The sequence below is a fragment of the Neorhizobium populisoli genome (genome assembly GCF_019430945.1).
In the GTDB taxonomy this organism is placed as follows: domain Bacteria; phylum Pseudomonadota; class Alphaproteobacteria; order Rhizobiales; family Rhizobiaceae; genus Neorhizobium; species Neorhizobium populisoli.
In genome coordinates, this window is the sequence record NZ_JAHYCB010000007.1 from 170,061 (window position 1) to 281,007 (window position 110,947).

The window sequence follows — 110,947 nt, forward strand, 5'->3', positions numbered from 1 at the left end:
CGCTGTCAGCTCGCCGGCGCAGCCGCGGGTACCACCACGCGAACCGCCGCCGAGATTGGTCAGTGTCAGGAACATGTCGCAGGAAGCGCCGCCGTTCGAGACGCGCCAGTTGCCGACCATGGTTTCCTTCTTGACGTCCTGGGCATTGGCCGGCGGCGGAGCGTTCGGGTTCAGGGCCGCCATGTTCTGGTTGCCCTGCGGTGCCGTCGGGAACTGCGAAGGGTCCGCCGGACCCGGAGGCGGAAGCTGGCCACCCTGCACCTGCGGCACCGGCTGCGCCTGAAGCGGCGCGGGCTGCGGCGGCAGATCGCTGTAGGAGGTACGTTGGCAACCGGCAAGCGCCATTGCAAGGACAACGCCAGTCGCAACATATCTGAACTGCATCACTTCACTCCTGCTCTCAGTCCGCGCCTACAATGCCATCCAATTGAGACGGAATTATCGTAAGGCGATTTGGTTAATCAAGTCGTACTGGAACAATTTGGCAGTCCTTTGAAGATCAAATCGAATTGTTCGGATAGTCGATCTCTGTTTGGAAGAACGCATCGGCCCGCGTCTGTGCCTGCGCATCCGCCGTCGCGTCCCGTGCGAAGCCTGCTCCCAGCTGTTCATAACGATGACGTGCAGCGACAAGCAATTCACGGATCGGTCCAGGCACCGGCCCCTCGCCCATTTCCCGCGTCGCCTTCTTCACCTCGATCAGATCAAGGATGGTCTGGCGCTGCTCAGCCGGAACCGGCGCACTTTCCAGACATTCCAGCATATTCATCGGCGGCAGCTTTGAAAAATTCCGCTCGTTCATCCACGCCAGAGCAACTGCCGGCCTGATCGCGTAAAGCAATTTCTTGAGCTTCACCGAACCGTCTTCGCCCGCCGGAAAGTGCTGGTTAAGCAGGCCGACATAGTGCAAAGCCACCTTGCGCGGCATCATGATCTCGTCCAGCAAGGCACCGAGGCGGGTTCGAAAACCGGCTTCTTCTTCGTAGACGATCGGCGAAGTTACCCACTCCACCAGAACCGCGTTGCCCTTCAGCGCCAGAAGCAGCGCCTTGCGCAGGTCCCATCCGCCCACGTCGATGTCGCCGACGATCGGAAACTCGATCACGTCGCGCGGCGGAAACAGGCTAAGATAATCGGAACGCGGCCGGACATAAATGAAGCGGCAGTCGTAATCGCTGTCCGGTGACGGAAATCCCCAGGCGCGGCTGCCGCTTTCGATCGCAAAGCCGATCCGCACCCCGAACGCCCTCGCTTCATCGAGCTTGGCTCGAATCTCGGCGACAGCGCTGGGATCGAAATCGTGCATCAGTATCCGGAAGGATCGAGCGTCAGAGACGACGCTCGACCATCATCTTCTTGATTTCGGCAATCGCCTTGGCCGGGTTCAGACCCTTCGGGCAGGCCTGGGCGCAGTTCATGATCGTGTGGCATCGATAGAGCCGGAACGGGTCTTCGAGATTGTCGAGACGCTCGCCCTTGGCTTCGTCGCGGCTGTCGATCAGCCAGCGATAGGCCTGCAGCAGGGTGGCCGGGCCGAGATAACGGTCGCCGTTCCACCAGTAGCTCGGACAGGAAGTCGAGCAGCAGGCGCAGAGAATGCACTCATAAAGACCGTCGAGCTTCTGGCGGTCTTCGTGGCTCTGCTTCCATTCCTTGGCCGGCGGCGGCGAAACCGTCTTCAGCCAGGGTTCGATCGAGCGGTGCTGGGCATAGAAGTTGGTGAGGTCCGGCACCAGGTCCTTGACGACCGGCATATGCGGCAGCGGATAGATCTTCACCGTGCCGGTGATATCGTCCATGCCCTTGGTGCAGGCCAGCGTATTGGTGCCGTCGATATTCATGGCACAGGAGCCGCAAATGCCTTCGCGGCAGGAGCGGCGCAACGTCAGCGTCGGGTCGATATTGTTCTTGATGTAGAGAAGTCCATCGAGAACCATCGGGCCGCAATTGTCGAGATCGATGTAATAGGTATCGATGCTCGGGTTCTTGCCGTCATCCGGGTTCCAGCGATAGACGCGGTATTCCCGAACGTTCTTGGCGCCTTCCGGCTTCGGCCAGACCTTGCCTTCGGACATCTTGGAATTCTTGGGGAGGGCGAGTTCAACCATGGTCCAATTCCCTCAAATCAATAGACGCGAGCCTTGGGCTCGATCTTGTACGGATCGATGCCTTCGGCGATCAGGTCGGTGTGAACCGGGCGATAGTCGAGCTTGACGTCGCCCGCTTCCGAGACCCATGCGAGCGTGTGCTTGCGCCAGTTCTCGTCGTCGCGGCCGGCAAACGGACCCGAGGTATAATCCTCGCGAGCGTGCGAACCACGGCTTTCCTTGCGGGCTTCGGCGCCATAGACGGTGGTGATGGCGTTCGCCATCAGATTCTGCAGTTCCAGCGTCTCGACAAGGTCCGAGTTCCAGATCATCGAACGGTCGGTGACCTTCAGATCCTTCATCTCGCCCCAGATTGCCGACAGGCGCTTGCAGCCCGATTCGAGCGATTCCTGGGTGCGGAACACCGCCGCGTCGTCCTGCATGGCGCGCTGCATCTTGTCGCGCAGCACAGCCGTCGGCGTGCCGCCCGTGGCGTGGCGCAGGCCGTCGAAACGGTCCATGATCTTGTCGCAGGCAGCAAGGTTCAGCGCCGGTACCGGACCGGAGCGATCGATGACCTGGCCGGCGCGGATGGCGGCGGCGCGGCCGAAGACCACGAGGTCGATCAGCGAGTTGGAACCGAGACGGTTGGCGCCGTGAACGGAGGCGCAGCCCGCCTCGCCGACGGCCATCAGGCCGGGGATGATGCGTTCCGGATTATTGCTGTCGGCATTCAGCACTTCGCCCCAGTAATTGGTCGGAATGCCACCCATGTTGTAATGGACGGTCGGCAGCACCGGGATCGGCTCGCGGGTCACGTCGACGCCTGCAAAGATCTTGGCGCTCTCGGAAATACCCGGCAGGCGCTCGTGCAGAACGGCCGGATCGAGATGGTCGAGATGCAGGAAGATGTGGTCCTTGTTCTTGCCGACGCCGCGGCCTTCGCGGATTTCTAGCGTCATGCAGCGCGAAACGACGTCGCGCGAGGCAAGGTCCTTGGCGGAAGGCGCATAACGCTCCATGAAGCGTTCGCCTTCGGAATTGACGAGGTAACCGCCTTCGCCGCGCGCGCCTTCGGTGATCAGACAGCCCGAACCGTAGATGCCGGTCGGGTGGAACTGCACGAATTCCATGTCCTGCATCGGCAGGCCGGCACGGATCGCCATGCCGCCGCCGTCGCCGGTGCAGGTATGGGCGGACGTTGCCGAGAAATAGGCGCGGCCGTAACCGCCGGTCGCCAGAACCACCATCTTGGCGGCGAAACGATGGATCGTGCCGTCGTCGAGGTTCCAGGCGACCACGCCGGTGCAGCGGCTGCCGTCATCCGACATGATCAGGTCGAGCGCGAAATATTCGATGAAGAATTCCGCGTTGTTCTTCAGCGACTGGCCATAAAGCGTGTGCAGGATGGCGTGGCCGGTACGGTCTGCTGCGGCGCAGGTGCGCTGCACCGGCGGGCCGGCGCCGAAATTCTGCATGTGGCCGCCGAAGGGGCGCTGGTAGATCTTGCCTTCCTCGTTACGCGAGAACGGCACGCCGTAATGTTCAAGCTCATAGACGGCCTTTGGCGCTTCCATGACCATGTACTGCATGGCATCGACGTCGCCGAGCCAGTCGGAACCCTTAACGGTGTCGTAAAGGTGCCACTGCCAGCTATCCGGCGTCATGTTCTGCAGCGAGGCGGCGATGCCACCCTGTGCAGCAACAGTGTGCGAGCGGGTCGGGAAGACCTTGGTGATGCAGGCGGTCTTGAAACCCTGTTCGGCCATGCCGAGCGTGGCGCGAAGACCCGCACCGCCGGCACCGACGACGATCACGTCGTAGGAATGGTCGACATATTTATAGGCTTTGCCGTTCTGGGCGATAGGTGTGACGGATGCCATGATGGATTATCCTACGAACGCAATCTTCAGAACGGCGAACAGACAGAGCCCACCGATCAGCATTGCAAAGAATGTATTGAGCATCAGCGAAAGGAACTTGAGGCCTTCGCTGTGGACGTAGTCCAGGATGATTTCCTGCATGCCGATGCGCATGTGAACGAGACCGGCGATCACCATCATGCCGAACAGCACGGCGACGATCGGGTTCGACAGCGCGCCGATGACTTCCGCATAGGGAGCGCCGGCATAACGGATCAGGAAAATGATGAAGAAGATCGCCAGCGGTACCATGGCGACGGCCGACATCCGCTGAACCCAGAAATGCTCGGTGCCTACCTTGGCCGAACCGAGACCGCGAACTTTGCCGAGAGGCGTACGCATATCCATCTTGTCGCTCCTCAGACCAGTGCGCCGACCACCCAGATCAGCACGGTCAGACAGACCGATGCGACCGGCATGGCGAGTGCCATCTTGGTGGTGAAGTGTTTGTCGAACCCGTGGCCCATGTCCCACATGAAGTGGCGCAGGCCGCCAAGCATGTGGTGGACGAGTGCCCAGGTATAACCGAACAGAACCAGAAGTCCGATCCAGGTGCCGAACAGCCAGCTGATCCAGCTGAAATAGGTCTCGCCGGACGCGGCGGCCACCAGCCACCAAGCCAGCAGGATCGTGCCCACGGCCAGCGCGCCACCGGTGATGCGGTGAACGATCGACATGACCATGGTGGGGATCGGCTTGTAGATTTGGAGATGCGGCGACAGGGGCCGGTTATTTGTCACATTCGCCATCAGGACCTCGCGGCGTCGTATGCGGTATAAGGGCGGACGCCCCGCAACGCACATGCTGAGAAAATGTGCATTGCATCATTGGCGTGGTTTAATCTCACGAATGTCCGACGACAAGAACAATTCAGAGGGATTCCAAATTTAATCGATTGTGTCTTTCTGAGGGCACCTGAGCGTCGGACTCCGGCGCGACGTTAACCATGATTTACGAAGAATTCGTTGCCGGTGAGACGTTTGGCCGAGTTTCGTGTTAACCTTTCGTTAACCATTGAAGCCGGAGTTCGCCATGATCGCGAATCGCATGAAGCCTGTTTTCGTCGCCGCGGCCGTGTTTGCCGCGCTTTCCACCGTCGCAATCGCGGGTGATCGTCCCGAAAACCGTTGGGGTGATCGCGGCCACGGTTACCACCGGGTGGAAAACAGCCGCTGGGACCGCCAGGGCGACGGCCGCCGCAACCGCCCGGCGGAAATCGACCGCATGGGCGCAATCTATGCCAACTCCGTTTCCCATATCCGCCGGATGGGCGATTTCTACGGCGGTGCGATCGAGGCCTACGGCCTGCGCGGCCTCGGCCGATATTTCTCGCGCGACTACTGGCCGGCAGGTGGCGCCAGACAGGTCATGCTCGCGCCCAAGGCGAAGATCATCGACGTCGACAAGGAAATGGGCGGCAATGCCTTCGCTTCGCAGGCCTGCGCTTTCGAAGCCGGCGTCTGCATCATTCGCGGCGGCAACTGAACCCAAAACAGGCTCGGCGGCGCTGTTGCAGCGCCGCAGATCGCCTCATGACGCGCGGGCGTCGTATTGAAGGCGGTTATCCGCGATCTCTCCCTGATGGGCCGCCGCCCAAAGGGCAAGCTGATGCGAGGTCTCCGCCAGCGAGTGGCCAAGCCGCGTCAGCGTATATTCGACCTGCGGGGGAGTGCTGGGATGTACGACCCGTTCCACCATGCCGTCCCGCTCCAGCGTCTTCAGCGTCCTTGTCAGCATCTGCTGTGAAATACCGCTGACATTACGCTTGAGCCCGTTGAACCGTTGCGGACCCGGCATCAACGACACCACGACCTGGATCGTCCATTTGTCACCGACGCGGCTGAGGATTTCGCTGACGGCCCGACAATCGGCATGTGGCGGCTTGGTGATGGGCTGTTTGGCAGTCACATCCATCTGACCTGCTCCTAAAATATGCTTTTGACGAGGTTTTTTAGGTCACATAAATGGCTGTGGTCAACATTGTAGACTTAGCTGGCAAACAGCGTGTCTACCGCAAGGAGACCACCATGAACCTTTTCTATTATCCCGCCGCCTGCAGCCTGGCTGATCACATCGCCCTTATCGAGGCCGGCCTTCCCTATAAGCTTCTGGTCATCAATCGCGAGAAAAAGACCGAGGACGGCCGCGATTTCAATGCGATCAACCCCAAGAGCTATATCCCGACCCTGGAACTGGACGATGGGACGGTTCTCACCGAAAACCAGATCATCCTCGCCTATATCGCCGAACGCAGCGGTAAGCTTCTGCCTGGTGGCATGGCCCGTTGGCGGGTGCTCGAGGCACTCGCCTTCATGTCGTCGGAGATCCACGGACACTATGTTCCCTTCTTCAGGGATTTCCCGGAGCCGGAAAAAGTCCGCGCCCGCGAAAAGCTTGCAAAGTCTTTCGCCATCCTGTCCGATCAGATGGGCGACAAGGCGTTTCTGGTGAGCGAAGAGATGACGATCGCCGATTGCTACCTGTTCTGGGTCCTGATGGTCGCACCGAAAAGCGGTGTCGAGCTGCCGGAGAATCTGCAGGCTTGCTTTGAGCGGTTGAAGGTGCGGCCGTCTGTTATGCAGGCGCTGTCGGAAGAGGGATTGGGTTGAGCATTTAGTAGGGCTCTGGGATTAGCCGCGTGCCCCGCCATACCCCCTCTGCCCTGCCGGGCACCTCCCCCACAGGTGGGGAGATTGGCTGGGCGCGCCGGTTTCCCCAAACAATGGCCGTTACCAATTATACTGCCATTCGATACCTGCGTACCACCGAGGCCGTGCCTTTGATCGCTGCGCTGTAAGCGACAGCTAAAGACGAAAGGTCGCCCCGCGAGTCAATCTCCCTCCTTGTGGGGGAGATGCCCGGCAGGGCAGAGGGGGGTATGGCGGGACACAGCCGTCAATGTCGTCATCTGCCCGGGGACAAATCACGGCACCTCTCCAACATCTTCAAAGACTTAAGTTGCTGCTTATCCACGCCCCTCGTGTTCACCCCTACAATCCCCCTGCTTCCGTCGCCGGAGTGTTTCGCGAGACGTTCGCGGGCAGGCGGAGGCCGGCGCTTTCATCGGAACCGTAACGTGCGGCAATGGTGGAAGAGGTGAAAGCCATGGAGCGTCTGCCCGAAGGGCGAACACTCCTATCAAGCGTCCCCCTGGCCGCTAGGTCGGGTTCGGTTTGAGCCGTGCAAGCGCAGGAGAGATCCTGCGTGCAGAGAAGGCGAGGCAATCACCTGTAGGGGCCGGAAGCCCCGAGAGAACGCCGAAGGCCACGCGAATGCGGAGCCACCATTACTAAAACTATTTGAGGTTCCGCATTCGTGTGGGCTCTCCGATCTTTGACATCACCACGGCGGGAGACCGCGCGGGGCTCCCGAGCGTTGACCGGAGGCCAGCGATCAATAAAGTCGGCTCCAGCAGTGGGGCATTGATGATAGGACCTTTTCAGCTCCTCTTGAATGTCACACCGCAGGTCGAACACATTCCAGCAAACGTCACCAAGATTTCCGAGTTAAGAGCATCGAGAAATTCAAACGCAATCTCGGCCTCTATTGAATATCTTTCTGCGGAGATTTTCGCCGGGTCCAGAATGATTCGGACTCTGGAATTTTCGACAAAAATCTTTTCTACCACTCCGTAGGCACCCACACCGTCATATTCCGCATAAAGGCCAACAAGCCCAAGCCTGATATCCTGATCGTCAGGCTCTTCCTTTGCGGCCTGAAGGATCATCTCTCGTCTAACGCCCTCATACAGGCCTGCCAATCCAATCGAAATCGCAAAACCATCATCTGCGACGCCGATTTCAGATTTGATATGGGTTCTCATGCAGATACCTGAAGGATTCAGCAAAACCGCCAGACCGTCGTCCGCTTCACCTCGCTGTCCTCCAGCGCCCGCGTCACCGGCACCTCATGGACGGCAAGCCTCTCCAGCCGGTCCTTCGGGCAGTAACTGCGCCCGGGATCGCCGACCAGTACCGACTTCCCCTCGCCCGCCAATCGCGAAAACCACGGTATCAGCACATCTGCGAAATCCCGGTCGTAAAACACATCGCCGGCCAGGATGACATCCGCATCCACCACCCGGCCGACCTGGTCCTCGCCGGTGAACCGGATCTCGACCCCGTTCTCCGCCGCATTCAGTGCCACGGCCGTCTGCGTCCATGGATCGATATCCGCCGCCAGCACATCGGCCGCATCGGCGAGCTTCGCCGCGATCGCCACCAGCCCAGAACCGCTCGCGAAATCGAGCACCCGTTTGCCGGCTACCGTTTCCGGATGATCGAGGATGTAGCGCGCCAATCCCTGGCCGCCGGCCCAGGCGAACGCCCAGAACGGCGGCGGCAGGCCGATCTCTTCCAGATCCTCTTCGGTCTTCAGCCAGAGATCATGCGCCTCCGTCGCCAGATGCAGCACGATTTCCGGCACATGCGGCGGGCGCATGAGATCGGTGTTTTCGAGGATGAAAGCCTGCGGATCGGTCTTCAAGGCAGCGTTAAGCCGGCGATTTCGGCGGATTGTCGAGCCCGCCGAGACGGCAGATCTCGAAATATTCCTCGTCCGTCACCGGCTGCACGGAAAGCCGCATCGAGGTGACGAGCGACATCTTTTCGAACTTTGGGTTCGCCTTGATATCCTTCAGCGTCACCGGCTTCGGCACGTCGGTCACCGCGCGAATATCGACGCAATCCCATTTCGGATCGCCCTTGGCAGTGGAATCCGGATGCGACAATGCGCAGACCTCGACGATGCCGACGATCTCAAGCCCCTCATTCGAGTGGTAGAAGAAGCCTTTGTCGCCGATCTTCATGGCCCGCATGTTGTTGCGCGCCAGATAGTTGCGCACGCCGGTCCATTCGGTACCCTTCTCGCTGGCGGCCTTCTGCTGTTCCCAGGACCAGGCCGACGGTTCGGATTTGTAAAGCCAGTAGGCCATGCCTCACCTCATTCCGGCTTGTTGAAGACCCAGTTCCAGGCCTTCACCTCGACCTTTTCGAACAGGCCGGCGAGGTAATACGGATCGGCTTCGGCAATCGACCGGGCAGCGGCCATGTCGGCGGCTTCGACGACCACGAGGCTGCCATTCGGCTTGCCTTCGTCATCGAGGAACGGGCCGGCAAACTTCAGCGTGCCTTCGGCGTTCAGCTTGTTGAGGTGCTCGACATGCGTCGGGCGGGTGTCCATGCGGACATTCAGGTGTCCAGGCTTGTCGGTGCAGAGGAAGGCAAACAACATCGGTTTTCTCCTGTGAGCGCATCGGACAGGATGCGCGATGAACTAAAAGGTATTTATTCCGTGGTGATCGGCCGGGTCATCAACTGCTCCATGGCCGTCATGATATCGAGTTGCCCGTCGATGATCGCAGCCACCGCGCGAGTGATCGGCAGATCGACGCCGAGCTTCTCGCCAAGCCGCGCCGCGACGGAAGCCGCAAACGCGCCTTCGACCAGCGCGCCGCCGACGGCTTCGGCCCCATCACCCTTGCCGAGCCCGATGCCGAAACGCAGGTTGCGCGACTGGTGGCTGGTGCCGGTCAGGACGAGATCGCCGAGGCCGGAAAGCCCCCGCACCGTATCCGCCCTGCCGCCCATCGCCTCGACCAGCCGCGACATTTCCGCCAGTCCCCGCGAAATCAGCGCCGCCCGGGCGGATTCACCAAGCCCCGCCCCTTCGACGATACCGCAGGCGATCGCCAAAACGTTCTTCAGCGCTCCACCGAGCTGCACGCCGATCCGGTCTGCCGAAGCATAAAGCCGGAAGGTACGTCCCGACAGCGCATTGGCCAGCCGTTCGGCCAGAACCTCGTCGCCGGCCGCGATCGCCATCGCCGTCGGCAGGCCGCGGGCGATATCGGCGGCAAAACCCGGACCGGAGAGAACCGCCACCGTATGATGCGGCAGTTCCGCCTCTAGAACCTCGGTCAGCAATCGCCCGGAAGACCTGTCTATGCCCTTGGCGCAGGTGACGACCACGGCATCCTTAGCCAGATAAGGACCGTAATGCCGCGCCGCATCGTCCTGCGCCTGCGACGGCATGGCAAAGAGCACGAGACTTGCCGCCTCGATCGCATCCGGTTCGGCGGAAAATTCCAGTGCATCCGGCAACGGCACGCCGGGCAATGCGGCATCGTGAATGCGGTCGTCGCGCAGATCGTTCATCAGCGATGGATCGCGGCCGATGAGCGTCACCGGATGCCGGCTCTCGAGCGCCATGACCGCAGCGAGCGCCGTGCCGAAAGCACCGGCGCCGATCACCACGATGCGCTCGGCTGCACTCATGCCTTGGCACCCCGCTTGCCGGAACCGAGCAGGGTTTGCGCATTGCTGTCGAGCGGCCAGCGCGACCGCGGAGCGACATCGAGAGGATCGACCGGCATATGCTCCGCCATCCGCTCGAGCCCCGCCCAAGCAATCATCGCAGCATTGTCGGTGCAGAGCCGCAACGGCGGCGCGATGAAACGGAAGCCGTTTTCGATGCAGAGCGCCTGCAGCGTGCGGCGGATTTCCTGGTTGGCGGCAACCCCACCGGCCACGACCAGCGCCGGATCGATATCCAGATGGCCGAATTCCTGTTTGAAGCGGGCGAGCCCCCGGCCGATCCGGTCCCGCAGCGTCCGCGAAATCGCCTTCTGGAACGAGGCGCAGATATCGGCGATATCCTGTTCGGACAATGGTGCGATCTCGGTCGCCGCCTGCCGCACGGCCGTCTTCAGGCCGGAAAAGGAAAAGTCGAGGCGCGCCTCGCCGACCAGCGGACGGGGCAGCGAAAAGCGGTCCGGATTGCCCTTCTGCGCCGCCTTCTCGACCGCCGGACCGCCGGGATAAGGCAGGCCGAGCAGCTTGGCGGTCTTGTCGAAGGCCTCGCCCAACGCATCGTCGATCGTCGTGCCCCAGCGCTCGTATTCGCCGACGCCGCGCACCAGCACCAACTGGGTATGGCCGCCGGAAACCAGCAGCATCAGATAGGGAAACGAAAGCCCGTCCGTCAGCCGCGCCGTCAGCGCATGGCCTTCGAGATGGTTGATGGCGAAGAGCGGCTTGCCGGCGGCGCGTGCGATCGCCTTGGCCGTCATCAGTCCGACGATCAGCCCGCCGATCAGGCCTGGGCCGGAGGTGGAGGCCACCGCATCGATTTCGTCGAGCGACACATTGGCGCGGGACAGCGCTTCCTCGACCAGCCCATCGAGAGCTTCCACATGGGCACGGGCGGCAATTTCCGGCACGACGCCGCCATATTCGCTGTGCTCGTCGAGCTGCGAAAGCACCACATCGGAAAGGATTTCGCCGCGTCCGTCCTCATGGCGCGCGACAACCGCCGCGGCGGTCTCGTCGCAGCTTGTCTCGATGCCGAGGATGCGAAGAAAAGCCGCCATCCCTTGATCTGGATCCTATCGTTGATTGCGGGCCGGTATAAACCGGTCTACGAAAGCCTCCGGTAACAACGGAACGATTGAGATGCAAACAAAACCTTTCCGGATCGGCACGCGTGGCAGCCCTCTGGCGCTTGCCCAGGCCCATGAAGCACGCGACCGGCTGATGGCGGCGCATGGCCTGCCGCAGGAAATGTTCGAGGTCGTGGCACTGACCACCACCGGCGACCGCATCAACGACCGTTCGCTGGCGGAAATTGGTGGCAAGGGCCTGTTCACCCAGGAACTGGAAGAGGGCCTCGCCTCCGGCGATCTCGATTTCGCCGTGCACTCCTCCAAAGACATGCCGACAAAGCTGCCGGACGGCCTCTACATCTCGGCCTATCTGCCCCGCGAAGATTTTCGCGATGCCTTTGTCGGCCGCACCGCGCCGACCTTGACCGCATTGCCGGATGGCGCAACCGTCGGCTCGTCCTCGTTGCGACGCCAGGCTCTCGTTCGCCGGCTCCGGCCGGATATCAATGTCATCACCTTCCGCGGTCTGGTGGATACCCGTCTGCGCAAATTGAACGAAGGACAGGTGGACGGGACGCTTCTCGCCTATGCCGGCCTGAAACGGCTCGGCAAGGAAAGCGTCGTCACCGAACTGCTCGATCCGGACGATTTTCCGCCGGCACCGGCGCAGGGTGCGATCTGTATCGAAAGCCGCATCGGCGACGACCGCATGAATGCCCTGCTCGACGCGATCAACGACCGGCCGACCTATGACGCCGTCTCCTGCGAACGGGCGTTTCTGGCGGCCCTCGACGGCTCCTGTCGCACGCCGATCGGAGGTTACGCGATCTGCGACGGCGACCATCTGAAATTTTCCGGCATGGTGCTCACCCCCGATGGCACCAAGGACCATTCGATCGCAATCGAAGGCAAGCGGGCCGATATGGAAGCTCTCGGCCGTCAGGCCGGCGAAGCGATCCGTGCTGCTGCCGGAACCGATTTCTTCGAAGGCTGGTCCTGATCCGATGCGGGTCGTCGTCACCCGCCCGGAAATCGCCGGCCGGCGCACCGCCGAAAAGCTGCGGTCGCTTGGCCATGAACCGGTCCTGCTGCCGCTCACCCGTGCCGTCCACCATCCGTCGGCCGCCGAAAGCGCGCTAGGCCGGCCGCATGCGGCGCTTGCCGTCACCAGCGCCGAGGCGATTCGGGTTCTCGCCTCGCTGGGCGGCCGATTGTCGCCTTACCTCGACGACCCTCTCTACGCCGTCGGCGATGCGACCGCAAAAACGGCCACAGAAATCGGCTTTCGCGACGTGCGTGCCGGGCCCGGAACCGGCGCCGATCTTGCAAAGCTCATCGTCGCCGGCGAGCCTGCGGAAACGACACCCCTACTCTATCTTACCGGCAAACCGCGTTCAGGTGGCCTGGAGGAAGGTTTGCGCCTCAGAAACCTGCCTTTCGATCCGGTGGAAATCTACGAGATGGTGCCGATTGCCCATGACGAAGCTGCAGTCCGGCATGCGCTCGTCGAACCGCTGGCCGATGCAGTGCTGCTTTATTCGCGCGAAAACGCCCGGCTGTTCTTCCATCTCGCCAAACCTCATCTGCCGGCCCTGCGATCTCTGCGGGCGCTTTGCCTCAGCGCCAAGGTCGCTGAAATGGTGCCGCAGGAATTTCATAGAAATATCAAGATCGCAGGTCACCCTGGTGAAGAGGGGCTGTTAGCTCTTCTTTAGGCGAGAGGCGCGGCAAATTCCCGCCCGCCCCTTTCCTTCCACCCTCCTGCCGACTAGTTTCCACAGAGCAATGCAAAAAGAGGTCGAGATGGTATCGGAAAAACCACCCCGCCGGTCAAAGGTAGAAAAAGAACCGGTCACGATCGACCTCACCGCGGAGGAAACGAGCCCGGTTGCCGAACCTGTCCGCAGCAACGACATCGACGAGCCCGTGACGCAGGCTGAGAAAGCCGCCGAGGACGCGGTCGTTGCCGAAGAGGGCAAGACCGAAATTTCGGCCGACACTGCTGCGGCAGCGCCTGTGATCGATGATCAACTCCCCGCCGAACCGACGGTCGAAGACGCCAAGGCAGATGCCGCCATTCCGCCCACCGGCGAAACGGTCTCGGAGCCAGCTGCATCATTCGCCACTGATGCGGCTACGGAAGAAACGCGGGCCGACGAGCCCCGATCCGGCTTCATCACGGACGAACCGCCGAAATCCGCGACCGTCGCACCTGAGCCGGAACCGTCACCCTCCGTGAAGCCGCGCACCAGCCCTGCCACGACGACGCTGGTGGCCGCCGGCATTTTCGGCGGCATCGTCGCGCTACTCCTGGCCGGCAGCATGCAATATGCCGGCTACCTGCCGGGCGCGACACCGGCGCCGGCCGCCAATACGTCAGGGCTTTCGTCCGAACTTACGGAGCTTCGCCAGGAAATCGCGACCCTGAAGAACCGGCCTGCAGCGGCTGCCGACGGCGCCCTTGCAAACCGGGTCGCGGCGCTGGAAGCGGTTCCCAAGGCTCAGGGCGGCGCCAGCGAGCAGGCGGTTGCGGCACTCAAGACCGAACTTGACCGGCTGCGCGCCACCGTTCAGTCCTCGGCCAACGCCGATGCCAGCCTGACGCAGCGCATGAACCAGGCCGAGGCCAAATTGAACGACCGCGGCCCTGAACAGCAGGTGGCCCGCGCCGTTGCAGCCGCTGCCCTGAAGGCGGCGATCGATCGCGGCGGTTCGTTCGAAACCGAGCTGCAGACCTTCACCACCGTTGCGGGCGACGATCCGGCCGTTGCCGACCTGCAGAAATTTGCGGCCAACGGCGTGCCGTCACGCAGCGAGTTGCAGCGCGATTTTCCGCGTGTTGCCGATGCCATGCTGGAGGCGACCGTGCAGCCCGACCCGAACCAGGGCATTGGTGGGCGGCTGCTCGCCTCCGCCATGTCGGTCGTCAAGGTGCGGCGTGTCGGCGACGTGCAGGGCGACACACCGGAAGCGATCGTTGCCCGGCTGGAAGAAGGCCTGCGGAACGGCAATCTTCAGGCTTCGACGCGTGAATGGGACAGTCTGCCGGAACCGGCCAAGGCTGTCTCGCGCGAATTCAAGCAAAAGCTCGATGCCCGTATCCAGGTGGAAAATCTCGTGGGCGGCACGCTGACGCGCGCCGTCGCCGGCACCAAAGGCTGAGGACGGAAAATCCGGATGATCAGACTCTTCATTTTCCTTCTCGTCGTTCTCGGCCTCGGCTGGGGTTTTTCCTGGCTCGCCGACCGCCCCGGCCTGATCTCCATCACCTGGCAGGACCAGTTGATCGAAACCAGCCTCATGGTCGCGGCCACCGCCGTCGTCGCGCTGATCGCTGCAGCCATGATCCTCTGGTGGATCGTCGGCGTGATCTGGACCTCGCCCTATTCCGTCCGCCGCTATTTTCGCGCCCGCAAGCGTGATCGCGGGTATCAGGCGCTGTCGACCGGCCTGATCGCCGCCGGTGCCGGCAATGCGCTTCTCGCCCGCAAGATGAGCCTGCGCACCCGCGGCCTGCTGAGCGCCGATCAGGAGCCGCTGATCCATCTGCTGGATGCCCAGGCTTTGCTGATCGAAGGCAAAAATGACGAAGCGCGCAAGAAATTCGAGGAAATGGCCGAGGACCCGGAGACGCGTGAACTCGGTCTGCGCGGCCTCTACATGGAAGCCCGTCGCCTCGGCGCCAACGAAGCGGCCCGTCAATATGCCGAAAAGGCCGTCGAACACGCGCCCTTCCTGCCCTGGGCAGCACAGGCGACGCTTGAGTCCCGTAGCCAGTCCGGCCGCTGGGAAGACGCGATCCGCCTGCTCGACCAGCAGCGCGCCGGCAATATCATCGCCAAGCCCGAAGCCGACCGGATGAAGGCCGTGCTGTTGACCGCCAAGGCCAACGACCGGCTGGAGGGCGATCCCAAGGGCGCCCGCGACGATGCGATGGCCGCCCTCAAGCTCGCCAAGGACCTGGTCCCTGCCGCCGTCATTGCCGCCAAGGCCTGGCTGCGCGAGGAAAATGTCCGCAAGGCCGCCTCGGTTCTGGACGGCGTCTGGAAGATAAATCCGCATCCGGAAATCGCCCGCGCCTATGTCGTCGCCCGCAGCGGCGACAGCACGCTGGATCGGCTGAAGCGGGCCGAAAAGCTCGAAGCGATGCGGCCGAACAATGTCGAGTCGCTAATCGCCGTGGCGGCGGCAGCGCTTGACGCCCTGGATTTCAAGAAGGCCCGCGCCAAGGCGGAAGCCGCCGCTCGCATGGAAGCCCGCGAATCCGTCTATCTGCTGCTTACCGATATCGAAGAGGCAGAAACCGGCGACCAGGGCCGTGTTCGCCACTGGATGGCGCAGGCATTGCGTGCCCCGCGTGATCCGTCCTGGGTCGCCGACGGTTTCGTTTCCGAACGCTGGCTGCCGCTTTCGCCGGTCACCGGCCGCCTCGACGCCTTCGAATGGAAAGTGCCGTTCGGCCAGCTGGAAGGTCCGGTCGAAGAAGGTTCGGTCGTAGCCGACCAGGCGATTGCCAGCCTGCCGCCGGTCGCCATTCAAAAGCCGATCCACAAACCTGCGCCGCCGGCCGAGCCCAAACCCGTGGTCGAACCTGCCATCGTGCTCAAGGCGGAAGCGCCTGCCAAGTCGATCGTCGTGCCGCCCAAACCGGCAATCGAGGAGCAGAAGCCGGTCAGGAAGCCGGAAGCTGTTGCAGCAAAAGCACCGGCCCCGGCGAATGTGCAGCCCAAGACCGGAAAACAGCCTGAAAACGAAGAGGAACCGGTTCCCTTTTTCGGCCGTCCACCGGATGATCCGGGCGTGAAAGATCAAAACGCCGCAGGGTCTCCGACGAGGCTCAGGCTGTTCTAGAAAGGCGAGGGCCTGGGGAATAGATGCTCGACCGAATTCAGGCCTTCCTCCATACGCTGACTGCACCGCATCATACCGAAGATTTCGCGCCCGACGATCCACGGGTTGCCTTCGTCGCCCTGTGTTTCCAGGTCATGGAAGCGGACGGCAATGTCTCGGAAAAGGAACAGCAGAGATTTCGCGAATTGCTGCGCGAGCGTTACGACCTGACCGAGGACCGGCTGAAAGCGCTGATCGAAGTCGGGCGCGAGGCGGGCAGCGAGGCGGTCGATTATTACCGCTTCACCACCGATCTCAGGCGGCACCTCCTCAACGAGGATGACCGCGTCGAGCTCCTCGGCATTCTCTGGGATATCGTTTATGCGGATGGCCAGCGCAGCGAGATCGAGGATCACGTGATCTGGCGCATCGCCGACCTGCTCGGCGTCTCGGCCCGCGACCGGGTTCTGCAACGCCAGCAGGCTGCAGCCCGTTCCACCGTGGCCGACGATCAGGCAGGCAGCGACTGACCGCTTCGACTACCGCTCCGGCGCTTCGAGGCTGTCGATCTGCCGCAGTTTCGGGAAACCCAGCGACCAAATGATTGCCACCGCCAGCGTACCGATGCCGCCGATGACGACCGCCGGCACCGCGCCGAAGGCATGCGCCATCGTGCCGGCGCGGAATTCGCCAAGCTCGTTCGAAGCACCGACAAACACCATGTTGACGGCATTGACCCGGCCGCGCACCTCGTCCGGGGTCCAGAGCGCGATCAGCGTTTCGCGCACATAGACCGAAATCATATCGGACGCGCCCATCAGCATCAGTGCCGCGATCGAAACCCAGGGCGTCATGGAGATGCCGAAAATTAGCGTGCCGACGCCAAACAGCGCGACGCCAATGAACATCGCCACGCCCGCATGGTGGCGGATCGGGTAGAAGGCGAGCCAGACGGCGACGACGATCGCGCCGACGCCGGGTGCCGCACGCAACATGCCGAGACCCCAGGGGCCGAGGTCGAGAATATCGCGGGCAAAGATCGGCATCAACGCCACGGCACCGCCGAGCAGAACCGCGAAGAGATCGAGCGAGATCGCTCCAAGCACGATTTTCTCGCCGAAGATGAAGCGGAAGCCGGCCAGGATCTGCTCCATATCCACCTTGTTTGCCGCATTTTTCTGTGGCGGCTTCGGGATCATGAAAACCAGGATCGCAGCGATGATCAGGAAAATCAGTGCGACCGAATAGGCCGCAATGGCGCTGACGCCGTAAAGTAGGCCGCCGAACACCGGCCCAAGGATCGCCGCCGTCTGCCAGGACGACGAGTTCCAGGCGACCGCGTTCGGCAAATCCTGTTCCGGCACGAGGTTCGGCCCGAGCGACTGCACCGCCGGGCCCATGAAGGCCCGTTCGATGCCGAACACGACCAGGATCGCAAAGACCAGCCAGGGCGTGAAGGAATGGGTGATGGTGATCACCAGAAGTGCCGCGGAGCAGAGCGCCCCGACCACCATGCAGACCGAGACGATCGCCCGCCGGTTATACCGGTCCGCCACCGAGCCGGTGACGAGGATCAGAAGCAGCGACGGCAGGAACTGGAAAAGCCCGATCAGGCCGAGATAGAGCGGATTGCGCGTCTCGTCATACATCTGCCAGCCGACCGACACGCTGACGATCTGGATGCAGAAGGCGGAAAAGAACCGCGAAAAGAAGAAAAGAGAATAGGAACGATGCCGGAAGGCGGCAAAACGATCGCCGGAGGCAGACAAGGACATGGGACAATGACTTTCAGCAAAGCCGGGACCGGCGATATGCCCCACCCCCGTTAAACATGATTCGGATGAGGCACGGGCGGGGCACTTGCTCGTTAGTTCGCCAATGTCTACATGTCTGTCAACAGCGAAATGGAGACGTTGATGTACGCACTGTTTCAGACCATCGATTTGGCCTTGAACCTTTATACTTGGGTGCTGATCGGCAGCGCCATCTTTTCGTGGCTCTACGCCTTCAACGTCATCAATTCGAGCAACCAGTTCGTCGATGCGATCGGCCGTTTCCTTTTCAACGTGACCGAACCGGCGCTGCGGCCGATCCGCCGCGTCATGCCGAACCTCGGTGGCATCGATATCTCGCCGATCATCCTGCTGCTGATCATCTTCTTCATCCGCTCGCTGATGTGGACGTCGATCTACCCGCTGGTCGCTTGAGGCCGCCCTATACAAGGCATTCCGATCATATGCGGCTCGCAATCCGGCTCACGCCGAATGCGGGCCGCAATGCTGTCGAAGGCTTGGAAACGGCAGCAGACGGCGAAACCTTCCTGAAGGCCCGCGTCACCGCCGTGCCCGAAAACGGCAAGGCCAACAAGACGCTGATCGCGCTGCTTGCCGATGTCCTGCACCTACCGAAATCATCGATGTCCTTCATTAGCGGCGAAACGGCGCGCAAAAAAATCCTCCGGATCGAGGGCGATCCGGAGGATATCGAAAAGGCATTGGCCAAGCTGACGGAGAGCTAGAAGCTTTCTGAAATCAGCCCTGGGCCTTGTAGCGCTCGATGGCTTCGACGATCAGCCGCTTGGCGACGTCAACATCCTGCCAGCCTTCGATCTTCACCCACTTGCCGGGCTCAAGATCCTTGTAGTGCTCGAAGAAATGCTCGATCTGCTTGAGCGTGATCTCCGGCATGTCGGTATAGTTCTTGATCTTGTCGTAGCGCTGGGTCAGCTTCGGAACCGGCACGGCGATGATCTTCTCGTCCTTGCCGCCGTCGTCTTCCATCACCATCACGCCGATCGGGCGAACATTGATGACGCAGCCCGGAACCAGCGGACGGGTGTTGCAGATGAGGACGTCGATCGGGTCGCCGTCTTCCGACAGCGTGTGCGGCACGAAGCCGTAATTGCCCGGATAGGTCATCGGCGTATAGAGGAAGCGGTCGACGACCAGCGCGCCGGCCTCTTTGTCCATCTCGTACTTGATCGGCTGACCGCCGACCGGGACTTCGACGATGACGTTCACGTCATCAGGCGGGTTCTTGCCAACGGCAATCGCATCGATACGCATTCTATTCCTCGACAGGTTCGACAAAGTCTGGGGCGTCGATAGCGGGAATCATGATGCAAGGCAACAAGCCTTTGAAGGGAAGGTTAAACCCCCGCAGGACTTTCCAGGTTGGAACCGGCGAAAATGCTTTTGCAGTACAAAACCGGGATCAGGGCCAGACGAAGCCGAGCTTCTTGAGCTGCGTGCCGCCGAAATCCTCCATGCCCTCGACCATGTCGGAGCCGCCATGCCGGCGGAAGAAACGCGCCGCATGTTCGCTCTCTTCCAGGCACCAGACGACGAGGCCTTCGCAGCCGAGAGACTTCAAAAGCCGGCGGCTTTCGCCGAACAGACGGCGGCCGAGGCCGATGCCCTGATATTCCGGGCGCAGATAGATTTCATAGATTTCGCCGTCATAAGGCAGCGCCCGGGCACGGTTGAGGCCGATCGTCGCGTAACCGGCGACCTGGCCCGCAACGTCGAGCACGAGAAGCGTTGCCGGCCCGCGCGTCGCCTTGCGCCACCACGTTTCGCCGCGGCGTTCGAGCATCTGGGTCAGCGGCTTGTGGGGGATGAGACCGGCATAGGCCTGGTTCCATGCCTCACGATGCGCCTCCGAGATGGCTCGGGCGTCCTGCGGTTCGGCCCGCCGTACATCGATCGACAACGTCTTCATAACGCTACTTATGGTCCTGCTGCAGCGCAACCGCCACGCCCATTTCCAAAGCGTTAACGATTGCCCACAGACTTCTCATGTGGACGACGCGATGACGTTAACGTGTTTTTAACCTCTGTCACAAGTAGCAGGATATCGACCGCACAGAAAAAACCCGGCATCGCTGCCGGGGTTTTGAAAAGATCGAAACGATGGACCGAAATCAGGCGATCTTCGCCTTGCTGAAGCGCTTGCGGTCATTGGCGTCGAGATAGGTCTTGCGCAGGCGGATGCTCTTCGGCGTCACTTCCATAAGCTCGTCGTCCTGGATCCAGGACAGCGCGCGGTCGAGCGTCATGCGGATCGGCGGGGTCAGGCGAACGGCTTCGTCCTTGCCGGCAGAGCGGATGTTAGTCAGCTGCTTGCCCTTGAGAACGTTAACCTCAAGGTCGTTATCGCGCGAGTGGATGCCGATGATCATGCCCATATAGACCTTTTCGCCCGGCTCGATGATCATCGGGCCGCGGTCTTCCAGGTTGAACATCGCATAGGCGACGGCTTCGCCGGCCTGGTTGGCCAGAAGAACACCGTTGGTACGGCCGCCGATTTCGCCCTTGTAAGGCTGATAGTCATGGAACAGGCGGTTCATGATCGCGGTGCCGCGGGTATCCGTCAGGAGTTCCGACTGGTAACCGATCAGGCCGCGGGTCGGCGCGTAGAAGCGCAGACGGACGCGATTGCCGCCGGAAGGACGAAGCTCGACCATCTCGGCCTTACGTTCGGACATCTTCTGGACCACGACGCCGGAATGTTCTTCATCGACGTCGATGACGACTTCCTCAATCGGCTCCATCGTGTCGCCGTTCTCGTTCTTGTGCATGACGACGCGCGGACGCGAAACGGCAAGCTCGAAGCCTTCGCGGCGCATGGTCTCGATCAGAACGGCGAGCTGCAATTCGCCGCGGCCGGACACGTAGAACGAATCCTTGCCTTCGGCTTCTTCGATCTTCAGCGCGACGTTGCCTTCGGCTTCCTTGAACAGACGATCGCGGATTACGCGGCTCGTGACCTTGTCGCCTTCGGTGCCGGCGAGCGGGCTGTCGTTGACGATGAACGACATGGTGACGGTCGGCGGGTCGATCGGCTGTGCGGTCATAGCCTCGTTGACGGCCGGATCACAGAACGTGTCGGCGACGGTGCCCTTCGACAGGCCGGCGATGGCGACGATGTCGCCCGCATGCGCTTCTTCGATCGGCTGACGCTCGATGCCGCGGAATGCGAGGATCTTGGAGATACGGCCGGTTTCAACGGTCTTGCCGTCCTGGGACAGAACCTTGACCGCCTGGTTCGGCTTGATCGAGCCAGAAGCGATGCGGCCGGTGATGATGCGGCCGAGGAAGGGGTTGGCTTCGAGCAGCGTGCCGATCATGCGGAACGGGCCTTCGCCGACATTCGGCTCTGGAACGTGCTTCAGCACCAGATCGAGAAGCGGTGCGAGACCTTCGTCCTTCGGGCCTTCCGGATTGACGTTCATCCAGCCATCGCGACCCGAACCGTAGAGGATCGGGAAATCGAGCTGCTCGTCGGTCGCGTCGAGATTGGCGAACAGGTCGAAGACTTCGTTGATGACTTCTTCGTGGCGGCCATCCGGACGGTCAATCTTGTTGATCGCGACGATCGGACGAAGGCCGACCTTCAGCGCCTTGCCGACCACGAACTTGGTCTGCGGCATCGGGCCTTCCGAGCTATCGACCAGAACGATCGCGCCGTCCACCATCGAGAGAATGCGCTCGACTTCGCCACCGAAGTCGGCGTGGCCGGGGGTATCGACGATGTTGACGCGAACACCCTTCCACTCGATCGAGGTCGCCTTGGCAAGAATGGTAATGCCACGTTCTTTTTCGAGATCGTTGCTGTCCATCATGCGTTCGGTCGTGCGCTGGTTGTCGCGGAACGAGCCGGACTGCTTCAGCAGTTCGTCGACGAGCGTGGTTTTCCCATGGTCAACGTGTGCGATAATCGCGATATTGCGCATCTTCATGTTTTTGAATCTCTGAGCTTGGGCACGGCAACGGGCGGCGGCGCCTAATTCGTTTTGCGGCCTCTTACCTTGTTTTTCGCAATTGCGAAAGGGGTGAGCGCAATCATGCTTTACTCCTATTCCGCGACCAGCCCGCTGCGCCTCAAAAGCATCAGCAGAATAAGCGGAAGAAGGGTGGTGATCAGAATGGCGATAAAGGCCATCGCCATGCCGAGTCCGATCGATCCCTGCTCGAACTGTCGCCAGATGAACGTGGCGATCGTCTGCATGCCGACCGGTGCGACAACCACGGAAGCGACGAGTTCGCGGGATGCCAACGCGAAGACCAGCAGCATGGCGGAGGCGAGGCTCGGGAAGACCAGCGGCAGCAGGATGCGCCGGAAGGCCGTCAGGCTGCTTGCACCAAACACGCGGGCCGCTGCTTCCAGATTATCGCCGATCTGCTGGAAGGCCGCCGTCGTGTAACGCACCGGCTGCGGCAGCAGGATGCAGCAATAGGCGAGAAGCAATATCAAGGCAGTGTTGTAAGGCGTCGCCGGCAGCCAGGGCATGTTCCAGGCGAGGATCAGGCCGACAGCCACGACGATGCCGGGCAGTGCGTTCGGAATGATGGTCAGCGTATCGATGGCGATCCGCCCGCGCATCTTCGTTTTCACCACCGTATAGGCCGCCATGACGCCGATCAGGCCGGTGATCAGGGCTGTGCCGATGCCGAGCGAAAAGCTGTTGACGAGAGCGCCGACCGCGCCGGCACTATTGCTGAACACCAGCATGAAATTGTTGAAACTGATATTGTCGAAGGCCAGCCCGCCGGAAATCGTCCGCGACATGGCCGTGGCAAGGATCGCCAGAAGCGGCACGCCCGTCGCCAGGAACGAGACGACCGCAAAGGCGATCAGCACAGGCACCTTCATCTTGCCGAGCGGCCGTTTGTCCTTGGCCGTCGGCTTGCCGCCCACAGTCTGGTAGGAACGCCGTGCCAGGATCCAGCGCTGCAGCAGAAAAGTGACGAGCGACATCGACACCAGCAGGATCGACAGGATCGCCGCACCCGGCAGGTCGATCGGCCAGTCGGTGATGCGCAGGTCGATCCCGGTGACCAGAACCTGGAAACCGGCGCGGCGGCCGAGCGCTGCCGGCGTGCCGTATTCCTCGATCGCGGCGGCGAAGACCAGCATCAGGCTGGCCGCGAGGCCGGGAGCGGAAAGCGGCAGCGTGATCCGCCAGAAAGCGCGCGCCGGTGACGCGCCGAAGACGCGGCCGACATCCGCATAACGCGCGCCGACGGCTTCCACCGTGCGCGACACCGCGAAATAGACGACCGGAAAGGTGTTGAAGGCCATGACCAGCGTCATGCCGAACAGCGAAAACAGGAACGGCGCCAGATTGAAACCGACCAGCTGCTGCAGGTAACCGCGCGGCTGCAGCGTCATGATCCAGCCGAGCGTCGCGATATAGGGCGGGATCATGAAGGGCACGAGCAGGAGCACGTCCCAAAGCGGCGCCAGCGGAATCCGGTACAGCGCGCGAAACACGCCGAGCGGCACCGCAACCAGCGCCGAGGCGGCGACCACGCAGCATCCGAGCAGGACCGTGTTGCCAGCCATGCCGATCAGCGCGCTGTCATTCAGCGTCGAGACCAGCGAGGAGAAAGGGCTCGAAAACGAGCCCTGTCCCAGATTGGGGAAGATGCTTTGCAGCACCACGGCAAGGAAGGGAATGGCGACGACGAGGATGAGACCCGCAATTGCGAGCCACGCGGCCGGAGCCGCCCCACCTACGCTGCCATTCGCTTTCGTCGACATGATTACTTGCCGCCGTAGATCTTGGTGATTTCGGCGAGCGTTTCCTTGCGCTTGCCGTAAACTGTGGCGGTATCGTATTTCAGGAGCTTCAGGTCGCTGATCAGCGGACGGTTTGCCGGGATGTCGGTGCGGGCCGGCATCAGCATCTCGTCGGCAACCATCTTCTGGCCTTCGTCGGACAGCATGTAATCGATGAACTTCTTAGCGTCGTCCTGGTTCTTGGACCAGTTGAGGATCATCGCCGGGCGCGGCGCGATGACCGTGCCGGAAGCCGGGAAGATCACGTCGATCGATTCACCCTTGGCCTTGGAAGCGAGCGTGATGTAGTCGACCGCGCCGAAGACGGCTGCCTTGGCACCCTGCAGAACCGGGTTCAAAGCATCGGCATTGGCGCCGGCGATGATCGCGCCATTGGCCTTGAGGTCATTGAAGAGCTTGAAATTGTCCTGGCCGGCGAGAGCGGCGGTCAGCTCGAAGGACGAACCGGACTGGGCCGGGTCGGGAATATTGACGAGGTCCTTGTATTCCTTCTTCGTCAGGTCGGCCCATTCGGTCGGCTTCGGCGTGCCGCTCTTGGTGTTCCAGGCGATGCCGAGAGCGGAGATGCCCTGTGCGACGGCGCTATCGGTCTTCAGGAAGTCCGGAACCTTGGCGGCGTTCGGGCTCGAATACTTGACGAGCCAGCCGCGCTTGGCGAAGTCGGTCGCGGTATCCCAGGAGGCCGAAACGAGGACGTCGACGACCGGGTTTGCGGCTTCGGCTTCGATACGGGCCATGACCTTGCCGGTCGTTGCCTGGAAGACGCTGACCTTGATGCCGGTCTGCTTGGTGAAGCCGGCCGACAGCTTGTCGATCAGGCTCTGCGGACCTGCGGTGTAGACAGTGACGTCGGCATGCGCGGCGCCAGCCATGAGTGCTGCGGCGAAAACGCCGAAAGTGATGCTCTTCAAAGACTTAAGCATGTTGTAAACCCTCTCTTGCGGATGAATGAGTTCGGTTGCCGAACCAGCGGATTTGGGCAGGGTCGATCGAAAGGCCGATCCCCTCGCCCGGCTTGAGCTTGATGCGGCTCAAAACCTGCAGCTCGATCCGGGCCGGGCCGACGAGCGAAATGGTGGCAAGGTGTCCATCGCCGCGAAACTGCGAGCGCAGCACCGTACCCGCCAGACGTCCAGGCGAAATCTCGCCGAGCGTGATCGCGGCGATCGGGATCAATACCTGCGCGGTGTCGCCGGCAATGCCGAGATCGCGCAGCAGAGCCACGTCGCAGTCCTTGAAAAACCAGAGCCCATCCCGGTAGCTGAGGTCGGCAATGCCGCCGAGCCGCAGGAAATCCGCCACTTCGGGCGTTGCCGGCCGGTCGATCAGTTCGTCGGGGGAGGCAAGCTGTTCGATCAATCCGCCGCGCATGACGGCGACGTCATCGGCCAGCGTCAGCGCCTCGCTGTGATCATGGGTGACGTAGATGGCGGTCAGGCCGAGCGTCGCGATCAGTTCGGCCAATTCGCCGACCATGTTCTCGCGCAGTTCGCGATCGAGATTGGACAGCGGCTCGTCGAACAGGATGAGCTGCGGCTCGGCCACGATTGCGCGGGCGATCGCCACACGCTGCTGCTGCCCGCCGGAAAGATCGCTCGGCCGGCGATCGGCGTAAGCCTGCAATCCGACACGCTCCAGAGCCCGCATGGTACGCGCACGGCGATCGGCCTTGCCGATACCGCGCATTTCCAGCGGAAATGAAACATTGCCGCCGACCGTCAGATGCGGCCAGAGCGCATAATCCTGGAAGACCATGCCGAGATTGCGTTTTTCCGGCGGGGCGAAAGCGCCGCTAGCCGCGTCCGCGACCACCTGTCCCGCAATCGAAATCGACCCCTTGGTCGGCGCAAGCAGGCCGGCGACCAGTCGCAGAAGCGTGGTCTTGCCGCAGCCCGACGGACCGAGAAGCGCCAGCGTCTTGCCGCGGACGAGCGAGATGTCGATGCCCTTCAGCACGGGCGTTGCGCCATAATGCAATTCGACTCCGGCCGTCGAGACGGCGGCATCGGGCGCTGAAAGCTGAGTTGTCATGGGAAACCGGCATCGGTAGGAGGCGATGCCGGTTGCTTATTAAGCTAGCATGACAGTCGTGTTGCAGTTTGATGACAAAACGATGACAGGGCCGGGCGACATGTCGCCCAGCCGATCACATCGATTTGATCGGCTGGCTCAGGCGTCGCCGCCCGAAACTTCCGCCACCATCGCAAGGCCCTTCTTCTTCAGCATGGCTTCCGGGCTCGGTAACTTGCCGCGGAAGGCGGTATAGGTCTCTTCCGGATCGATCGAGCCGCCGACCGAATAGATATTGTTCTTCAACTTGCGGGCCATGACGGGATCGAACGGATTACCGGCCTCCTCGAAGGCGGAAAACGCATCAGCATCCAGCACTTCCGACCACATGTAGGAATAGTAGCCGGCCGAATAACCGTCACCCGAGAAGACATGCTGGAAGTGCGGCGTCGCGTGCCGCATGACGATCGAGGTCGGCATGCCGAGTTCCTCAAGCACCTGCTTCTGAACCGCCATCGGATCACCCACCGCGCCCTGCGTATGAAATGCCATGTCGACCAGTGCCGAGGAGGTAAACTCCACCGTGTTGAAACCGGCATTGAACGTGCGGGCCGCCAGCACCTTGTCGAGCAAGGCCTTCGGCATCGGCGCGCCGGTTTCGTAATGCACGGCGTATTTCTCGAGGATTTCCGGCACGGTCAGCCAGTGTTCGTAAAGCTGCGAGGGCAATTCGACGAAATCGCGCGACACGCCGGTGCCGGAGACCGATGGGTAGGTTACATCCGACAGCATGCCATGCAGCGCATGGCCAAATTCGTGGAAGAGCGTGCGGGCATCGTCGAGCGACAGCAGCGCCGGCTTACCTTCCGCCGGTTTGGCGAAATTGCAGACATTATAGATGATCGGCAGTTCGCCAGTCGAACCATTCTTCAGCGGCAGCTTGTGCTGGGACTGGATGGAATTCATCCAGGCACCGGAGCGCTTCGAAGAGCGGGCGAAATAATCGCCGAGGAACAGCGCCTTCAGCGCCCCGTCCTTGTCGTGAATCTCGAAGACGCGAACGTCAGGATGATAGGCGGTCACGCCCTTCACTTCGACCGCCTTGATCTCGAACAGCCGCTCGGCGACGTCAAAGCAGGCTTCCAGAACCTTTTCGAGTTGCAGATAAGGCTTCAGTTCCGACTCGGAGAAATTGAACAGCCGCTCGCGCAGCTTCTCCGAATAATACCGCCAGTCCCACGGCATCACCTCATGGTTCTTGCCTTCTTCCGAAATCAGGCGACCGAGATCGGCCTCTTCTTCCAGTGCCTTGGCACGCGCCTTCTCCCAGACCTGCCGCAATAGACCATTCACGGCGGCTGCGGTCTTCGCCATCGTGTTATCGAGCTTGAGGGCTGCAAAATTCTCGTAACCGAGCAGCTTCGCCTTTTCGGTCCTGAGCGCTAGAACCTCGCGGACAATGCCGCGATTGTCCCGCTCGCCGTCGTTCTCGCCGCGCGCCACCCAAGCCTTGAAAGCCTGTTCGCGCAGATCACGGCGGGTCGAGAAGGTCAGGAACGGCTCGATGATCGAGCGGGAGAGCGTGACCAGATAACCATCCGCCTCGTCGCGTTCGCGGGCCGCCGATGCCATCGCATCGCGCAGGAAGGCGGGGAGGCCTTCGAGTTCGGCCTCTTCCGTTAGCTTCAACGACCAGCCCTTCTCGTCGCCGAGAACGTTCTGACCGAATTTCGCGCCAAGGCCGGCAAGCTTCTCGTTGATATCGGCCAGCCGCTCCTGCTCCGCCTTCGGCAGCTTGGCGCCGGCGCGCACGAAACCCTTCCAGTGCCGCTCCAGCACCCGCTCTTCCTCGACCGTCAGGCCAAGTTCCTTGCGCTTTTCCCACAGCGTATCGATGCGCCTGAACAGCGCCTCGTTCATGCCGATCTTCGAATAATGGCGCGACATTTTCGGCGCGATCTCGCGCTCCAGCGCCTGGATGTTCTCGTTGGTATGGGCACCGGCCTTGCCCCAGAAGATCGCCGACACGCGCGACAGCTCGTCACCAGCCACTTCCAGCGCCACAACCGTGTTGGCGAATGTCGGATCTTCCGGGTTGTTGGCGATCGCATCGATTTCAGTCTCATGGGAAGCGAGTGCAGCCTCGAAACCGGGCGCAAAATCCGCATCCTTCACTTGGTCGAAACGCGGCAGGCCCTGATGGCCGTCCCAGTTCACGAGAGCGGGGTTCACCGGAATAGTAGAAGACATGCAAATATCCTTCGAAATGATGCGCAGTCATTCATATAGGCAACAGTGACGGCGATGGGTATGCGCCCAAGTCTTTTTGATTTCCGCCAAGAAATCACACCCAACAATTAACGGGTATTAACCATTTGACGTAATGCGCTGCGGCCAAGTAGATTTTGTTCCAGTATCCATGATGGGATATAGCCATGGAAATCAGTTCCTTGCGCTGGTCTACCAATTTCCTGCAGCGGGAGCACTCTCGAAACAAAGTCGAGAAGGCCTCGCCGCAGGAAACGCGGCCTGGCCAGATCGCTTTTCAGATACCTGATACGGATGAATCGCCGATCAATTTTTCGGCCATTACTCCGAAGGATCTTCGCGCGATCGCTTTGGAAAACTATCAGGCAGGCCGGATAGACCAGGATACTTACGCGACACTCTCCGAAGAACTGCCCACGCATGCGGTCGATGCTCAGGGTCAGGTCGTTGATCTTTCCGAAGTCACCGATGAAACCGGCTTCAACTTCCACGACTACTATCGCAACCAGCTCGAGATCGCCATGTCGCTCGGCGATGCGGACCGCGCAGGCGTATTGCGGTCGGTGATGGCTTTTCTTGAAGTTTGATAGGGTGCTGGCAGTGTGAGATTTTGCCCGCCGGCGCTCAAAAGATTGCGCAGATTTGACGGCAGAAGGCTGATGTAGAGCCCAGAGCCCCCTCACCCGACCTCCGCTAAAGCTCGGCCACCCTCTCCCCGCTGGGTAGAAGGGAAGTAGCAACGCTGCGGCATCCTTCCCTCTCCCCAGCGGGGATAAGGTGGCCTAAAGGGCCGGATGAGGGGGCTTACGCTCTGCCTCAAATTATCTGATCAGATATTTTACGCCCGCCGATACCCGAACAGCCCCGGCGCGGAATGCCACAATGCCTGCACCGCAAACCCTATGAACAACAGACCGGAAAGCCGCACGATCACCCGCTCGTATTTGCGGTAGAACCGCCGCACCACGCCGGCGCCGATGATGGCGATCAGCACCACGTCGGCGATCAGGAAACCGAGCAGCGAGACGGCCAGCAGCACCGGCAATTCGGAAAAATCCAGCGCATCCGACGACCCGGCCAGAAGCGCGGTGAAGGTCGCAAGTGCCACAGGATACCCTTTCGGATTGGTGAGGCCGAAGATCAGTCCGCGGCGGAGCGGCTTCTCGACGGTGATCAGCGCCCCATTCTCGCCCTTCGGCTTTGCCGTCAGGGCACTGTAGCCGATCCAGCCGAGATAAAGGCCGCAGAAGACGCCGAGCACATCGAACAGGGTCGTGCCGATCGTCTTTGCACCGATGATCGCCACCAGCGCCAGCGCCGACCAGAGAATATCGCCGGCCAGATGTCCGCCCATGAAGAAAGCACCGGCCTGCCGGCCTTGCCCCGCGCCGATACCGAGCAGCGCCAGGAACGCCGGACCGGGGATCAGCGTATAGGCCAGCGCCGCAAAAAAAGCACCGAACAGAAGGGTTGATGACATTGCCGACTCCATGAAGGGGATGCGACAATCTCAGCACTTGTCTTGACGCTGTCAATGCAGGCCTCTGCACAACCCGTGGCCGGTTTTTCGGTTGCCTCGCCGCCAAAAGATAGTAAGGGTGCCTTATAAAATCCGCCACCACGGCGCAAAATCTGCCGACACGACAAAGGAGCCGCGCCGGGCATGGACAAAGGCATGGATAATCTGGGTTTTCTGATCGTCGACAGCGCGCGGTTGCTGCGCGCCGCGTTCGAACGCCGCATCACCCAGGCCGGCCTTGGCCTGACGCCGGGGGAAGCCCGGGCGCTGATGAACATAGCCTCCGTCGACGGCAGCCGCCAGCTCGACATCGCCACCCGCATGGGCGTCGAGCCGATGACGCTGTGCGCCTATCTCGACAAGCTGCAGGCGATCGGTCTGATCGAACGGCAACAATGCTCCGCCGACCGACGCGCCAAGCGCATTAATCTCACCAGCACTTCGGAAGAGATGATCGCCTCCATCCGCAAGGAATTGAACGTTATCATTTCCCAGGCGACAGACGGCCTGGATAACGAGCAGAACCGGATGCTGCGCGAAAGCCTGGCGCTCCTGAATTCCAATCTCCAGGCCGTGACCGCCTCTTCGACTGCATCCGATGAAAACTGACATACTTTCTCCCGCGCCTGCCCGGATGAGCGAGCGGCGCACAACTGTGATCGGCGCCCTGCTGACCGCGATCGGCCCGATCTCCATGGCGATCTACACGCCCGCCATGCCGGAACTGGTACACGCTTTCGAAACGACCGAAGCGGCGGTCAAGATGACGCTGTCGCTCTATTTCGCCGGCTTTGCCCTTGCACAGCTCGTCGCCGGCCCGGTTTCTGATGCCTTCGGGCGCAAGGCGGCATCACTGAGCTTCCTCGTCATCTATTTTGTCGGGTCGTTGATTGCCGCCTTTGCGCCGAGCATCGAATGGGTTCTTGCTGGGCGCCTCATCCAGGGCATCGGTGCCTCGGTGGGCGTCACCGTCTCGCGCGCCATCGTGCGCGACCAGTTCGCCGGTGGCGATGCGGCGCGCATCATCAATACGATGGGGATCATCCTGGCGATCGGCCCGTCGCTCGGGCCGACCATTGGCGGGCTCGCGCTTGCCGCTTTCGGCTGGCGCTCTGTTTTCCTGCTGATGATCGGCTTCGGCGCCATGCTGGTTTTTCTGTCGACCGTCTGCATGCGGGAGACGACCACACCGGATCGCAGCCGCCTGAGACCGAAAAGGCTGCTGGAAGCCTATCTGGAAATCGTCCGATTGCCGCGTTTCCTCTTCACCGCACTCATCCTGGCCGGCGCGGTAGGTTCGATGTACGCCCAGGCAGCCGTCCTGCCTTTCATCATGATCGAGAAGGTTGGCCTGACCCCGACCCAGTTCGGCATGAGCATGCTGATGCAGTCCGGCTTCTATCTGATGGGATCGGCAGCCTTGCGGACGGTCTCGAAATGGCTCCCGGCGGAACATGCGCCGATCGTCGGGCTGGCCTTCAGCATCACCGGCGCTCTGGCGATGGCATTTTCCGTCCATCTGTTTGAACCGTCCTTCGTCTCCATCATGGTGCCGGTGGCATTCTGTGCTTTCGGTATCGCCTTCATCGTGCCTTTCATCACGACTGCCGGCCTGATGCCCTTCCCGCATATCGCCGGTTCGGCCTCCGCAATGCTCGGCTTTCTGCAGATGAGCGCCGGTTTTCTCGGCGGCGTGGCGGCCGCCTCAATGGGAATGCCCGTTATCTCGTTCGGCACGATCGTGCCGTTCATGCATATCGCGGCATTGTTCGGCTATATCGGCTACCGACGTAGCCTCCGCACCGCATAGAACCCACGAAAAAGCCCGCCTCCGTTTCCGAAAGCGGGCCTCGATGATCCGGTCGGATCGGCTTACTTGGTCAGGTTACGCTTGGCGAGCGTGCGCAGGCGCAGCGCATTGAGCTTGATGAAGCCGGCCGCATCCTTCTGGTCATAGGCGCCCTGGTCGTCTTCGAAGGTGACCAGTTTGTCGGAATAGAGCGACTTGTCGCTCTCGCGGCCGGTGACCATGACATTGCCCTTGTAGAGCTTCAGCGTCACTTCGCCTTCGACATGCTCCTGGCTCTTGTCGATAAGCGCCTGCAGCATCTCGCGTTCCGGCGAGAACCAGAAGCCGTAATAAATCAGCTCCGCATACCGCGGCATGATGTCGTCCTTGAGATGCGCCGCACCGCGATCGAGCGTGATGCTCTCGATCGCACGATGGGCGGCCAGCAGGATCGTGCCGCCGGGGGTTTCGTAGACGCCGCGCGACTTCATGCCGACATAACGGTTCTCGACGAGGTCGAGGCGGCCGATGCCGTTGTCGCGGCCGTAATTGTTGAGCGTCGCAAGCAGCGTCGCCGGCGACATTGCGACGCCGTTGATCGAGACCGCGTCACCCTTTTTGAAGCCGACCTTGATGGTGGTCGCCTTGTCCGGAGCGGCTTCCGGGGAGATCGTGCGCATATGCACATATTCGGGAGCCTCGACGGACGGGTCTTCCAGAACCTTGCCCTCGGACGAGGAGTGCAGAAGGTTCGCATCGACCGAGAACGGCGCTTCGCCCATCTTGTCCTTGGCAACCGGGATCTGGTTTTCCTCGGCGAACTTCAGGAGGTCGGTACGGCTCTTGAAAGCCCAGTCACGCCACGGCGCGATAACCTTGATATCCGGGTTCAGCGCATAGGCCGAAAGCTCGAAACGGACCTGGTCGTTGCCCTTGCCGGTCGCGCCATGCGCGATCGCATCGGCGCCGGTCTTCTTGGCGATCTCGATCAGGTGCTTGGAGATCAGCGGACGGGCGATCGACGTGCCGAGCAGGTAGACACCTTCATAGACGGCATTGGCGCGGAACATCGGGAAGACGAAATCGCGCACGAATTCTTCGCGCACGTCCTCGATATAGATCTCCTTGATGCCGAGCATTTCGGCCTTCTTGCGGGCCGGCTCCAGCTCTTCGCCCTGGCCGAGATCGGCGGTGAAGGTCACCACTTCGGCATTGAGCTCGGTCTGCAGCCATTTCAGGATGATCGAGGTGTCGAGACCGCCGGAATAGGCGAGAACGACCTTCTTTACGTCTTTCGGAAGTGCCATGTTTATTTCGTCCGTCTGCGGGTGGTGGCGGCCTTAGAGGGGCCGTCGTGTCGGGAATGCGGCACTTTTAGCGAGTTTGTGAAGGTGCGCAAGGGCATCCGGGCTGACAGATCAGAGATGGCGGCTGATGTTCATGCGCTGGTGCAGGACGCGGACAATGGTGATCTGAGTGTCGGTTTGCTTGTAGACGATGTAGTGCGAGCCGCATGAGAGGCAGAGATAACCGGGCTTGATATTGTCGAACTGCCCTCCGCGTTTTGATCCATCAGCCAAACGCGACATCGCGGCGGTGAGTTCTGAATAATACCCGTCCGCCTGAACTCGCGACCAGTTCTGAAATGTATAGAGCCAGATGTCCTCAAGGTCGTTTCTGGCCCGAGGAGAAAGCCGATATCCTTGAGGCTTAGGCACGATACTTCACATGCATCTCTTTGAGGAACTCATCAGCATCGAACGGCTGCGGCTCTCCGGAAGCTTCCCCCTCTTCAATGGCAGTACGGATGGCCTCCAACGATTCCTCTTCGCTCTGCTTGAACAAGCGCAAGGCCTCTTCAACCACCTCGCTGACGGAGCCATACCGGCCATCGTCCACTTTTTTCTGAACGAAGTCGGCCAGCTCCTGATCTACGGTGATGGAAGCGATCGTGCCCATAGGTTGCTCCGTGTAGCGCCCCTGTCATGTTGACAGGTTTTGATCAGGGTACCATATCCCGCCGGACCTTTGAACAGCAGCATCCTAGAGGGAGACCCGCATGGCTGTTACCCACCCCGCTCTGAAAAAGGACAATGTCGCCGTCATCACCGGAGCCGCTTCCGGCATCGGGCTTGCGACGGCCAAGGAATTTGCCCGCATGGGCTTGTCCGTCGTGCTGGCGGATCTGGAAGGCGACAGGTTTTCCGAAGCCGCTCGTGAAATCGCGGCCCTTGCCGAAGGTGGCGAGCACGATGTCGTGGCGATCGGCACCGACGTATCGAAACCCGACGAGATCGCCGCACTGGAGCGTACCGTGCTGCAGCGCTTCGGGCGCGTGCATGTGCTGATGAACAATGCCGGCATCCAGCCGGGCAGCAACATTTTCGGGCCCCAGGCTAATTGGGACAATGTCCTTGCGGTGAACCTGCTCGGCGTCATCCATGGCAGCCGCATCTTCGGACCCGGCATGATCGCCCATGGCGAACCGTCGCTGATCATCAATACCGGCTCGAAACAGGGTATCACCACGCCGCCCGGCGACCCGGCCTACAATACCGCCAAGGCCGGTGTGAAGACTTTCACGGAAGCGCTGCAGCACGAGCTGCGCAACACGCCGAACTGCCTGGTCTCCGCCCATCTATTGATCCCCGGTTTCGTCTACACCGGCCTGACCAAGGGCAACCGTACAGAAAAACCGGCCGGCGCCTGGACTTCGGAACAGACCGTCGAATTCATGCTGTCGAGCCTGGAACGCGGCGATTTCTACATCCTTTGCCCGGACAATGATGTGGACCGCGCCACTGATGAGCGCCGCTTGGCCTGGGCAATCGGCGACATCATCGAGAACCGTCCGCCGCTGTCGCGCTGGCATCCGGATTTCGCCGATGCATCAAAGGAATTCATCAATAAACGCTAATTGATTGATTTGGCAGCGGCTCGAAAGCCGGGTAAAGGAGGCTATCCCTTACCCGGCTTTCGAGTGCGACCATGGAATTCCTGCCGAGCTTTGCTGCCCTTCTTGCCTTCACCGCCGCGGGCCTGCTTCTGGCGCTGACGCCGGGACCGGATATGACGCTGTCGATCAGCCGCGCGCTGGCGCAAGGTCGCCGCCCGGCACTGTTCGTGGTGCTCGGGACCAGCCTCGGCGTGGTGTGCCACACGCTGCTGGTCGCTTTCGGCATCTCGGCGCTGATCACCGCCTCGCCCACTGCCTTCTTCATCCTGAAGACCGGCGGCGCAGCCTACCTGCTGTGGCTGGCGATCCAGGCGATCCGTTATGGCTCGAACTTCAAGGTGGAAAAGGTCGAACAGGCCACAAGCAGCCCGCTCGCCAACATTTCCATCGGCTTCTGGGTCAACATTCTCAACCCGAAGGTCATCATTTTCTTCATGACCTTCCTGCCGCAGTTCGTGTCCGCCGACGATCCGCACGTCACCGGCAAGCTGATCTTCTTCGGCATCTATTTCATCGTCATCGGCATGCCGGTGAACCTGATCGTCGTGCTGGCCGCCGATTGGCTCTCGGGCTGGCTGCAGGCCAATCCGAAAATCCTGCGCGGCATCGACTATACGTTTGCAGGTGTCTTCTCGGTATTTGCCGCGAAGATCTTCTTCACGCAGGCCCGCTGAATCCAGCGATTTAGCTGAGGTCCAACCCCATTTGCCAGAAATCGGCTTCCAGCCGTGTTGCATCGCGAAACACGGTGGACAGGCGCTGCAGCCTGCTGGCATCGACTTCGGCCAGCCTCTCGTTTAGCCATTGCGTTTCGGAGGCGACCAGTCCCTGGTATTCGTCTCCCGCATACATGTCGATCCACTCGCCATAGGGATTGCCGTCGTGACGGGTGAAAGCCTGCTGATTGATCCAGCTGGCAATCTCGCCATAACCGATGATGCACGGGGCAAGTGCCACATGCAGATCGAGGAGATCGCCACTCATGCCGGCATCCAGCACATAGCGGGTATAGGCGAGCGTGGCCTTTGATTCCGCAAGCTGCGCAAGATCCGCCTCGGCAATGCCCCAAGAGGCGCAGTAGCCCACGTGAAGGCCGAGTTCAACGTCCACGATGGCTTTCAGGTTATCTAGACCCTGGCGGATCTCGGAAAGGTCACGGCTCTTGTAGACGGCAAGCCCCCAGGCGCGCGCGAACTGGATCAGGAACAGGTAATCCTGCTTGAGATAATGCCGAAAGACTGCCTCCGGCAGCGTTCCGGCAGCAAGCTCCCGCACAAAGCGGTGCTCCGTATAGGAGCGCCAGTCATCCGCATGCGTGAGCTTCAGGAAATCAAACGGCGTCGTCATGCCGCTCAATCGTCCTCGCCATGGCCGGCGATCATCATCGCTTCGAATGCGAGGCGCTCGGTCTTGCGCATGCGCTCCGATTCCGACTTCAACTGTCCGCAGGCGGCGAGGATGTCGCGACCGCGCGGGGTGCGGATCGGTGAAGCGTAGCCGGCCTGATTGATGAAATCGGCAAATTTCTCGATCTGAGACCAGTCGGAACATTGATAGTTGGTGCCCGGCCAGGGGTTGAATGGAATAAGGTTGATCTTCGCCGGAATGCCCTTCAGGAGCTGCGTCAGAAGCTTGGCGTCTTCCAGACTGTCGTTGACGTCCTTCAGCATCACATATTCGAAGGTGATGCGACGGGCGTTCGATAAGCTCGGATAGGCGCGGCAGGCGTCGAGCAGTTCCTTGAGCGGATATTTCTTGTTGATCGGCACCAGCATGTCGCGCAACTCGTCGCGCACCGCATGCAGCGAGATCGCCAGCATGACGCCGATCTCTTCGCCGGTCCGGTAGATTTCCGGCACGACGCCGGAGGTCGACAGCGTCACGCGTCGCTTCGACAGGGACAGGCCGTCACCATCGGTGGCGATCAGCAGCGCGGTCTTGACGTTGTCAAAATTGTAGAGCGGCTCGCCCATGCCCATCATGACGATGTTGGTGACCTTGCGCTCGCCGGTCGGCACGAAGGCGCCGGGCGGCGTGTCGGTGCCCGGAAAATCGCCCAGCCGGTCGCGCGCCAGCAGCAACTGGCCGAGGATTTCCTCGGCCGTCAGGTTGCGCACCAGCCGCTGCGTGCCGGTATGGCAGAAGGAACAGGTCAGCGAACAGCCGACCTGGCTCGAAATGCACAGCGTGCCGCGGCCTTCTTCAGGGATATAGACCGTCTCGACCTCGACCGGACGACCGGCGCCGCGCGGCGGAAAGCGCAGCAGCCACTTGCGGGTGCCGTCGTTGGACACCTGTTCTTCGACGATCTCTGGCCGGGAAATGGTGAAATGCGCCTTCAGCATTTCGCGCATGTCCTTGGCGACATTGGTCATCTGGTCGAAATCGGAGACGCCGCGGATATAGAGCCAGTGCCAGAGCTGGCTGACGCGCATGCGCACCTGCTTTTCCGGCACGCCCTTTTCCTTCAGCGCATCCGCCATCATCTCGCGCGTCAGGCCGATCAGCGACGGCTTGCCCGACATCAGGTCCGGACGCGGCACGAGCGGCGTCTTCAGGGGTGCAATTACGGCCTCGGAAACCGACATTCTTTTATCCCATCAATGCATGGCCCTGTCCCGCGCTCTTGAAGCGAGAGGGAAGAGCATGTCTTTCATGTGAAATCTGGTTTGATCCGAAAGGCAATTCAAGCGCCGGACCACTGTTGAGGCGGGCGTTTATCATCAAAATGCCCGCGCGTCACTATCCACTTGAAAGTGGGTTAAAACGCAAAAGGCCGATCTTGCGACCGGCCTTTCGAAAATCATCTGCCGAGAACCGCTTATTTGCAGGTCTCGATCTGCTTCAGCGAAGCCGAGATGCCCTGCAGCGAATAGGCATAGGTTGTCTTGGTGCCACGACCGGAAACACCGCTGACGCTCATGTTGTGGCCGGTCTTCATGGCAGCGACGAGCGCCGGCTCTTCGGCGGCGTTCTCGACCCAGGCGGCCCGGTCCTTGGTGAACATCACGAAATTCTTGTTGTCGATCGTCACCGTGACCTTCGAGTTCGGCTGCAGCGCGTAACCGACCATGACCTGCGGTTCGTAGGAAATGTTCTGGCCCGGACGCTGCGAGACGATGAAGAAGACGTCACCGTGATCGACGCTCGCCGGTTCCTTGGTCGTCGGCACGGAAAGCACGTAGCAGACGTTGCTCGCGCCGGACTTGTAGGAATAGGCGCCCCAGGCCTTGAACTGCTGGATGCGGGTCGGAGCGGGTGCGGCAGCCTGTTGCGGCTTGGCAGGGGCAGGAGCGGGCTTCGTCTGGGCGGAGGCCATTCCGGCACCAGCAAGCGTGAGTACCAGTGCGGTTGCGATAATTCTTACAGACATGGTCTCCTGCCGGTTTTGTCTTACGTCCACGGCCCGAGCGGGCAAGCCTTGCAAAGGCATGGTCCTGATTCGGTTCATTTTGACTTAATCCTGGTTACTAAAGCGTCAACTGTCCCGATCGAACGCAATGAATGCCTCCGAAGGCGGTGGCCTTACGGAATGTTTACCGTCTGCGGTTGTCAATTACCTCACCCGGCAGTTTTTTCATGCGTTTCGTCAACCAGTGACACAAGGATTGGGGCAAGAGTTTGTTCTTTTCCTAACTCGTCCAATGACATTAGAATGGTCGAATATGGGGCGAATCCCGTAGCAACTGGTTGCGTAAAGAATAAATGGATCTGGACGAGAAAGACCACGTCACCAGTTTGGTGAAAGCGGTGGCCGAGGAGCGCGATCAGGCAGCCTTTACGGTGCTGTTCGATCACTTTGCTCCGCGTCTGAAATCCTGGCTCGTCAAGCGTGCGATGAAAGCGGACGAGGCCGAAGAACTCGTCCAGGACGTCATGACCGTGCTCTGGCACCGGGCACATCTCTATGACCCGGCCCGCTCGTCGCTTTCCACCTGGCTTTTCCGCATCGCCCGCAACCGGCAGATCGATATCCAGCGCCGCGCCAAATATCGCAGGCTCGAAGGGTATGAGCCGATCTATTTCGCAACCGAAGAGCCCGGCGTCGATACGGTGTTCGAAGGTGAGGAGCGTGACGCACGGGTGCGCGCGGCACTGGCGCAGATACCTGAGGAACAGATGCAGCTGGTGCGCGCCGCTTTCTTTATGGGCCAGTCCCATTCGGAGATCGCGTCTGCGACCGGCCTGCCGCTCGGCACCGTCAAGTCACGTATCCGGCTCGCTTTCGAGCGGCTGCGACGTGCGCTGCAAGACCCTTCCGACTGATTCAGCTGCGCGCCGCGGCGCCGGCGATATCCGGGTTGTCGGCGAGCGCCATGTCGGCCGCGTCATAATGACGGTCGGCGATATGACCCTGGATCATCCTGAGCGCCGTGGCCAGCACGGCGATATCATCCGTGAACCCGACGAACGCAAAGAAATCCGGAACAAGATCGAGCGGCAGGATGAAATAGGCAAGCGCCGCCAGCAGTACGCCACGCACCCGCGTTGGCGTCTTGGGGTCGACCGCGCAATAATAGGCTGCGATCAGGTCACGGCTGAAGGGCACTTGCCGAACAGCACGTTTCAAGGTCGGCCAGAACTTGGTCCGGACCTGCTTTTCCTGTCGATCCTGGGTCGCTTCGTCGCCAGGCAGCAGAATTTCGCCGATCTTCACGTCGTCCATAGTTGCTCCGTTCACACGGCGCGAAATCTGCACCGCTTTCCCAATATGGCCATTTCAAAATGGAGTTCAATTGCGGCTGAGATAAGCCTTGTCCATCGAACGGGCCAGTTTGAAATCGAGAGTCGTGAGGGATTTCGTTGCGTGCGTGGTCAAAAGCACATCCACGCGCGAATAGCTGTTGAACCATTCGGGATGGTGATTGAGCTTTTCGGCACGCATGGCGCATTCGGTCATGAAACCGAAGGCCTGGATGAAGGTCTTGAACTTGAAGCTTTTGAAGATCGCGTCGCCTTCCGGCTTCAGCTCCCAGCCCTCAAGCGAGGCAAGTTCGCGCTCGGCCGCAGCCGCATCCAGCTTTTCATATTCCATTTGAAGCTCCTTAGAGGAAGCTTTTCACCGGTTCCATGTCGCCCTGGGCATAACCGTAGCTCACATCCTGCAGCGGAAAGATTTCCTCCGTCAGGTAAGGACCGCCACCGACCGATTCCTTCGAGGAAAGCAGCACGAAGCGGTTCACCATGAAAGGTGTAGTCCAGAAATTGCCGCGGCCGGAAAGGTAATGCACCACATCGTCCAACCTGCAATTCTTCAGCCGTGCGAGCGTCACATGCGGGGTGAACTTGCGCGGATCCGGCGGCAGTCCGATGCGCTGGCAGATGCGCTCGATTTCCGACTGAAGCGCATACATTTCCGGGGAGGGCGAAACCCCGGCGTAAACCGAATGTGGCTTCTTGGAACCGAACGAGCCGATGCCTGTCAAAGTCGCCTGGAACTCCGGTCGGTCGATCCGGTCCAGCCGATCGACTATCTCGTCGGCGGTGCGGCCATCGACATCGCCGATGAAGCGCAGGGTGATGTGATAGTTTTCGACGTCGATCCACCGGGCTCCGGGGATCCCTCCGCGCAGGAGAGAAAGGCTCATGGCGACATTGCGCGGAATTTCGAGGGCGGTGAAAAGTCTCGGCATTGGGACCTCCTCGAATCTATTGCATGTGCTAACACGGAATCATGCAAAGGGGTTCCGCGCAAGCTGTTATTTTCCCTTATTCTTAATCTCCCCCAGGAAGCTTTCCACAAGCTGGAGTGACTTTTCGACCATGATTCCGACGCCCCTGGCATTCGGGTGCATGCCGTCCGAAAGCTGCGTACCGGCCACGGTCACCACGCCATCGAGGAAGAATGGATAAAGCGGCGCACCATATTTATCGGCAAGCTTCTTGTAGATCGGATTGAAGCGATCGGCATAATCGCCGCCCATGTTCGGCGGCGCCATGATGCCGACCAGAAGAACCGGAATCTTCCGCTCCTTCAGGCGCGACAGCATCGTATCGAGGTTCTTTTCCGACTGTTCGGGCGAAATACCACGAAGCGCATCGTTGGCGCCAAGCTCGAGGATGACGCCGTCCGTGCCGTCGGGCACAGACCAGTCGATGCGGGAGAGCCCCCCGGAGGTCGTGTCACCGGAGACGCCCGCATTGGTGACGGTGACATTCAACCCCTTCGCCTTCAGCGCCTTTTCGAGCTGCGCGGTGTAGGATTCCGACGGCGCGAGCTGATAGCCTGCCATCAGGCTATCCCCGAAGCCCACAAGCTGGATCGCCTTGTCCTGCGCCGCAGCGGGCAGTGCGGCAAGCGCCAGCCCGGATATTGCAACAAGGGGCATGACGATGAAGTGAAGCAGGCTTGCTTTAAAACTCACGATCCGTCTCCTAGATTGGGCACTACCGCAATGCGATATAGTCTTCCAAAGTCTCGCGCCCAATATAGGACACGTCGTTTTGACTAAAACCATCATCACGCTGAAGAAGGCCGACCTGACCCTCGGCAGCGCGGCTGCCTCCGTGCATGTGTTGAAGCAGATCGACCTGGATATCCGCGCGGGCGAAGCGGTCGGCATCGTCGGGCCTTCCGGCTCCGGCAAGTCGACTCTGCTGATGGTTCTCGCCGGGCTGGAACGGCTGGATAGCGGCGAGATCGTCATCAACGGCGCACCGCTGCATTCGCTGACCGAAGATGCGCTGGCCGATTTCCGCGGCAAGAATATCGGCATCGTCTTCCAGTCCTTCCACCTGATCGCCAACATGACAGCGCTGGAAAACGTTGCGGTACCGCTCGAACTTGCCAATGTGAAGAACGCCTTTGACATTGCAAAACAGGAACTGACAGCCGTCGGCCTCGGTGAACGGCTGAGCCACTATCCCGGTCAGCTTTCAGGCGGCGAGCAGCAGCGCGTCGCGATCGCCCGGGCGCTTGCCCCCTCGCCCTCCGTGCTGATAGCCGACGAACCAACCGGCAATCTCGACACCGAGACCGGCCGGCAGATCGCCGATCTCCTCTTTTCCAAACAGGCGGAACGCGGCATGACGATGTTGCTCGTCACGCACGACAATTCGCTCGCCGCCCGCTGCTCGCGCCAGATCCGCGTCCGCTCCGGCGAAATCGTCGGCGACAGCGCCGTTGCTGCTCCGGTTCAGGCGGTCATGGCATGAGGCTTGCGCTGCCCCGCCTTTCCATCGCCTTCCGCCTTGCGCTCCGCGAAATGCGCGGCGGCCTTTCCGGTTTCTACATCTTCCTTGCTTGTATCGCGCTCGGCACCGGCGCGATCGCCGCGGTCAACTCCGTTTCCGGCGCGATCACCAGTTCGATCGCCTCCCAAGGACAGGAAATCCTCGCCGGCGACATCCGCTTCGAGCTGAACAACCGCGAGGCCAACGACCAGGAACGCAATTTCCTTGATGGCCTCGGCCAGGTCTCGGTTTCCACCGGCCTGCGCTCCATGGCACGCAAGCCGGATGGCTCCGAACAGGCACTGGTGGAAGTGAAGGCTGTGGATGGAGCCTATCCGCTTTACGGGACTTTCGGCTCCGAACCGGCAACTCCCCTGCCCGATCTTATTGCCAAGCATGGCGACACCTACGGCGCGGTTGTCACGCCGCTACTGCTCGAACGCCTGAATGCCAAGATCGGCGATCAGCTTCTCCTCGGCAACACCAAGCTCACACTGCGCGGTACGATCACCGCAGAACCGGACGCGCTCTCCGAAGGTTTCGGCTTCGCGCCGCGCCTGCTGGTCAGCCGCGATGCCCTCGTCGCCTCCGGCCTGATCACCACCGGCAGCCTTGTCGAACATGCCTATAAGGTGAAGCTCGCCAATCCATCCATCCGCTCGACACTCGCAACCCGCGCCAACAAGGAATTCCCGAGCGCAGGCTGGTCGATCCGCTCCAGCGACCGTGCAGCTCCCTCGCTCACGGAAAACGTCGACCGCTTCTCCCAATTCCTGACGCTGGTTGGACTGACCGCATTGATCGTCGGCGGCGTCGGCGTGGCAAACGCCGTGCGCGCATTCTTGGATGCCAAGCGCACCACGATCGCCACATTCAAATGCCTCGGCGCCCCGGCTTCCGTCGTGACGCTGATCTATCTGATCCAGATCCTGCTTCTGGCCGCTGTCGGCATTGTCATCGGCCTGATCATCGGCGCCATCTCACCGTTCATCGCCTTGCAATTCCTGGAAGGTGTCCTGCCGGTGCCGAAGGAGACGAGTTTCTATCCGTCCGCTCTCGCGCTGGCCGCTCTCTTCGGCATCCTGATCACCTTCGCCTTCGCCATTCTGCCGCTCGGGCATGCGCGCGAAGTGCCGGCAACCGCGCTTTTCCGCGAACAGACCTTCGATAATAGCCGCTTGCCCTCCTGGCCCTATCTCCTGGCCGGCGGCATCGCGCTTGCGGCTCTTGCAGCACTCGCAATCGTCTCCGCCGAAGACCGCTTCATCGCCTCTGTCTTCCTCGCGGCCGTCGCCGGCGCTTTCGTCCTGCTGCGCCTTGTCGCGGCGCTCATCGCAGCGCTTGCACGCCGCAGCCCGCGCGTCAATTCGCCGGCACTGAGGCTGGCGATCGGCAATATCCACCGCCCCGGCGCTCTGACGCCATCTGTCGTTCTGTCGCTCGGTCTCGGCCTCGCCCTTTTGGTAACGCTGGCGCTGATCGACGGCAATATGCGCAACCAGTTGACCGGCCAGATCGCTCAAAAGGCGCCGAATTTCTTCTTCGTCGATATTCAGGGCTCGGAACGTGACGGCTTCCTCAACATCTTGAAGCAGCAGGCGCCGCAAGGTGAGGTCACTCAGGTACCGATGCTGCGCGGCCGTATCCTCGCTTTCAACGGCCAGGACGTCACCCAGATGAATGTGCCGCCGGCCGGCCGCTGGGTGCTGCGCGGCGACCGCGGCATTACCTACGAGGAGAAGATGCCGGAGAATGCGGCGATCACTGCCGGAGAATGGTGGCCGGCAGATTATTCCGGCGAGCCGCTCGTTTCCTTCTCGGCGGAAGAAGCCGGCGAACTCGGCCTGAAGATCGGCGACACCGTCACCGTCAACGTGCTCGGCCGCAACATCACGGCGCGCATCGCCAACCTGCGCCAGATCAAGTGGGAATCGCTGTCGATCAACTTCGTGATGATCTTCTCGCCGAACACGTTCCGTGGCGCGCCGCATGCCTGGCTTGCAACGTTGAGCGATCCTTCCGCCACTGCCCAGCAAGAAGCCGCGATCCTGCGCACCGTCACCAACGCTTACCCGACCATCACCAGCGTCCGGGTGAAGGATGCGATCGATATCGTCGACCAACTGGTCGGCCAGCTGGCGACCGCAATCCGTGCGGCCGCCGCCGTCGCGCTCATAGCCTCCGTCCTCGTGCTCGCCGGGGCGCTTGCGGCGGGCAATCGCGCCCGCACCCATGATGCGGTCATCCTGAAGACGCTCGGCGGAACACGCAGCATGCTGATGCGCGCCTTCTCTTACGAGTATATGATCCTCGGTGCGGCGACGGCGATCTTCGCGCTGGTGGCCGGCGGCATTTCGGCCTGGTTCGTGGTGGCCCGCATCATGCGCCTTCCCTCGGTTTTCCTGCCCGATGTGGCGGTGCTGACGCTGGTCGTTTCGCTTGTCCTGACGGTCGGTATCGGCCTTGCAGGCACCTGGCGCATTCTCGGCCAGAAAGCCGCACCTGTGCTCCGCGAGTTGTGATTCAACTTTGAGGATATGTTTTACGTTAACTCTCGGATCAAAATCCCGTCAGAACATCCCATAGGTTGCTAAATTGCCGCTTTGGTTTGCGTTTTTCGCTCTGTGCACCTCTTGTATGTAAAACAATCTCGCATCATATTTGAGGGCAGGCTTGCTGGAGCTCCGCAGCGGCGCCTGGGTCTGAACAAAAAGGGGGCCCGACACCGTGAATAATTCCGGAGCTTAAAGAGGAAACAATGGCTGACTTCAACAACTACCAGAACCGAATGGCGCAGACCCGTGCGCAGTCGGGCGAGATGATCGATCAGGGCCTCCGGTCCTATATGCTTAAGGTTTACAACCTGATGGCGCTCGGTCTCGCGATCACCGGTTTGGCAGCATACGCCACATACACTCTGGCGGTTTCCAACCCGGCCGTCGCACAGGCGCTTTACGGCTCCCCGCTCAAGTGGGTCATCATGCTGGCTCCGCTCGGCATGGTCTTCTTCTTGAGCTTCCGCATTAATTCGATGAGCGTCGCCGCCGCGCAGATGACCTTCTGGGTCTATGCCGCGCTGATGGGCCTTTCGCTGTCCTCGATCTTCCTGGTCTTCACCGGGCAGAGCATCGTGCAGACCTTCTTCGTGACCGCCGCTTCGTTCGGCGCGCTGTCGCTTTACGGCTACACGACCAAGAAGGACCTGTCCGCAATGGGCTCGTTCCTGATCATGGGTCTGTTCGGTCTGATCATCGCGTCGATCGTCAACATCTTCCTGGCTTCTTCCGCACTCAGCTTCGCGATCTCCGCGATCGGCGTGCTGATCTTCGCCGGCCTCACCGCCTACGACACGCAGAAGATCAAGGAAATGTACTTCGATGGCGACGAAGTTGCCGTGATGGGCCGCAAGGCTATCATGGGCGCTCTGACGCTTTATCTCGACTTCATCAACCTCTTCACCTTCCTCCTGCAGTTCATGGGCAACCGGAATAACTAAGGTTTGGGTGAGAGTTGAAATACGAAAGGCGGCCGAAAGGCCGCCTTTTTTGTTTTGGAGTCCCAGCACGACGAGTCGCTCGGCTTATTCAGCACCGGCAGTATTGCCGCCAATCAATCGATCAGCTTCAAAACCTTGTCGAACACCTTTAGCACCTGCGGCAGCTCGTGGCCGCGCTTCAGGATACGTCCGTCGGTGTTGAGCACTGCATAGGCGCCCTGCTTGGCGGCGAGCTTCGGGTTCTTTTCGATACGGAACAGCGGCATTTCACCGGAGCGCTTGAAGACGGAAAACACCGCCTTGTCCCTCAGGTGGTCGATCGCGTAATCCTTCCATTCCCCCTCGCCAACCATCCGGCCGTAGATCCTGAGAATGGCGTCCAGCTCCCGCCTGTGAAACGTCACCGGCACCGGATCGAGGCTTTGCCGGTATTCGTTGAGACTGACGACGACACCTGTATCCTGAGGCCTTTTGCCTCCCAATTCCGGCTGATCGGTCATCAACGCTCCCAAATCATCAAATGTCAGAGGCGTGACAGTCTGCCCGACAGTCCGAAAAATGCAACCCCGTCACGACCGGCGGGTCGGAGCATCACTTTTTTGTTCTTGCCCCATTTCGAACAAAACAGTGCCCGATTTGGCGGCGAAGTTGCCGGCGTTGGTTGGCGCAGCTCTTAGCGCCATATGGCCCGATCCCGAGCATTGACCCTTACCCCCAGCCCCCCAATGTTTAGGATCGGGCCGCCAACACGCTCACGAAAATGATGAAAATGCCCGAAGGGCGAATGACATGGACCGGTCAGTATTTCTTGCGACCGGCAAACAGCACGGTGGCGCCGAGGATGGCCGCCGGTTCGCCGCCGGCATTGGATGTCTGCAGAAGGATCGCGCAACCGTCCTTCTTCGACTTGCCCATCAGTTTGCCCGGCAGGGTCAGCTTCATGCTCTGGCCATTCCAGGAGCCGACCGACTGCACGTCGTAGACGGCATGCCAGTAGTCCATCGTCTTACCGCTGTTATCGCCCTTGGTGACTTCCACCTGCTGCTTCTTGGTGAAATAGGCAATTACCACGTCTGCCTGGCCTTTGCCCTCGCCGATCTCGATCTCGATCTCGTCGCCACGCATCGCCGCCGTAACCGGAACGTTCAGCCCGAGACCGCTTTCGCTGAGGCTTTTGACCTTGTCATTGATCATCGAAAGGTCGGTGCCCTTCACGTGCTCGCGACCGTTGATGATCGCCTGAGGCGTATAGACGCCGCTCCGGCCCATCGTCTTCGCGTAACCATATTGGCGTTCGGTGTTTTCCTTCGAGCTCAGCGTGTCGGTCCAGCCAAGATAGTTCCAGTAGTCCACGTGGTAGGAGAGAACGACCATGTCGCCCTGCGCCACGAGTTCACCAAGAGTCGAGTCGGCGGGCGGACAGGAAGAGCAGCCCTGCGAGGTGAAGAGCTCGACCACCCCTTTAGGCGACCGTACTTCGCCAGCCAGCGCGACGCCCGCATAAAGCAGGCCCGCAAGGACGATGACGGTGCGGAGTCGAAAAGGCATGAATGGCGACCTCTGTATAAGGGCAACTGTTATCATTGGATTGCCCACGGCAATCAAGGGCAATCCAGACTCAAACACGCCACGAACGCTCATATTCACGTTATATGGCTCGAGTCCTTATTTTTCGCATTCCCTATCGCAAACCGCAGAACGAGTGCGACAGGTTCCAACGCACGGAGGCCGAAAAGTAACCGTCCCGTCCCCCTCAAAGAAAGTCACGAAGGGGTGAGGACCGGATATTTGATCGGTTTTCGACCGGGCGACGAACGAGGTGGAAATTGGCCCGGAAAAGGGCTGCGGTCAAATCAGCTTCAGCAGACCTTGAGTAAAATAAACGGCACCGACCGCGGTAACCACCCACCGTGTCCAGGAGCGGAAATTCGCGTCCGACATCTTCTGCAGAATGCCGTTGCCGACATGCGCCCCGAGAATGGCGATCGGAGCCGCCATCAGGATCGTCAGCCAGTCCGTCAGCGGAAAATCCGCCGCCGCATTCCAGTAGAAAACGATCTTCGTCACATGCGACAACGTCTGGATCGATGCCTTGGTGGCGATGATCTTGCGGCGGTCCATCTGCGTGCGGATGAAGAAGATATCGACCGTCGGTCCCGCCACCCCGACGCTGATCGTCAGCGCACTGGAAATCAGTCCGCAGATGAAAGCGTGCAGAGGCTTCGATGCATCGAGCTGCAGTCGCTTGACGGGCATCCAGACCAGGATCGGCATCAGCCCGATGCCGATCAGGACGACGATGATGTCCGGTACGTAGTTGACGGAAAACAGCACCGCCGCGGACACGGCGACACCGAGGCAGAGGATACCGAGAATGCGGTAATCGATATAGGCGCGAGAAAACCAGGCGCGCGATCCGTTCGACACCATCTGGATGATGCCGTGAAAGGCGATGGCCGTGCCGACGGGATAGAGGAAAAGCAGGACCCAGAGCAGGATCAGACCGCCCGCCATGCCGAAGATTCCTGAGAGCAGCGAGGTCAGGAAAACGGTGACGGCCATTCCGGTGAAGATGACGAGGGTCAAGGAAGGGAACCTAGAATGTGCGGATGCCCCTCATCCGCCTGCCGGCACCTTCTCCCCGCTTGCGGGGAGAAGGCATATGCAGAGCCGTTTCACCACGAATGCAGCGATGGAGTAGGGCACGTTCCCTCTCCCCGTCAGAACGGGGAGAGGGTGAGGGGCAGTTTGGGATCGAATTCCACCCGCCAACATCGCTGGCGGGTGAGCAATCTTGAAATCAAGCAACCAGATCGCGAAGAACGGTCTGCAGGATGCCGCCGTTGTTCATGTAGATGACCTCGTCGAGCGTATCGATGCGGCAAAGGATGTTGATTTCCTTTACGGTACCGTCGCCGTAGGTGATCTTGGCGATCTTCCACTCGCGCGGCTTGATGTCGCCTTCGAGGCCGTCGATCTCGACGACTTCGTCACCCTTGAGGTCGAGCGAAGCCCAGGTCGTGCCTTCTTCGAAGACGAACGGGACGACGCCCATACCGACCAGGTTCGAGCGGTGAATACGCTCGAAGGACTGGGCGATGACGGCCTTGACGCCGAGCAGGTTAGTGCCCTTCGCAGCCCAGTCACGCGACGAACCGTTGCCGTATTCGACGCCGGCGAAGATGACGAGCGGGGTGCCCTCATCCTTGTACTTCATGGCAGCGTCGTAGATCGACATCTCTTCCTTGGACGGATAGTGGATGGTGTAGCCACCTTCCTTGCCGTTCGGGCCGAGCATGTGGTTGCGCAGGCGGATGTTGGCGAACGTGCCACGCATCATGACTTCGTGGTTGCCGCGGCGCGTGCCGTACTGGTTGAAGTCGGCCACGCCGACACCGTTCTCAGTCAGGTATGCGCCGGCTGGAGAAGCCGCCTTGATCGAACCGGCCGGGGAAATGTGGTCGGTGGTGATCTTGTCGCCGAAGAGGCCGAGGACGCGGGCGCCCTTGATGTTCTTCAAGCCGGAGCCGGTCTTGCCCATGCCGACGAAGTAAGGTGGGTTCTGGACATAGGTCGACTTGTTGTCCCAGGCATAGGTATCGCCTGCCGGAACCTGAACGGCCTGCCAGTTTTCATCGCCCTTGAACACGTCCGCATACTTGCTCTCGAACAGTTCGCGGGTGACGTATTTCTGGATGAATTCCTGCACTTCGGCAGAGGTCGGCCAGACGTCCTTGAGGAAGACCGGCTTGCCGTCGCTGCCGATGCCGAGCGGCTCGGTGGTCAGGTCCTTCTGCACCGTGCCGGCGAGCGCGTAAGCGACGACGAGCGGTGGCGAAGCGAGGTAGTTCGCCTGAACGTCCGGCGAGATACGGCCTTCGAAGTTACGGTTGCCCGAGAGCACGCCCGAAACGATGAGACCCTTGTCGTTGATCGTCTTGGAGATCGGCGCCGGCAGCGGGCCGGAATTGCCGATGCAGGTCGTGCAGCCGAAGCCGACGAGGTTGAAGCCAAGCGCGTCGAGCGAGGTCTGCAGGCCCGACTTGGCAAGGTATTCGCCGACGACCTGGGATCCCGGTGCGAGCGACGTCTTCACCCACGGCGCCGACTTCAGGCCCTTGGCAACGGCGTTGCGGGCCAGAAGGCCGGCAGCGATCAGCACCGACGGATTGGACGTGTTGGTGCAGGAGGTGATGGCGGCAATTGCCACGTCACCATGGCCGAGATCGAAATCCGTGCCTTCGACCGCATAGCGGTTGGAAAGCTGACCGGGCTTCTTGTACTCGGTGTCGAGCGAGCCGGCGAAACCGGACGCGATCTTTTCGAGCGGGATACGGCCTTCCGGACGCTTCGGGCCGGCCATCGACGGAACGACGTCGTTGAGGTCCAGTTCGAGCGTGTCGGTGAAGACGAGGTCGGAACCGTCATTGTCACGCCACATGCCCTGAGCCTTGGAATAGGCTTCGACGAGCGCGATACGCTCCTTGGTGCGGCCGGACATGTTGAGGTAGTTTACGGTTTCGGCGTCGACCGGGAAGAAGCCGCAGGTGGCGCCGTATTCCGGCCCCATGTTGCCGATCGTCGCACGGTCTGCGACCGGCATGTTGTCCATGCCCGGGCCGAAGAATTCGACGAACTTGGAAACAACGCCCTTCTTGCGCAGCATCTGCACGACGGTGAGCACGAGGTCGGTCGCAGTGACGCCTTCCTTGAGCTTGCCGGTCAGCTTGAAGCCGATAACTTCCGGCAGCAGCATGGAGACCGGCTGACCGAGCATCGAGGCTTCCGCTTCGATGCCGCCGACACCCCAGCCGAGCACGCCCAGGCCGTTGATCATCGTCGTGTGCGAATCGGTGCCGACGCAGGTGTCCGGATAAGCGGTGGTTTCACCGTCTTCTTCATTGGTCCAGACGGTCTGGCCGAGATATTCGAAATTCACCTGGTGGCAGATACCGGTGCCCGGAGGAACGACGCGGAAATTCTTGAACGCCTGCTGGCCCCACTTCAGGAAGCGGTAGCGCTCGCCGTTGCGCTGGTATTCCAACTCGACGTTCTTGGCGAAAGCCGTCGGCGTGCCGAATTCGTCGACGATGACCGAGTGGTCGATGACGAGGTCGACGGGCACGAGCGGATTGATCTTTTCCGGATCGCCGCCGAGCGCCTTGATGCCGTCGCGCATGGCTGCAAGATCGACGACCGCCGGAACGCCGGTGAAGTCCTGCATCAGGACGCGAGCCGGACGATAGGCGATTTCCGCCTCGGTCAGACCCTTGTTGTTCAGCCACTCGGCGACCGAAACGATCTGTTCCTTGGTGACCGACTGGCCGTCTTCGAAGCGCAGCAGGTTTTCAAGCAGGACCTTCATGGAGAAGGGCAGCTTCGAAACGCCCGGCAGACCGTTCTGCTCGGCTTTCGGAAGGCTGTAATAGACATAGTCCTTACCGCCTACGGTAAGGACGGAGCGACAATTGAAGCTGTCGATAGATTTAGCCACGGAAGGATAACCCCGCTGATAATAAGAGCCAACACGCGCGTGCGGACGCCTATGCACTTCATGCACATCAGGATGCGGGTGCGACCATTTCCGCTGTCCGCACGAGAAGTCTTTTTGAGAGCTTCAGGTTCGGCGCTAGGTGGAAATCACGCCGGCCGCTGGCGTGGTTGCGATGCTTATAGATAATTTCTAAGAAGGGTTCCAGACACTTGTCGCGCATCTCGGATAATTTTTTGGAACGAGATGATTAAAATCCTAACGAAGGCCAGAAGCATGCGGCTGATCGCCGAAAACCTGAGTGCGAGACGCGGCGAGGACCTTCTTTTCCAGGGCATCTCGTTTGCGCTGGAAGCCGGCGAATGCCTGATCCTGACCGGCCGCAACGGCTCGGGCAAGTCGACGCTGCTCAGAGTGATCGCCGGATTGCTGCGTCAGGAGACCGGCAAGGTGACCTGGCATTCCGCAAAAGCCGAATCGGACATGCGGGCCGCAGAAGCCTGTCACTATCTCGGCCATCGCAATGCGATGAAAGCAGAGCTGACGGTGGCGGAGAATCTTTCGTTCTGGAAGAGCTTGTTTGGTGATTTCGAAGGCGGGCGAGGCATGTCTGTCGGCGAGGCCGCCGAAGCCGTCGGGCTTGGCGGAATTGCGCATCTGCCTTTCGGTTATCTCTCGGCCGGTCAGCAGCGGCGGATGGCGTTTGCGAAACTGCTCGTGTCCCATCGGCCCGTGTGGATATTGGACGAGCCGACCGCGGCGCTGGATGTGACGGCCGAAGAGGTTTTCACCACCTTGATCAAGGCGCATTTGGCAGAGGGCGGCATTGTGTTGGCCGCGACGCATCAGCCGCTGGGGCTGGAGGATGCGAGGGAGCTGAAGATGGTGGGGTTTGCGGGTGTGATGGAGGAGGTTTGGTGAGCGCTCGACATTCCAGCTCAGTCCACTTGGTTACCCCCCTCTGCCCTGCCGGGCATCTCCCCCACAAGGGGGGAGATCGACTCGTGGCAATGTCTCACATCTCTCCGAGGTCGCAGATTGAGGGAAAGCCGTGCCGCTTGCCAATCTCCCCCCTTGTGGGGGAGATGCCCGGCAGGGCAGAGGGGGGTGCGCCATGGTCAATAAAACACATCAATCGATCCCGTGAGACAACGATCCCCCCGAACAAAAACCAAGAGCCGACGGAGCAGCGCCGTTGACCGCCCTCCTCCTCCGCGACCTGAAACTCTCGGTCCGCGCCGGCGGCGGTGCATTGATCGGCGTCCTCTTCTTCATCACAGTCGTCGCCGTCATTCCCTTCGGTGTCGGTCCGGATCTCAACCTCCTCTCCCGCATCGGCCCGGCGATCGTCTGGATCGGCGCTCTTCTCTCCTCGCTGCTCGGCCTCGACCGCATGTTCCAGACCGACCGCGAGGACGGCTCGCTCGACCTGCTGCTGATGCAAGAACATCCGCTGGTTTTGACGGTGCTGGTCAAATGCCTGGCGCACTGGATCGGCAACGGCCTGCCCCTCGTCATCGCCTCGCCACTACTCGGCCTTTTCATGAACATGAACGAGGTAGCGATCGGCGCCACCATGCTCACCCTTCTGGTCGGCACCCCGGCTCTGACCTTCATCGGCGCGGTCGGCGCGGCGGTCGCGGTCGCCCTGCCCCGTGGCGGGCTGCTCGTGTCGATCCTCGTCCTGCCGCTCGCCGTGCCGGTGCTGATCTTCGGTGTCGGCGCATCCTATGCGGCCGTCGAAGACCCCGCCCCGTTTATGCCGCCTTTCCTGATATTGGTGGCGATCACGATGTTTTTTGCGGTGCTCGGTCCGCTCGGTGCGGCGCTGGCTTTGAGAAACGCCAATGACTGACTAGGATAAGGTTGACCACGATCAATATTGTCGTCGCATACGCAGACTAGAAAGCGCTCATGTCCGAAAGCCTCGCCATCACGAAATTCAGCGATCTCGCCAACCCGACGCGGTTTTTGGCGCTGGCAGCGCGTATCCTCCCGTGGATGGCGGCGGTGACCGCGATCCTGTTCGCGGTCGGCCTCTACATGAGCTTTTCGACCGAGGGTGACTACCAGCAGGGCCAGACGGTCAAGATCATGTATATCCACGTGCCGGCGGCCTGGCTCTCGATGATGTGTTATACGGTGATGGCGCTGTCTGCGATCGGCACGCTGGTCTGGCGCCATCCGCTGGCCGACGTGTCCCACAAGGCCGCCGCGCCGCTCGGCGCCGCCTTCACGCTGATCGCGCTCGCCACCGGTTCGCTCTGGGGCAAGCCCATGTGGGGCACCTGGTGGGTCTGGGATGCACGGCTTACTTCCGTCTTCATCCTCTTCTTGATGTATCTCGGCTTGATCGCGCTCAACCGTGCCATGGACGATCCTAGCCGGGCGGCACGTGTCTCGGCCATCCTCATCCTCGTCGGCTTCGTCAACATCCCGATCATGAAGTTCTCGGTCGACTGGTGGAATACGCTGCACCAGCCGGCCAGCGTCATCCGCATGGGCGGCTCGACGATCGACGCGGAATTCCTTTGGCCGCTGCTGGTCATGGCGCTGGCCTTCACGCTTCTGTTCTTCACCCTGCATGTGATGGCGATGCGCAACGAGATTTGGCGCCGCCGCGTAACCGCGCAACGTCGCATGGCCGCTCGTTTGGCCGGACGGGACAATGTAAGATGACCCACACCTTCTATATCACCACCGCCTATGCCGTGACCGCGATCGTCACTCTCTGTCTGATCTTCTGGGTCTGGCTGGATGGCCGCGCACGGCAAAAGGAATTGGCCGAACTCGAAGCCTCCGGCATTCGCCGCCGTTCGGCGCAGACGAAACCCGAGCCGGCTCCGGGAGGCCAGGCATGAGCGTCGAGACCGAAACCCGACCTGCCGAACGTAAAGGTCTGGCCCGTTACGCGCTGGCATTGATCCCGCTCGCCGTCTTCGTCGGCTTTGCCGCAGTGGCCGGAAAGATGCTCTACGATCAGGACGTCAATGGCCGCGATGTCTCCGCCATTCCTTCGGCGTTGATCGGCAAGAAGGCCCCGTCGCTGGCCTTGCCGCCGCTTGAAGGCTCAAACACCGCAGCTCTGACCGCCGCGGCCGTCGCCGGCAAGCTGACTCTGGTCAATGTCTTCGCGTCCTGGTGCATTCCCTGCCGTCAGGAACATCCGGTCCTGAAACAATTGGCGACCGATAGCCGACTCACCATCGTCGGGATCAACTACAAGGACAAGAACGACAACGCTCTGCGTTTTCTCGGCGAACTCGGCAATCCTTATAAGGCGATTGGTGTCGATCCGAACGGCAAGGCGGCGATCGACTGGGGCGTTTACGGCATTCCGGAAAGTTACCTGGTCGGCCCGGACGGCACGATCCTCTACAAGAAGGTCGGCCCGTTCGACGACCGCAGCCTGAAACAGGAATTGCTGCCGGCCATCGAAAAGGTAACGGCTGCGAAAAGCTGATCAGGCAACCGAAATGATCCGCAGCTGCCGTGGTGTGCCGGCCGCCGGAGCACCTTGCTGACCTTCGGTCACAACCAGGTTCCGCCCGCTGGATTTTGCCGCATAAAGGCAGGCATCGGCACGGCCGATCGCATCATGCATGGAATGGTCGCCGCGGGCCGTGAAAGACACGCCAAAACTCGAAGTGATCTGCTGGCTGATACCGCCTTCGCGCCAGTCGCGCGCTGCAAAGGTAAGCCGGATCGCGTTTGCCAGCACGCCGGCTTCCGCCAGCGTCACGCCCGGCAGGAAGGCTACGAATTCCTCGCCACCAAATCGGGCTGAAAGCGCATCGCCCGGCAGTCCGTTCCGCAGCGCGGCAGCAAGGCCGACAATCACCGTATCACCGGCCGCATGGCCGAACCGGTCATTGACCAGCTTGAAATGATCGATATCGCAGACGATCACGGCGCCTGCCGGATAACCGTCCTTACCGGAATTGGTGCCGAAATCCGGAATTGCGCGCTCAAAGCCGCGGCGGTTCAGGAGGTCGGTCAGAGGATCGTGTTCCGCCGCATGCCGATGCTGGCCGACGACATCCAGCATGACCGTGCCGAGCACGGTCAATGCCAACAGGAAACCGAGGATGCTGGCGCCGACCTGCATGAAGAAGGCGTAGTCCGAAGCCAGAAATTCATCCAGCACGGCATAGGCATCACCCGAGGTAAAGACCAGCAGCGAGACGAAACGTCGTTTCCGCCAACACCAACCCGACCATGCTGACGAGCAGCCAGTCGATCGGCCGGCGAATACGGCCGCGGACCTGCCAGAGCGGAGCGGCAAGCAGCAGGGCGCAGGCGACATCGCTGGCGACCAACTCGCCCTTCAGGTCATGGATCATCACCAGATAGGAGATCGTCGCCAGCGCCACTGCACTGAAGACGAGCCGCGCAGCGAGCGCCGGCGGCACGCCGAAACGGCTATACAGCGCCTGCCCGTAGCAGAAAAAAGCGGAAAGGAAGAATGCGTTGGAGACAATCGCCTGCGCTTCGAGCGGCAGTTTTTCAAGAATCAATGGCGCAGCGAAACCGAAGGCCGCCGAGATGTATCCGATCCCCCAATAGCGCCCCGAGACCGAGCCCCAGCGCTGCAGGAAGACGAACGTGCATCCAAAAACGAAGAATATGAAAGGAAGCAGGTAGGCGAAATTGTCGTGCGATTCCATGAAACCCCTCGCACGAATGAATTCCCCCCGAAACTCTGTGCTACCCCCGAAATTAACCGGGTGGGATTAAGAAAACTTAACCGGAAAAGGCGTCAGGCGGATCAAGGCCGTATCACTTTGACGCGATTTCAGATGCCGCCCTGCCAGACGCGGACCGCGTCCACCGGCCAGATCAGCATCAGCACGTTGAGGGTCAGGTTATCGCGGATGATATAGCCGGTCAGAAGCTCGAAAAAGATCGCGATCGCCACCGTCACCCAGGCCGGCAGGCGCGAAGCGGCGAAGAAACCAAGCGCCATGAACACCGTGTCCATCGCCGAATTGAGGATGCTGTCGCCGGAATAACCGAGCGCCATCGTTGCGGTCCGATACCGGTCGATGATCAGTGGCGAGTTTTCGAGAAGCTCCCAGGCCGCCTCGATCAACACCGCGAGCGAAAGCCTTGCGGTGAGCGGCGCCCGACGCATAACGAGCCAACCGAGACCGTAGAACAGGAACCCATGAATGATGTGCGAGGGCGTGTACCAGTCGGACAGATGCTGGGAATTGCCGCTGGTGTTCACACCGCCTTCCCAGAGCTTCACATAACCGCATTCGCAGATCGGAATGCGGCCCATGAGATAGAGAATGGCGATCTGCAGAAGGAAAAGAACGATGGCGCCGATCAGCCAGCGCCGCGACGAGGAACCTGGACCGGAAAGCTCGGTTGCGCTCACTTCTCAGCCTCGGCTTCCGGCGCCTGCACGGTGTGGCGCATGATCAGCGGCATCTGGGCGAGCGTGAAGATGATGGTGATCGGCATCGTGCCCCAGACCTTGAAATTGATCCAGACCTCGTCCGAAAAGTTCCGCCAGACGACCTCGTTGATGACCGCGAGGAAGAGGAAAAAGATACCCCAGCGGAAGGTCAGCTTCTTCCAGCCTGCTTCATCGAGCTGGAAGGCGGCATTGAAGACATAACCAAGCAGCGACTTGCCGAAGGCGAGACCGACCAGCAGCGTCACCCCGAACAGCGTGTTGACGATGGTCGGCTTCATCTTGATGAAGGTCTCGTCCTGCAGCCAGATCGACAGCGAACCGAACACCAGAACCACAACACCTGAAACGAAGGGCATGACCGGCAGGTGCTTGAAGACGATTTTCGAGACGATCAGCGAAGCGACCGTCGCCACCATGAACAGCGCGGTCGCGACGAGCAGCGGACCGCCGATCGCCGACAGCGCCGGAAACCTCTCCACCAGCCATTCGCCGCGCAGATTGCCGAAGAAGAAGACCAGCAAAGGTCCGATCTCCAGTGCCAGCTTCAGCATTGGGTGCTGCTTTTCTTCCTTGGTCGGCGTGGTGTCGCTTTCGATCGTCTGCATCTTGTCCAGCTTTTGGGGTTCCAACTTCGAAGCCTTTGTTGTCGAAGCCAAATCGTCATTCTGTGTCATCAATGCGTCAAACCCGCAATGGCACGCGCAAAATCCTGCGCCTCGAAGGGTTCGAGATCGTCGACACCCTCACCGACGCCGATGAAATAGACCGGTAGTTTGTGCTTGGCGGCGATAGCGACAAGGATACCGCCTCGCGCCGTGCCGTCGAGCTTGGTCATGATCAGACCGCTGACGCCCGCGACATTGCGGAAGATTTCCACCTGGTTCATGGCGTTCTGGCCGGTCGTCGCATCAAGCGTCTGCAGCACGGTATGCGGCGCATCCGGATCGAGCTTGCCGAGCACGCGGACAATCTTTTCCAGCTCCGCCATCAGCTCAGTACGGTTCTGCAGCCGGCCGGCGGTATCGATGATCAGCACGTCGCTTTTGTTTGCCTTGGCCTGTTCATAGGCATCATAGGCGAGGCCCGCAGCATCGGCGCCGAGCTTGGTACCGATAAAGCGGGAGCCGGTACGATCGGCCCAAATCTTGAGTTGCTCGATCGCCGCCGCGCGGAACGTATCGCCCGCCGCTAGCATCACCTTGAGGCCGGCGCCGGAAAGTTTTGCCGCCAGCTTGCCGATCGTCGTCGTCTTGCCGGTGCCATTGACGCCGACCACGAGAATGACATGCGGCTTGTGATTGAGATCGAGCGCCAGCGGCTTGGCGACCGGCGCCAGAACCTTGGTGATCTCGGCAGACATGATGCGCGAAACATCCTCGCCGGAGACATCCTTGCCGTAACGCTCGGAGGACAGCGCGCCCGTAATGCGCATCGCAGTCTCGACGCCGAGATCGGCCTGGATCAGCAGGTCTTCCAGCTCCTCCAGCGTCTCTTCATCGAGCTTACGCTTGGTGAACAGAGCCGTGATCTGGCCGGTCAGCTGCGAGGAGGTACGGGCAAGGCCGGCGCGCAGGCGCTGAAACCAGTTGAGCTGCGGCGGCGGAACGATGACGACCGGTTCCGGTTCGGATTTGGCGGTTGAGAAGCCCTTGGGGAGGATCGGCTCGGGGCGAGCTTCGTCAGCGGAGATACCCCCCTCTGTCCTGCCGGACATCTCCCCCACAAGGGGGGAGATCGACTCGTGGCTCGGCTGCAGTTCAGTACCAACCGTCGAAGGCGTTGAAACACCCGCGGCGTCCGATGGGGAGGAAACCGGCGCATCCGTAATCTCCCCCCTTGAGGGGGAGATGTCCGGCAGGACAGAGGGGGGTGTATCCACACCTGAAGCCTCTTCAGCCTCGGCCTCCGCCTGCAACAGAGACAGCGGCACCACTCCGATTTCAGATATCGCTTCGGCACCAGGCAGAAGCGCCGGCTCTTCTGCAACTGCGGCTTCCGCCGCCACATCCGACGCAGGACCACCGGCCGTCTCTATCTCCGTCGGCGCCACCGGATCGGCAGCAACCGGCAAATCTTCTGCGCGAGACTTGGGTTCAAGCTCAGCCTCGACCGCAGAAACCTCTGCCGGCTTTTCCGTTTCCGGCACCGCCTCCTCGGCAGGTTTGCCGAAAGTGAAGACACGTTTGATGAAGCTCAGAGCCATGAGAAAATTCCGTTCCGGTCACGCCGCTCGCGAAGGCGCAAGCGATGCGCCCCCGGACCGATCCATGGACGAGCCGTCTTCGGCCGCGACCCGCATTTCGAGATATTTGCCGTTATGGCCTGTTATCATAACGCGCCGGAGGTCGCTGGGAATAAGGCCTGGTGCCGCAACAAGCGAAAAGTTTTCCGTATGCGCCATGCCGTTATTCTCGACGATGACCATCTGTTCTGTGCCGACCATGCGATCGAGATGGGCGCGATGCAACGCGTCACCTCGGGCACGAAGCCGCGCCGCGCGATCCTTAACGAGACCGCGATCGACCTGCGGCATGCGTGCCGCTGGCGTACCGCGCCGGGGGCTGTAGGGAAACACGTGCAGGAAGGAAACGCCCGCCTCATCCGCAAGCGTTGCGGCATTCTCGAACATGTCTTCCGTTTCCGTCGGGAAACCGGCGATCATATCCGCCCCGAAGGCAATCTCCGGCCGCAACCGCCGCGCCTGCTCGGTAAAGGCTAAGGCCTCGGCGCGGGAATGACGCCGCTTCATCCGCTTCAGGATCATGTCGTCGCCATGCTGCAGGGACAGATGCAGATGCGGCATGAAACGCGGCTCGTCGGCGATCAGGTCCCAGAGATGTTTGTCCGCCTCGATACTGTCGATCGAGGAAAGGCGCAGACGCAGGATTTCCGGCACCTGCCGCAACAGGGTCTTGGCGAGGTAACCCAGCGACGGCTGGCCGGGCAGGTCCGCGCCATAACTGGTGGCGTCCACGCCGGTCAGCACGATCTCGCGATAGCCGCTTTCAGAGAGCTTGCGGGCCTGCTCGACCACCGCCCCCATCGGCACAGACCGCGAATTGCCGCGGCCATAGGGGATGATGCAGAAGGTGCAGCGATGGTCGCAGCCGTTCTGAACCTGAATGAACGCCCGCACATGCCCATCGATATGCTTGATCATCTGCGGCGCGGTCGCCTTGATGCTCATGATGTCGTTGACGCGCAACTTCTCTTCTGCCGCAACACCGAAATCCGGCAGGGCGCGATAGGACTTGGCTGTCAGCTTCTCTTCATTGCCTAAAACAGCATCGACTTCCGCCATATCCGCAAAAGTCTGCTTCTCGGTCTGGGCAGCACAGCCTGTGACGATAATGCGGGCATGCGGGTTTTCGCGCCGTGCCCGGCGGATCGCTTGCCGGGCTTGCCGCACGGCCTCGCCGGTGACGGCACAGGTGTTGACGAGGATCGCGTTGTTGAGCCCGGCCTTCTCGGCCTCGGCCCGCATCACTTCCGATTCATAGGTGTTGAGCCGACAGCCGAAGGTAATGACCTCGACGCCACTCATTTTGCCACCGCTCCATGCCCGCCGATATTGGACTCTTCATCACGCATGAAACTGCCCGTCACCGGATCGACCTTGCCGGACCATTCCCATTCGGCCGGGCCGGTCATCACCACATGATCGTCGTCCCGCCACTCGATGACGAGTGGTTGACGGATCGGGCTGGAGGCGACATCGATCGTCACCGTGCGGCCAGTGCGGCCGGTCCGGGCAGCCGAAACGGCAGCGGAGCAGGCGGCGGAACCGCAGGCAAGAGTCAGGCCGGCGCCACGTTCCCAGGTGCGGGTCCGCAGCGAACTGTCGGAGGTGACCTGCGCCAGCGTGATATTCGCCTTCTCCGGAAAGATCGGGTGGTTTTCCAAAAGTGGCCCGAAGCGCTCCAGATCGAACGCCATCGGATCGCGATCGACCCAGAATATCGCGTGCGGATTGCCCATCGACATCACCGAGGGAGAATGCAGCACAGGCGCATCGATCGGCCCGATCTGCAGCTCGATACGGCTCGTGTCGAAGAAATCTTCGGCCAGCGGGATCTTGTCCCAAGCGAAAACCGGCTTGCCCATATCGACGGAAATCGTCCCGTCCGCATGTTCCTGCGCATTCAGGATGCCGGCAACGGTCTGAAAGGTGAAGGTCTTGCGGCCCGTCTCGGCGGCCAGCGCCTGCACCACGCAACGGGTGCCGTTGCCGCAGGCCTGCGCCTTCGAACCGTCGGAATTCAGGATATCGATCCAGGCATCCGTGCCTTGAGCCTTCGGATCGTGGATGGCCATGATCTGGTCGAACTCGGTAGCCGGATCGGCATTCAGCGCGATCGCGGCTTCCGGCGTCACCTTGTCCGTGCGGCCGCGCATATCGACGACCAGGATCTTGTTTCCAAGCCCGTTCATCCTCGCGAATTCGACCACATCTGCCATGACATCATCCAAGCGGTAAAATTACCGATACTTGGCCGTATATGGCGGAAAGCCGCGGGAATTACCAGTGGTCCGTATATCGACTGCGAGTTTCCTATGGCAGATGTCCGCCCGAAACAAAAATGCCCGGCGTGAAGCCGGGCATTTCGAATTCAGTCAGTGAAAAATTACTTCCACTCGCGGATATCGACGAAGTGCCCGGCAATCGCCGCCGCCGCAGCCATGGCCGGCGAGACGAGGTGCGTACGGCCCTTGTAGCCCTGGCGTCCCTCGAAGTTGCGGTTCGAGGTCGACGCGCAACGCTCGCCCGGCTTCAGGCGGTCGTCGTTCATTGCGAGGCACATGGAGCAGCCCGGCTCGCGCCATTCGAAACCGGCGGCCTTGAAGATGACATCCAGTCCTTCGGCTTCCGCCTGCTCTTTCACGATGCCCGAACCTGGAACGATCATGGCGGAGACGGTCGAAGCCACCGTGCGGCCCTCGACGACCTTGGCTGCAGCGCGAAGGTCTTCGATACGGCCGTTGGTGCAGGAACCGATGAAGACGCGATCGACGGCGATATCGGTGATCTTCGTGCCCGGCTTCAGGCCCATATAGTCCAGCGCACGCCACTTGGAGGTGCGCTTGGTCTCGTCCTGGATGTCATCCGGGTTGGGAACCACGCCTTCGACGGAGATGACGTCTTCCGGCGAGGAGCCCCAGGAGACGATCGGCGGTAGGTTGGCGGCGTCGAGCACGACGACCTTGTCAAAATGCGCGCCTTCGTCGGTCTTCAGCGACTTCCAATAGTCGAGCGCCATCTCCCACGCCCTGCCCTTCGGCGCGCGCGGCTTGTCCTTGATGTATTCGAACGTGGTTTCGTCCGGAGCGATCAGGCCAGCACGGGCGCCACCCTCGATCGTCATGTTGCAGACCGTCATGCGGCCTTCCATGGACAGCGAACGGATCGCCTCGCCTGCAAACTCGATGACGTGGCCGGTGCCGCCGGCAGTGCCGATCTCGCCGATGATGGCAAGGATGATGTCCTTGGCGGTGACGCCGGCCGGCAGCTTGCCGTCGACGCGCACCAGCATGTTCTTCGCCTTCTTCTGCACCAGCGTCTGGGTGGCGAGCACGTGCTCGACTTCCGACGTGCCGATGCCGTGCGCCAGCGCGCCGAACGCACCATGCGTGGAGGTATGGCTATCGCCACAGACGATGGTCATGCCCGGCAGGGTAAAGCCCTGTTCGGGACCGACGATGTGAACAATGCCCTGGCGAACGTCTTTTTCGGAATAATATTCGACGCCGAAATCGGCAGCATTCTGGGCAAGTGCTTCGACCTGAATGCGGCTTTCCTCGTTCTTGATACCCTCGTACCGGTCGAGGGTGGTCGGCACGTTATGGTCGACGACCGCGAGCGTCTTCTCCGGCGCGCGGACCTTGCGGCCGGCCATGCGCAGGCCTTCGAAAGCCTGCGGCGACGTCACTTCGTGAACGAGGTGACGGTCGATGTAGAGAAGACAGGTGTTGTTTTCATCGGTCGAGACGACGTGGTCGGCCCAGATCTTGTCGTAAAGAGTGGTAGGTGCGCTCATGGCTGCTATCCGTTCAGCTGAATGAAAAACATGGGAATTGGGGTTGGCAGCCGATGGCTGCCGGAGAGCTGAAAAGATCAGCTAAGTCGGTCGCAAAGCGCCCCGGAAACCCGCGCGAAAAAGCGTGCCGGCAGACGCTTGTGGTCCTGCAGCACGATAATGTGGTTCGCGAGGCATCCGAATTTCGATCCCATGGCAAACTCAATAGCAGTTTCCGCCAAATGCGGCAATCGGTTTGCCGAATGGTTTGCATCGTCGGACACCTGTCGCACGATTGTCATAAAGTCTTCGCGGAAACGTGCTTCATCTCTTTTCCGAAACGGAGGGATACCCAATGTCCGAACCCATGGAAGACCAGCTCAGCCGCATCAAGGAAGAGATCGCCGACAGCTTCGATGAAGAGCTGGAAATGCAGATGGAAGAAGACCGGCTGGACGAGCTGGTCGCCGAGGGCATGTCCGGCCCGGCCGATCCGACGATCGACCGCAAGCTTTATTTCCGCGAACTCTTCCGTCTGCAGCACGAACTGGTGCGCCTGCAAGACTGGGTTCAGTACAAGAAGCTCAAGGTCGTCATCCTGTTCGAGGGCCGCGATTCCGCCGGCAAGGGCGGCGCCATCAAGCGCGTCACCCAGCGCCTTAATCCGCGTGTCGCCCGTGTCGTGGCGCTGCCGGCGCCGACCGAGCGCGAGCGGAACCAATGGTATTTCCAGCGCTATGTATCTCACCTGCCGACTGCCGGCGAAATGGTGATGTTCGACCGCTCCTGGTACAATCGTGCCGGCGTCGAGCGCGTCATGGGCTTTGCTACATCGGAACAGGTGGAAGAATTCTTCCGCGATACGCCGGAATTCGAGCGCATGCTGGTCCGCTCCGGCATCATCCTTCTGAAATACTGGTTCTCGATCACCGACGAGGAGCAGGAATTCCGCTTCAAGATGCGCATCCACGATCCGCTGAAGCAGTGGAAACTTTCGCCGATGGATCTGCAGAGCCGCGTCCATTGGGAAGACTATACCCGGGCCAAGGAAGACATGCTTCAGCGCACCCATATTCCGGAAGCGCCGTGGTGGGTGGTGCAGGCCGTCGACAAGAAGAAGGCGCGCCTCAACATGATCGCCCACCTTCTGGCGCAGGTGCCTTACGAGTCGGTTCCGAAGGAATCGATCGAACTGCCGGCCCGCGTGCGCCACGAGGACTACGCCCGCCATCCGGTACCGGCAGAACTGTACGTTCCGGAAATCTACTAACCGGCAGGCGGCCTTCGGGCCGCCTTCACTTTTCTATCCGCTTGCGCAGCCGCGACTCGACACCGCGGAGCGCCAGCGACAGGCCAATCGTCAGCAGCAGGTAGATGTACGCGACGATCGAATAGGTCTCGAAGAAGCGGAAAGATCCGGCTGCATAGACCTTTGCCATCTGGGTGATGTCGGCGACGCCGAGCACCGAGACAAGCGACGAATCCTTCACCATCGAGACGAAATCGTTGGAGAGCGGCGGGAAAATCACCCGCATTGCCTGCGGAAAGACGATCAGCCGGAAGCGCTGGAATTTGGTGAAGCCGAGCGTCTTTGCCGCTTCGATCTGACCTATATCGACCGACTGGAAGCCGGCGCGGAAGATTTCCGCGATGAAGGCGGCGTAACCTATCGTCAGGGCAATGATTGCCCGCCACAGCAGGGAAACATCCCGCACCAGAAGCTGACCAAGCAGGCCGCGCTCGATCAGCGGCGCGAGTGCCGCATTATACAGGGTGACGAAGGCCGGGGCACCGACGAAGGCGATATAGAACAGAAGCACCAAGATCGGGATGCCGCGGATCAGTTCGACATAGAAGCGGGCGATCTGCCTGAGAACAACGCTGTTCGACAATCCGGCCAGGGCAACTGCAAGCCCCAGGGCTGTCGCCAGAGCGAAGGCGGCAAGTGTCACACTGACTGTGATACCGATCCCCTTCACCACCACGCCAAAAACCTGGGTGTAGAGATCGTTGAGGGCGACAACGGCCGCAAGCCCTATGCAGAGCGCCCCGAAGGCGAGCAGCCACCACGGAAAATCCTTGGGCTCGGCATTTTGCCGGCGCTGAGGCGCCACGCGCTATTGGCCCATCTTGTAATCGAGGAACCATTTCTTGTTCAGGGCATCCAGCGTGCCGTCATCCTTCAGCGCTGCGATTGCGGCATTGATAGGCAGCACAAGGTCGGAGCCCTTCTTGAAAATGAAACCGAAATCCTCGGCGCCGAGCGGTTCGCCGACGATCTTCAAAGAACCGTTCGAGGCATCGACATACCCCTTGCCGGCAGTCGAGTCCGTCAGCACCAGATCGACGTCGCCCGCCTTCAAGGCCTGGACGCTGGCACCGAAGGTCTCGAAAAGCTTGATACGCGGGTTCTGCTCATTGCCGTCGAGCACTTCATAAACGGCAGTGTAGAACGGGCTCGTGCCGGCTTGCGCGCCGACCAGGCCTTTTTCCAAGGCTGCAAAGCTCTTGGCATCCGTAAAACGCTTTTCGTCGCTGCGAACCAGCATCAGCTGCTGCGAGCGCATGTAGGGCTCGGAGAAATCCACCTTCTGCCTGCGGTCGTCCTTGATGGTGATGCCGGTCATGCCGATGTCGTACTGACCGTCGGACACCGCCTGGATCATCGCGTCCCAGCTGGTGTTCTGGTACTGGACCTTGAAATTCAGCCGCTTGGCGATCTCGTTCATCGCGTCATATTCCCAGCCGATCGGCTGACCGCCTTTCGGATCGACGAATTGCAGCGGCGGATAGGCGTTTTCCGTGACCACGATGATGGTGCGGCCGGCCAGGTTGGGAAGTTCGGCAGCGTCTAGTGAGCCGACAAGGGAAAGCATGGCGAGGCCGGCGAGAACGGTACGGCGGAGAAGCATCGGGATACTCCCTGATATTCGAAATTTCTCCCGACTTTCACGAAATCGCGGAAAATGACAAGCCGGCAAATCGGGCGGCAGTTCACAATTGCTCGGTGGTTCCAGCTTCGTGGAACAAATGCAATCCTGCCGCTTTAACGGGAGCAATTGATTTCAGCACTTTTCGAATGCGCCGTTCTGGCCGGGAGGATGTATCGTGGTTTCCGAACAGCAATTGATTTCCAAAATCACCTGGCGGCTGATGCCGTTTCTCGGTCTGCTTTACCTGATCGCCTATATCGACCGGCAGAATGTCAGCTTCGCGAAGCTGCAGATGGTCGATGCGTTGGGCATGAGCGAATATGCCTACGGGCTTGGCGCCTCACTGTTTTTCATCGGTTATTTCATCTTCGAAGTACCGAGCAACCTTTTTCTCACCCGCTTCGGCGCCAGCCGCTGGTTCGCACGTATCCTGATTTCCTGGGGCATCGTCACCATCGCGCTTGCCTATACGCAGAATCCGACGATGTTCTACATCCTGCGTTTCCTGCTCGGCGTCTGCGAGGCAGGCTTCTTCCCCGGCGTGCTTTATCTTCTGACGCTCTGGTTTCCGGAAGACTATCGCGGCCGCATGGTCGGCTTGTTCATGATCTTCAGCGCACTTGCCAATGCGGTCGGCGCGCCGCTCGGCGGCATGCTGCTCGATCTCGACGGCACTTTGGGGCTAGCCGGCTGGGAATGGGTGTTCCTCGCCACGGGCGTTCCGGCGGTCATCGCCGGCATTGTGACGATCTTCTATCTCGACGATACGCCGGAGAAGGCTAAATTTCTGACCGAAGATGAGAAGCGCTGGCTGCAGGAGCGCCTTGCCCGCGAAAAAGCCGGTATCGACGACCATTCGGACAACGGCTTCAAGGCTCTGGTCAATCCGCGCGTGCTGCTGATGGCGCTTTGCTATGTCGGCTTCCCGCTTGCCGCTTACGGCCTGAGCTATTGGCTGCCGACGATCGTTAAGGGCTTTGGCGTTTCGAATACTGCCAACGGTTTCATCAATATCATTCCGTGGATAATCGTCGCTTTGGCACTGTGGTTCGTGCCGGCTGCTGCCGACAAGGCGCAAAACAAGACGCCTTATATCGTCGGGCCGGCCTTTATCGGCGCGATCGCTCTGACGCTCTCCGTCATCGTTCCGACGCCGGTGCTGCAGTTCGTTTTCCTCTGCATTGCCGCTGCCGGCATCTTTGCGGGCCAGCCGGTCTTCTGGAGCCTGCCGGGACGCTTCCTGAAGGGCGCAGGTGCCGCAGCCGGCATCGCGGCGATCAATTCGGTCGGCAATCTCGGCGGCTTCGTCGCCCAGAACGTCGTGCCGTGGATCAAGGATGCAACGGGCAGCAATCTCCTGCCGATGCTGTTCCTGGCGGTCTGCCTTGCCGCAGCCGGCGTGCTGGTCATCGTCGTCGGAAAGATGCTGGCCTCGCATCAAGGCAATGCGACCGGGTCGGACCCAGATCATCCGCGGAACATGCCGCAACCTCGCTGAAGACGGTCGGAGGGCGTCTGGTCATCAGGAGGCCGCGCCCTCTCCTTCGTCTTCGGGCTCATCTGGAGAATCTGCCCCCGACAAACGTGTTCAAACCCTCGCCACAAGGGCGGGGAGGACGTCGCAAGTCATTGAAACGTTAAACAAACAAAAAAGGCGGCCGATCGGCCGCCTTTTTCGTAAAATCTTCTCGAAGCTTATTCTGCCGAAGCTTCGGCAGCCTTTGCTGCTTCAGCCGCCTCGGCAGCCTTTGCGGCTTCCGCTTCTTCAGCAGCCTTGGCTGCTGCAGCTTCGGCTGCTGCCTTTTCGGCGGCCAGAGCCTGAGCTGCTGCAACCTTTTCAGCCTCGATACGTGCCTTTTCTTCGGCAACGGCCTGACGCTCGGCGTCGTTCAGCTTGCGGGCGCGAACGCCGGTATCTTCAACGATACGAGCCGACTTGCCGCGACGATCGCGCAGGTAGTAGAGCTTGGCGCGACGGACCTTACCGCGGCGAACGACTTCGACGCCTTCGACCATCGGGGAGTAGACCGGGAATACGCGCTCGACGCCTTCACCGTAGGAAATCTTGCGAACCGTGAAGCTCTCGTTGATGCCGCCGCCGGAACGGGCGATGCAAACGCCTTCGTAAGCCTGGACGCGGGTACGGGTACCTTCCGTAACCTTCACGTTGACGCGGACGGTATCGCCCGGGGAAAATTCCGGAAGGGTACGCTTGGCAGCGATCTTCTCGGCCTGCTCTTTTTCGAGCTGCTGAATGATGTTCATCGTCTCAAACCTTTTGGTTCTTCTGAAACAGCCAGAGCGCTCATCTTATCCGTTGGTCACGCCTCGGGATTTGCCTTGCGGGCGGAGCGGGTTCGCCATTCTTTGTTGCTGGTGGACGGGAAGCTTTCCCATTGCCGCGTGCGCAATACACGAAAGACTTGCCCCTGTCATCCCGCTGATTGCGATTTTGTGACGGAAAGGCCGTTATTGCCGCATTTCAGCGAAGCGGCTATGTGCAGTTCAGGGATGAGGAAACATTGATGACAATTACCACGATACTGCTGCTTGCCGCGGCGGGCTTCTTTTCCGGCGCGGTCAACGCAATTGCCGGCGGCGGCACCTTCCTGACCTTCGGGGCAATGACGCTGGCCGGCATTCCGCCAATTTCCGCCAATGCCACGTCCTCCATCGTGCAGTTTCCCGGTTACGTCACCTCGACGCTCGCCTATTGGGACGAGATTTCCAAGCGCTGGCGTAGCGCACTGGTTCTCGCCGTCGTTTCGGTGATCGGCTCGATCGGCGGCTCGCTGTGGCTGTTGTCGCTCGATAACCCGTCCTTCCGGCAGATCGTGCCCTGGCTGCTTGCGGCCGCAACGGCCATCTTCGCGGCCGGACCGTGGTTGACCCCGAAGACCACCATCGAACGCTCCGCCAACTCGCCGGCCTCCGTCATCGGCCAGTTCCTGACGTCGATCTATGGCGGATTCTTCGGGGCAGGCATGGGCATCATGATGCTCGCGGTGCTAGGCGTCACGACGGGCGGTTCCTATCATCATCTGAATGCCCTGAAGAACATGCTGGCGATCCTCATCGCCGCAGTCGCGATCGTCGTCTTCGTCAGCGGCGGCGTGGTGGCCTGGCCGCAGGCGATCGTCATGATCCCGGCCGGCGCGCTCGGCGGTTATGCCGGCGTGTGGATGGCCCGGCGGGTACCGCAAACCGTGCTGCGCTGGTGCGTGGTTGCGGTCGGGGTGGCGCTGACGGTTTATTATTTTGTGACGGGGTGAGGAATGCTCGGCAAAGCTGGTGAAACGATCCGGTGAGCGTTTCGAATGACGAACGCCTGGAGCATCCGCGAGGGGCCGGTGTACCGCGTGACCTCCTCATCCGCCCTTCGGGCACCTTCTCCCCGAGGGGAGAAGGTGAGTTACCCAACGTCGCTGATCCTCCTCTCCCCTCGGGGAGAGGGTGGCCGAGCGATAGCGGAGGCCGGGTGAGAGGGCCGCACCGCATGCCGGCAAAGAAAATTAATCCGCCTTGCCCACCAGCAAATCCGGCCGGCGCGCCGCCGTCAGCTTCTTCGCTTCTTCCAGCCGCCACTTCTCGATCGCGGCATGATTACCCGACGTCAGCACCGCCGGAATCTCGCGCCCCTCGAAAACCTGTGGCCGCGTATATTGCGGATGCTCCAGCAGCCCGTTCTCGAAACTCTCGTGCGTGCCGGAAAGCGCATTGCCCATGACGCCAGGCAGGATGCGAATGACGGCATCGAGCAGCGTCAGCGCCGCCGGTTCACCGCCAGAGAGCACGTAGTCGCCGACCGAGACCTCTTCGAGATTGCGCGCATCGATAACCCGCTGATCGACGCCTTCAAAGCGGCCGCAGACGATCACTACACCGTCACCGGCGGCGAGTTCACGCACCTTTTCCTGCGTCAGCGGTTTGCCGCGCGGGCTCATGAGAAGGCGGGGTCGCGTATCGTTTTCGGAAGCCTGGTCGATCGCCCTGGCGAGAATATCCGGTTTCAGAACCATGCCCGCACCACCGCCGGCCGGAGTGTCGTCCACGGTGCGATGTTTGTCCTCGGCGAAATCGCGGATCTGTACCGCATCCAGCGACCACTGGCCGCGTTCCAGCGCCTTGCCGGCCAGCGAGAAACCGAGATGACCGGGAAACATTTCCGGGTAGAGCGTCAGGATCGTGGCGCGAAACGACATGCGCTCACTTGTCCTTGTCCGGGCTCTTGCCGGATTTCTTGCGCGGGAAATTTGCGCCGGGAGCTTCGTCTTCCGGGTTCTCGGTAAGACCCGCTGCCTGCGGATCGATCAGTATCTTGCCGCCTTCGAGGTCGATTTCCAGAACGGCGGCTTCCGAGAAAGGAATGAGCGCCGGGCGGCGGCCCGGGCCTTTCAGCTCCAGGAGATCTCCGGCACCAAAGTCGTAGACGGCACTGACGGTGCCATAACTCTTGCCGTCCTGATCGACCGCTTCCAGGCCTTCCAGATCGGCGTAATAAAATTCGTCCTCTTCCAGCTCCTCATCCGGCAGGTTTTCCCGTTCGATGAAGAGTTCCAGTCCAGCGAGGGTCTCCGCCGCGTTGCGATCATTGATGCCGCGGAAACGGACGACCACGACATTCTTCGCTTCGCGGACTTCGAGAATTTCGAAAACCCGGCCATCCTCGGTATGCAGGTTGCCGTAGTCTCCGAGCGCCGTCGGATCGGCGGTGTAGGAACGCACGCGGACCTCGCCACGCAAACCTTGAGCGGCACCGATGGTCGCCATCAGGACGGGGTTTTCGAGCTTGGTCATAAGAGATGGTTCCGGTTGTGTCGCGCCTCGTTCAAGCGCACTGGCCCATTTAAACGCACGGGCAGGAAATGCAAACAGCAAAACGGGCAGCGCGATGCCGCACTGCCCGTCGCCATGATCGGTGATTGCGAAAGCTTACGCTTCGGCAGCAGCAGCGGCTGCGTCGGCAGCCTTCTGCTCACGTTCCTTGATACGCTCCTGGGCCTTCTTGCCCGGCAGAGCCTTGGTCGGGTTGTTCTTGGTCTCGCGGGTTGCAACACCGGCTTCAGACAGGAAGCGCAGGACGCGGTCGGTCGGCTGGGCGCCCTTGGCGATCCATTCCTGGATACGCTCGACGTTCAGTTCAACGCGCTTTGCGTCGTCCTTGGCAAGCATCGGGTTCCAGGAACCAAGCTTTTCGAGGAAGCGGCCGTCACGCGGCGAACGGGCGTCTGCAACGACGACGGTGTAGTAAGGACGCTTCTTGGAACCGCCACGGGCGAGACGAATCTTCAGGGACATTGAATTTACTCCTTAGTTTCTTTTCTGGGCCACCGTCCGGTGGGCCGAGGTTTCTTGAGGCCGCCGTCAGACGGGCTCCAGTTGGTTTTCAGACCGCCTTCCGGCGATCCGGGTTCAGGCTATTTTCGTGCCGACATGTTCGGCGGCGATGGCTTCATGATGCCGGATGACTTCCTTGATGACGAAGTTCAGGAACTTCTCGGCGAAATCCGGGTCCAGATGCGCTTCCTTCGCCAAGCGGCGAAGGCGCTCGATCTGAAATTCCTCGCGCGCCGGGTCTGCCGGCGGCAAATCGTACTGGGCTTTCAGGAAGCCCACTTCCTTGGTGCAGCGGAAACGCTCCGCCAGCATGTGAACGAGCGCTGCGTCGATATTGTCGATCGACTGGCGGTAGCTCGCAAGCTTTGCCTTGATTTCGGGATCAACCACGAACTTCTCCCCTTACTTCTTCTTGCCGGGCAGGCCCGGGAAGCCGCCGAGGCCCGGCAACTTGGCGCCGCCCAGACCCGGAAGGCCGCCCATGCCGCCACCCAGGCCAGGCATCGAACCCGGCTTGATGCCGGCCGCTTCCGCCTGCTTCTGCAAAGCTTCGAGCTGCTTGGGGTCGAGCTTGGAGAGATCGGGCATGCCACCCATTCCACCCATTCCGCCGCCCATGCCGCCAAGACCCATCTTGGACGCAAGGCCGCCCATCATCTGCTTCATCATGCCGCCCTTGCCCTTGCCGCCCATCATTTTCATCATGTCGGCCATCTGGCGGTGCATTTTCAGAAGCTTGTTGATGTCGGAGGCATCGGTGCCGGAACCGGCGGCGATGCGCTTCTTGCGGGAATGCTTCAGCATGTCCGGGTTGGCGCGCTCGGCCTTGGTCATCGAGCCGATGATGGCGATCTGGCGATCGAACACCTTGTCGCTCATGCCGGCTGCGGAAAGCTTGTCCTTCATGCCGGCCATGCCGGGCATCATGCCCATGATGCCGCCCATGCCGCCGAGCGATTTCATCTGGCGCAGCTGGTCGGCGAGGTCGTTCAGGTCGAACTTGCCCGACTGCATCTTCTTGGCCATCGCCGCGGCCTTTTCCGCGTCGATGTTTTCGGCAGCCTTCTCGACGAGCGAGACGATGTCACCCATGCCGAGAATACGGTCGGCGATACGGCGGGGATGGAATTCCTCCATCTCCGTCATCTTTTCGCCGACGCCGATCAGCTTGATCGGCTTGCCGGTGACGGCGCGCATCGAAAGGGCTGCACCGCCACGGCCGTCGCCGTCCATGCGGGTCAGAACGAGGCCGGTAATGCCGACGCGTTCGTCGAAATTGCGGGCAAGATTGACGGCGTCCTGACCGGTCAGCGAGTCGGCGACAAGCAGGATTTCGTGCGGATTGGACTTCCGCTTGATTTCCGCCATTTCCTGCATCAGCGGTTCGTCGATATGGGTGCGGCCGGCGGTGTCGAGGATGACGACGTCATGGCCACCGAGTTTTGCGGCCTGTACGGCGCGGGCGGCGATATCGGTCGGCGACTGGCCTGCAATGATCGGCAGCGTATCAACGCCGGTCTGGACGCCCAACTGACGAAGCTGTTCCTGGGCTGCAGGGCGACGCGTATCGAGCGATGCCATCAGCACCTTCTTGCGCTCGCGATCGGTCAGGCGCTTGGCGATCTTGCCGGTCGTGGTCGTCTTACCGGAACCCTGCAGGCCGACCATCATGATGACGACGGGGGCAACGGCGTGAAGATCGATGCCGACGCCTTCGGTGCCGAGCATTTCGACCAGTTCGTCATGAACGATCTTGACGACCATCTGTCCGGGCTTGATCGACTTCAGGACTTCGGCGCCGACGGCCTTTTCACGCACCCGGTCGATAAAGGAACGGACGACTTCCAGCGCAACGTCCGCTTCCAAAAGCGCACGGCGAACCTCGCGCAGAGCGGCGGATACATCCGCCTCGCTCAATGCGCCACGGCCGGTCAGTCCATTGAGAATGGAGCCAAGACGGTCCTGGAGGCTTTCGAACATCGTTTCTTCCTTCTTGACGTTTTGGGGAGTGCCCAGAACGTCGGGTCTTTTGCCGGCAAAAACAAGACGCCCAAATCCGGGCAAAGCCAAAAAGCACCCGAGGGCGCAACGCGCTGTCGGGTGTTGACCTCCGGGCTCAGTATATCGGCCCCGGTCGGCGGCTCCAAGTCGTGACTTGTCAGCAGATTGGCGGTCTTAAACAGGAAACGGGCGGGAAAGTCAAGGCGCGGCGGCATGACTGCGGGATCTGGAGGCCCGCCATCCAGTGCGAGCGGGCCGCACCAAGCTTTATTGGGATCACTTCTTGGCGTAGCGGGCGGCGTATTCTTTCTCGTATCTGGAAATGGTGTCATTCCACTTGATGATTGCCGCACTGTCGCCGGACATGCTCTGCTCGCGCAACTTGCCGATCCAATAGGTTCCGTCCTGGCTGAATTCGAAGGTTGTCAGCCCATGTTCCTCCAGAATCTTTTGCGGATCGACGCCGGCCTTGCTTGCGGCCTGCATATGACCGGTAAGGCGCGCATAATCGTCGAAGGTCACCAGTTTGCGCTTCATCTCCACGGCATTTGATGCGAAACGGCCGGCATTCAGATTGCTGAAGGCCTGACCGTAATAGGTGATCAACTTGAAGTCCTTATCGTCCTTCAGTGCCTTGCCGAAAGCCTGGTTGATCTCCTCGAATTGCACCTTGTCGATCGAAAGCGTCCGCAGCACTTCGTCTTCACCGGCCTTGTTGGAGAGCCGGGCGGCGGCCGATGCCCATTCCTCGAAGGTTACGCCATGCACCGGCGCGGGTACGGCCTGAGAAAATGCCATCCCCGCAGAAAGGAAGAACGAGCCGGCAATCATCAATCTCGTGAGAAAATTCATTGTCCACCTATCATTTGTCGCCCCCGGACAGAGCGTGTTTCAAAAAGCCAGAGGCTAATTAGGCGGGTTGTGCCCTTCAGCAAGGAGCCATGATCGCAGCGCTGGATATGGACGTTACGGATACGCATATAAGCTTGGCTCCCGCTTCCATTTTATTCTGCTAAAGAGAGCCACATGAACCGTCGAAGATTTCTCAAATGGACCGGTATCGGAGCAATCGCTGCCCTTGTGGGCGGGGTTGCCGCGAGGAGCGCCATGGCTGGCAACACATATTATTCCGGTCCCGTGTCCGATCATTTCGACGGAACGGCCTTCTTCAATCCGGGCGGGATCGAGCCGCGCGGCGGGTTTGATCTACTGCGCTGGAAATTCAACGGCCTGAACGTTGCCTGGCCAGAAAGCTTTCCGAGCCCGTTTGCGCAGGCCATGCCGGAGACGCGGGTGTCCGGCGATCGGCTGGTGGTGACGATGGTCGGGCATGCGGCAATGCTGGTCCAGATCGCCGGTCTCAATATATTGACAGATCCTGTCTGGAGCGAGCGGACGAGCCCGGTCTCATTCGCCGGACCGAAGCGGGTCAATCCGCCAGGCATCCGCATGGGCGACCTGCCGCCGATCGATGTGGTGATCGTCACCCACAATCATTACGACCATCTCGATCTCGAAACGCTTCGGGTTCTGCAAAGCCGTGACAAGCCGCATTTCGTCACGCCGCTCGGCAATGATGCTATCATCCGCAGCAAAGTGCCCGATGCAAAAATTACGGTCATGGATTGGGGCGGTCGGGAGACGATTTCGCCGGGTATCGCACTGCATTGTGAGCCTTGCCATCACTGGTCGGCGCGCGGCATGGGCGACCGGCGCATGGCTCTCTGGGCCGCCTTCGTGATCGAGACGCCGGCGGGCAAAGTTTACCATATCGGCGATACCGGCTTTCATCAGGGCATCAATTATCGCGCGGCGAAGGAAAAACATGGCGGCTTCCGGCTCGCCAACCTGCCGTTCGGCGCCTACGAGCCGCGATGGTTTATGGCAGGCCAGCACCAGAACCCGGAAGAGGCGGTCGACGGAATGCTGTTATGCGACGCCGCCTTCGTCGCCGGCCATCACTGGGGCACGTTCAAGCTGACCGACGAAGGCATCGAGCAACCGGTTGAAGCACTTCGCGCCGCTCTGGACAAACGCGGCATAGACCACGAACGGTTCCGGCCGATGCGGCCGGGTGAAGTTTTCGAGGTTCCGGCGATTTCCGTCTGAGCCGTGAAAGACGGTTTGACTTGGCACTGTTCCAGGTCAATAAGTTGATTTATGGACACTACATTGCAGACCGCATCCGAGACCCGTATTCAACGCCTCAAGGCGCTGACCGACGAAACCCATAAGCGCCTCGACGACGGCATCATGGCGGCACAGCCATTCGCCAGCAGGGAGCGCTACGCGCTTTTTCTTGACGTACAGCACCATTTTCATGCGGATGTCGCCCCGCTTTACCATTCGCCGGAGCTTGGAAAACTCTTGCCGGATCTGGCCGATCGTTGCCGGCTCGATGCGCTGAGGCAGGACGTCGAGGACGTGACAGGCAAGCCGGCACCCGAATTGTCCGCGCAAACCGGTGACCTCGATCTGCCGACATCCCTCGGCTGGCTTTACGTGGCAGAAGGTTCGAACCTTGGCGCAGCCTTTCTTCTGAAGGAAGCGGCAAAGCTCGGCCTATCGGAAGAGTTTGGTGCGCGGCACCTCGCCGGCCATCCGGAAGGCCGCGGTTTGCACTGGCGGACTTTTGTAGCGGCCTATAACGGGCTGGAGCTATCGGAAGCAGAGGAATTGCGGGCAGCCGAAGGGGCAAAGGCCGCATTCCGGCGGGTACATACGCTGGTGGAACAGGTGTTTCAAACGGCCTGATTTCCTCGCCGACAAAATCCAAGGCTTAGCCTTTGGCAGAGGCGGGATGCGCTCCGCAGTCATCCCTCTTCTATGGTCAAGATAACGCGCTCTACCCCACCACTCTCACCACCGTCCCATTCCGCATGTAGCGGATCAACCTCTTCATATCGGCAAGACTGACCGCGATGCATCCCGCAGTCGGTTGATACCCCGGCTTGATCAGGTGAAAAAAGATCGCCGAGCCGCGGTTGCGGGCGCGCGACGTGATATTCCAGTCCAGTACGAGGCAGATGTCGTAGAGCCCGTCAGCCCGCGTCATTTCTTCATGGCTTCGCCGGAAGGGCGCTTTGACGAGGCGGTTATAGGCCGGGTGCTCCGGCTGGTCACACCACAACATGTCCTTGCGGATGCGCTTCATCGGCAGGGCGGTCGGCGACAGGCGCACTCTTTCGCTACGCGTGAAACCGTAGAGCAGTCGCATTGCCGCAATCGGTGTTGCGCCATCCCCTTCCCGCTTGAATGGCGTTGTCCCGGAGCGGCCGAGAGCCGCCTGCACCGTGATGCCGCCGAACGAGATGATCGCCCGCCTCCGGTCGCGCGGGGCGGTCCGCACGGTAATCACGGTGTCTTTTTTGTGAACTCCCTCGCGAAAACGCTGCATTTCTCTCACAAGGTTTTGCTTTGAATATGATTTCGTTTGAATTCATAGCACGATGAGATTTAGATCGAACAACCCTAAATGTGCTTTAATTGGCTGGTGATTCCGGTCGTGGTGCAACGGGTGAGACGAAAGGCAAGAACGCATGGCAGCGCGCACGATACTTCTGGTGGATGACGACGACGATCTGCGTGAGACCCTGGTCGAGCAGTTGTCGTTCTACGACGAGTTCTCGATCCTCCAGGAGGCGAATGCCGCCAAGGCGCTGAACACCGCCAAAACTGCCCAGATCGATCTCCTGATCATGGACGTCGGCCTGCCGGATATGGACGGCCGCGAAGCCGTGAAGCTGCTGCGCAAGAACGGCTTCAAGGCGCCGATCATCATGCTGACCGGCCATGATACCGATTCCGACACGATCCTCGGACTGGAAGCCGGCGCCAACGACTACGTCACCAAGCCGTTCCGTTTCGCCGTTCTCCTGGCCCGTATCCGCGCCCAGCTTCGCCAATACGAGCAGAGCGAGGACGCCACGTTCACGGTCGGCCCGTATATCTTCAAGCCCAGCCAGAAGCTGCTCACCACCGAGGACGGCAAGAAAATCCGCCTGACGGAAAAGGAAGCGGCGATCATCCGTTACCTCTATCGCGCCGGCCAGAAGGTGGTGACGCGCGACGTGCTGCTGGAAGAGGTCTGGGGTTACAATTCCGGCGTGACGACCCACACGCTCGAAACCCATGTCTATCGCCTGCGCCAGAAGATCGAACGCGACCCGTCCAGCGCTGAAATCCTGGTCACCGAAAACGGCGGCTACAAGATCGTACCGTAAAAAGAGCCCGATAGAACCGACATGTCGCTGACCGAAGATATCCGCCTGCTGACCCAGGTTCCGCTTTTCCGGGACATGAACGACGACCAGCTGCGTCTCGTCGCGTTCGGCGCCGAGCGTCGGCAGGTGGCGGCCGGTCAGGAACTCTTCCGCGAAAAGTCGCCGGCAGAATCCGCCTTCATCATCGCCCGTGGTCGGTTCGAACTGCTGATGACCGGTCGCGACGGCGACATGAAGGTAGAAGCGACCATCGGCCCCGGCACGCTTCTGTCAGAGCTCGCGCTGATCACCATGGTCGAGCGCAAGTTCACGGCCGTTGCCATCGACGATGCCGAGGCGATGAAGATCAGCCGGTCGCTGTTTCACCGCCTGCTGGAGGAATATCCACAGGTCGGACGGATGATCGAAGCACGTATTCGCGACAACATTGCCGGCCTCGCCAAGGCGGCGGCGGCGATGCAGCATCGGTTTGTTTGAGCGTCGAAATCCCCTTTGAATGCCGCAGCCCCTCATCCGGCTGCCGCCACCTTCTCCCCGTCCCGACGGGGAAAAGGAATATGCCGCGCCGCCTCCGTCCCTCTCCAGCTCTGAGTGGGGCACGTCCCCTCTCCCCGTCAGAACGGGGAGAGGGGGAGGGGCAAGCTTCCCAATTCAAACTTCTAAAACTTGAACACCGCCGTGACCGGCACATGGTCCGACGGCTGGTTCCACCTACGCGCTTCCTTCAGAACCTCGATCTTCTCGAGGAAAGGCCCCAGATCCGGCGACGACCAGATATGGTCGAGTCGACGACCCTTGTTCGCCGCTTCCCAGTCCTTGGCGCGGTAGCTCCACCACGTGTAGATCTTTTCCGGCTCCGGCGTGTATTGCCGCATCAGGTCTAGCCAGCCGCCCTGCCGGATGATCTCCTTCATTCCCTCGGTTTCGACCGGCGTGTGGCTGACGATCTTCAAAAGCTGCTTGTGCGACCAGACGTCATGCTCGAGTGGCGCGATATTGAGATCGCCGACGAGGATTGACGAAATGCCGGGCATCGCATCCGCCTTCAGCGCCTTCATCTCCTCGATGAAATCGAGCTTGTGGCCGAATTTCGGATTGATCGTCCGGTCCGGCTCGTCGCCGCCGGCCGGAACGTAGAAATTGTGCAGCCGGATACGCCGCGAGCCACGCTCGACGATCGCCGAAATATGCCGTGCATCGCCGACATTGCAGTAGTTCTGACGATGGTCTTCGAGAAGCGGGATCTTCGAGGCGATGGCAACGCCGTGATAACCCTTCTGCCCATGAATGATGATGTGCTCGTAGCCGAGATCCTTCAGCGGCTGCAGCGGAAACTCCGGTTCCTGGCACTTGATCTCCTGGAGGCAGAGAATGTCCGGCTTGTGGCGGACGAGAAACTGCTGGACGATCGGCATGCGCAGCCGGACCGAGTTGATATTCCAGGTGGTGATGGAAAACGTCATGGGCAAACCTCAATGATGCGGCGAGGTTTAGGCAATTTAAGCTATTCTGGAAAGCAAAAAGGCCGCGCGAGAGCGCAGCCTTTGCGAAGATCGCAATCTGATGTCAGCCGCGGTTGCGGACGTCGTCATAAGGAATGTTGAAAACCTTGTCGTCCAGGTTCACGCCGTTCTGCACGTTGTAGATCATCACCGACGTATCCTTGTTCTGGACATCGGTGATCGTCCACTGACGAAGGTCGTATGTCTTGGAATCGAACATCATGGTGATGGTCGAATCGCCGAACACGGTCTTGTTTCCGAGCACGATCGTCGTGAGATCGCTTTCCTGCTTGACGTCGCGGACCATCTGGTTGCCGAGATCGATGCGATCGGCCAGGAGCAGGCTAAGCGGCGTCTTCGACAGCGGATAGAGATCCCAGGTCTTGAGCTTCAGGTTGCCGACGACGACGTTCTTGCCGTCTGCGATGACGCGGATCGGCGACGGGTCCTCGAAGTTGAAGCGCAGCTTGCCGGGGCGCGAGATATAGAATTTGCCGCCGGTCTGTTCGCCGCGCGGGCCGAACTGCACGAACTCGCCCATCATGGTTTTGACGGAGGAGAAGTGGTCGGCAATCTTCTGTGCAGCGGCCGGAGATGCTGCCTGCGCAAAGCTCATGCCGGGATCCAGCGCGGCTGCGGCAAGGCCAACAAGGCCGAGCGAAAATTGCCGGCGTCCGATGGCGCCGGCACCAATGTTCGAAAGGATGGATTTTTGTTTGTTCATTCTGGTCTCCTTCCCTTTATCTTTCGGCGTCAAACGCGGCGTCTTGATGACAATGCTCGGCAATCACGAAAACCTCACCGATCGAGGATATCGCCCTCGGTCGGCACCAGAATCTCGCGTTTGCCGGCGTGGTTTGCCGGCCCGATCAGCCCTTCCTGCTCCATGCGCTCGATGAGCGAAGCAGCACGGTTATAACCTATCCCGAGGCGCCGTTGGATATAGGATGTGGAGGCCTTGCCGTCTTTCAGCACGACTGCCACCGCCTGGTCGTAGGGATCGTCCGAATCAGCAAGATTGGAGGTGCCCGCGGATCCACCGTAGCCACCTTCATCCTCGTCCTCATCGGCCGTGATGGCATCGAGATATTGGGGCTGGCCCTGAGTTTTCAAGTAGGCGACGATATCCTCGACTTCGGTATCGGAGACGAAAGGCCCGTGAACACGCTGAATGCGGCCGCCGCCGGCCATGTAGAGCATGTCGCCCATGCCGAGCAGCTGTTCGGCGCCCTGTTCGCCGAGAATCGTGCGGCTGTCGATCTTCGAGGTGACCTGGAAGGAGATGCGGGTCGGGAAGTTCGCCTTGATCGTACCGGTGATGACATCGACGGACGGGCGCTGGGTCGCCATGATGACGTGAATGCCGGCGGCACGCGCCATCTGGGCCAGGCGCTGCACGGCGCCTTCGATATCCTTGCCGGCGACCATCATCAGGTCGGCCATTTCGTCGATGATCACGACGATATAGGGGATCGGTGCGAGATCGAATTCTTCCGTCTCGTACATCGCTTCGCCCGTATGGCGGTCGAAGCCGGTCTGCACGGTGCGGGTCAGAACCTCACCCTTTTCCATCGCCTGCTCGACGCGGCTGTTGAAGCCGTCGATATTGCGGACGCCGATCTTCGACATCTTCTTGTAGCGCTCTTCCATCTCGCGGACGGTCCATTTGAGCGCAACGACGGCCTTCTTGGGATCGGTAACGACTGGCGAAAGCAGATGCGGAATGCCGTCATAAACAGACAATTCGAGCATCTTCGGGTCGATCATGATCAGGCGGCACTTCTCCGGCGTATAGCGGTAGAGAAGCGACAGAATCATCGTGTTGATGGCAACCGACTTACCGGAACCGGTCGTACCGGCCACCAGCAGATGCGGCATCTTGGCGAGATCGGCCACGACCGGCTCGCCGCCGATCGTCTTGCCGAGCGCCATGGCAAGCTTCGCCTTGCTGCCTTCGAAATCCTTGGAGCCGATCATCTCGCGCAGATAGACGGTCTCGCGGGTACGGTTCGGCAGTTCGATACCGATCGCATTGCGGCCTGGAACGACAGCGACACGGGCGGCAATCGCGCTCATCGAACGGGCGATGTCGTCCGCAAGACCGATGACGCGTGAGGACTTGATACCGGGTGCAGGCTCGAGTTCGTAAAGCGTCACGACGGGGCCGGGACGGACATGGATGATCTCGCCCTTGACGCCGAAATCCTCCAGTACGCCTTCAAGCAGACGCGCATTCTGCTCCAGCGCATCGGCGGAAAGCGAGGTGTCGCGGGCAATAGCCTTCGGCTCGTTCAGGAGATGCACCGAGGGTAGCTGGAACCCATCGGCCGACAGGAAGGAAGTCTGCGCATCACGGCCGACGCGGGCGCTCGGCTTCGGCGGCGCGGCAGCCGGCGTAACACGCGAGGGTGCGCGGCCGCTTGGCGAAACCGGAGCGCGGGAAGCGACGAACGGCGCATCGTCATCCTCGTCGTCATCGGACAGGATGCCGGCCGGACGTGCCGGCATGTCGAACGGCGGATCGTCGTCGTAATCGTCATCTTCGCCATGCGCCGAGATCGGCGGCGCGGCTACGACGCGGCGAGATGTGCCGGCCCGTTCGGCAAGACCGTCGAGAGACGGTTCGGCGCGGCGGCCGATATTGGACGGCGTGGCCTTGGCGCGCACGGGTTCGTTCAAAGTGCCGAACTCGTCGTCGTTGAAATCATAGGGCTGATCGAAATTCATCTGCGCCCGCGGCTTGACGCCAGCAAGCCGGCGCAGACGCGCCTGCGCGGTGTACCAGTAGTGCGCGAGTGCCCCGAAAGCGAGGAAATTGCCGAAGCCGCCCTCCTCTTCGTCCTCTTCTTCAACTTCTTCGCGGCGCGGACGCGCCTTGACGGCCGCCACCGGCTTGTCTTCGTCTTCCGATTCCTCTTCGAGAGCCTCTCCGATGAGACCGGAAGCAAACAGCATGAGATAGGCGCAAGGCAGCGTAAAGATGCAGCCGAGCACGGTGGCCACCATGCCGGTCGGATAGGCGCCGACGAAAAGTGCTGGAAAACGCAGGATCATGTCGCCGATCACTCCACCGATACCGTTCGGGATCGGCCAGGTCAGCGGCGCCGGAAAACAGCCAAGCGTTGCGGAGGCGAGCAGCGTGCCGCCGCCCCAGGCAGCGAGACGAGCCGGAACGCGGTCATATTTGCGGCCGGAAATCAGTGCCAGCGCGAAAGCAAGGACGGGCAGCAGCGCGACGATGCTGGCAAGCCCGAAGAACTGCATCATCAGGTCGGCAAAGGTGGCACCGGCACGGCCGAGAAGATTGGCGGGCGTATTGTCGGTAGCGTAGGAGAAGCTCGGATCGGCCACGTTCCAGGTTGCAAGTGCCGCAACCGCCAGCCCAAGGCCCAAAAATATCGCGAAGCCGACCAGCGCCATCGTCTGTCGCCAGACGAACGCGGTGAGCACCAAGCGCGTGGATCGGTTTGCCATCGCCGCCGAACTGCTTCTGCCCATCTTTGCTGCCCACTTCCTCGTAACGCAACGCCTCACGCGAATCGGCACGCCGCCGGCCAATTCACGGAATTCCCGTCGGTTATAGCCTGCTGATGGTTAACGGCGCTTTAACCTCAACGAATGATGAATGTCTAAAATAACCATAAAAAAGCCCGGACCAACGGTCCGGGCCAGTGCGGCATCCGCAATCGGACGCCGCGGCGGGAGATCTGGGAGCGGCAGTCGCCCGCCGCCCATACGATTGATTAGGAGTGGTAAGCAGCTTCGCCGTGGGACGCGAGGTCGAGACCTTCGCGCTCGGCTTCGACCGGAACGCGCAGGCCGACGATCAGGTCGACGATCTTGTAGAGGATCGCAGAACCGATGCCAGACCACAGCAGGGTGACGATGACACCCTTGGTCTGTGCCCAGACCTGAGTTGCCGTGCCGGCGTAGCTGGCTGCGAAGTCAGCCGTCGAGTAGTCGACAATGCCGGTACCACCGAGGGCCGGGTTGACGAATACGCCGGTCAGGATGGCGCCGATGATACCGCCGATGCCGTGAACGCCGAAGACGTCAGCCGTATCGTCGTAGCCGAACTTGTTCTTCACAGTCGAAACGAAGAAGTAGCAGACCGGCGAAACAATCAGGCCCATGATGATGGCGCCCATCGGGCCGACGAAGCCGGCAGCCGGGGTGATGACGACGAGACCGGCGACGGCACCCGAGGCAGCACCCAGCATGGAAGCCTTGCCGCGAGCGAAGGTTTCGACGATCGACCAGGCGGCGACGGCAGCCGCGGTGGCAACGAAGGTGTTGAGCATAGCGAGCGCAGCGTAGGCGTTCGCCTCGAGGTTGGAACCGGCGTTGAAGCCGAACCAGCCGACCCACAGAAGCGCTGCACCGACCATGGTGAGCGTCATGGAGTGCGGAGCCATCATATCCTTGCCGAAGCCGGTGCGCTTGCCGACCATGATCGCGCCGACGAGACCGGCAATACCGGCGTTGATGTGAACCACGGTGCCGCCTGCGAAGTCGATCGCGCCGAAGCCGAAGATCAGGCCGGTCGGGCCGTCATATGCGCTCGGGCCGCCCCAGAACCAGACCATATGGGCCATCGGGAAGTAGACGAAGGTAAGCCACAGAATGGTGAAGAGGATGACCGCGGAGAACTTGATACGCTCGGCGAATGCACCGACGATCAGCGCCGGGGTGATCGCGGCGAAGGTCATCTGGAAGCAGACGAAGACGAGTTCCGGAATGGCTGCACCCTTGGTGAAGCTTTCCGACATCGTTGTGACATCGACGCCAGCCAGGAACATCTTGGAGAAGCCGCCGACGAAGCTGTTCAGCGAACCGCCGTCGGTGAAGGCGAGCGAATAACCATAGGTGACCCAGATAATCATCGCGACGGCCGCGATCATCATCACCTGCATCAAAACCGACAGCATGTTCTTGGTGCGAACCAGACCGCCATAGAACAGGGCAAGGCCCGGCACGATCATCAGCAGAACGAGAATGGAAGAGATCAGCATCCAGGTCGTGTCGCCCTTGTCGACCTTCATGACCGGTGCTGCTGCAGCCGCGGCTTCCGCCGCAGGTGCTGCGGCCGTCTGCGCGAACGCGACAGCCGGCGCCATCAGGGCCGCGAAAGCAGCGCCCAGGCGTCCGAGAGTGGAAATCTTGTTCAATTGCATAGCTAAAAAACTCCCCTGTCAGCCGTGCTTAGAGCGCTTCTGTGTTGGTTTCGCCGGTACGGATGCGCACGGCCTGTTCGATCGAGTAGACGAAGATCTTGCCATCGCCGATCTGGCCGGTTTTGGCGGCAGAGGCGATCGCATCCACGGCCTTTTCGACGAGGTCGGAGGGGACTGCGATTTCGATCTTCAGTTTCGGCAGAAAACTGACGGCATATTCGGTACCGCGATAGATTTCCGTATGTCCCTTCTGGCGTCCGTAACCTTTGACTTCGGTGACGGTCAGGCCCTGGATGCCGACAGCCGTGAGGGCTTCACGCACCTCGTCCAGCTTGAACGGCTTGATAATGGCCATCACGATTTTCATCTGGCTTTCCCATCCTTTGGTTGTCCTCGGCGTAAAAGCCGACTCTCCGGATCGCTGTGGATCATGACAGCGACTGGCGAGATACATTCAAAGGGCGTGCCAGTTTCGAACGGGGGTATAAGTTATTGAAATTTAAAAGCTTATAAAAACGGCGCCAAGAAACGGGCAATTGGTCGGCGTAAATATGTCTAAAACATGTGCAATCTAAAAATTTTGCACAAAGATTATGCGTTTGCCTTTTTCCGAATCAGTCCTTCCTGTGCCACCGATGCGATCAGCACGCCGGAGCGGCTATAAATGCTGCCGCGCGTCATGCCTCGGGCACCGGAAGCACTGGGGCTGTCCTGCGTGTAGAGCAGCCAGTCGTCGAATGTGACGGATCGGTGAAACCACATGGCATGGTCCAGGCTCGCCGCCTGCAGCTTCAGATCGAAGATCGACGTGCCGTGCGGATAAAGCGAAGCGTCGAGCAGCGTCATGTCGGAAAGCCAGGCAAGCACCGCATTCCGATAACGTCGATCCTGCGGCACTTCTCCGAGCGTGCGCACCCAGACATCCTGCCGCGGTTCAAGCTTGTCGCGCGTCAGGTAATGCACCAGCGACGTCGGGCGAACTTCGATCGGCCGTTCGCGCGACCAGTAGCGCCTAACGTTTTCCGGCGCGCTCTTCATGAAGAGTTCCTTGAACTCCTTCTCGCCCATCAGCTCTTCCGGCTGGGTGACCGCCGGCATGGCGATCTGATGTTCGTATCCATCCTCTTCGATCTGGAAGGAGACCGACATGGCAAAGATCGCCTTTCCATGCTGCACGGCGACCACACGGCGGGTGTTGAAGCTGGATCCGTCACGGATGCGCTCCACCTGGTATAGGATCGGCACCGACGGATCGCCGGGGCGCATAAAATAGGCATGCAGCGAATGGGCAAAGCGATCGTCGTCGACGGTGCGTTGCGCCGCCATCAGCGCCTGCGCGATCACTTGTCCGCCAAACACGCGTTGCCAACCGACATCGGGACTGACGCCGCGAAACAGGTTTTCCTCAAGCTTTTCGAGGTCGAGCGTCGCGATCAGCTCTTCCATGGCGGATCGAAATTCGGGCTGGCGCGACATTATGACGGTCTCCGGCGGTAGGAAGCGGCGGTTGGATGATCTATATCCAGGTTGAAAGTTTCTCAAGTCGCACGGGAGTTTGGGCAAATGCCGGACACGCTAGTTGACATGCTGGTTGTAGGTGGCGGTTACGTCGGTCTTGCCGCCGCTGTGGCGGTCAAGCAGGCTGCGCCGCACCTGAATGTCGAGGTGATCGAAGCGGCCCCCGAACACGTCTGGCAGAAGGACGAGCGCGCGTCGGCAATCATCGCGGCAGCAACCAAGATGCTCGACGTGCTCGGCGTCTGGAACGAGATCGCCACGGAGGCTCAACCGATCAACCGGATGATCGTCACCGACAGCCGCACCGCCGATCCCGTCCGCCCCGTTTTCCTGACCTTCGATGGCGAGATCGAGGAAGGCCGGCCCTTCGCCCATATGGTGCCGAATGTCGCCATGGTGCGGGCACTGCGCGGCGCCGCAGAGCGGCTCGGCATCGCTATTCGCCACGGCCTGATGGCGACCGGCTTCGTGACCACCAGTACCCGCTGCACCGTTTCGCTCTCCGACGGCTCGACGGTCGCCACCCGCCTCCTCGTCGCCTGCGACGGCGTGCGCTCCAAACTGCGCGACATGGCCGGCATCAAGACCGTCACCTGGGATTACGGCCAGTCCGGCATCGTCGCCACCGTTGCCCATGAGCGGCCGCACGAAGGCGTGGCTGAAGAACATTTCCTGCCATCCGGCCCCTTCGCCATCCTGCCGCTCACCAACAATCGTTCTTCACTCGTCTGGACCGAACGCACGGCAGAAGCCGATCGTCTCGTCTCGTCGGATGATCTGGTGTTCGAGGAAGAGCTGCAGCGCCGCTTCGGCCACAAGCTCGGCGATCTGCAGGTCGTTGGCGGCAAGAAAGCCTTCCCGCTTGGCCTGACGCTTGCCCGCGCCTTTGTCGCCCCGCGCTTCGCGCTTGCCGGCGACGCGGCCCATGGCATCCACCCGATTTCCGGTCAGGGCCTCAACCTCGGCTTCAAGGATGTCGCAGCTTTGGCCGAAACCATCGTTGAAGGCGATCGCCTCGGCCTCGATATCGGCGCGCTGAACGTGCTTGAGCGCTACCAGTCCTGGCGCCGTTTCGACACCTTCCGCATGGGCGTGACGACGGATGTCCTGAACCGACTGTTTTCCAACGACATCACCCCGATCCGCATCGCCCGCGACTTCGGGCTGGGTGTGGTAGAGCGGATGCCGAGGTTGAAGAATTTCTTCATCGATCAGGCTGCCGGGAAGAGTGGTGAGGGTGGGCCGAAATTGTTGGCAGGCGAGGCGATTTGAGACATTAGCTGCCCCTCATCCGCCCTGCCGGGCACCTTCTCCCCACACGCGGGGCGAAGGAAACAAACGGCTAACTCACCGCCTCGATCAACCTCAAAGTAACTCGGTTGATCGGAAAGTCGTTTTTTGGGTGAACACAGTGCGGCATATGTCCTTCTCCCCGCGAGCGGGGAGAAGGTGCCGGCAGGCGGATGAGGGGCGACACCGCCCTCGCCTCAACTCTCGATCTTCCGAGCCTCCGAAATCAACATGATCGGAATCCCGTCGCGGATCGGATAGGCCAATTGCGCCTTCTCCGAGATCAGCTCGTTGGTTTCCCGATTGAGCGAAAGCCGGCTCTTGGTCAGCGGGCAGACGAGAAGGTCGAGCAGTTTCGGATCGACCTTGCTGAGTTTTTCATCCATCTGCCGGCCTATTGCAGGATCGTGTCGGATTCGTTGAATCCACGCGCCAGAAAGATTTCCGTAATCGCGATCAGCGTCTCAGCTCGGGTTTTCAAATCCGGCGCTTCCAGCAATGCCTGTTTTTCGGCCGGACCGAAAGGCGACATCATCGAAAGCGAGTTGACCAGCGTCCGGTTACCGGCCCGCTCGACGCTTTCCCAATCGGCTTCCAGCTTGTTGGCATCCAGATAGGCCTTGAAGACGCGCAGCAGCTCATGGCGATCGACGGAGCTTTCGTCATCTTCGAGATCGGCCATAAAAGGCGCGATCTTGAAGGTCCGATAAGGATGTCCGCCACCTACTTCTTCGATCAGGCGGATACGGCATACACCGCTGATCGAGGTGATGTAACGACCATCGCCCGTCTCCGCGAAGGATGTGATCCGGCCGATACAACCGACCGTGGACAACGCCGCACGCGGACTTTCCGCCGCGCCGCCCGCCTCCAGAAGCGATGGCTGTACGATACCGATCAGCCGATCGCCGGTGATCGCGGCGTCGAACAGAGCGAGGTAACGGGGTTCGAAGATGTTGAGCGGCAGCTGCCCGCCGGGCAGAAGCAATGCACCGGTCAAAGGGAAAACGGGAACCGTTTCCGGCAAATCTTCGCGTTTCAGATATCTAGCATTGCCCACATGCATGGGTCCGACACCTCCCAGATCAGCGGCCAGACCGCGACGTAAATTCGCCGCTGAGGATAATGTGGGGCAGCCTCGCCATAACGCAAGGCTGATCGTGATTCCGATCCACAGGCCGCGACAAAAGAGGCCGGTAAGACCGGCCTCCTCAAGTAGATTTTATGAAAAAAGGATCGACGACAGACGCCGGCGGGCAGAGATCGTCGCCGGGTCCTTTGGCCCCCAGACCTCGAAGAAGGCGAGCAGCTCGCGGCGGGCGCCATCGTCCTCGAACGTGCGGTCCTTGCGCATGATCGTCAGAAGATGTTCGGCCGCCTGGTCGCGCTCGCCTTGCACATTGAGGATCTTGGCAAGCTTCAGGCGGGCGGCGTGGTCGTCCGGGTTGGCAGCGAGATCACGCTCCAGTGCGACGGGATCGCCGAGCTTGCGGGCTTCCTCGATCTGGTCGAGCTTTTTGGCGACAGCCTGGACGGCAGCATCCTTGGCAAGCTCTTCCGGCAGGGATGCGAGCATCTGGCTGGCACGCTCAGTCTCGCCCATAGCGATCAGGCACTGCATCATGCCCGCGGCAGCCTTGGCACTTTCCGGATCGGCCTGCAGAACGGCGCCGTAAAGCTGCGCCGCACCCTGAATGTCGCCGCCGGCGAGCAGCGTTTCCGCCTCAGCAAGTGCTGCCTCGATCTCGGCAGCCTGGTCTGTGCCTTCAGAACCGGCAACCCGTTCAATGAACTGGCGGACCTGGCTTTCCGGAACGGCACCCATGAAACCGTCGACCGGACGGCCATCGACGAAGGCGATGACGGCCGGGATCGACTGGATGCCGAGCTGGCCTGGGATCGACGGATGATCGTCAATGTTCATCTTGACGAGCTTTACCCGACCTTGCGCTTCGTTGACGACCTTTTCGATGATCGGCGTCAGCTGCTTGCACGGGCCGCACCACGGCGCCCAGAAATCCACAAGCACCGGCTGCTGCCGCGATGCTTCGATGACGTCCTTGGCGAAGCCGGCTGTGCTGGTGTCGCTGACATAACCACCAGCTGCCGGCGAACCCGCTGCGGGTCCAGCGCCAAAGCTCGCCGAAGCGGTCATCTGACCACCGTAGGAGCCGCCATAGGGATTGTCGCTGCCGCTCATGAGTGTTCTCCCGGAACGCTTGGGTAATATTGCCTGTTTCGCTGGCAAAGATCGTATGTCAGTCCGTGACTTTCAAGACAAGCGGCGTGTGTCCTGTCGCTTCCAGAAAGCGGATCAGGTCGTCGCGACCGATCGAGGTCGTCGCGTCGTTGGACAACGGATGTCCGTTGATGATGTCGTACTTCATGAGGTCTTCGTCGAGCACGAAGGTGACCTTGTTACCCGTGTCGTTGAAGGCACCGAACACGGTCACCGAACCCGGCACGACGCCGAGATATTCGAGCAGCATTTCCGGCCGGCCGAAGGAGACGCGGCTCGAAGCGCCGATCACCTTGTGAACCGTCTTCAGGTCCACCGTCGCATTCTCTTCGACGGTCAGCACGAAATACTGATCCTTCTTGTCCTTGACGAAAAGGTTTTTGGTGTGCCCGCCGGGGATTTCGTCGCGCAGGCTTTCCGACTCCGCAACGGTAAAGACCGGCGGATGCGTCTTGGTCGAATGAGAAATGTTGAGGCTGTCGAGGAAACGGAAAAATTCCTCGGCGGTTTTCGGGGCAGTCTCGGTCATGTTCGGAAGGGCTCTGTTGGTAGGCCGCGCGACTATAGCGGCAATGTTGCAGGTGGCCAAGCGAGCGCACACGATCTCGTGAGCACCTTGACCTTGTATGATGGTCGACCATTTAATTGAAATGCGGGGGACCGGCATTTCGCATGCGGACTACCTGACTGATAAGAAATAACTATTCCAATTATCTCAAGTTTGTTTCGGCGCGTCTCGCCGCGCCCTGGGTACCGGCTCCGGCCGATAGCATAGTCGCCTTTAAACCGATGCCGGCGGGGCGCCGGCGTTCAAGAACGAGAGGTCCGACCATGGTCAGCTTCACACTCAACGGCCAGCAGAAAGAGTTCGACGGCGATCCCGATACGCCGCTTCTCTGGGTCATCCGCGACGCCGAAAAGCTTACCGGTACGAAATACGGCTGCGGCGTTGCCCAGTGCGGCGCCTGCACGGTGCATCTCGACGGCATGCCGCGCCGTTCCTGCGTGACGCCGATCTCCATGGTGGACGGTTCCGAAGTCATCACCGTCGAAGGGGTATCCGGCAAGGAAGCCGACGCCGTCAAGACGGCCTGGGCTGGCCTCGACGTGCCGCAATGCGGTTACTGTCAGTCCGGACAGGTCATGTCGGCCGTCGCCCTGCTCCAGATGGTGCCGAAACCCACCGACGCGGATATCGACGGCGCGATGGCCGGCAATATCTGTCGATGCGCCACCTACCATCGCATCCGCGCGGCGATCCACAATGCCGCCAATTCGATGGAGGGCTGAGCCATGACGCTTCAGGATTTGAACACCAGCCGCCGTGGCTTCATTGCCGGCTCCGGTCTCGTCATTGGCGTGGCGATCGCGCCAAAATTCCTTTCCGCCGCTCCGACCGGCGTCAGGGCCGGCGGTGATTCGGCTCTCCTGCCGATGAATACCTTCGTTCGGGTCGGCACCGATGATACGGTGACGGTGCTTTCCAAACATATCGAGTTCGGCCAGGGTCCGTTTACGGGCCTCGCAACGCTGGTGGCGGAAGAACTCGACGCCGACTGGAGCCAGATGCGCGCCGTCCACTCGCCGACCGAAAACAAGATCTACGCAAACCTCGCCTTCGGCCTGCAGGGCACCGGCGGTTCGAGCTCGATCGCCAACTCCTATGAGCAGATGCGCAAGGCAGGCGCTGCTGCCCGTGCCATGCTGGTCGCCGCGGCCGCCAACGAATGGAAGGTTCCGGCATCGGAAATCACCGTCGAAAAGGGCCGCATCAAACATGCCGCCTCCGGCAAGGAAAGCGGCTTCGGCGCCTTCGCCGAAAAGGCCGCCAAGCAGATGCCGGGCGAACCAAAACTGAAGGATCCCAAGGATTTCAAGCTGATCGGCACTGAACTGCCGAAACTCGACACCCGCGGCAAGATCAATGGCACGGCGATCTTCACGCTCGACATCACGCCAGACAATCTGCTGATCGCCGTCGTCGCCCATCCTGAACATTTCGGCGCGACCGTGAAGAGCTTCGACGATGCGGAAGCCCACAAGGTGCAAGGCGTTGTGGATGTGAAACAGGTCCCGTCTGGCGTCGCGGTCTATGCGGACAACACGTTCGCAGCACTGAAGGGTCGCGATGCGCTGAGCATCGAGTGGGATCTCTCCAAGGCAGAGACTCGCTCTTCCGAGGAGCTGGCGGCGGAATATGTCAGGCATTTCCGCGAGCCCGGCATCGAAGCGACCAACAAGGGCAATGTCGACGACGCCTTCAAGGCGACTGGCGTGCAGAGCATCGAGGCAGAGATCGTCTTTCCCTTCCTCGCGCATGCGCCGATGGAACCGCTGGACGCCGTCTTCATCAAGTCTGGCGATGGCTCGGTCGATATCTATAATGGCGCCCAGTTCCCGGCCATGGACCAGCAGGTTGCTGCAAAAATCCTCGGCATGGACGAAAAGCAGGTTCGGGTGAATACCCAGCTTGCGGGCGGCAGCTTCGGCCGCAAGGCGCAGTTCGGTTCGCCCTACATGCAGGAGGCCGCCAACGTCTATAAGGCAAGCGGCGGCAGCCGGCCACTGAAGCACATGTGGACCCGCGAGGACGACATTCGCGGCGGCTTCTACCGCCCGATGTATGCCCACAGGATGCGCGGCGCGATCAACGCGGACGGCCAGATCACCGCGTGGGAGCAATCGATCGTCGGCCAGTCGATCATGGGCAAGGCCGATCTCGATTCGACCTCGGTCGAAGGCGCCTCGAATCTGCCCTATGCGATCCCCAACCTGAAGGTGACTTCGCATAACGTGAAACTCGTCATCCCACCACTCTGGTGGCGGTCTGTCGGTCATACCCATACCGGCTTTGCGGTCGAGACCTTTGTCGACGAACTCTTCCAGAAGATCGGCAAGGACCCGGTCGAAGGCCGCTTGGCGCTTCTGAAGGACGAACCGCGCCATGCGGGCGTGCTGAAGAAGGCGGCCGAAATGTCGAACTGGGGCTCAAAGCTTCCGGAAGGCCGCATGCGCGGTGTCGCTGTGGTGGAAAGCTTCAACACCTATGTCGGCCAGGTCGTCGAAGTCTCGGTCGGGCCGGAAGGCACACCGCAGGTCCACAAGGTCTGGTGCGCGGTCGATTGCGGCGTGGCGATCAACCCCAATGTCATCAAGGCACAGATGGAAGGCGGCATCGGCTACGGGCTCGGTGCGGTCCTCTTCGACGCGGTGACGCTGGGCAAAGGCGGCAGGATCATCCAGTCGAACTTCCACGACTACCGCTCGATCCGCATCAACGAGATGCCGGATGTTGCGGTGGAAATCATCAAGTCGTCCGAAAAGCCGACAGGCGTCGGCGAGCCCGGCGTGCCGCCCGTTGGCCCGGCGGTTGCCAATGCCTGGCGGCGCCTGACCGGAGCCCCGGTCCGGCAGCTTCCGATCGTCAACATCGTTTCGGCCTAGGAACGGGGAAGAGGACAACCTGATGAAGCTTAAACTCGCCTTCACCGGCCTCGCGGCCATCTGTCTTTTCGTGGGCGCCGGCATGGCGCTGTCGCCCGCGTCCATCGCTCAGAACGCCCAAGGGGGAACTAAGCCGGACGGCAAGACACTGAAGCCCGCGGCCTCCTTCCAGTCGATCACCAACCAGCAGCAGCGCTCCGTGGCACTGTTCCAGGAGGCCGGCAAGGTCATCCAGCATCCGCGCTGCGTCAACTGTCACCCTGCTACCGACCGGCCGCTGCAGGGTGCCACCATGCATCCGCATCAACCGCCGGTCTTCCGCGGCGATGGCGGCATGGGCATGCCCGGCATGCAATGCACCACCTGCCACAGCCCGCAGAACACGCCGGTCGTCGGGCAGGCCGATACGATCAAGAGCATTCCCGGCAATCCCGCCTGGCATCTCGCGCCGATCGAAATGGCCTGGGTCGGTAAATCGCTTGGCCAGATCTGTCAGCAGATAAAGGATCCGGCCCGCAACGGCGGCAAGAGCATGGATCAGATCGTCGAACATATGGCGCATGACGAACTGGTCGGCTGGGGTTGGGATCCGGGTGCCGGCCGCGAACCGGTGCCGGGAACGCAGGCCGAATTCGGCGAACTGATCAAAGCCTGGGTCGATACCGGAGCCGCCTGCCCGGCCTCCTGACGTGTGAAAGCTGCCGGCCTCCACAGGGAAGCCGGCGGTCGCCTCAAGGAAAATCAAATACTTTCAACAGCTTGCAAGTTTACAAATTTTTCTTCGAAATAATCGTCATTTCCCTGTTGCATTTGAAAGTCGTCTGAGCGATATAGCGCCCGTCGCCGCAACAAACGGCGGCCACGGTCTAGCGAACTACCCCGGACCGGTGGAATATGAGCGGGCGTAGCTCAGGGGTAGAGCATAACCTTGCCAAGGTTAGGGTCGGGCGTTCGAATCGCCTCGCCCGCTCCAATTCTCTCTAGAGAGATATAAACAAGTAAAGCGCCATCCGGCGCTTTTTGCTTTTCTGGCCCAAGCATCTCGCAAAATTCCCAATTTCACGCCCTACGCGACGCAAAAACGCCGCCGACCGAAGCCGACGGCGTCTGCATTGCAAATCGCTTGGGATCACGCAGCGCGGTAGCGGTTCCCGCCGGACGAATAATTGCCCGTAGCATTGCCCGCATTCGTCTTGAACTGGGCCATCATCTCCGCAAGGCTCTCGGTCTCCTGAGTCAGGTTCTGGGCTGCCGCCGTGGTTTCTTCCACCATCGCGGCGTTCTGCTGTGTCACCTTGTCCATCTGATCGGCGGATGCCGCCACTTCACGCAGGCTGTCGGCCTGTTCGCTGGTGCTGGAGGTGATTGTGTTGACGAAAGTGCTCATCTGGGCGACTTCGGCGACGATATCCTCCAGCGACTTGCCGGAGGCACTGACGAGATCGACGCCCTGCTTCACCTGTGCCGACGAGGTGGAAATCAGCGATTTGATCTCCTTGGCGGCATCGGCCGAGCGTTGCGCAAGGCCGCGGACTTCCTGGGCGACGACCGCAAAACCGCGGCCGGCTTCACCGGCGCGGGCCGCTTCGACACCGGCATTCAGCGCCAGAAGGTTGGTCTGGAAAGCGATGTCGTCGATCACGCCGATGATCTTGGAGATTTCCTCAGACGAATGTTCGATACCACCCATGGCATCGATGGCCTGGGCGACGATATCGCCGCCGCGCTTGGCCTTTTCCTGGGCCTGAGCGGCAACGCCCTGGGCGCGGCTCGCGCCGCTGGCGCTGTCGTTGACGGCCGAGGTGACCTGGCCGAGCGCCGCGACGGTTTCCTCAAGGCTTGCAGCCTGCTGCTCCGTGCGCTTCGCAAGATCGTTCGAGGCCATGGAGATTTCCTGCAGGCCGGAACGGATCGTCGACACGGCACCGACGACCGAACCGATCGCCTGTTCGAGATTGGTGACCGAACTGTTGAACTTGGCGCGGATCGGCTCGAATTCAGCTGCGACGGCATGATCCATGCGCACCGTCAGATCGCCGCCGGCAAGCCGGTTGAAGCCACTTTCGATATCATGCACGAAGGCACGTAGATCCTCGGCCTTGGCGCTGTCGATCGCGGTCTGCCGTTCACGCTGGCTTTCCTGCGCAACACGCGCGTCTGCCGTCTCCCGCTCAAGGCGAACGTTTTCGTTGGCCGCCTCTTTGAAGACCTGCACGGCCCGCGCCATGGCGCCAAGTTCGTCCTGACGGTCTTGGCCGGACACGTCGGCGGAAAGATCGCCGGCGGCAAGCTGCGTCATCGTCGTCGTCAGGCGACGCACGGTGCCGCCGAGCGAGCGGGCGAAGACGAGGAAACCGATCAGCGACAGGAGGGAGACGAGCACGGTCCCGCCGACGGTCATCCACAGAGCCGTATCGCTTGCCTTCACCAGCGGCGTGATGTTGGAGGCGATTTCCAGCACGCCGACCTTGGCGCCGGAGAAATCAAGCAGCGGTACCGCTTCGATTGCATAGCTCTTGTCGCCGATGCTGGCGTAACGACGCACCTTGCCGGTGTCGAAAGCCTGCTGCAGTTCGGCGGGCGTCAGCATCGGCTCGCCGGTATAGGTGGAAGCCTGCTTGTCGAACTTGTTGTCACCCTTGGTATAGAGCGCGATATACGCATCCACTTCCTTGGAAAGTCGCCCGAAATAGGCATCCACCAGCTTCAGGCCAACATCGGCGACGCCAACGACCTTGCCATCCTTGACGACCGGCGCGGTGGCGAAGAGGCTGACGGCAGTACGGCCGGTCTCCACACCTGCCACGAGCTTGTTGTCGCTGAGTGCGGTCGCCACCATTTTGCGGCGCGCCTTGATATTGTCGCCAAAGACATCCGGATCGTGAACGCGGGCAACGACATCGGCAGTCGCGGTGCTGAAGGTGATCATCTCGATGCTGCTTGCCTCTTTCACCGCCTTCATGTTGGCATAGCGGGAAAGCAGGGCCTGCCGGTCATTGGCGAGGATGAGGGGGGCGGTCTCCGGTGTCGCGGCAATCGTCAGCGCCAGCGCCGAGGCTGCACGCTTCTGGGCCGTCATGTCGTCTTCGATGACCGCAAGATCACTCTCAAGCTCCGCTTGCAGCGATTGATCCGTCATCCGCGATTGACGTTCCCACGCCAGCCCGCCGATCAGGCCACTCGCAAATAGAACGGCTGCAAAACCGAAGATGGTAAGCCGCCGCGATAGCGGCTTCTTGATAGTGACCTCGCTCATTTGTCCCCCAGTGACGTAACGCGACGACGCGAGCTGCAGTCCGACTTTCGGGTGCAAGCCAATCCTGAAGAAAAATATTACGAGACCTGTTGAAATTTAACTAATACAGAAAGAATGCTCGCCCGAGACATGTAAATCCAGATATTGGGCGGCATTTTCCGATATATTGAACAAGGGCAGGATTTCATTGGAAATCCTGCCCTTACCTATTCTACTTGCTAGATAAAATCACATCACCGCTACACGGAATTTCTACTGCTTGTCCGGCGACTAGGCGGGGCAAATAAAATTAGCCGGCTTCATCATTGCCGCGAAAATACGTAGTCCGTTTCCTGTTTCAGCGTTTCGCCGGGACGCAGGATCGGATTCGGGAAGCCCTTGTGGTTGATGGCGTCCGGCCAGACCTGGGTTTCCAGGCAGAAGCCGGAAAATGGACCGTATTGGCGGCCATCAAGACCCGGCACCGGCAACTGCTGCAGCTTGAAGGCGGCGTAGAACTGTATGCCGGGTTCGGTCGTGCGCACTTCCATCGAGACGCCGGAATAATTGCTGCGCACCAGCACGACGGAGCGTTTGCGCATGCGCTCGCCGGACAGGCAGAAATTATGATCGAACAGAACCTGCGTATCGCCGTCGAAACGCTTCATCGATGTCATCTGTCGGAGGTCGAATTGCGTGCCTGCGACGTCCAGCAACTCGCCGGTCGGCACCTGCTTGTCGTCGAGCGCCAGAACATGATCTGCAGCGATCATGATATCGTGGCCAAGCGCATCCTCGCGACCGTCGAGATTGAAATAGGAATGCTGGCAGATATTGGCGAGCGTCGCCTGGTCGCTGGTGGTTTCGTAGACGACCGACAGCACCCCACCAGACTGTAGCTGATAGGTCGCGGTCACGGTGCAATTGCCCGGATAGCCGGCGCGGCCGTCCGGATCGGTAATCCGCAGCACGACCTTGTCGGTGGCATGCTCGACGATCGTCCAATTGCTGCGCCCAATACCATCGCTGCCGCCATGCAGATGGGTGACGCCGCGCTCGTTGAGTTCCAGCTGGTACAGCTTGCCGTCCAGCGTGAAGCGCCCGCCGCCGATACGGTTGGAGCACCGGCCCGGCGTCGCGCCGAAATAGGGGGAATGCGCGAGGTAATCCTCGAAACTCTCGAAACCGAGCACCAGCGGCGCCTGATGGCCTTCGAGCCGCAAATCCTGGATGACAGCGCCCCAGGTGATGACATTCGCCGTCAGCCCGCCGCCGGCAATCTTCACCCGATAGACCGGCTCGCCTTTTTCGGTCGTGCCAAAAACTTCGAAATTCTTGTCGGCCATATGCCGTCCTCCGCTTGGATTGTCCTGCCCGATGGGTTGGCGGCAAACTGCGCGATTTGAAGGCGGGCCGCAACGCCGAAGCCTAAGAAAAATCGACGGTCAACGGGTGAGAAGGCGCGTCGCCTGTTCGAGCCCGCCGAGTGTCAGCGGAAACATCCGCTCGCCCATCAACTGCCGCAGCAGGCCGATCGAGGTCGTGTAGCGCCAGTGATCCTCCGGCACCGGATTGAGCCAGACGCTGCGGCGGAAATGATCGGTGACGCGGGTCACCCAGGCTGCTCCCGGCTCCTGGTTCCAGTGCTCGACGGATCCACCCGTATGAGTGACCTCATAAGGGCTCATCGAGGCATCGCCGACAAAGATCACCTTGTAGTCCGGGCCGTAGCTGCGAATGAGATCGAGCGTCGGCATGCGGTCGGAACGGCGGCGGTTTTCCTTCCATACGCCTTCATAGAGGCAATTGTGGAAGTAGAAATGCTCCATATGCCTGAATTCGGCGCGGGCGGCTGAAAACAGCTCCTCGACGATGCGGATATGATCGTCCATCGAGCCACCGACATCGAAGAACATCAGCAGCTTCACCGCATTGCGCCGCTCCGGCCGGGTCTGCACGTCGAGATAACCGTGCTCGGCCGTGGAACGGATCGTGCCGGGAAGGTCGAATTCCTCGACCGCCCCTTGCCGCACCCAGCGGCGCAAGCGCTTCAGCGCGATCTTGATATTGCGGGTGCCGAGCTCGACCGTGTCGTCGAAATCCTTGAACTCGCGCTTGTCCCACACCTTTACCGCCCGGCGATGGCGGGACTGGTCCTGGCCGATCCGGACACCTTCGGGATTGTAGCCGTAAGCGCCGAAAGGCGACGTGCCGCCTGTGCCGATCCATTTCGACCCGCCCTGATGCCGGCCCTTCTGCTCTTCGAGCCGCTTCTTCAGCGTCTCCATCAGCGTCTCGAAGCCGCCGAGCGACTCGACCAGCTTTTTCTCCTCATCGGTCAGATGTTTTTCGACGAGCTTGCGCAGCCATTCTTCCGGAATTTCGGCGACATCGACGCCCGGCTCGCCGGACACCGCCTCCAACCCCCGGAAATAGGAGGAGAAGACGGCATCGAACCTGTCGATATGCCGTTCATCTTTAACCAGCGCAGTGCGAGCGAGGAAATAAAAAGCTTCGACATCGAAATCAGCGAGCCCTGCTTCCATGCCTTCTAAGAGCGCCAGGAATTCCCGCAGAGTGACGGGAATTTTTGCCTCTTTGAGCTGAAGGAAGAAGGGGATGAACATTAAGCCTCGAAACTACTCCGTGCCGATCTTCTCCAGATCGTAGGACGTCGTCTGGTAGATTTCGTTGATCCAGTTGCCGAACAGAAGGTGAGCATGGCTGCGCCAGCGGTTCAAGGGTGTCAGCGTGTCGTCGTTATGCGGGAAATAGTTGTGCGGCATCTTGATCGGCACGCCGGCATTGACGTCGCGGAAATATTCGTCGGCGAGCGAGGTCGAGTCATATTCCACATGGTTGAACATGAAGAGCCGCTTGCCAGCTTTTTCATGCACCAGGCAAATGCCCATTTCTTCCGATTCCATCAGAACCTCGAGTTCCGGCACCTTGTCGATATCGGCGCGGCGAACCTCGGTCCAGCGCGATACCGGCACCTGGAAATCGTCGGAGAACCCGTTGAGATAGACGGAAGATGGCACGAGATTGCGGTGGCGATAGACGCCGAATGCCTTTTCCTTCAGCTCGTATTTCGGCACGCCGTGGAAATGATAGGCCGCCGCCATCGCGCCCCAGCAGACATTCATCGTCGAATGGACATTGGTCTCGGTCCAATCGAAGATCTTCTGCATTTCCTCCCAATAGTTGACGTCCTCATAGGCAAGCGTCTCGATCGGCGCACCGGTGATGATGAATCCGTCGAACTTGCGGTCCTTCACTTCTTCCCAGGTCTGGTAGAACGACAGGAGGTGCTCTTCGGAGGTGTTCTTGGCCTTGTGATTGCCGACGCGCACCAGCGACAGCTCGACCTGCAGTGGCGAGGCGCCGACGAGGCGCGCCATCTGGATCTCGGTCTTGATCTTGTTCGGCATGAGGTTCAGGAGCCCGATCTGCAGCGGACGGATGTCCTGCCGGACCGCCGCGGTTTCGGTCATCACGCGCACGCCTTCGGAAACGAGCGTGCTGAAAGCGGGAAGAGTATCGGGAATCTTGATCGGCATGGCTAAACCCAGCAAAAAATAAAAAACCGGCGGCGAAAAATCGCGACCGGTCCGTGGAAGCATCTTTTAGGTAGATACATTCTCGCGGCCCTTTAGCGACTTTTTTTACGTGGCTGCAAGCCGGCCGGCCAAATCACCACGAATTCACAATGCTTCAAATACGCCTTGCTACAAGCGTCGTCAATGGGAGCAAAATCTTGCGCTTACGGAGCACCCTTGAGAAGAAGCGGTAGCGCATCCCCCATTCCGCCACCGAGCCGGCGCGCGGCCTCGTCCAGGCTCATCCAGGAAAAACGGAAACGGATCGGTCCGCCGCCATCGAAACTGTGTTCCTCGAGGTGAATCCAGGAGGCAGGATATTCACCCGTCAGGCGAAGCAGGAAATAGTGTCTGCGATGGCAGATCTCTCTGCCATCTTTTGGAAAACGATAATCGTGGACCATCAGCCGCTGCAGAGAAACCTCGACTTCAAGTTCCGTCTCCTCGAAGAACTCACGAGCAGCCGCGACATCGGGCGCTTCTCCGGGCTCGATCGTGCCGCCCGGCACCTGCAGCCACTGGTCAGGAAAATCCGGCTCATCGAAAACCAGAAACCGATCCTGCCAGACGGCGTAGATCAGCACCTTGAACGCATCCGGCATCATCTTTCCCGCCGCGCCATGAAAGCCATACGCTCGAAAAGATGCACATCCTGTTCGTTCTTCAGGAGCGCGCCATGCAGTTTCGGCAAGGCATTTTTCGCATCGCCGCGCAGATCAGCCGGATCGACGTCATCGGAAACCAGGAGTCTGATCCAGTCCAGCGCTTCGGAGGTCGACGGCTTCTTCTTCAGCCCCGGCACGTCACGGATTTCGTAGAACTGGGTCAGCGCGTTGCGGACGAGGTTCTGCTTGATGCCGGGGTAATGCACCTCGACGATGCGGGCGAGCGTCTCGACATCCGGAAAGCGGATATAGTGGAAGAAGCAGCGTCGCAGAAAGGCGTCCGGCAACTCCTTCTCGTTGTTGGAGGTGATGATGACGATCGGGCGCACCTTGGCCTTCACCATCTCGCCGGTCTCGTAGACATGGAACTCCATTCGGTCGAGCTCCTGCAACAGATCGTTCGGAAATTCGATATCCGCCTTGTCGATCTCGTCGATCAAAAGCACGACTTTCCTGTCGACCGAAAAAGCCTGCCACAGCTTGCCGCGACGAATGTAGTTGCCGACGTCATGCACGCGTTCGTCGCCAAGCTGACTGTCGCGCAGGCGCGAGACGGCATCGTATTCGTAGAGCCCCTGCTGTGCCTTGGTGGTGGACTTGATGTTCCATTCGATCAGGTCGAGGCCGAGTGCCCCCGCCACCTGCCGAGCCAGTTCCGTCTTGCCGGTACCGGGTTCGCCCTTGACCAGAAGCGGGCGTTCCAGCCTGATCGCGGCATTCACCGCCACCATCAGATCCTTGTCGGCAATATAGTCCGCGGTACCCTGAAACTGCATGCTCTTGTCTCGGCATTCGAAATTTGCGAGCAAACTAGGCGCTGGAATCCCTTCAAGCAAGCGCAAGCGCCTTTCCCTTTTGCCCTGCTTTACGCTATGGGCAGTGCCCATGAGCATTTCGACCTTCACCATCCTGCTCGGCGGCAATCTCAAAGTCACCGACCGCCTCAAGACGGAACTGTCCGGCAGCCGCTTCATCGCGGCCGACAGCGGCATGCGGCATGCCTTGGCTTTGGATGTGAAGCCGGAACTTTGGGTCGGCGATTTCGACTCCTCCGATGCCGAACTGATCGCAAGGTTTCCGAACGTCGAAAAGCAGCCCTTCCCCGCCGCCAAGAACGAGACGGATGGCGAGATCGCTACGGCGGAAGCGATCCGGCGCGGCGCGGCGCGGCTGATCTTCGCCGGCGCGCTCGGCGGTGAGCGCAGCGACCACGCGCTTCAGCACTTCTTTCATGCCATGAGCCTTGCCGAACGCGGCCTCGATGTGATGTTGACTTCCGGCGACGAGGAGGCATTTCCACTGCTCGCCGGCACCGACAGGAAGCTCGATGTGCCGAAAGGCTCTCTGTTCTCGGTCGTCGGCTTTTCCGCGCTGGAAGGTCTCGACATTTTTGGCGCACGGTATCCGCTCGCCAGCTTTTCGCTCCCCTTCGGCTCCTCCCGCACGGTTTCCAACGTTGCGGAAGGGCCGGTGGAATTCCATTTGAGGGACGGCAGGGCAATGATCCTCGCCCGCCCCTACGACTTTACAGGAGCCTGATTTGGCGCCCCCTATTCTTAAACTCGACAATATCTTCCTGAGCTTCGGCGGCGCGCCGCTGTTGAACGGCGCCGGCATGCAGGTGGAGCCGGGCGACCGCATCTGCCTCGTCGGCCGCAACGGTTCCGGCAAGTCGACGCTGATGAAGATCGCCGCAGGCTTTGTCGAGCCGCAGTCCGGCGAGGTCTTTCGCCACCCGTCCTCGACTATCCGTTACCTCGAACAGGCACCGGATTTTGCGGGCTACACGACCGTGCAGGCCTATGCGGAAGCGTGCCTCGGCCCCGGCGACGATCCCTATCGTGTCACGTATCTATTGGAACATCTCGGCCTGACCGGCCAGGAAGACCCGAATACCCTGTCCGGCGGTGAATCACGTCGCGCGGCACTTGCCCGCGTCATGGCGCCGGAGCCGGACATCCTGATGCTGGACGAACCGACCAACCATCTCGACCTGCCGACCATCGAATGGCTGGAAGACGAGCTGCGCAAGACGAGAAGCGCGCTTGTGGTGATCTCCCACGACCGTCGTTTCCTTGAAAAGGTTTCAAATGCCACCGTCTGGCTCGACCGCGGCAATTCCCGCCGTCTCGATCGCGGGTTTGCCTCCTTCGAAGCCTGGCGCGATGAAGTGCTCGAGGCCGAGGAGCTGGAACAGCATAAGCTCGGTAAAGCGATAGAGCGCGAGGAACACTGGCTGCGTTATGGCGTCACCGCGCGACGCAAGCGCAACATGCGCCGCCTTGGCGAATTGCAGACCATGCGCGCTGACTATCGCGGCCACAAGGGACCGCAGGGCACTGTACAGGCCAGTGTCACCGAAGGCCGCGAATCCGGCAAGCTCGTGATTGAGGCTGAACATATCGCCAAGGCCTACGACCGGCCGATCGTCGCGCCATTCTCCATCCGCGTCCATCGCGGCGATTGCATCGGTCTCGTTGGCCCGAACGGCGCCGGCAAGACGACGCTACTGAAGATGCTGACCGGCCAGCTGGCACCCGATAGCGGCACCGTGAAGCTTGGCACAAAACTGGAAATCGCCACTCTCGACCAGAAGCGCGAGGATCTGAACCCGGAAGATACCCTGTCCCATTATCTGACGGATGGTCGCGGCGAAACGCTGCTGGTCAACGGCGAGCAGAAACACGTCGCGGGCTACATGAAGGATTTCCTGTTCCAGCCTGAACAGATCCGCACGCCGATCAAGAACCTTTCCGGCGGCGAGCGCGCCCGCCTGATGCTCGCCCGCATCATGGCCAAGCCCTCGAACCTGCTGATCCTCGACGAACCGACCAACGATCTCGATATCGAAACGCTCGACCTGCTGCAGGAAATCGTTTCCGGTTACACCGGCACCGTCATCCTCGTCAGCCACGACCGCGATTTCCTCGACCGTACCGTGACCTCCACTATCGCCCCGGCAAATCCGGATGCGCCGGACGGCCGCTGGATCGAATATGCTGGCGGCTATACGGACATGCTCTCCCAACGAAAAGGCGCGCTGGAGGAAAAGCGCCGTGTCGAGAAGGCAGAAAAGGCGAAGACCGAAACATTTGCACCGGCTGCAGACACCTCCAAGGCGAGGGGCAAGCTTTCCTTCAAGCAGAAATTCGCCCTCGAAAACCTGCCGAAAGAGATGCAGAAGTCTGAAGCCGAGATCGCCGCCCGCGAAAAAAAGATGGCCGATCCCAACCTCTTCACCAAGGACCCCGCGACGTTCAACAAACTTGCGGCCGAGATGGAGAAGCTACGGGAAAACCTGACAAAAATGGAAGAGGAATGGCTTGAACTCGAGATGCTCAGAGAAGAGCTTGAAGGCTAATTTAAGAATTCATTAGGCTTAACAAAGAGTTACGCACAAAAATATTTGTCGCGGACCGGAACATATTAGCTTCACGAGACGTTCGGTCAGAAAATAACGGTCGAAATGTCGCTTTAGACTCAATCGGCCGGACCGGAACCGCAACCTTAATGGGGACGTCCAATGCTGACAAATGTAGTGCGTCGTCGGCTGGCCAGTGAAGCGATGAACCAGCGCGTATTGATCATCGAGGATGAGTTTCTGATTGCTCTTGACGTCGCCGAGACCGTCGAGGCGATGGGCTTGAAGGTTGCCGGTTTTGCCAGCGCCCGCAAACATGCCCTCAATCTTGCGGCTTATGCGGATATCGCGCTTGTCGACGTCAACCTCTCCGACGGCCGCACCGGCCCGGAGATTGGCCGCGAACTTGCCCAGGAATACGGCATCACCGTCATCTTCATGACCGGCAACCCGGAAGACGTCGAAGACGGCGTCGAAGGCTCGCTCGGCGTGCTGACCAAGCCGGTCATGCCGGACGTTGTGGAAAAGACGATCGATTACGCCATCGCCAACCGGCTCGGCGGCATGGCGATCGTGCCGCGCGAACTGAAGGTTTTCCGACAAAACTCCCATTGATTAAAAAATGGAGCTGCGATGTCGGCTTCATCCACTCTTCTCCGTCCTTGGGTAGAACGCACGACAGGGTGCGTATAATCTAAGGACAAAGAGGAGACTGATATGCGTATGATTTTCGTAAATCTGCCGGTGGCCGATCTTGAGGCTGCGACCCGTTTCTACACAGCGCTCGGCTTCACCAAAAACCCCCAATTTTCCGATGATACGGCAAGCTGCATGGTCATTAGCGAGCAGATCTACGTGATGCTGCTGACGCATGACAAATTCAAGGGCTTCATCAATGGCGACATCGGCGACGCAAAGAAGGCTACGCAGGTCCTGAACTGCCTTTCGGCCGGTAGCCGCGCCGAAGTCGACGATTTCAAGGCCAAGGCGCTCGGTGCCGGTGGTGGTGAATGGAAACCGAACATGGAGTTCGGCCCGATGTACGGCTGCAGTTTCCGTGACCCGGACGGCCATGTCTGGGAAATCATGTACATGGATATGAGCGCCGCCTAAGCAGCTCTCTTGCCAGAAAATCCCTCCGCCGTTACATCTGATCTCGCTCTAACGGGGTGCCGCACGGTTTCGTGCGGCTGAGAGGCCTCCGGCCAACCCGCGGAACCTGATCCGGTTAACACCGGCGGAGGGATTAGACGGCTCTTCATCAGCGCCTATTCCCGTAACTTGAAACAGGAGGCGCCGATGCGCAGATTTATTCCATTCATCACTGCGGCCGCAGCCGCGATTTGCGCGTCCAGCTTTGCTCAGGCGCAGGAAAAGACGCTTAACCTCTATACCTATGAAAGCTTCACCTCCGAATGGGGTCCCGGCCCCAAGGTGAAGGAGGCTTTCGAAAAGACCTGCGGCTGCAAGGTCAATTTCGTCAGCGTTTCGGACGGTGTGGCGCTTCTCACCCGCCTGAAGCTCGAAGGTCCGAAATCCGACGCCGATATTGCCCTCGGCCTCGATACCAACCTCATTTCCGAAGCCAAATCGACCGGCCTGTTCGAGCCGCATGGGCTGGACAATGCGGTCGCTGTGAAAGTGCCCGGCGATTATTCCGACGACACTTTCGTGCCCTATGATTATGGCCATTTCGCCGTCGTCTACGACACCAAGACGCTGAAGAACCCGCCGAAAAGTCTGAAGGAACTTGTGGAAGGCGATCCGTCGCAGAAGATCGCCATCGAAGACCCGCGCACGTCGACGCCGGGCCTTGGCCTGCTGCTCTGGGTGAAGTCCGTCTATGGCGACAAGGCGCCGGAGGCCTGGGCCAAACTAAAGAAGCGCGTCCTGACGGTCACGCCCGGCTGGTCGGAGGCCTATGGCCTGTTCACCAAGGGCGAGGTGCCGATGGTTCTCTCCTACACGACCTCGCCCGCCTATCACATGGTCGAGGAAAAGTCCGAACAGTATCAAGCGGCATCCTTCTCCGAAGGTCATTACATCCAGATCGAGGTCGCAGGCATCCTGAAGGGCGCCCATGAGAAGGACCTCGCCAGGCAATTCCTCAAATTCATGGTCTCCCCTGCCTTTCAGAACGTTATTCCGACCACCAACTGGATGATGCCGGTCACGAAAACGTCGACACCCCTGCCGGATGCCTTCAGCAAGCTCGTCCAGCCCCAAAAGACGTTCCTGATGGGCTCCGACGAAGTCGCGAAGAACCGCCAGGCCTGGATCGACGAATGGCTCGCCGCCATGAGCCTGAACTGAGCCCATGCTGACGGGAGCCGAACGAAGACGGGGAATAGGCTACGGCGTTGGGTCCTTAGTCGGCATCACACTCTTCGTCGGCATCGCCGTCGCAGCTCTGTTCTCCTGGGATGCCGGCACCGCTTCAGGCCGGCTTTTCACCGCCTATACCTGGCGCATCCTGCAATTCACGCTGTGGCAGGCGGCGCTTTCCACCTTGCTTTCCGTAACCCTTGCGCTTCCGGTGGCGATGGCGCTCGCTCGCCGGCCAGGCTTTCCCGGCCGTATCTGGATCATTCGCCTGATGGCGCTTCCAATGGGCCTGCCGGTGCTGATCGGCGCACTTGGCCTGATCGGCATCTGGGGCCGGCAAGGCATCATCAACAGCCTGATGTTGAAAATCGGGGTCGAGCAGCCCGTCAGCATCTATGGACTATCCGGCATCCTGCTGGCGCATGTCTTTTTTAATCTCCCGCTTGCCGCCCGGCTGTTACTGGCGGCGCTGGAACGGCAACCCGCGGAATATTGGCTGCTATCCTCCAGCCTCGGCATGAAGCCGCTTTCGGTTTTTCGTTTCATTGAATGGCCGGCGGCGCGGCGCGTCATGCCGGGCATTGCCGGGCTGATCTTCATGCTCTGCGCCACAAGCTTTACCTTGGTGCTCGTGCTCGGCGGCGGACCCGCCGCGACGACGCTGGAAGTCGCCATCTACCAGTCGCTGCGTTTCGATTTCGATCCGCCGCGCGCCATCGCCCTTGCATTCCTGCAGATTGGCATCACCGCTGCGATCCTCATCGGCATTTCGCTGTTTCCAAACGCCGATGATGCCGGCGCGATTGCCGGACGGGTCACCCGCCGTTTCGACGGCCGGACGATCGGAACCGGCATATGGGACACGCTTGCAATCCTTCTCGCCACGCTTTTCCTCATACTGCCACTCTCATCGATCGTTTTCGCCGGCATGTGCGCCAACTTATGGAGCCTGCTCACCAGCCCGGCATTTCTGCGGGCCGCATGGACGAGCTTCACCATCGCCATCACCGCCGGGCTGCTGACCATATTGATATCGCTGGCGATCATCAGCGCCCGCGAAGCCATTGCGGACATGAAACGCCCCGGCCGAACTGCGCGAGGCTTCTCGGCCTTGCTGGGCGGCATGTCATCCCTCGTTCTTCTGGTACCTCCCGTCGTGCTCGGCACCGGCTGGTTCCTGATGGTGCGCCCATTCGGCGATGTCGCCCGTTTTGCACCATTGCTGGTCGCCATCATCAACATGCTGATGGCCTTACCCTTCGTCATGCGCGTGCTGTCACCTGCCGTCGAAACCCACCGCAGGAGAACGGCCCGACTGTCCGCCAGCCTCGGAATTTCAGGGATTTCGAAACTCTGGCGGATCGATCTTCCGATTCTGGCAAGACCGCTGCTGACCGCGCTCTCCTTCGCCATGGCACTCTCGTTGGGCGATCTCGGCGCGGTCGCTCTGTTCGGCTCCAGCGATCTCACCACCCTGCCCTGGCTTGTTTATAGCCGGCTATCCAGCTACCGCACCAATGATGCCGATGGGCTGGCGCTCATTCTCGGTGTCATATGCCTGATGCTGACCATGCTCGGCACGGCCGGACAAAGAGAGGCGAAACATGGCTGACGGAATCTTGCTGGAAAAGGTCGAGCTGAAGCTCGGCACCAAGGAGTTTCGGTTCGATTGCGCCATTCCGGCCGGCACCGTCACAGCTATGACCGGTCCGTCAGGCTCCGGAAAGACGACCCTCCTGAATCTCATCGCCGGTTTCGAAACGGCAGACAGTGGCAGCATCCGGATTGCCGGAGACGACGTTTCTCGAAAACATCCGTCCGAACGTCCGATCTCGCTGGTCTTTCAGGACAACAATCTCTTTGCCCATCTCGACCTGTTCACCAATATCGGCCTCGGTATCAGCCCTTCGCTGAAACTTTCGCCAGAAGATCGAAAGTCGATATCGCAGGCGCTGGAACGCGTCGGCCTTGGCGGCTTTGAAAAACGCATGCCCGGCACGCTCTCCGGCGGTGAAAGGCAGCGCTCCGCCTTTGCCCGCGCCCTGGTGCGCAAAAAGCCAGTCCTGCTGATGGACGAACCTTTCGCTGCGCTTGATCCGGGCTTGCGGCTGTCGATGGCAAACCTGCTGCTCGAACTGCATAAAGAAACCGGCAACACGGTGCTGATCGTCACCCATGACCCGGACGAGGTCAGCCGTCTGGCCGACCATGCCCTTTTCATCGATCACGGCCGTATTCTGCTTCAGGCTCAGGCGGGCGAATTCCTCGCCCGCCGCGATATTCCGGCGCTTACCGAATTCCTGTCAGGCTGACTTGCCGCGGAACCAGACACCGGCGCGAATGCCGATCAATTGCAGCGAGCCGTAAACCACAAGCCCGGCAGCCAGCGCGAAAAACAGGCCATTCAGGGAACCGGTCAGCCTCAGCGCCAGCCAACCGCCGGCTGCGGCAATCGCAAGGCGCACGAAACCGCAAAGAAGCGGCCAGAGCAGTTGCCCCGCCCCCTGGCTCGCGAAATAAAGCGCCAACCCTGCTCCGAAGAATCCATAAACTGGCCCGACGATCTGCAGATAGGCGACACCCGCATCGATCGCGCCATGCTCTTCGCTGAACAGCGAAATCCAGCCGGCCGGGAAGATTGCAGCGATCAGGCCAATCGTCTCCGTGATGACAAAGGCAATCGCTGCGCCAGTGAAGGCGATGCGGAGCGCTCGATCCTTCTTGCCGGCGCCCATATTCGTGCCGACCAGCGCCACCATCGGCGCACCGATGCCGAAGATGACAGGAATGAGCAGATATTCCAGCCGCGCGCCGGTACCGAAACCGGCAACCGCCTCGACGCCCGCTTCAGTGGCGACCAGAGCCGTCGCCACACCGATCGTCACATTGGTCAAGACCGAGTTGATCGCCGCGGCAGCCCCCATCTTGAAGATATCGCCGAAGATCGACCAGCGGATGGGACCGATGCCGAAGCGCGCGAGGTTACGGCCGGAGAGGATATACCAGCCCAACACTGCTGTGCCGCCGACGCTATAAAGTACCAGCGCCAGCCCGCCGCCGGCAATGCCCATGGCCGGAATTGGCCCGAAACCGAAGATCAGCAACGGCGAAATCGGCACCAGCAGAAACGCACCGACACAAGTTACCGCCGCAGGAAACAGCATGTTGCCGGTGCCGCGCACGACGCTCGCCAGCCCGTTCATCAGCCAGACGAACACCATGCCGCCAAACACGACGTTGGAATAGGTCAGCGCCGCCTCAAGCTCTTCGCCCTGCCCGCCCAGCGCTTGATAGATCGGTCGCCCGAACGCCAGCAGGATGACGGAAAACAGCAGTCCGATCGCGATATTCACCACGACCGCATGCCAGGCGATCAGATCGGCATCCGCCCGCCGTCCGCTGCCGAGTGCCCGCGCGATGGAGGAGGAGATGGCTCCGCCAAAACCGCCGGCACTCATCATCTGCATCAGCATCACGGCCGGAAACACCAGCGCCATACCGGCGAGTGCGGCCGTGCCCATATGCGAAACCCACCAGGTTTCGATCAGGCCGGTCGAGGCCTGCGCCAGCATGATCAGGATATTCGGCCAGGCGAGCTTGATCAGCATCGGCAGGATCGGCGCTTCGAGCAGCATCCGAGTGCGTGGATTGATCGGCGCAGGCTCGCTTTCCTTCGGCGTCTCGATGTCCTGGCCTGCTGCCAGCTCTTGGGATGTAACGGCGCTCATCGGTCGGTCTCGCGGTGTTCGGGGAACTGGTTCATGGAAGGATATCGTCTGCGCAAGCGCTCGCTTGCCGCCGGCCCGGCAGCCTGGGCAAAGACCGGATCGCTGAGCTGCCGGCCGCTGATGCGATCGACCATCACCGGATCTGCCTGCTTTCCGGTCTCGCGATCGACGATCACGACGCTCTCGCCCTCCGGCGCAAAATGCCGGTTGCCCCAGGCGAGCATGGCCTGAAGCACCGGCTTGAAGCCCCGACCGCTCTCGGTCAGGGAATATTCATCGCGCGGCGGATGCTCGGAGTAGCGCCGGCGCTCCATCAGGCCCGCCTCTTCGAGCGCCTTCAGTCGTCCGCTCAAAATATTGGGGGCGATATCGAGATTTTTCTGGAATTCGTCGAAACGAGTAGCGCCGGCTAGCGCATCACGCAGAATAAGGAAGGTCCACGTATCCCCGACATGTTTGAGGCTGCGCAGCACGGGACAGCCTGTATCGGCCGGACCTGAGCGTTTCATCGGAAATCTCCTTGATGACGCGCCTTTCTGCCTGGGTTACTTTTTATTTGCAAGTCACTATTCGCGAGATCACGTTTCTATAAAGCCACGAAGGGAGCGTTATCCGCGCCGCCACAATTTGGACTTTCCGCAATGGCATCGCCAAATTGCTGCGGGGATTTTCTTTGCAAACGTGCCGGTGAGACATATTTCAGTTAGACTATCTGTGCATGCGGCGCGAAAATCGCTAAGCGGAACATAGATGCAACCGGCTTGGGATGGGAACACCTCTCCGAAGCCGGACGATGGACCTTGGAATTGATGGTGCGGACAACGAGGACGATGAGACGCGAACAGGCGATTCCTCTCTTTGGGAACGTCCGTTCGATGCCGGTGATACGGACATTCGCCGCGCTGCTGTTGAGCAGCGTGATGCTGGCCGGTTGCCAATCGGTCTTTGACCAGGCCTATACGCCGAACGTCGCGCCCTCGGAAAATCCCCAGATCGTTGACGAGGTTCAGAAGAACGACCCGCGTGCCCAGATGGGAGCCCGCGAGCATCCCCGCATCGTCGCCAGTTACGGCGGCGAATATCGCGACGCCAAGACCGAACGACTGGTCGCCCGCATTGCCGGCGCGCTGACGGCGGTATCGGAAAACCCGAACCAGTCTTTCCGCATCACCATCCTGAATTCACCGGCAATCAATGCCTTCGCGCTGCCCGGCGGTTATCTTTACGTCACCCGCGGCCTGCTGGCGCTTGCCAATGATGCATCGGAAGTGGCCGCCGTGCTCTCGCACGAAATGGGCCACGTCACCGCCAATCACGGTATCGAGCGCCAGCGCCGCGAAGAGGCGGAAGTCATCGCCAGCCGTGTCGTGGCGGAAGTCCTGTCCAGCGATCTTGCCGGCAAGCAGGCGCTTGCGCGCGGCAAGCTCAGGCTCGCCGCCTTCTCCCGCCAGCAGGAACTGCAGGCGGACGTGATCGGTGTACGCATGCTCGGCGAGGCTGGTTACGACCCCTTTGCCGCCGCCCGCTTTCTGGATTCGATGGCAGCCTATGCCCGTTATTCAGCGGTCGACCCGGACAATGACCAGAGCCTCGACTTCCTGTCCAGCCACCCGAATTCGGCGCAACGCGTCGATCTCGCCCGCCGTCATGCCCGCAACTTCGGTCAGGAAGGCCAGGTTGGCGACAAGGGGCGCGAATATTTCCTCGCCGGTATCGATGGCCTGCTGTATGGCGACAGCCCGCAGGAAGGTTATGTCCGCGGCCAGACATTCATGCATGGCGGCCTTGGCATTCGTTTCGACGTGCCGGAAGATTTCCGGATCGACAACAAGGTGGAAGCGGTGCTGGCGACCGGTCCGAATGAAACAGCAATCCGTTTCGATGGTGTCGCTGCCGGCGACAACAACAATCTCAGCAATTACCTGACGAGCGGTTGGGTAGCCGGCCTGCAGCCCGATACGGTGCGCGAAACGCAGATCAACGGCCTGCCGGCGGCAACCGCCCGTGCATCCGCTGAGCGTTGGGATTTCGATGTCACCGTCATTCGGGTTGAAAGTCAGATCTTTCGCTTCCTGACCGCCGTACCGAAGGGCAGCCCTTCTCTCGAACCGACGGCGAATACGCTGCGCACCAGTTTCCGCCGCATGACCCAGCCGGAAATCGCCTCGTTGAAGCCTTTGCGGGTCCGCATCGTCACGGTCACCAAGGACGATACGATCGCATCGCTTTCGGCACGGATGATGGGCACCGATCGCAAGCTCGATCTTTTCAAGCTCATCAACGCGCTGCCGGCCGGCGCGACATTGTCGCCCGGCCAGAGAGTCAAGATCATCGCTGAGTAAATCAGCTACCTGAGGAAATGACTATGGGCGCATGGCGCCCATAAATCTCAGCTGACCATCGCCATCTGCGGATTGGCGGTAACCAG

The 110,947-nt window shown here is 60.6% G+C and carries 115 protein-coding genes, 1 tRNA gene and 2 riboswitches (2 of these 118 only partly in view); of the genes, 43 read left to right on the plus strand and 73 right to left on the minus strand.

The features are described from left to right. The 6 genes from KX729_RS20890 to sdhC form a co-directional block, all read right to left on the minus strand. A protein-coding gene (locus KX729_RS20890) for a protease inhibitor Inh/omp19 family protein (protein ID WP_219744423.1) crosses the window boundary here: on the minus strand, window positions 1–384 show its 5' portion. 141 nt of this gene lie to the left of the window's left edge; the window shows 384 of its 525 coding nt (coding positions 1–384); its start codon is at window positions 382–384; the stop codon falls past the left edge of the window. A 115-nt stretch (window positions 385–499) separates the two neighbouring features. Beyond that, window positions 500–1,306 (minus strand): nucleotidyltransferase domain-containing protein, encoded by an 807-nt coding sequence (locus KX729_RS20895; protein ID WP_219744424.1) that lies wholly within the window; start codon window positions 1,304–1,306, stop codon window positions 500–502. Window positions 1,307–1,328: 22 nt separating this feature from the next. After that, entirely contained in the window at window positions 1,329–2,108 is a 780-nt protein-coding gene (locus KX729_RS20900; RefSeq protein ID WP_219744425.1) for a succinate dehydrogenase iron-sulfur subunit, read from the minus strand. A 17-nt stretch (window positions 2,109–2,125) separates the two neighbouring features. After that, on the minus strand, window positions 2,126–3,970 hold the full coding sequence (sdhA, locus tag KX729_RS20905; RefSeq protein WP_219744426.1) for a succinate dehydrogenase flavoprotein subunit: 1,845 nt from the start codon (window positions 3,968–3,970) through the stop codon (window positions 2,126–2,128). 6 nt (window positions 3,971–3,976) lie between these two features. After that, window positions 3,977–4,357 carry a succinate dehydrogenase, hydrophobic membrane anchor protein gene (gene sdhD, locus KX729_RS20910; RefSeq protein ID WP_219744427.1) on the minus strand — a complete coding sequence of 127 codons (381 nt, stop codon included), beginning with the start codon at window positions 4,355–4,357 and terminating at the stop codon, window positions 3,977–3,979. An 11-nt stretch (window positions 4,358–4,368) separates the two neighbouring features. Further along, window positions 4,369–4,758, minus strand: coding sequence for a succinate dehydrogenase, cytochrome b556 subunit (gene sdhC, locus KX729_RS20915; RefSeq protein WP_219744428.1), 390 nt, complete (start codon window positions 4,756–4,758; stop codon window positions 4,369–4,371). A gap of 283 nt (window positions 4,759–5,041) precedes the next feature. Here sdhC and KX729_RS20920 point away from each other — a divergent pair, with 283 nt between their 5' ends. Continuing rightward, window positions 5,042–5,494 carry a hypothetical protein gene (locus KX729_RS20920; protein ID WP_219744429.1) on the plus strand — a complete coding sequence of 151 codons (453 nt, stop codon included), beginning with the start codon at window positions 5,042–5,044 and terminating at the stop codon, window positions 5,492–5,494. Between the two features lie 45 nt (window positions 5,495–5,539). Here the strand turns inward: KX729_RS20920 and KX729_RS20925 are convergent, their stop codons facing one another. After that, window positions 5,540–5,923 (minus strand): winged helix-turn-helix transcriptional regulator, encoded by a 384-nt coding sequence (locus tag KX729_RS20925; RefSeq protein WP_219744430.1) that lies wholly within the window; start codon window positions 5,921–5,923, stop codon window positions 5,540–5,542. Between the two features lie 113 nt (window positions 5,924–6,036). Here KX729_RS20925 and KX729_RS20930 point away from each other — a divergent pair, with 113 nt between their 5' ends. After that, a complete protein-coding gene (locus tag KX729_RS20930) occupies window positions 6,037–6,618 on the plus strand; it encodes a glutathione binding-like protein (RefSeq protein ID WP_219744431.1) in 582 nt (193 codons plus the stop codon). A gap of 830 nt (window positions 6,619–7,448) precedes the next feature. Here the strand turns inward: KX729_RS20930 and KX729_RS20935 are convergent. The 6 genes from KX729_RS20935 to tsaD are packed head-to-tail and all read right to left on the minus strand — an operon-like array spanning window position 7,449 to window position 11,378. Continuing rightward, window positions 7,449–7,832: an Imm10 family immunity protein gene (locus KX729_RS20935; RefSeq protein WP_219744432.1), complete on the minus strand. Its 384-nt coding sequence runs from the start codon at window positions 7,830–7,832 to the stop codon at window positions 7,449–7,451. A gap of 17 nt (window positions 7,833–7,849) precedes the next feature. After that, window positions 7,850–8,494: a class I SAM-dependent methyltransferase gene (locus KX729_RS20940; RefSeq protein ID WP_219744433.1), complete on the minus strand. Its 645-nt coding sequence runs from the start codon at window positions 8,492–8,494 to the stop codon at window positions 7,850–7,852. A 7-nt stretch (window positions 8,495–8,501) separates the two neighbouring features. Then, on the minus strand, window positions 8,502–8,942 hold the full coding sequence (locus KX729_RS20945; RefSeq protein WP_219744434.1) for an EVE domain-containing protein: 441 nt from the start codon (window positions 8,940–8,942) through the stop codon (window positions 8,502–8,504). A gap of 8 nt (window positions 8,943–8,950) precedes the next feature. Next, window positions 8,951–9,241, minus strand: a complete 291-nt coding sequence (locus KX729_RS20950) for a YciI-like protein (protein WP_219744435.1) — start codon at window positions 9,239–9,241, stop codon at window positions 8,951–8,953. Between the two features lie 53 nt (window positions 9,242–9,294). Further along, complete coding sequence (locus KX729_RS20955; protein ID WP_219744436.1) at window positions 9,295–10,284, minus strand: NAD(P)H-dependent glycerol-3-phosphate dehydrogenase; 990 nt, start codon at window positions 10,282–10,284, stop codon at window positions 9,295–9,297. Further along, a complete protein-coding gene (gene tsaD, locus KX729_RS20960; protein WP_219744437.1) occupies window positions 10,281–11,378 on the minus strand; it encodes a tRNA (adenosine(37)-N6)-threonylcarbamoyltransferase complex transferase subunit TsaD in 1,098 nt (365 codons plus the stop codon). The genes KX729_RS20955 and tsaD overlap by 4 nt, the downstream gene beginning before the upstream one ends. Before the next feature lie 82 nt (window positions 11,379–11,460). On the opposite strand from tsaD, the gene hemC reads away from it, so the two are divergent. The 5 genes from hemC (at window position 11,461) to KX729_RS20985 (ending at window position 16,750) form a co-directional block, all read left to right on the plus strand. Further along, complete coding sequence (gene hemC / locus KX729_RS20965; RefSeq protein ID WP_219744438.1) at window positions 11,461–12,390, plus strand: hydroxymethylbilane synthase; 930 nt, start codon at window positions 11,461–11,463, stop codon at window positions 12,388–12,390. Then, window positions 12,350–13,105 (plus strand): uroporphyrinogen-III synthase, encoded by a 756-nt coding sequence (locus tag KX729_RS20970; protein ID WP_219744439.1) that lies wholly within the window; start codon window positions 12,350–12,352, stop codon window positions 13,103–13,105. Before hemC ends, KX729_RS20970 begins: the two co-directional genes overlap by 41 nt. 88 nt (window positions 13,106–13,193) lie before the next feature. Then, on the plus strand, window positions 13,194–14,552 hold the full coding sequence (locus tag KX729_RS20975) for a COG4223 family protein (protein WP_219744440.1): 1,359 nt from the start codon (window positions 13,194–13,196) through the stop codon (window positions 14,550–14,552). 15 nt (window positions 14,553–14,567) lie between these two features. Next, complete coding sequence (locus KX729_RS20980) at window positions 14,568–16,241, plus strand: heme biosynthesis protein HemY (RefSeq protein WP_219744441.1); 1,674 nt, start codon at window positions 14,568–14,570, stop codon at window positions 16,239–16,241. Window positions 16,242–16,264: 23 nt separating this feature from the next. After that, window positions 16,265–16,750 carry a tellurite resistance TerB family protein gene (locus KX729_RS20985; protein WP_219744442.1) on the plus strand — a complete coding sequence of 162 codons (486 nt, stop codon included), beginning with the start codon at window positions 16,265–16,267 and terminating at the stop codon, window positions 16,748–16,750. A 9-nt stretch (window positions 16,751–16,759) separates the two neighbouring features. Here the strand turns inward: KX729_RS20985 and KX729_RS20990 are convergent, their stop codons facing one another. Further along, window positions 16,760–17,995 (minus strand): MFS transporter, encoded by a 1,236-nt coding sequence (locus tag KX729_RS20990; RefSeq protein WP_219744443.1) that lies wholly within the window; start codon window positions 17,993–17,995, stop codon window positions 16,760–16,762. 141 nt (window positions 17,996–18,136) lie between these two features. Between KX729_RS20990 and KX729_RS20995 the strand changes: the two genes are divergently transcribed. Both KX729_RS20995 and KX729_RS21000 read left to right on the plus strand, forming a co-directional pair. Beyond that, window positions 18,137–18,427 (plus strand): YggT family protein, encoded by a 291-nt coding sequence (locus KX729_RS20995; RefSeq protein WP_246617732.1) that lies wholly within the window; start codon window positions 18,137–18,139, stop codon window positions 18,425–18,427. Then, complete coding sequence (locus KX729_RS21000) at window positions 18,424–18,738, plus strand: DUF167 domain-containing protein (RefSeq protein WP_219744445.1); 315 nt, start codon at window positions 18,424–18,426, stop codon at window positions 18,736–18,738. Before KX729_RS20995 ends, KX729_RS21000 begins: the two co-directional genes overlap by 4 nt. A gap of 13 nt (window positions 18,739–18,751) precedes the next feature. On the opposite strand, the gene ppa is transcribed toward KX729_RS21000, so the two are convergent. The 7 genes from ppa to KX729_RS21035 all read right to left on the minus strand — a co-directional run bounded on the left by ppa (window position 18,752) and on the right by KX729_RS21035 (window position 28,064). Further along, window positions 18,752–19,285: an inorganic diphosphatase gene (gene ppa / locus KX729_RS21005; protein ID WP_219744446.1), complete on the minus strand. Its 534-nt coding sequence runs from the start codon at window positions 19,283–19,285 to the stop codon at window positions 18,752–18,754. A gap of 148 nt (window positions 19,286–19,433) precedes the next feature. Then, window positions 19,434–19,940 carry a GNAT family N-acetyltransferase gene (locus tag KX729_RS21010; RefSeq protein WP_219744447.1) on the minus strand — a complete coding sequence of 169 codons (507 nt, stop codon included), beginning with the start codon at window positions 19,938–19,940 and terminating at the stop codon, window positions 19,434–19,436. Between the two features lie 202 nt (window positions 19,941–20,142). Further along, complete coding sequence (gene typA / locus KX729_RS21015; protein ID WP_219744448.1) at window positions 20,143–21,960, minus strand: translational GTPase TypA; 1,818 nt, start codon at window positions 21,958–21,960, stop codon at window positions 20,143–20,145. 116 nt (window positions 21,961–22,076) lie between these two features. After that, window positions 22,077–23,765: an ABC transporter permease gene (locus KX729_RS21020; protein WP_219744449.1), complete on the minus strand. Its 1,689-nt coding sequence runs from the start codon at window positions 23,763–23,765 to the stop codon at window positions 22,077–22,079. Window positions 23,766–23,767: 2 nt separating this feature from the next. Further along, window positions 23,768–24,727, minus strand: a complete 960-nt coding sequence (locus KX729_RS21025; protein WP_219744450.1) for an ABC transporter substrate-binding protein — start codon at window positions 24,725–24,727, stop codon at window positions 23,768–23,770. Next, complete coding sequence (locus KX729_RS21030; protein ID WP_219744451.1) at window positions 24,720–25,835, minus strand: ABC transporter ATP-binding protein; 1,116 nt, start codon at window positions 25,833–25,835, stop codon at window positions 24,720–24,722. Before KX729_RS21030 ends, KX729_RS21025 begins: the two co-directional genes overlap by 8 nt. Before the next feature lie 138 nt (window positions 25,836–25,973). After that, on the minus strand, window positions 25,974–28,064 hold the full coding sequence (locus KX729_RS21035) for a M3 family metallopeptidase (RefSeq protein ID WP_219744452.1): 2,091 nt from the start codon (window positions 28,062–28,064) through the stop codon (window positions 25,974–25,976). A 185-nt stretch (window positions 28,065–28,249) separates the two neighbouring features. Here KX729_RS21035 and KX729_RS21040 point away from each other — a divergent pair, with 185 nt between their 5' ends. After that, window positions 28,250–28,669: a hypothetical protein gene (locus KX729_RS21040; protein WP_219744453.1), complete on the plus strand. Its 420-nt coding sequence runs from the start codon at window positions 28,250–28,252 to the stop codon at window positions 28,667–28,669. A gap of 251 nt (window positions 28,670–28,920) precedes the next feature. Here KX729_RS21040 and KX729_RS21045 read toward each other — a convergent pair whose 3' ends face one another. Beyond that, window positions 28,921–29,562: a LysE family translocator gene (locus KX729_RS21045; protein ID WP_219744454.1), complete on the minus strand. Its 642-nt coding sequence runs from the start codon at window positions 29,560–29,562 to the stop codon at window positions 28,921–28,923. A 195-nt stretch (window positions 29,563–29,757) separates the two neighbouring features. On the opposite strand from KX729_RS21045, the gene KX729_RS21050 reads away from it, so the two are divergent. After that, window positions 29,758–30,210 carry a MarR family winged helix-turn-helix transcriptional regulator gene (locus tag KX729_RS21050; protein ID WP_219744455.1) on the plus strand — a complete coding sequence of 151 codons (453 nt, stop codon included), beginning with the start codon at window positions 29,758–29,760 and terminating at the stop codon, window positions 30,208–30,210. Then, the gene (locus KX729_RS21055) at window positions 30,200–31,411 is read left to right on the plus strand and encodes a multidrug effflux MFS transporter (RefSeq protein ID WP_246617733.1); all 1,212 of its coding nucleotides are present in this window, start codon (window positions 30,200–30,202) and stop codon (window positions 31,409–31,411) included. Before KX729_RS21050 ends, KX729_RS21055 begins: the two co-directional genes overlap by 11 nt. Before the next feature lie 62 nt (window positions 31,412–31,473). Here KX729_RS21055 and KX729_RS21060 read toward each other — a convergent pair whose 3' ends face one another. From KX729_RS21060 to KX729_RS21070, 3 genes are all read right to left on the minus strand, one after another. Beyond that, window positions 31,474–32,697 (minus strand): argininosuccinate synthase, encoded by a 1,224-nt coding sequence (locus KX729_RS21060; protein ID WP_219744456.1) that lies wholly within the window; start codon window positions 32,695–32,697, stop codon window positions 31,474–31,476. Between the two features lie 111 nt (window positions 32,698–32,808). After that, window positions 32,809–33,108 (minus strand): type II toxin-antitoxin system RelE/ParE family toxin, encoded by a 300-nt coding sequence (locus KX729_RS21065; protein ID WP_219744457.1) that lies wholly within the window; start codon window positions 33,106–33,108, stop codon window positions 32,809–32,811. Then, window positions 33,101–33,349: a type II toxin-antitoxin system ParD family antitoxin gene (locus KX729_RS21070; RefSeq protein ID WP_219744458.1), complete on the minus strand. Its 249-nt coding sequence runs from the start codon at window positions 33,347–33,349 to the stop codon at window positions 33,101–33,103. The genes KX729_RS21065 and KX729_RS21070 overlap by 8 nt, the downstream gene beginning before the upstream one ends. A 100-nt stretch (window positions 33,350–33,449) precedes the next feature. Here KX729_RS21070 and KX729_RS21075 point away from each other — a divergent pair, with 100 nt between their 5' ends. Both KX729_RS21075 and KX729_RS21080 read left to right on the plus strand, forming a co-directional pair. After that, window positions 33,450–34,307: an SDR family NAD(P)-dependent oxidoreductase gene (locus tag KX729_RS21075; RefSeq protein WP_219744459.1), complete on the plus strand. Its 858-nt coding sequence runs from the start codon at window positions 33,450–33,452 to the stop codon at window positions 34,305–34,307. Between the two features lie 71 nt (window positions 34,308–34,378). Further along, on the plus strand, window positions 34,379–35,020 hold the full coding sequence (locus tag KX729_RS21080) for a LysE family translocator (protein ID WP_219744460.1): 642 nt from the start codon (window positions 34,379–34,381) through the stop codon (window positions 35,018–35,020). 10 nt (window positions 35,021–35,030) lie between these two features. Here the strand turns inward: KX729_RS21080 and tenA are convergent, their stop codons facing one another. The 3 genes from tenA to KX729_RS21095 form a co-directional block, all read right to left on the minus strand. Further along, window positions 35,031–35,693 (minus strand): thiaminase II, encoded by a 663-nt coding sequence (gene tenA, locus KX729_RS21085; protein WP_219744461.1) that lies wholly within the window; start codon window positions 35,691–35,693, stop codon window positions 35,031–35,033. 5 nt (window positions 35,694–35,698) lie between these two features. After that, a complete protein-coding gene (gene rlmN, locus KX729_RS21090) occupies window positions 35,699–36,871 on the minus strand; it encodes a dual-specificity RNA methyltransferase RlmN (protein WP_376776035.1) in 1,173 nt (390 codons plus the stop codon). 296 nt (window positions 36,872–37,167) lie between these two features. Then, complete coding sequence (locus KX729_RS21095; protein ID WP_219744463.1) at window positions 37,168–37,719, minus strand: invasion associated locus B family protein; 552 nt, start codon at window positions 37,717–37,719, stop codon at window positions 37,168–37,170. A 332-nt stretch (window positions 37,720–38,051) separates the two neighbouring features. Between KX729_RS21095 and KX729_RS21100 the strand changes: the two genes are divergently transcribed. Continuing rightward, window positions 38,052–38,612 carry a sigma-70 family RNA polymerase sigma factor gene (locus tag KX729_RS21100; RefSeq protein WP_219744464.1) on the plus strand — a complete coding sequence of 187 codons (561 nt, stop codon included), beginning with the start codon at window positions 38,052–38,054 and terminating at the stop codon, window positions 38,610–38,612. Between the two features lies 1 nt (window position 38,613). Here the strand turns inward: KX729_RS21100 and KX729_RS21105 are convergent, their stop codons facing one another. The 4 genes from KX729_RS21105 to KX729_RS21120 all read right to left on the minus strand — a co-directional run bounded on the left by KX729_RS21105 (window position 38,614) and on the right by KX729_RS21120 (window position 40,711). Then, window positions 38,614–39,012 carry a YkvA family protein gene (locus KX729_RS21105; protein ID WP_219744465.1) on the minus strand — a complete coding sequence of 133 codons (399 nt, stop codon included), beginning with the start codon at window positions 39,010–39,012 and terminating at the stop codon, window positions 38,614–38,616. A gap of 66 nt (window positions 39,013–39,078) precedes the next feature. Further along, window positions 39,079–39,381 (minus strand): 4a-hydroxytetrahydrobiopterin dehydratase, encoded by a 303-nt coding sequence (locus KX729_RS21110; protein ID WP_219744466.1) that lies wholly within the window; start codon window positions 39,379–39,381, stop codon window positions 39,079–39,081. A 10-nt stretch (window positions 39,382–39,391) separates the two neighbouring features. Further along, window positions 39,392–39,979 (minus strand): RNA 2',3'-cyclic phosphodiesterase, encoded by a 588-nt coding sequence (thpR, locus tag KX729_RS21115; protein WP_219744467.1) that lies wholly within the window; start codon window positions 39,977–39,979, stop codon window positions 39,392–39,394. Between the two features lie 66 nt (window positions 39,980–40,045). After that, on the minus strand, window positions 40,046–40,711 hold the full coding sequence (locus tag KX729_RS21120; RefSeq protein ID WP_376776028.1) for an arylesterase: 666 nt from the start codon (window positions 40,709–40,711) through the stop codon (window positions 40,046–40,048). Window positions 40,712–40,790: 79 nt separating this feature from the next. Between KX729_RS21120 and KX729_RS21125 the strand changes: the two genes are divergently transcribed. From KX729_RS21125 to KX729_RS21135, 3 genes are all read left to right on the plus strand, one after another. Continuing rightward, entirely contained in the window at window positions 40,791–41,501 is a 711-nt protein-coding gene (locus tag KX729_RS21125) for an ABC transporter ATP-binding protein (RefSeq protein WP_219744468.1), read from the plus strand. Then, a complete protein-coding gene (locus tag KX729_RS21130) occupies window positions 41,498–44,041 on the plus strand; it encodes an ABC transporter permease (RefSeq protein WP_219744469.1) in 2,544 nt (847 codons plus the stop codon). Before KX729_RS21125 ends, KX729_RS21130 begins: the two co-directional genes overlap by 4 nt. Before the next feature lie 236 nt (window positions 44,042–44,277). Continuing rightward, the gene (locus KX729_RS21135) at window positions 44,278–45,015 is read left to right on the plus strand and encodes a Bax inhibitor-1/YccA family protein (RefSeq protein WP_219744470.1); all 738 of its coding nucleotides are present in this window, start codon (window positions 44,278–44,280) and stop codon (window positions 45,013–45,015) included. A 113-nt stretch (window positions 45,016–45,128) separates the two neighbouring features. Here the strand turns inward: KX729_RS21135 and KX729_RS21140 are convergent, their stop codons facing one another. The 4 genes from KX729_RS21140 to acnA form a co-directional block, all read right to left on the minus strand. Continuing rightward, window positions 45,129–45,515: a DUF2794 domain-containing protein gene (locus tag KX729_RS21140; RefSeq protein WP_219744471.1), complete on the minus strand. Its 387-nt coding sequence runs from the start codon at window positions 45,513–45,515 to the stop codon at window positions 45,129–45,131. A gap of 298 nt (window positions 45,516–45,813) precedes the next feature. Next, on the minus strand, window positions 45,814–46,563 hold the full coding sequence (locus KX729_RS21145) for a DUF1223 domain-containing protein (protein ID WP_219744472.1): 750 nt from the start codon (window positions 46,561–46,563) through the stop codon (window positions 45,814–45,816). 300 nt (window positions 46,564–46,863) lie between these two features. Beyond that, window positions 46,864–47,601, minus strand: a complete 738-nt coding sequence (locus KX729_RS21150; protein ID WP_219744473.1) for a sulfite exporter TauE/SafE family protein — start codon at window positions 47,599–47,601, stop codon at window positions 46,864–46,866. A gap of 214 nt (window positions 47,602–47,815) precedes the next feature. Beyond that, on the minus strand, window positions 47,816–50,509 hold the full coding sequence (acnA, locus tag KX729_RS21155; RefSeq protein WP_219744474.1) for an aconitate hydratase AcnA: 2,694 nt from the start codon (window positions 50,507–50,509) through the stop codon (window positions 47,816–47,818). Window positions 50,510–50,782: 273 nt separating this feature from the next. Between acnA and ccmA the strand changes: the two genes are divergently transcribed. From ccmA to KX729_RS21180, 5 genes are all read left to right on the plus strand, one after another. Beyond that, window positions 50,783–51,427 carry a heme ABC exporter ATP-binding protein CcmA gene (gene ccmA, locus KX729_RS21160; protein WP_219744475.1) on the plus strand — a complete coding sequence of 215 codons (645 nt, stop codon included), beginning with the start codon at window positions 50,783–50,785 and terminating at the stop codon, window positions 51,425–51,427. A gap of 274 nt (window positions 51,428–51,701) precedes the next feature. Beyond that, complete coding sequence (gene ccmB, locus KX729_RS21165; RefSeq protein WP_219744476.1) at window positions 51,702–52,361, plus strand: heme exporter protein CcmB; 660 nt, start codon at window positions 51,702–51,704, stop codon at window positions 52,359–52,361. A 59-nt stretch (window positions 52,362–52,420) separates the two neighbouring features. Further along, window positions 52,421–53,185 carry a heme ABC transporter permease gene (locus KX729_RS21170; RefSeq protein WP_219744477.1) on the plus strand — a complete coding sequence of 255 codons (765 nt, stop codon included), beginning with the start codon at window positions 52,421–52,423 and terminating at the stop codon, window positions 53,183–53,185. After that, window positions 53,182–53,367 carry a heme exporter protein CcmD gene (gene ccmD / locus KX729_RS21175; RefSeq protein WP_219744478.1) on the plus strand — a complete coding sequence of 62 codons (186 nt, stop codon included), beginning with the start codon at window positions 53,182–53,184 and terminating at the stop codon, window positions 53,365–53,367. The genes KX729_RS21170 and ccmD overlap by 4 nt, the downstream gene beginning before the upstream one ends. Then, window positions 53,364–53,969: a DsbE family thiol:disulfide interchange protein gene (locus KX729_RS21180; protein ID WP_219744479.1), complete on the plus strand. Its 606-nt coding sequence runs from the start codon at window positions 53,364–53,366 to the stop codon at window positions 53,967–53,969. Before ccmD ends, KX729_RS21180 begins: the two co-directional genes overlap by 4 nt. Here KX729_RS21180 and KX729_RS34415 read toward each other — a convergent pair whose 3' ends face one another. From KX729_RS34415 to leuC, 8 genes are all read right to left on the minus strand, one after another. Next, entirely contained in the window at window positions 53,970–54,653 is a 684-nt protein-coding gene (locus KX729_RS34415; RefSeq protein WP_312991553.1) for a GGDEF domain-containing protein, read from the minus strand. A 10-nt stretch (window positions 54,654–54,663) separates the two neighbouring features. Beyond that, window positions 54,664–55,173 carry a hypothetical protein gene (locus KX729_RS34420; protein ID WP_312991555.1) on the minus strand — a complete coding sequence of 170 codons (510 nt, stop codon included), beginning with the start codon at window positions 55,171–55,173 and terminating at the stop codon, window positions 54,664–54,666. 128 nt (window positions 55,174–55,301) lie between these two features. Beyond that, entirely contained in the window at window positions 55,302–55,889 is a 588-nt protein-coding gene (locus tag KX729_RS21190) for a DUF2585 domain-containing protein (protein WP_219744480.1), read from the minus strand. Continuing rightward, window positions 55,886–56,536: a septation protein A gene (locus KX729_RS21195; protein ID WP_219744673.1), complete on the minus strand. Its 651-nt coding sequence runs from the start codon at window positions 56,534–56,536 to the stop codon at window positions 55,886–55,888. The genes KX729_RS21190 and KX729_RS21195 overlap by 4 nt, the downstream gene beginning before the upstream one ends. A 68-nt stretch (window positions 56,537–56,604) precedes the next feature. Beyond that, a complete protein-coding gene (gene ftsY, locus KX729_RS21200) occupies window positions 56,605–58,134 on the minus strand; it encodes a signal recognition particle-docking protein FtsY (protein WP_219744481.1) in 1,530 nt (509 codons plus the stop codon). An 18-nt stretch (window positions 58,135–58,152) separates the two neighbouring features. Further along, window positions 58,153–59,475: a tRNA (N(6)-L-threonylcarbamoyladenosine(37)-C(2))-methylthiotransferase MtaB gene (mtaB, locus tag KX729_RS21205; RefSeq protein WP_219744482.1), complete on the minus strand. Its 1,323-nt coding sequence runs from the start codon at window positions 59,473–59,475 to the stop codon at window positions 58,153–58,155. Beyond that, window positions 59,472–60,389, minus strand: coding sequence for a diaminopimelate epimerase (gene dapF, locus KX729_RS21210; protein ID WP_219744483.1), 918 nt, complete (start codon window positions 60,387–60,389; stop codon window positions 59,472–59,474). Before dapF ends, mtaB begins: the two co-directional genes overlap by 4 nt. A gap of 167 nt (window positions 60,390–60,556) precedes the next feature. Further along, on the minus strand, window positions 60,557–61,966 hold the full coding sequence (gene leuC / locus KX729_RS21215) for a 3-isopropylmalate dehydratase large subunit (RefSeq protein WP_219744484.1): 1,410 nt from the start codon (window positions 61,964–61,966) through the stop codon (window positions 60,557–60,559). 334 nt (window positions 61,967–62,300) lie between these two features. Between leuC and ppk2 the strand changes: the two genes are divergently transcribed. Next, window positions 62,301–63,215, plus strand: a complete 915-nt coding sequence (ppk2, locus tag KX729_RS21220) for a polyphosphate kinase 2 (RefSeq protein ID WP_219744485.1) — start codon at window positions 62,301–62,303, stop codon at window positions 63,213–63,215. 25 nt (window positions 63,216–63,240) lie between these two features. Here ppk2 and KX729_RS21225 read toward each other — a convergent pair whose 3' ends face one another. Next, window positions 63,241–64,059: an amino acid ABC transporter permease gene (locus KX729_RS21225; RefSeq protein WP_219744486.1), complete on the minus strand. Its 819-nt coding sequence runs from the start codon at window positions 64,057–64,059 to the stop codon at window positions 63,241–63,243. 3 nt (window positions 64,060–64,062) lie between these two features. Then, on the minus strand, window positions 64,063–64,857 hold the full coding sequence (locus KX729_RS21230; protein WP_219744487.1) for a basic amino acid ABC transporter substrate-binding protein: 795 nt from the start codon (window positions 64,855–64,857) through the stop codon (window positions 64,063–64,065). A gap of 196 nt (window positions 64,858–65,053) precedes the next feature. Between KX729_RS21230 and KX729_RS21235 the strand changes: the two genes are divergently transcribed. After that, window positions 65,054–66,376 carry an MFS transporter gene (locus KX729_RS21235; protein WP_219744488.1) on the plus strand — a complete coding sequence of 441 codons (1,323 nt, stop codon included), beginning with the start codon at window positions 65,054–65,056 and terminating at the stop codon, window positions 66,374–66,376. Window positions 66,377–66,573: 197 nt separating this feature from the next. On the opposite strand, the gene rplS is transcribed toward KX729_RS21235, so the two are convergent. After that, a complete protein-coding gene (gene rplS / locus KX729_RS21240) occupies window positions 66,574–67,143 on the minus strand; it encodes a 50S ribosomal protein L19 (protein ID WP_219744489.1) in 570 nt (189 codons plus the stop codon). Between the two features lie 260 nt (window positions 67,144–67,403). Between rplS and KX729_RS21245 the strand changes: the two genes are divergently transcribed. Next, window positions 67,404–68,150, plus strand: a complete 747-nt coding sequence (locus KX729_RS21245) for a sulfite exporter TauE/SafE family protein (protein ID WP_219744490.1) — start codon at window positions 67,404–67,406, stop codon at window positions 68,148–68,150. A gap of 240 nt (window positions 68,151–68,390) precedes the next feature. Here the strand turns inward: KX729_RS21245 and trmD are convergent, their stop codons facing one another. The 6 genes from trmD to KX729_RS21275 form a co-directional block, all read right to left on the minus strand. Further along, entirely contained in the window at window positions 68,391–69,080 is a 690-nt protein-coding gene (gene trmD, locus KX729_RS21250) for a tRNA (guanosine(37)-N1)-methyltransferase TrmD (protein ID WP_219744491.1), read from the minus strand. 4 nt (window positions 69,081–69,084) lie between these two features. Next, window positions 69,085–69,675, minus strand: coding sequence for a ribosome maturation factor RimM (gene rimM, locus KX729_RS21255; protein ID WP_219744492.1), 591 nt, complete (start codon window positions 69,673–69,675; stop codon window positions 69,085–69,087). 135 nt (window positions 69,676–69,810) lie between these two features. Next, window positions 69,811–70,176: a 30S ribosomal protein S16 gene (gene rpsP, locus KX729_RS21260; RefSeq protein WP_219744493.1), complete on the minus strand. Its 366-nt coding sequence runs from the start codon at window positions 70,174–70,176 to the stop codon at window positions 69,811–69,813. Window positions 70,177–70,290: 114 nt separating this feature from the next. Beyond that, a complete protein-coding gene (locus KX729_RS21265; RefSeq protein WP_219744494.1) occupies window positions 70,291–70,605 on the minus strand; it encodes a chorismate mutase in 315 nt (104 codons plus the stop codon). 12 nt (window positions 70,606–70,617) lie between these two features. Next, a complete protein-coding gene (ffh, locus tag KX729_RS21270) occupies window positions 70,618–72,195 on the minus strand; it encodes a signal recognition particle protein (protein ID WP_219744495.1) in 1,578 nt (525 codons plus the stop codon). Window positions 72,196–72,492: 297 nt separating this feature from the next. Further along, a complete protein-coding gene (locus KX729_RS21275; protein ID WP_219744496.1) occupies window positions 72,493–73,068 on the minus strand; it encodes a DUF6620 family protein in 576 nt (191 codons plus the stop codon). 174 nt (window positions 73,069–73,242) lie between these two features. Between KX729_RS21275 and KX729_RS21280 the strand changes: the two genes are divergently transcribed. Further along, window positions 73,243–74,325 (plus strand): MBL fold metallo-hydrolase, encoded by a 1,083-nt coding sequence (locus KX729_RS21280; protein WP_219744497.1) that lies wholly within the window; start codon window positions 73,243–73,245, stop codon window positions 74,323–74,325. Between the two features lie 51 nt (window positions 74,326–74,376). After that, window positions 74,377–74,970 (plus strand): biliverdin-producing heme oxygenase, encoded by a 594-nt coding sequence (locus KX729_RS21285; protein WP_219744498.1) that lies wholly within the window; start codon window positions 74,377–74,379, stop codon window positions 74,968–74,970. Window positions 74,971–75,061: 91 nt separating this feature from the next. On the opposite strand, the gene KX729_RS21290 is transcribed toward KX729_RS21285, so the two are convergent. Further along, window positions 75,062–75,613, minus strand: coding sequence for a L,D-transpeptidase family protein (locus tag KX729_RS21290; RefSeq protein ID WP_219744499.1), 552 nt, complete (start codon window positions 75,611–75,613; stop codon window positions 75,062–75,064). A 142-nt stretch (window positions 75,614–75,755) separates the two neighbouring features. Between KX729_RS21290 and KX729_RS21295 the strand changes: the two genes are divergently transcribed. Continuing rightward, window positions 75,756–76,439 carry a response regulator transcription factor gene (locus tag KX729_RS21295; protein ID WP_219744500.1) on the plus strand — a complete coding sequence of 228 codons (684 nt, stop codon included), beginning with the start codon at window positions 75,756–75,758 and terminating at the stop codon, window positions 76,437–76,439. Window positions 76,440–76,460: 21 nt separating this feature from the next. Further along, window positions 76,461–76,916: a cyclic nucleotide-binding domain-containing protein gene (locus KX729_RS21300; RefSeq protein ID WP_219744501.1), complete on the plus strand. Its 456-nt coding sequence runs from the start codon at window positions 76,461–76,463 to the stop codon at window positions 76,914–76,916. 182 nt (window positions 76,917–77,098) lie between these two features. On the opposite strand, the gene KX729_RS21305 is transcribed toward KX729_RS21300, so the two are convergent. The 6 genes from KX729_RS21305 to tesB all read right to left on the minus strand — a co-directional run bounded on the left by KX729_RS21305 (window position 77,099) and on the right by tesB (window position 84,591). Next, a complete protein-coding gene (locus tag KX729_RS21305) occupies window positions 77,099–77,902 on the minus strand; it encodes an exodeoxyribonuclease III (protein ID WP_219744502.1) in 804 nt (267 codons plus the stop codon). Window positions 77,903–78,005: 103 nt separating this feature from the next. Beyond that, window positions 78,006–78,665 (minus strand): outer membrane lipoprotein carrier protein LolA, encoded by a 660-nt coding sequence (locus KX729_RS21310; protein ID WP_219744503.1) that lies wholly within the window; start codon window positions 78,663–78,665, stop codon window positions 78,006–78,008. A gap of 74 nt (window positions 78,666–78,739) precedes the next feature. Beyond that, window positions 78,740–81,439: a DNA translocase FtsK gene (locus KX729_RS21315; protein WP_219744504.1), complete on the minus strand. Its 2,700-nt coding sequence runs from the start codon at window positions 81,437–81,439 to the stop codon at window positions 78,740–78,742. Between the two features lie 245 nt (window positions 81,440–81,684). Continuing rightward, entirely contained in the window at window positions 81,685–83,115 is a 1,431-nt protein-coding gene (locus KX729_RS21320; protein WP_219744505.1) for an ammonium transporter, read from the minus strand. Between the two features lie 28 nt (window positions 83,116–83,143). Then, window positions 83,144–83,482: a P-II family nitrogen regulator gene (locus KX729_RS21325; RefSeq protein ID WP_007773854.1), complete on the minus strand. Its 339-nt coding sequence runs from the start codon at window positions 83,480–83,482 to the stop codon at window positions 83,144–83,146. A gap of 224 nt (window positions 83,483–83,706) precedes the next feature. Continuing rightward, on the minus strand, window positions 83,707–84,591 hold the full coding sequence (gene tesB, locus KX729_RS21330; protein WP_219744506.1) for an acyl-CoA thioesterase II: 885 nt from the start codon (window positions 84,589–84,591) through the stop codon (window positions 83,707–83,709). 87 nt (window positions 84,592–84,678) lie between these two features. Here tesB and KX729_RS21335 point away from each other — a divergent pair, with 87 nt between their 5' ends. Next, window positions 84,679–85,905, plus strand: coding sequence for a ubiquinone biosynthesis hydroxylase (locus KX729_RS21335; RefSeq protein ID WP_219744507.1), 1,227 nt, complete (start codon window positions 84,679–84,681; stop codon window positions 85,903–85,905). 215 nt (window positions 85,906–86,120) lie between these two features. Here KX729_RS21335 and KX729_RS21340 read toward each other — a convergent pair whose 3' ends face one another. From KX729_RS21340 to KX729_RS21355, 4 genes are all read right to left on the minus strand, one after another. Next, window positions 86,121–86,309 carry a Trm112 family protein gene (locus tag KX729_RS21340; RefSeq protein WP_219744508.1) on the minus strand — a complete coding sequence of 63 codons (189 nt, stop codon included), beginning with the start codon at window positions 86,307–86,309 and terminating at the stop codon, window positions 86,121–86,123. A gap of 8 nt (window positions 86,310–86,317) precedes the next feature. Next, entirely contained in the window at window positions 86,318–86,989 is a 672-nt protein-coding gene (locus KX729_RS21345) for an LON peptidase substrate-binding domain-containing protein (RefSeq protein WP_219744509.1), read from the minus strand. 156 nt (window positions 86,990–87,145) lie between these two features. Continuing rightward, entirely contained in the window at window positions 87,146–88,123 is a 978-nt protein-coding gene (trxA, locus tag KX729_RS21350) for a thioredoxin (RefSeq protein WP_219744510.1), read from the minus strand. A 58-nt stretch (window positions 88,124–88,181) separates the two neighbouring features. Continuing rightward, window positions 88,182–88,691: a prolyl-tRNA synthetase associated domain-containing protein gene (locus KX729_RS21355; RefSeq protein ID WP_219744511.1), complete on the minus strand. Its 510-nt coding sequence runs from the start codon at window positions 88,689–88,691 to the stop codon at window positions 88,182–88,184. Between the two features lie 302 nt (window positions 88,692–88,993). Between KX729_RS21355 and KX729_RS21360 the strand changes: the two genes are divergently transcribed. The 4 genes from KX729_RS21360 (at window position 88,994) to KX729_RS21375 (ending at window position 92,579) form a co-directional block, all read left to right on the plus strand. Continuing rightward, window positions 88,994–89,452: a (2Fe-2S)-binding protein gene (locus KX729_RS21360; protein WP_219744512.1), complete on the plus strand. Its 459-nt coding sequence runs from the start codon at window positions 88,994–88,996 to the stop codon at window positions 89,450–89,452. Between the two features lie 3 nt (window positions 89,453–89,455). Beyond that, entirely contained in the window at window positions 89,456–91,606 is a 2,151-nt protein-coding gene (locus KX729_RS21365) for a xanthine dehydrogenase family protein molybdopterin-binding subunit (RefSeq protein ID WP_219744513.1), read from the plus strand. 22 nt (window positions 91,607–91,628) lie between these two features. Next, the gene (locus KX729_RS21370; protein ID WP_219744514.1) at window positions 91,629–92,294 is read left to right on the plus strand and encodes an Isoquinoline 1-oxidoreductase subunit; all 666 of its coding nucleotides are present in this window, start codon (window positions 91,629–91,631) and stop codon (window positions 92,292–92,294) included. 210 nt (window positions 92,295–92,504) lie between these two features. Next, a tRNA-Gly gene (locus tag KX729_RS21375) sits at window positions 92,505–92,579 on the plus strand. Between the two features lie 156 nt (window positions 92,580–92,735). Here KX729_RS21375 and KX729_RS21380 read toward each other — a convergent pair. The 6 genes from KX729_RS21380 to KX729_RS21405 form a co-directional block, all read right to left on the minus strand. Beyond that, window positions 92,736–94,862: a methyl-accepting chemotaxis protein gene (locus tag KX729_RS21380; RefSeq protein ID WP_219744515.1), complete on the minus strand. Its 2,127-nt coding sequence runs from the start codon at window positions 94,860–94,862 to the stop codon at window positions 92,736–92,738. A 302-nt stretch (window positions 94,863–95,164) separates the two neighbouring features. Then, the gene (locus KX729_RS21385) at window positions 95,165–96,187 is read right to left on the minus strand and encodes an aldose epimerase family protein (protein ID WP_219744516.1); all 1,023 of its coding nucleotides are present in this window, start codon (window positions 96,185–96,187) and stop codon (window positions 95,165–95,167) included. Window positions 96,188–96,286: 99 nt separating this feature from the next. Continuing rightward, window positions 96,287–97,468, minus strand: coding sequence for a vWA domain-containing protein (locus KX729_RS21390; protein ID WP_219744517.1), 1,182 nt, complete (start codon window positions 97,466–97,468; stop codon window positions 96,287–96,289). Between the two features lie 12 nt (window positions 97,469–97,480). After that, window positions 97,481–98,401 carry a homoserine O-acetyltransferase MetA gene (metA, locus tag KX729_RS21395; protein ID WP_219744518.1) on the minus strand — a complete coding sequence of 307 codons (921 nt, stop codon included), beginning with the start codon at window positions 98,399–98,401 and terminating at the stop codon, window positions 97,481–97,483. A gap of 72 nt (window positions 98,402–98,473) precedes the next feature. Then, a riboswitch (SAM riboswitch) is annotated at window positions 98,474–98,551 on the minus strand. 53 nt (window positions 98,552–98,604) lie between these two features. Then, window positions 98,605–99,045: an NUDIX hydrolase gene (locus KX729_RS21400; protein WP_219744519.1), complete on the minus strand. Its 441-nt coding sequence runs from the start codon at window positions 99,043–99,045 to the stop codon at window positions 98,605–98,607. Then, window positions 99,042–99,881, minus strand: a complete 840-nt coding sequence (locus KX729_RS21405; protein ID WP_219744520.1) for an AAA family ATPase — start codon at window positions 99,879–99,881, stop codon at window positions 99,042–99,044. Before KX729_RS21405 ends, KX729_RS21400 begins: the two co-directional genes overlap by 4 nt. A gap of 109 nt (window positions 99,882–99,990) precedes the next feature. Here KX729_RS21405 and KX729_RS21410 point away from each other — a divergent pair, with 109 nt between their 5' ends. From KX729_RS21410 to KX729_RS21440, 7 genes are all read left to right on the plus strand, one after another. Then, window positions 99,991–100,644, plus strand: a complete 654-nt coding sequence (locus tag KX729_RS21410; RefSeq protein WP_219744521.1) for a thiamine diphosphokinase — start codon at window positions 99,991–99,993, stop codon at window positions 100,642–100,644. Window position 100,645: 1 nt separating this feature from the next. After that, window positions 100,646–102,466: an ABC-F family ATP-binding cassette domain-containing protein gene (locus KX729_RS21415; RefSeq protein WP_219744522.1), complete on the plus strand. Its 1,821-nt coding sequence runs from the start codon at window positions 100,646–100,648 to the stop codon at window positions 102,464–102,466. Window positions 102,467–102,628: 162 nt separating this feature from the next. Continuing rightward, the gene (locus KX729_RS21420; protein ID WP_219744523.1) at window positions 102,629–103,081 is read left to right on the plus strand and encodes a response regulator; all 453 of its coding nucleotides are present in this window, start codon (window positions 102,629–102,631) and stop codon (window positions 103,079–103,081) included. Window positions 103,082–103,183: 102 nt separating this feature from the next. After that, window positions 103,184–103,579 (plus strand): VOC family protein, encoded by a 396-nt coding sequence (locus tag KX729_RS21425; protein ID WP_219744524.1) that lies wholly within the window; start codon window positions 103,184–103,186, stop codon window positions 103,577–103,579. A gap of 42 nt (window positions 103,580–103,621) precedes the next feature. Then, window positions 103,622–103,729, plus strand: a riboswitch (TPP riboswitch). 36 nt (window positions 103,730–103,765) lie between these two features. After that, complete coding sequence (thiB, locus tag KX729_RS21430; protein WP_219744525.1) at window positions 103,766–104,779, plus strand: thiamine ABC transporter substrate binding subunit; 1,014 nt, start codon at window positions 103,766–103,768, stop codon at window positions 104,777–104,779. Window positions 104,780–104,783: 4 nt separating this feature from the next. Beyond that, window positions 104,784–106,403: a thiamine/thiamine pyrophosphate ABC transporter permease ThiP gene (gene thiP, locus KX729_RS21435; RefSeq protein ID WP_219744526.1), complete on the plus strand. Its 1,620-nt coding sequence runs from the start codon at window positions 104,784–104,786 to the stop codon at window positions 106,401–106,403. After that, window positions 106,396–107,103, plus strand: coding sequence for a thiamine ABC transporter ATP-binding protein (locus tag KX729_RS21440; RefSeq protein ID WP_219744527.1), 708 nt, complete (start codon window positions 106,396–106,398; stop codon window positions 107,101–107,103). Before thiP ends, KX729_RS21440 begins: the two co-directional genes overlap by 8 nt. On the opposite strand, the gene KX729_RS21445 is transcribed toward KX729_RS21440, so the two are convergent. Together KX729_RS21445 and KX729_RS21450 are read right to left on the minus strand one after the other, a co-directional pair. Beyond that, complete coding sequence (locus KX729_RS21445) at window positions 107,095–108,519, minus strand: MATE family efflux transporter (protein ID WP_219744528.1); 1,425 nt, start codon at window positions 108,517–108,519, stop codon at window positions 107,095–107,097. The two genes, KX729_RS21440 and KX729_RS21445, sit on opposite strands and share 9 nt — an antisense overlap. Beyond that, window positions 108,516–109,028, minus strand: a complete 513-nt coding sequence (locus KX729_RS21450) for a winged helix-turn-helix transcriptional regulator (protein WP_219744529.1) — start codon at window positions 109,026–109,028, stop codon at window positions 108,516–108,518. The genes KX729_RS21445 and KX729_RS21450 overlap by 4 nt, the downstream gene beginning before the upstream one ends. A 366-nt stretch (window positions 109,029–109,394) precedes the next feature. Between KX729_RS21450 and KX729_RS21455 the strand changes: the two genes are divergently transcribed. Next, window positions 109,395–110,861 (plus strand): M48 family metalloprotease, encoded by a 1,467-nt coding sequence (locus KX729_RS21455; protein ID WP_246617734.1) that lies wholly within the window; start codon window positions 109,395–109,397, stop codon window positions 110,859–110,861. A gap of 47 nt (window positions 110,862–110,908) precedes the next feature. Here KX729_RS21455 and KX729_RS21460 read toward each other — a convergent pair whose 3' ends face one another. Next, window positions 110,909–110,947: the 3' portion of an RNA polymerase factor sigma-32 gene (locus KX729_RS21460; protein ID WP_219744530.1), read on the minus strand. 825 nt of this gene lie beyond the right edge of the window; only the last 39 of its 864 coding nucleotides appear in the window; its start codon lies beyond the right edge, outside the window — the gene reads right to left on this strand; it ends in the stop codon at window positions 110,909–110,911.

What these genes read in the sequence shown, in the direction of transcription:
- KX729_RS21315 (WP_219744504.1), bottom strand. Translation starts at nt 81,439, where the DNA reads ATGGGCAGAAGCAGTTCGGCGGCGATGGCAAACCGATCCACGCGCTTG.
- KX729_RS21245 (WP_219744490.1), top strand. Translation starts at nt 67,404, where the DNA reads ATGACAATTACCACGATACTGCTGCTTGCCGCGGCGGGCTTCTTTTCC.
- KX729_RS20895 (WP_219744424.1), bottom strand. Translation starts at nt 1,306, where the DNA reads ATGCACGATTTCGATCCCAGCGCTGTCGCCGAGATTCGAGCCAAGCTC.
- KX729_RS21070 (WP_219744458.1), bottom strand. Translation starts at nt 33,349, where the DNA reads ATGGGCACGATCGCTTCCATCACCGTAGATCAGGAGCTGGCCGACTTC.
- tenA (WP_219744461.1), bottom strand. Translation starts at nt 35,693, where the DNA reads ATGACGACGCCGTTTGATTTCCTGAAGCTCACGCATGCGGATGACTGG.
- rlmN (WP_376776035.1), bottom strand. Translation starts at nt 36,871, where the DNA reads ATGTCGGGCAAGCCGTCGCTGATCGGCCTGACGCGCGAGATGATGGCG.
- metA (WP_219744518.1), bottom strand. Translation starts at nt 98,401, where the DNA reads ATGCCGATCAAGATTCCCGATACTCTTCCCGCTTTCAGCACGCTCGTT.
- KX729_RS21385 (WP_219744516.1), bottom strand. Translation starts at nt 96,187, where the DNA reads ATGGCCGACAAGAATTTCGAAGTTTTTGGCACGACCGAAAAAGGCGAG.
- KX729_RS20955 (WP_219744436.1), bottom strand. Translation starts at nt 10,284, where the DNA reads ATGAGTGCAGCCGAGCGCATCGTGGTGATCGGCGCCGGTGCTTTCGGC.
- KX729_RS20945 (WP_219744434.1), bottom strand. Translation starts at nt 8,942, where the DNA reads ATGGCCTACTGGCTTTACAAATCCGAACCGTCGGCCTGGTCCTGGGAA.
- KX729_RS20925 (WP_219744430.1), bottom strand. Translation starts at nt 5,923, where the DNA reads ATGGATGTGACTGCCAAACAGCCCATCACCAAGCCGCCACATGCCGAT.
- typA (WP_219744448.1), bottom strand. Translation starts at nt 21,960, where the DNA reads ATGAAGATGCGCAATATCGCGATTATCGCACACGTTGACCATGGGAAA.
- KX729_RS21010 (WP_219744447.1), bottom strand. Translation starts at nt 19,940, where the DNA reads ATGAAGACGTTGTCGATCGATGTACGGCGGGCCGAACCGCAGGACGCC.
- sdhA (WP_219744426.1), bottom strand. Translation starts at nt 3,970, where the DNA reads ATGGCATCCGTCACACCTATCGCCCAGAACGGCAAAGCCTATAAATAT.
- KX729_RS21095 (WP_219744463.1), bottom strand. Translation starts at nt 37,719, where the DNA reads ATGTCTGTAAGAATTATCGCAACCGCACTGGTACTCACGCTTGCTGGT.
- KX729_RS21295 (WP_219744500.1), top strand. Translation starts at nt 75,756, where the DNA reads ATGGCAGCGCGCACGATACTTCTGGTGGATGACGACGACGATCTGCGT.
- KX729_RS20935 (WP_219744432.1), bottom strand. Translation starts at nt 7,832, where the DNA reads ATGAGAACCCATATCAAATCTGAAATCGGCGTCGCAGATGATGGTTTT.
- KX729_RS21275 (WP_219744496.1), bottom strand. Translation starts at nt 73,068, where the DNA reads ATGAATTTTCTCACGAGATTGATGATTGCCGGCTCGTTCTTCCTTTCT.
- KX729_RS21145 (WP_219744472.1), bottom strand. Translation starts at nt 46,563, where the DNA reads ATGCCTTTTCGACTCCGCACCGTCATCGTCCTTGCGGGCCTGCTTTAT.
- leuC (WP_219744484.1), bottom strand. Translation starts at nt 61,966, where the DNA reads ATGAGCGCACCTACCACTCTTTACGACAAGATCTGGGCCGACCACGTC.
- KX729_RS21130 (WP_219744469.1), top strand. Translation starts at nt 41,498, where the DNA reads ATGAGGCTTGCGCTGCCCCGCCTTTCCATCGCCTTCCGCCTTGCGCTC.
- KX729_RS20950 (WP_219744435.1), bottom strand. Translation starts at nt 9,241, where the DNA reads ATGTTGTTTGCCTTCCTCTGCACCGACAAGCCTGGACACCTGAATGTC.
- rimM (WP_219744492.1), bottom strand. Translation starts at nt 69,675, where the DNA reads ATGACCAAGCTCGAAAACCCCGTCCTGATGGCGACCATCGGTGCCGCT.
- trxA (WP_219744510.1), bottom strand. Translation starts at nt 88,123, where the DNA reads ATGAGCGGCAGCGACAATCCCTATGGCGGCTCCTACGGTGGTCAGATG.
- KX729_RS21335 (WP_219744507.1), top strand. Translation starts at nt 84,679, where the DNA reads ATGCCGGACACGCTAGTTGACATGCTGGTTGTAGGTGGCGGTTACGTC.
- hemC (WP_219744438.1), top strand. Translation starts at nt 11,461, where the DNA reads ATGCAAACAAAACCTTTCCGGATCGGCACGCGTGGCAGCCCTCTGGCG.
- KX729_RS21100 (WP_219744464.1), top strand. Translation starts at nt 38,052, where the DNA reads ATGGATCTGGACGAGAAAGACCACGTCACCAGTTTGGTGAAAGCGGTG.
- KX729_RS21345 (WP_219744509.1), bottom strand. Translation starts at nt 86,989, where the DNA reads ATGCATGTGGGCAATGCTAGATATCTGAAACGCGAAGATTTGCCGGAA.
- ftsY (WP_219744481.1), bottom strand. Translation starts at nt 58,134, where the DNA reads ATGGCTCTGAGCTTCATCAAACGTGTCTTCACTTTCGGCAAACCTGCC.
- KX729_RS21285 (WP_219744498.1), top strand. Translation starts at nt 74,377, where the DNA reads ATGGACACTACATTGCAGACCGCATCCGAGACCCGTATTCAACGCCTC.
- KX729_RS21045 (WP_219744454.1), bottom strand. Translation starts at nt 29,562, where the DNA reads ATGTCATCAACCCTTCTGTTCGGTGCTTTTTTTGCGGCGCTGGCCTAT.
- KX729_RS21445 (WP_219744528.1), bottom strand. Translation starts at nt 108,519, where the DNA reads ATGAGCGCCGTTACATCCCAAGAGCTGGCAGCAGGCCAGGACATCGAG.
- KX729_RS21380 (WP_219744515.1), bottom strand. Translation starts at nt 94,862, where the DNA reads ATGAGCGAGGTCACTATCAAGAAGCCGCTATCGCGGCGGCTTACCATC.
- KX729_RS21135 (WP_219744470.1), top strand. Translation starts at nt 44,278, where the DNA reads ATGGCTGACTTCAACAACTACCAGAACCGAATGGCGCAGACCCGTGCG.
- KX729_RS21170 (WP_219744477.1), top strand. Translation starts at nt 52,421, where the DNA reads ATGTCCGAAAGCCTCGCCATCACGAAATTCAGCGATCTCGCCAACCCG.
- KX729_RS34420 (WP_312991555.1), bottom strand. Translation starts at nt 55,173, where the DNA reads ATGGAATCGCACGACAATTTCGCCTACCTGCTTCCTTTCATATTCTTC.
- KX729_RS21080 (WP_219744460.1), top strand. Translation starts at nt 34,379, where the DNA reads ATGGAATTCCTGCCGAGCTTTGCTGCCCTTCTTGCCTTCACCGCCGCG.
- rpsP (WP_219744493.1), bottom strand. Translation starts at nt 70,176, where the DNA reads ATGTCCCTGAAGATTCGTCTCGCCCGTGGCGGTTCCAAGAAGCGTCCT.
- KX729_RS20975 (WP_219744440.1), top strand. Translation starts at nt 13,194, where the DNA reads ATGGTATCGGAAAAACCACCCCGCCGGTCAAAGGTAGAAAAAGAACCG.
- rplS (WP_219744489.1), bottom strand. Translation starts at nt 67,143, where the DNA reads ATGAACATCATTCAGCAGCTCGAAAAAGAGCAGGCCGAGAAGATCGCT.
- KX729_RS21230 (WP_219744487.1), bottom strand. Translation starts at nt 64,857, where the DNA reads ATGCTTCTCCGCCGTACCGTTCTCGCCGGCCTCGCCATGCTTTCCCTT.
- KX729_RS21405 (WP_219744520.1), bottom strand. Translation starts at nt 99,881, where the DNA reads ATGCAGTTTCAGGGTACCGCGGACTATATTGCCGACAAGGATCTGATG.
- KX729_RS21360 (WP_219744512.1), top strand. Translation starts at nt 88,994, where the DNA reads ATGGTCAGCTTCACACTCAACGGCCAGCAGAAAGAGTTCGACGGCGAT.
- KX729_RS21060 (WP_219744456.1), bottom strand. Translation starts at nt 32,697, where the DNA reads ATGGCACTTCCGAAAGACGTAAAGAAGGTCGTTCTCGCCTATTCCGGC.
- KX729_RS21055 (WP_246617733.1), top strand. Translation starts at nt 30,200, where the DNA reads ATGAAAACTGACATACTTTCTCCCGCGCCTGCCCGGATGAGCGAGCGG.
- KX729_RS21420 (WP_219744523.1), top strand. Translation starts at nt 102,629, where the DNA reads ATGCTGACAAATGTAGTGCGTCGTCGGCTGGCCAGTGAAGCGATGAAC.
- KX729_RS21355 (WP_219744511.1), bottom strand. Translation starts at nt 88,691, where the DNA reads ATGACCGAGACTGCCCCGAAAACCGCCGAGGAATTTTTCCGTTTCCTC.
- KX729_RS21425 (WP_219744524.1), top strand. Translation starts at nt 103,184, where the DNA reads ATGCGTATGATTTTCGTAAATCTGCCGGTGGCCGATCTTGAGGCTGCG.
- sdhD (WP_219744427.1), bottom strand. Translation starts at nt 4,357, where the DNA reads ATGGATATGCGTACGCCTCTCGGCAAAGTTCGCGGTCTCGGTTCGGCC.
- KX729_RS21140 (WP_219744471.1), bottom strand. Translation starts at nt 45,515, where the DNA reads ATGACCGATCAGCCGGAATTGGGAGGCAAAAGGCCTCAGGATACAGGT.
- dapF (WP_219744483.1), bottom strand. Translation starts at nt 60,389, where the DNA reads ATGGCAGATGTGGTCGAATTCGCGAGGATGAACGGGCTTGGAAACAAG.
- KX729_RS21025 (WP_219744450.1), bottom strand. Translation starts at nt 24,727, where the DNA reads ATGCTTAAGTCTTTGAAGAGCATCACTTTCGGCGTTTTCGCCGCAGCA.
- KX729_RS20990 (WP_219744443.1), bottom strand. Translation starts at nt 17,995, where the DNA reads ATGTCCTTGTCTGCCTCCGGCGATCGTTTTGCCGCCTTCCGGCATCGT.
- KX729_RS20980 (WP_219744441.1), top strand. Translation starts at nt 14,568, where the DNA reads ATGATCAGACTCTTCATTTTCCTTCTCGTCGTTCTCGGCCTCGGCTGG.
- KX729_RS21280 (WP_219744497.1), top strand. Translation starts at nt 73,243, where the DNA reads ATGAACCGTCGAAGATTTCTCAAATGGACCGGTATCGGAGCAATCGCT.
- thiB (WP_219744525.1), top strand. Translation starts at nt 103,766, where the DNA reads ATGCGCAGATTTATTCCATTCATCACTGCGGCCGCAGCCGCGATTTGC.
- KX729_RS21290 (WP_219744499.1), bottom strand. Translation starts at nt 75,613, where the DNA reads ATGCAGCGTTTTCGCGAGGGAGTTCACAAAAAAGACACCGTGATTACC.
- KX729_RS21075 (WP_219744459.1), top strand. Translation starts at nt 33,450, where the DNA reads ATGGCTGTTACCCACCCCGCTCTGAAAAAGGACAATGTCGCCGTCATC.
- KX729_RS20995 (WP_246617732.1), top strand. Translation starts at nt 18,137, where the DNA reads ATGTACGCACTGTTTCAGACCATCGATTTGGCCTTGAACCTTTATACT.
- sdhC (WP_219744428.1), bottom strand. Translation starts at nt 4,758, where the DNA reads ATGGCGAATGTGACAAATAACCGGCCCCTGTCGCCGCATCTCCAAATC.
- KX729_RS21365 (WP_219744513.1), top strand. Translation starts at nt 89,456, where the DNA reads ATGACGCTTCAGGATTTGAACACCAGCCGCCGTGGCTTCATTGCCGGC.
- KX729_RS20930 (WP_219744431.1), top strand. Translation starts at nt 6,037, where the DNA reads ATGAACCTTTTCTATTATCCCGCCGCCTGCAGCCTGGCTGATCACATC.
- thiP (WP_219744526.1), top strand. Translation starts at nt 104,784, where the DNA reads ATGCTGACGGGAGCCGAACGAAGACGGGGAATAGGCTACGGCGTTGGG.
- thpR (WP_219744467.1), bottom strand. Translation starts at nt 39,979, where the DNA reads ATGCCGAGACTTTTCACCGCCCTCGAAATTCCGCGCAATGTCGCCATG.
- ccmD (WP_219744478.1), top strand. Translation starts at nt 53,182, where the DNA reads ATGACCCACACCTTCTATATCACCACCGCCTATGCCGTGACCGCGATC.
- ffh (WP_219744495.1), bottom strand. Translation starts at nt 72,195, where the DNA reads ATGTTCGAAAGCCTCCAGGACCGTCTTGGCTCCATTCTCAATGGACTG.
- KX729_RS21035 (WP_219744452.1), bottom strand. Translation starts at nt 28,064, where the DNA reads ATGTCTTCTACTATTCCGGTGAACCCCGCTCTCGTGAACTGGGACGGC.
- KX729_RS21110 (WP_219744466.1), bottom strand. Translation starts at nt 39,381, where the DNA reads ATGGAATATGAAAAGCTGGATGCGGCTGCGGCCGAGCGCGAACTTGCC.
- KX729_RS21325 (WP_007773854.1), bottom strand. Translation starts at nt 83,482, where the DNA reads ATGAAAATCGTGATGGCCATTATCAAGCCGTTCAAGCTGGACGAGGTG.
- KX729_RS21040 (WP_219744453.1), top strand. Translation starts at nt 28,250, where the DNA reads ATGGAAATCAGTTCCTTGCGCTGGTCTACCAATTTCCTGCAGCGGGAG.
- trmD (WP_219744491.1), bottom strand. Translation starts at nt 69,080, where the DNA reads ATGTCGTTTCGCGCCACGATCCTGACGCTCTACCCGGAAATGTTTCCC.
- KX729_RS21020 (WP_219744449.1), bottom strand. Translation starts at nt 23,765, where the DNA reads ATGTCGACGAAAGCGAATGGCAGCGTAGGTGGGGCGGCTCCGGCCGCG.
- KX729_RS21400 (WP_219744519.1), bottom strand. Translation starts at nt 99,045, where the DNA reads ATGATGCCGGATGCGTTCAAGGTGCTGATCTACGCCGTCTGGCAGGAT.
- ppa (WP_219744446.1), bottom strand. Translation starts at nt 19,285, where the DNA reads ATGCGTATCGATGCGATTGCCGTTGGCAAGAACCCGCCTGATGACGTG.
- KX729_RS21410 (WP_219744521.1), top strand. Translation starts at nt 99,991, where the DNA reads ATGAGCATTTCGACCTTCACCATCCTGCTCGGCGGCAATCTCAAAGTC.
- mtaB (WP_219744482.1), bottom strand. Translation starts at nt 59,475, where the DNA reads ATGAGTGGCGTCGAGGTCATTACCTTCGGCTGTCGGCTCAACACCTAT.
- tesB (WP_219744506.1), bottom strand. Translation starts at nt 84,591, where the DNA reads ATGTCGCGCCAGCCCGAATTTCGATCCGCCATGGAAGAGCTGATCGCG.
- KX729_RS21050 (WP_219744455.1), top strand. Translation starts at nt 29,758, where the DNA reads ATGGATAATCTGGGTTTTCTGATCGTCGACAGCGCGCGGTTGCTGCGC.
- KX729_RS21310 (WP_219744503.1), bottom strand. Translation starts at nt 78,665, where the DNA reads ATGAACAAACAAAAATCCATCCTTTCGAACATTGGTGCCGGCGCCATC.
- KX729_RS21195 (WP_219744673.1), bottom strand. Translation starts at nt 56,536, where the DNA reads ATGCAGACGATCGAAAGCGACACCACGCCGACCAAGGAAGAAAAGCAG.
- KX729_RS20900 (WP_219744425.1), bottom strand. Translation starts at nt 2,108, where the DNA reads ATGGTTGAACTCGCCCTCCCCAAGAATTCCAAGATGTCCGAAGGCAAG.
- KX729_RS21305 (WP_219744502.1), bottom strand. Translation starts at nt 77,902, where the DNA reads ATGACGTTTTCCATCACCACCTGGAATATCAACTCGGTCCGGCTGCGC.
- KX729_RS21450 (WP_219744529.1), bottom strand. Translation starts at nt 109,028, where the DNA reads ATGAAACGCTCAGGTCCGGCCGATACAGGCTGTCCCGTGCTGCGCAGC.
- ppk2 (WP_219744485.1), top strand. Translation starts at nt 62,301, where the DNA reads ATGTCCGAACCCATGGAAGACCAGCTCAGCCGCATCAAGGAAGAGATC.
- ccmA (WP_219744475.1), top strand. Translation starts at nt 50,783, where the DNA reads ATGCGGCTGATCGCCGAAAACCTGAGTGCGAGACGCGGCGAGGACCTT.
- KX729_RS21370 (WP_219744514.1), top strand. Translation starts at nt 91,629, where the DNA reads ATGAAGCTTAAACTCGCCTTCACCGGCCTCGCGGCCATCTGTCTTTTC.
- KX729_RS20985 (WP_219744442.1), top strand. Translation starts at nt 16,265, where the DNA reads ATGCTCGACCGAATTCAGGCCTTCCTCCATACGCTGACTGCACCGCAT.
- KX729_RS21455 (WP_246617734.1), top strand. Translation starts at nt 109,395, where the DNA reads ATGCCGGTGATACGGACATTCGCCGCGCTGCTGTTGAGCAGCGTGATG.
- KX729_RS21105 (WP_219744465.1), bottom strand. Translation starts at nt 39,012, where the DNA reads ATGGACGACGTGAAGATCGGCGAAATTCTGCTGCCTGGCGACGAAGCG.
- KX729_RS21390 (WP_219744517.1), bottom strand. Translation starts at nt 97,468, where the DNA reads ATGTTCATCCCCTTCTTCCTTCAGCTCAAAGAGGCAAAAATTCCCGTC.
- KX729_RS21320 (WP_219744505.1), bottom strand. Translation starts at nt 83,115, where the DNA reads ATGCAATTGAACAAGATTTCCACTCTCGGACGCCTGGGCGCTGCTTTC.
- KX729_RS21340 (WP_219744508.1), bottom strand. Translation starts at nt 86,309, where the DNA reads ATGGATGAAAAACTCAGCAAGGTCGATCCGAAACTGCTCGACCTTCTC.
- KX729_RS21440 (WP_219744527.1), top strand. Translation starts at nt 106,396, where the DNA reads ATGGCTGACGGAATCTTGCTGGAAAAGGTCGAGCTGAAGCTCGGCACC.
- KX729_RS20920 (WP_219744429.1), top strand. Translation starts at nt 5,042, where the DNA reads ATGATCGCGAATCGCATGAAGCCTGTTTTCGTCGCCGCGGCCGTGTTT.
- KX729_RS21300 (WP_219744501.1), top strand. Translation starts at nt 76,461, where the DNA reads ATGTCGCTGACCGAAGATATCCGCCTGCTGACCCAGGTTCCGCTTTTC.
- tsaD (WP_219744437.1), bottom strand. Translation starts at nt 11,378, where the DNA reads ATGGCGGCTTTTCTTCGCATCCTCGGCATCGAGACAAGCTGCGACGAG.
- KX729_RS21180 (WP_219744479.1), top strand. Translation starts at nt 53,364, where the DNA reads ATGAGCGTCGAGACCGAAACCCGACCTGCCGAACGTAAAGGTCTGGCC.
- KX729_RS21030 (WP_219744451.1), bottom strand. Translation starts at nt 25,835, where the DNA reads ATGACAACTCAGCTTTCAGCGCCCGATGCCGCCGTCTCGACGGCCGGA.